This is a genomic window from Streptomyces olivaceoviridis (assembly GCF_014650115.1).
Lineage (GTDB): Bacteria > Actinomycetota > Actinomycetes > Streptomycetales > Streptomycetaceae > Streptomyces > Streptomyces olivaceoviridis.
Genome location: NZ_BMUI01000009.1, coordinates 169316 through 284658, shown reverse-complemented (window position 1 = coordinate 284658; position 115343 = coordinate 169316). Strand labels below are relative to the sequence as shown.

The window sequence follows — 115343 nt, the reverse complement described above, 5'->3', positions numbered from 1 at the left end:
CGGCACGTACGGCGTGCCGGGCCCGGCCGGCGCGTACCGGCCGGCCCGCAGCAGCCGCGGCACACCGCCCGCGGCGCCGGTCGCCGGGGCCGGGGGCCGTACCGGCGCGGTCGCGCGGAACATGTTCAGGCGCCCGCTTCCGCCGCCACGAAGTCGGCGAGCGAACCGACCGTCTCGAAGTGCGTCATCTCCAGCTCCTCGGCGTCGAACTGCACGTCGAGGATCTCCTCGATGGTGATGAGCAGTTCGAGCGCGCTGCTGGAGTCCAGGCCCAGCTCGTCGAAGAGCCGGACGCCCTCCTCGGCGCCGGTGACGTCCTTGTTCAGCACCTCGGTCAGGCCCTGCCGGACGGCGTCCAGGTAGCGACCGCGCTCGGTGAGGGTGTTCTCGGTCATGTCGTTCTCCTTGTGGTGGTGGGGAGTTCAGTGGGCGCCGGGAGCGGCGTCGTAGAGCCGCTGGCGGGCGAGCATCGCCTCGCTGTCGTCGCGTTCCCGGATCAGATGGGCGGTGCCGTCCAGGACGAGGACCTCGGCCGGGTAGCCGTGGCTGAGGAAGTGCACCGGCGAGGCGGTGGGGCCGTAGGCGCCGGAGCGCCGCACGCCGATCAGGTCGCCGGCGCGCAGCGGCGGCATGGGCACCTTCTTGCCGATGACGTCGTTCGGGGTGCACAGCGGCCCGGTGATGTTCCACGGGTCGGTGGGCTGCTCGTCCAGCCGTTCCAGCGCGGCCATCGGGAAGTTGCGCTTGACGTACGAGCCGATGCCGACCGCCGCCATGTGGTGGTTGGTGCCGCCGTCGGTGACCGCGAAGTTCTCGCCCATCGAGGTCTTCGTGTAGCGGACCCGGGTGATGTAGGTGCCGGACGCGGCGACCAGGAACCGGCCCAGCTCCATGATCATGCGGGTGTCGGGGTGCCGGGTGCGGAAGGCCTCCACGACCGGGTTGAGCCGGGTGGTCAGCTCGGCGACGTCCAGGTCCTTCTCGTTGTCGAAGTAGGCGATGCCGAGGCCCCCGCCGACGTCCACGGTCTGAAGCGGGAAGCCGATCCGCTGCGCGAGCCGTTCGGCGAGGTCGAGGATGCGCCGGGTGTTGTCCACGACGATGTCCTCGCCGAGGATGCGCGTGCCCAGGTACACCTGGACGCCCATGAGGCGTACGGCGTCGTACCGGGCGACGAGGCCGGGGCCCGCGGCGAGCAGCTGCTCCTCGTCCATGCCGAACTGGCGGGGCTTGCCGCCCATCGTCAGGCCCGAGCCCTTCACGGAGAAGGCCGGGTTGACGCGCAGCATCACCCGCGCGGTGACGCCCCGCTCGCGGGCCGCCCGGTCGATGAGCGCGAGTTCGTCCAGGTTCTCGCAGACGATGGCGTGGATGTCCGCGTCCAGGCAGGCGGCCAGTTCGGCGGCGCTCTTGCCGGGGCCGAGGAAGATGATGTCGTGCGGGGCCACCCCGGCGCGCCGGGCGGTGACCAGCTCGGTGAGCGAGGACACCTCGGCGCGGGCGCCGCCGCGGTGCAGCAGGGCGCACACGGAGATGTTGGGGTTGGCCTTCAGGGAGTAGAAGACCTCCAGGGCGGGGTGCAGGCGCGCGCGCAGGTCCCGGAAGCGGCCGGTGATCTCCGCGCCGTCGTACACGTACAGCGGGGTGCCGAACTCCTCGGCGAGCCGGCTGACGCTCAGGCCCTGCACCTCGAAGGCGTCGCTCATGGTCAGCTCCGTTCCGTCAGGGCCGCGAGGCGGCGGGTGATGTCCGTGTCGAGGGCCTCGATCTCCGGGTCGGAGGCGGCGAGGAGCACGCCGTACAGCCGTCCCTCGAAGCCGTTCTCGCCGGCGTCGGCGGCTGCGGCGTTGACCGTGGCGTAGTTGTTGACGAACAGGCCGTGCGGGCGTCCGCCGGGCTGGGTGTGCAGCGTCGGTCCGAGCAGCTCGCGCAGTTCGGCGAAGGGCAGCGGGCGGCGCGGGCGCACGGTGAAGTGGCGGGCGACGGCGACGTCGTCCGGCCCGGCCAGGACCTCGTGCACCACGGCCTGGTAGGTGGACATGTTGTTCCGGGCGTTGATCTCCACCACGGGGTAGAGGCCCTCGTCCGGGTCGACCATCGCGTCGACGCCGACGACCCCGAAGTAGCCGTCCGCCGCGAGGCGTTCACCGATCCGGTGCGCGGTCTCCCGGATCTGCGCCACCTGCCGCTCGGTGAGCCGCGCGGGCATGCGGTGGCCCTTGTGGACCCCGCCCTCGGTGAGCAGTTCCTTGACGAAGTCGAAGTGCACGGCGCCGTCGCGGCCCACGGTGAACTGGTAGTTGAGGTCGGCCCGCTTGGCCACCCACTCCTCGATGACCAGCGCGGTGCGTACGGCGGTGCCGGCGGCCCGTGCGGTGCGCTCGGCCTGGGCGGCGGCCATGCGGTGCAGCCGGGCCAGCGTCCGCTCGTTGTCGACCACGACGATGCCCTTGCCGGACACCCCGAACGCGTCCTTGACCACGACCCGGTGCCCGGCGGCGAGCAGGTCGCCGGCCGCGGCGACCGCCGCCGCCAGCTCCTCCGGGGTCTCGCAGGCCCAGCCGCGCGCCTGCCGGATGCCCAGCTCGTCGGCGAGCCGGCGGCTGTAGACCTTGCTGTTGACGTGTTTGCAGCGGCCGGCGGGCGGGGCCGCGAGCCGCAGCCCGGTCCGCTCGGACAGCTCCTCCTCCACCGTGGAGATGCCGTGGGCGGTCAGCCGGGCGCCGTCGGCGGCGAGCGCGGTGAGGGTGCGCAGCAGGTCCGGGTCGGCGAGGGCGTCCTCGCTGACCGTGCGCCGGGGTTCCTGCCCGGCGGCCACGTGCACGGTGGGCAGGGCGAGGCCGAGCCCCTCCAGGTAGGCGCGGTAACCGTCGTCCACGGCGGTCTTCAGCACCACGTGGTCGTCCTTGCCGCCGAGCAGCAGCGCGAACTCGTCCATGCGGTTGACGACGGCGCTGCCCGCGTGCGCGGCGACCCGGGGCAGGGCGGGCTCGCCGAGGGCCCACTGGTTCTCCACCTCGAAGTTGCCGAAGAACACCAGCGGGGTGCCCGCGTCACCGGTGACGGCGCGCTTGAGCCGGCCGGTGAAACCGGGGGGCGGTGATTGCATATCGACCTCTTGACTCTCTCGGGTGCGCACCGGCCGGCGGGACCGCGCGGGCGCACCGGGCTCGGCGCGGACTCGCGGGCTCAGTGCTCGAAGACCATGGCGGCGAAGGTCGCGCCCAGGCCGACACTGGTCATCAGATAGCGGTCGCCGGGGCGCAGCCGGCCGACCTCGGTGGCTCTCTGCAAGTTGATGAAGGGATCGGCGCAGAAGCAGTGCCCGGTGTGCGGCACCAGGTCGAGGAAGACCCGCTCCAGGGGCAGCCCGAGGGTGCGGCACACGCCGATCCAGGACAGCCGGTTGACGTTGTGCGGCAGGACGAGGGCCAGCTCGTCGAGGGTGCAGCCGGCCTCCTCCAGGGCCGCGGCGATGACCTCGCACAGGCCGGGCCCGTACCGGTCCTGGAAGTCGGCGGCGGCCTCGGCGCCCATGATGAACTCGGTGCCGAACCGGCTGTGGGTGCGGGCGGCGTAGCCGAGCATCCGGTTGCGCCCGGTGCGGTCGGCGCTGACCAGCAGCGCGGCGGTGCCCTCGCCCATGACGGTGACGTCGGGGATGGACTGGTTGTGGCCGGTGCCGGCCTTCTCGCCGGTCAGGACGAGGGCGAGGGCGTCCGGGTCGGGGTCGGCGGCGAGCAGGGTGCCGGCCAGGTCGACGGCGAGCAGGCCCGAGGCGCAGGCGTGCTGGGAGACGACGAACGCGGTGGCGTGGCGCAGCCCCAGTTCGTCCTGGACCGGGCCCAGCGAGGTCAGCGGGTACGGCAGCGGGGCGGGCATGGTGCGCGCCTGGAGCACGTACCTGACCCGCTCCTCCTGCCCGCGCAGCTCCGCGAGCTTGGCCACGGCGCGCAGCAGCAGCCGCGTCTCGTCGGCCTGCGGGTCGCGGCACACGTCCGACAGCCCGTAGAAGCGCTGGTAGCGCCGCAACTGGACGTCCGTCAGCCCGAGTTCGCGGTGGAACCGGGCGATCGGGATGGTGTCGGGAAGGCAGCTGGAGACTGCCACGATCGACGTCATGCCCACCACCCTCGCGTCCACCGCTGACGCTGGACTGAAACATTGCTGACCGCTGTCGCGGGCGGCCGGCGAGGGTGTGCCGGACGGGTGGCGTCCGGATACGGCCGAGTCCCGCCCGTCGGGGACGGGCGGGACTCGGCGGGGTCAGCGGGTGCGGCTCAGTGGAAGAAGTGGCGCGTCCCGGTGAAGTACATGGTCACGCCCGCCTTCTTGGCGGCCTCCACGACCTGCTCGTCCCGGATCGAACCGCCGGGCTGGACGATCGCCCGGACACCGGCGTCGATGAGGATCTGCGGGCCGTCCGGGAAGGGGAAGAAGGCGTCGGAGGCGGCGTAGGCACCCCGGGCCCGCTCCTCGCCGGCCCGCTCGACGGCCAGCTTGCAGGAGTCGACGCGGTTGACCTGGCCCATGCCGACGCCGACCGAGGCGCCGTCCTTGGCGAGCAGGATCGCGTTGGACTTCACCGCACGGCACGCCTTCCAGGCGAAGGCGAGCTGGGCCAGCTCGTCCTCGTCCAGGGCCTCGCCCGAGGCCAGCGTCCAGTGGGCCGGGTCGTCGCCCTCGGCCTGGAGCCGGTCGGCGACCTGGAGCAGCGCGCCGCCGTCGATCGGCTTGACCTCGACCGGGTGGGCCGGGCCGTCGGCGCAGCGCAGCACGCGGATGTTCTTCTTCTTGGTCAGGGCCTCCAGCGCGCCCTTCTCGTAGCCCGGCGCCACGATGACCTCGGTGAAGATCTCCGCGACCTGCTCGGCCATCTCCTTGCTGACCGGCCGGTTCACGGCGATGACACCGCCGAACGCGGACAGCGGGTCGCAGGCGTGCGCCTTGCGGTGCGCCTCGGCGACGTCCGCGCCGACCGCGATGCCGCACGGGTTGGCGTGCTTGATGATCGCGACACAGGGCTCGGCGTGGTCGTACGCGGCACGGCGGGCGGCGTCCGTGTCCGTGTAGTTGTTGTACGACATCTCCTTGCCGTGCAGCTGCTCGGCCGCCGCGAGCCCGCCCTCGCCGGAGGTGTAGAGGGCGGCGGGCTGGTGCGGGTTCTCGCCGTAGCGCAGGGTGTGCGCGCGCTCCAGGCTTGAGGCGATGAAGTCCGGGAACTGCGAGTCGTCGGCCGGCGCGTAGGAGGAGGCGAACCAGGTGGAGACGGCGATGTCGTACTCGGCGGTGTGCCGGAAGGCCTCGGCGGCCAGCCGCTTGCGGGCGGCGAGGTCGAAGCCGCCGTCCTTCACCGCGGCGAGGACGTCGGCGTAGCGCTCCGGGCTGGTGACCACGGCCACCGACGGGTGGTTCTTGGCGGCGGCGCGGACCATGGACGGGCCGCCGATGTCGATCTGCTCCACGCACTCGTCGTCCGAGGCACCGGAGGCGACCGTCTCGCGGAACGGGTAGAGGTTGACGACGACCAGGTCGAACGGCTCCACGCCCAGCTCGGCGAGCTGCTCGCGGTGGCTGTCCAGCCGCAGGTCGGCGAGGATACCGGCGTGCACCTTCGGGTGCAGGGTCTTCACCCGGCCGTCCAGGCACTCGGGGAAGCCGGTCAGCTCCTCGACCTTGGTGACGGGGACGCCGGCGGCGGCGATCCGCCCGGCCGTCGACCCGGTGGAGACCAGCTCCACACCGGCCTCGTGCAGCCCGCGGGCCAGCTCCTCCAGGCCGGTCTTGTCATAGACGCTGACGAGCGCGCGACGGATGGCCCGCTTGTTGCTCTCGGCGGTCACTGGATAACTACCTTTCGTCCCTCGATGCGATAGCCGTTGCGGGCGAGCCGCCCCACGACCTCGACGAGCAGCCTTCGCTCGACTTCCTTGATGCGCTCGTGCAGCGCGCTCTCGTCGTCCTCGTCCCGGATCTCGACCACGCCCTGGGCGATGATCGGGCCGGTGTCGACGCCGTCGTCGACGAAGTGGACGGTGCAGCCGGTGACCCTGGCGCCGTACGCGAGCGCGTCACGGACTCCGTGGGCCCCCGGAAAACTGGGCAGCAGGGCCGGGTGGGTGTTCACGAACCGCCCGCCGAACCGCGCGAGGAACTCCTTGCCGACGATCTTCATGAAGCCGGCGGAGACGACGAGGTCGGGCCGGTGGGCGGCCACCGCCTCGGCGAGGGCGGCGTCCCACTCCTCGCGGGAGCCGTGGTCCTTGACCTTGCACACGAAGGTGGGGATGCCGGCGCGTTCGGCGCGGGCCAGCCCCTCGATGCCGGTGCGGTCCGCGCCGACGGCCACGACCCGGGCGCCGTACGCCTCGGCGCCGACGGCGGCGATCTCGTCCAGCAGCGCCTGGAGATTGGTGCCGGAGCCGGAGACCAGCACGACGAGGCGCTTGACTGCCGGGCCGGCGGAGGTGGCGGCCACGATGGGGCCCTTTCTGCGGTTGCGATCCGTGTACGGCCGGTTTCGTACAGCCGGTTTGTACAGTCGTACGAATGCTTCACGCCCCCGGATACGGGGAAGTCTACGAAGCGGCCGACCGCCAGCAACGATACCGGCACTCGGGAAGGGGCCCTCGGGACGGGTGGACGGCCGGACGGTAGCGTTCGCAAGGAGACACGAAGGAGCAGCCTCGGGAACCGGGTCGTCGTGCGGTGCGTTCACGGGGTGGAAGCTCATGTCGGACAGCCGTAGTCACCTAGGGGAAGACGCTCTTTTGATGCCCGCTCGCAGCCTGCGACTCCTCACGTTCCCGCCGCGCCCGGCCCAGGGGGGCGAGCGTGGCGCCGCACTGCTGCGGGAGCGCCCGACCTCGCCGCCCACGGAGTCGCCGCGGGGTGATTCCGGCCAAGGGGGCGCCGGGCACGGTGGTCCCGGGCAGGGCGGTTCCGGACAAGGCGGTTCCGGACAAGGCGGTTCTGGGCACGGCGGCTCCGGGGCGGGTGGTGAACGGCAGGACGACAACCCGTTCGCGCCGCCGCCCGAGGGTGCTCCGGACCAGCCGTGGCGCCCGCGCCATCACGGGGGTCCGTCCGGCACGGGGCACGGGCATGGACAGGGGCCCGGTCCGGGCCACGGTCCGGGGCCGGGCCAGGCTCCCGGGCAGGGACCCGGTGGTGGCCAGGGACCTGGTGGCCACAGCCACACCCCTTGGGGCAGTCAGTGGAGTGACCGGCAGCCCGGCCGCTCCCCCGACGGCTTCGGCCAGCGACCGGGCGGCGGACCGCAGGGCCCCGGCGGACCGGCCGGCCCCGGCATGCGCTGGGACCCCACGGACCCGGCCCAGCGCCGCGCGCGGTACGCCCTGCTCTCCGGCATGTGGGCGGTCTTCTTCGCCCTGTTCAGCTGGCCCTACGTGGCCCTGCTGCTGGGCGCGCTCGCCCTGTACTGGGGCATCAGCGCCCTGCGCGCCAAGCCCCGCCGACCGTCCCCGGACGCCCCGGCGGCCCCCGGCACCCCTGCGGCCCCGGCCGGCCGGCCGCAGACGACGGCGGCCGTCAGCGGCCTGGTCACAGCGGGGCTGGCACTGGTCCTGGTGGCCTCCACCTTCACCGTCCAACTCGTCTACCGCGACTACTACACCTGCGTCAACGACGCCCTCACCCATGAGGCCAAGCAGTCCTGCGACACCCTGCTGCCCCGTGAGCTGCGGGGCGTGCTGGGCACGCAGAACAGCTGAGGGCTCTCACTCGGAGAAGTCCGCTCGGGGGCCGGGGCCGGGGTCCGGGCTGAGGTCGGGGCGGACGTCGGGGCGGGACCTGGGACGCCGGTCGGCGTCCGGCTCCGGCTGAAGCCCGGCGTGCGTCTCGGGGCGCGTCGCAGGGTGCCTCTCGGGGCGCGTCTCGGCGTGGGGCTCCGTGCGTGGGCGGGGTGCGGTGTCGGGGGCGGCGCCCTCGGTGGCGTCCCCGCGGTCGTTCCCTCGGTCGGTCTCGCGGGCGTTCTCCCGGGTTCCTGCCGTCTGCTTCAGGGCCGCCCAGCGGGAGGCGCGGGCGACGTCGTCGTGCCGGCTCGCGGCGAACGGCTCGGCGACCGGATTCCGAACCGGCGCGGGGACCGGAGTCGGGTACGAGGTCGGGAACGCGTCGTCGGCGGGAAGGACCTCGTACCGGTCCTCCTCCTCCGCTCCGGTCGCACCGGTCGCACCGGTCACCACCCCTGCCCGAGCGGTCGTACCCCCCTTGCCGTCCTTGCTCCGGCCCCACACCTTGGGCCTGTCCGCCGCGCCCCCGCTTCCCGTACCGCCCTCGGCCACGGCCGGCCCACCCTCGCCGCGCCCGGCTTCACCGGCCGCCTTGCCCGTGTCCCGGCCCGTGGTCGCCGCCACCCCGGCGTCTTCCGCAGCCCCCGTCTCCCCTCCCTCTCCCGTCCGCCCCGCCTTCGCCGCGGGCGCCGGCATCATGGCTCCCACGTCATCCCTCCCCGCGACCGTCGCCGTCACCACCCCGGCACCGCCCTTCCCCGCGACCGCCGGAGTCACCACCGCGACGCCACCGTTCACCCCGGCCACCGGCGTCGCCGCCCCCTTGCCGCCCTGTGTCCCCTTCAGGACCATGGCCCCCGTCTCCGTGGCCTGGGCCGGGGGGCTGTCGTGGCGCCGCAGCCAGGTGCGCAGCCGCCAGGCCCGGGCGATCAGGGCCACCGGCAGCGCGAACACCAGCGTCCAGGCCCCGGCCGCGCCCCCGGTCCGCCACCACGCCGGGCCGAGACGGGACAGCGTGCCGACGCCCAGGGGACCGCCCGCCAGCGCGGCGAGCAGGGCGAGGGCCGCCGCGCAGACCAGTGCCGTCAGCAGCACCACCCCGGCGGTACGGCCGGCCGACCAGCGGGCCCGGGCCGGTCCCCCGGCCTCCGTCCGGCGCACGGCCGCCCGCGCCACGAACCACCCCGCCGTCATCCCGGCCACCGCCGGCACCACCCCCGCCGCCCAGTTCTCCGGCGTACCGGCGCCCGGCTCCGGCACCGCGGCCAGCAGCGGGAACGGCGGCAGCAGCGGCGCCGGGTCGGAGGCGAGCGGGCGGACCAGGTGTCCGGCGCCGAGGAGGAAGCCGGGGCCGAGCGCGTAGGAGGCGGCCCAGACGGCCGCGTTGGGGATCAGCGCGATGCCGAGCAGCAGTACGGCGAACCGTCCCGTCCAACCCTGTGTCAGCTGGAGGAAGGAGGCCCGCGCGGGCTCGCCGTGCCACACCAGTGACACCGCGACCAGCAGCGCGCCGCCCCCGAACAGCACCGTCGTCGCGGCACCGGCGGCGCGTACGGCCGCGCTCAGCCGCGCCCACTCGTCCGTGCCGAACAGCAGCCGCCGCACCGGCCCCGGCACCACCACCAGCGCGCTCAGCACCGGCTCGCGCGGGCGGCCGTACGCCGACCACACCCCGGCACCGGCCGCGCCCGCCGCGACCAGCGGCAGACACACCGTCACCCAGAGCCACCCCGGGCGCAGTTCACCCCGGGAGCAGTACAGCGCCGCGGCGACGCCGACACCCAGATAGCCGAGGACCACACCCGTCCACGCCGTACGCGCCGGCACCGGTGGCGGGCCGTCCGGTTCGGCGGACGCGTCGGTGGCGTCCCGCGCCGCCCGGTACAGCAGCCACAGCGGCAGGGCGAGCAGCAGCAGTGGGGTGACGCCGACGGGCATGGGCGCGCCGGAGAGCGTCTCTGTGCGGGTCAGTTCCACCCCGTGCGCCAGCAGCCACAGGGCGGCGGCGATGTGCAGCGCGCCGTCCGGTCCGCTGTCCGGATAGGGCGAGCTCACCCACAGCATCATCACGAGCACGGCGAACGAGGCGAGGCCCAGTCCGGCCGCGACGGCACCGCCCAGCAGGCTCGCGCCGAGTCCTGGTGAGCGGTCGCGCATCCGGTTGACCACGGGCGACATCGAGGAGCGGCGAACGGTCATCTGGATCACGCTCGCCATGCTCCCAACGACACGCGCTTTCCCGTCGTAACAGGCGAACCTCCGAAGTGTCGCTCAATATACGTTTATGTTCTTTTTCGTACAGAAGGGTGCATAGTGACGACGCAGAGTTCCGAGCCGACGGCCCCTCAGAACCGTTCGCCCAAGGCGCGCCTGACGACCGGACAGACGCCCTCGCTGACCCCCGCTCAGGCCTTCGACGCGCTGTACGCCTTCTGCGCCCCCGCCCTCGTGCGCCAGACCTATCTGCTCACCGGGCGCCGGGAACTGGCCCGCGAATCCGTGGAGCGGGCCTTCCAGCTCGCCTGGCAACGCTGGCCCGAGGTGGCCCGGGACCGTGACCCGGCCGGCTGGGTACGGGCGGTCGCGTACGACTGCGCGCTCTCCCCCTGGCACCGCTTCCGCCCCCGCTACCGCTCCCCGGAACCCCCGCCCGCCGACCCGGCCGACCAGGCCCTGCTGAACGCCCTGCTGGGGCTGCCGGCGTCGTACCGGCGCACGCTCGTGCTGTACGACGGTGTGGGCCTCGACCTGCCGGAGACGGCGGCGGAGACGGAGGCGAGCACACCGGCCGCCGCGAACCGGCTGCTCCACGCCCGGGAGGCGGTGGCCGCGCTGCTGCCGGAACTGGCCGATCCGGAGACGCTGCACCGCCGCATGCTCGAACTGTCCTCCAGGGAGCGGCTCCGCGCGGAGAGGTCGACGACGGTACGGACCGGCTGCGAACGCCGGAACGTCTTCTGGACCCGCGCGGCCATCGCCTTCACGGTGACGATCATCGGCGCGACGACGCTCACGCTCCGCACCGCACCGACGCGCTACGAGGCCCCGGTCGCACCCGCCCGGGCGGTACAGGGCGTTCCCCCGCCGGCCGGCCTGGGTCCGCTCTCCCGGCAGGAGCAGGAACTGCGGACGAAGCTCCACCGGTCGGAGGCGAGCGGGCCGGAGAGGCTGGCACCGGAGCCGAAGTGAGCGGTGGCGCTCCAGGAAACGCCGGTAGGCCCGCCCCGGCGGGGGAACGGGCCTACCGACTGTGAAGAGGGGGAGGTCAGGCGCTCAGGATCTCCCGGGCCAGCTTCGCCGTCTCGGTCGGGGTCTTGCCGACCTTGACGCCCGCGGCCTCCAGGGCCTCCTTCTTCGCCTGGGCGGTACCGGACGAGCCGGAGACGATGGCGCCGGCGTGGCCCATGGTCTTGCCCTCGGGCGCGGTGAAGCCCGCGACGTAACCGACGACCGGCTTGGTCACGTTCTCCTTGATGAACGCGGCCGCGCGCTCCTCGGCGTCGCCACCGATCTCACCGATCATCACGATCAGATCGGTGTCGGGGTCGTCCTGGAACGCGGCCAGGGCGTCGATGTGCGTGGTGCCGATGATCGGGTCGCCACCGATGCCGACAGCGGTGGAGAAGCCGATGTCGCGCAGCTCGTACATCATCTGGTACGTCAGCGTGCCGGACTTCGACACCAGGCCGATGCGGCCCGGCTTGGTGATGTCGCCCGGGATGATGCCGACGTTCGACTGGCCCGGGGTGATGATGCCGGGGCAGTTCGGGCCGATGATCCGGGTCTTGTTGCCCTTCTTGCCGGCGTACGCCCAGAAGGCGGCCGTGTCGTGCACGGCGATGCCCTCGGTGATCACGACGGCCAGCGGGATCTCGGCGTCGATGGCCTCGACGACCGCGTCCTTGGTGAACTTCTCCGGCACGAAGATGACGGAGACGTTGGCGCCGGTCTTCTCGATGGCCTCCTTGACGGTGCCGAAGACCGGTACCTCGGTGCCGTCGAAGTCCACGGTCTGACCCGCCTTGCGCGGGTTCACGCCGCCCACGACGTTCGTGCCGTCACCGAGCATGAGCTTGGTGTGCTTCATGCCGGTGGCGCCGGTCATGCCCTGGACGATGACCTTGCTGTCCTTGTTGAGCCAGATAGCCATGGTGGTTTGAGTCCTCGTCCTCGTGCTTACTTGGCGGCGGCCAGCTCGGCGGCCTTGTCGGCCGCGCCGTCCATGGTGTCGACGCGCTGCACCAGCGGGTGGTTGGCGTCCGTGAGGATCTTCCGGCCCAGCTCGGCGTTGTTGCCGTCGAGGCGGACGACGAGCGGCTTCTCGACCTTCTCGCCGCGGTCCTCCAGGAGCTTCAGGGCCTGCACGATGCCGTTGGCGACCTCGTCGCAGGCGGTGATGCCACCGAAGACGTTCACGAAGACGGACTTGACGTCCGGGTCGCCCAGGATGATCTCCAGGCCGTTCGCCATCACCTGGGCGGAGGCGCCGCCGCCGATGTCCAGGAAGTTGGCGGGCTTGACGCCACCGTGCTTCTCACCGGCGTACGCGACGACGTCCAGGGTGCTCATGACGAGACCGGCGCCGTTGCCGATGATGCCGACCTCACCGTCGAGCTTGACGTAGTTGAGGTTCTTCTCCTTGGCGGCGGCCTCCAGCGGGTTGGCCGCGGCCTTGTCGTGGAGCGCCTCGTACTCGGGGTGACGGAACTCGGCGTTGTCGTCGAGCGACACCTTGCCGTCGAGCGCGATGACCTCACCGGAGGCGACCTTCGCGAGCGGGTTGACCTCGACGAGGAGGGCGTCCGACTTGAGGAAGGTGTCCCACAGCTTGATCAGGACGTTGACGACCTTGTCCGCGACCTCGGCCGGGAACTTGGCGGCCTCCACGATCTCGCGGGCCTTGGCCTCGTCCACACCGTCGATCGGGTTGATCGGGGTCTTGGCGACGGCCTCCGGACGGGTGGCCGCCACCTCCTCGATCTCCATGCCGCCCTCGACGGACGCGATGGACAGGAAGGTGCGGTTGGCACGGTCAAGGAGGAAGGAGACGTAGTACTCCTCGACGATCTCCGGCGCGGTCTCGGCGATCATGACCTTGTGGACCGTGTGGCCCTTGATGTCCATGCCGAGGATGTCCGTCGCGCGGGCGACGGCCTCGTCCGGGGAGGCGGCCAGCTTGACGCCGCCGGCCTTGCCGCGACCACCGACCTTCACCTGCGCCTTGACGACGGACTTGCCGCCGAGCCGCTCGGTGATCTCGCGCGCCGCCTCAGGCGTGTCGATGACTTCACCGGCCAGCACCGGTACATCGTGCTTGGCGAAGAGGTCCCTCGCCTGGTACTCGAACAGGTCCACGCGCTTCCGTCCCTATCAGTGATCTCGCGGTTCGTTGGATGCGTGGGCGTGCCGCGAAGGGCAACGTGACGTCCGCTGTCACTAGGGAAGCGCACACGGTGTCCGAGCGCGCGGCATGTCCGTCTCGCAGGTTATCGCTGCTTGCGGGGGCCCTCTAAATCGCGGGTCACACCTGAGCGGTGATACCTGTCACATGATGCCGGTTTCCCTGGCACAGCGTGCCACCTTCGCGTGCGGTACGGGCGTTGTGCGAGGCCTCACCGGGCTGGGGTTGACCCGGTGAGACCCCCTGGCGGCCCCGGGTCGCCCCGGGGCCGGGGCGCTTGATCCCCACCCCAATGGGGACCACGCACCCCGTCCGCGAGGGTCCGCCCGGACGAGCCGACGGCTTTCGACCACCCGGGCCGGCCACCCCACGGAGCTGTGCGCGCCACCCACTCCGGCTGTCGGGTGCCCCTTCCGGCCCGGTGTCACGCCGCCCGGTGTCACGTTGTCCGGTGTCCCGTTGTCCGGTGCCCCTTCCGGCCCGGTGTCACGCGGTCTCCGGTATCGGCAGGGGCCGTTTCTCCAGCGCGGCGGCCATCACCTCGGGGAACAGGTCGGGCGTGCAGGCGAAGGCCGGTGCGCCGAGCGCGGCCAGCGCCGCCGCGTGGTCGCGGTCGTACGCGGGCGCCCCCTCGTCCGACAGCGCGAGCAGCGCCACGAACTGCGTCCCCGACGCCTTCATCGCCGCGACCCGCTTGAGCATCTCCTGGCGGATACCTCCCTCGAAGAGATCGCTGATCAGCACGACGACGGTCTCGGCCGGCCGGGTGATCCGCGCCTGGCAGTAGGCGAGCGCCCGGTTGATGTCGGTACCGCCGCCGAGCTGGGTGCCGAAGAGCACGTCGACCGGGTCGTCCAGTTGGTCGGTGAGATCGACGACCGCGGTGTCGAAGACGACCAGCCGGGTGCTGAGCGACCGCATGGAGGCGAGGACCGCGCCGAACACCGACGCGTACACCACGGACGACGCCATCGACCCGGACTGGTCGATGCAGAGCACGACCTCCTTCTTCACCGAGCGCGCGGCCCGCCCGTAGCCGATGAGCCGCTCCGGCACGACCGTGCGGTGCTCGGGCAGATAGTGCTTGAGGTTGGCCGCGACGGTGCGGTTCCAGTCGATGTCGTGGTGGCGCGGGCGGGTGACGCGGGCACTGCGGTCCAGGGCGCCGGTGAGGGTGGCACGGGTGCGGGTGGCGAGCCGCTTCTCCAGGTCCTCCACCACCTTGCGCACGACCGCGCGGGCCGTCTCCCGGGTCGTCTCCGGCATCGCCTTGTGCAGCGAGAGCAACGTGCCGACCAGGTGCACGTCGGCCTCCACCGCCTCCAGCATCTCCGGCTCCAGCAGCAGGGAGGCGAGGCCGAGGCGGTCGATGGCGTCGCGCTGCATGACCTGGACGACGGAGGACGGGAAGTAGCGGCGGATGTCCCCGAGCCAGCGCGCCACGGACGGTGCCGAGGCACCGAGCCCCGCCGAGCGGTCCCGGCCCGTCTGCGGCTTGTCGCCCCTGCCGTAGAGCGCGGCCAGCGTGCCGTCCATCGCCGCGTCCCGCCCGGACAGCGCGTACCCGGTGCCGTCGGCCTGGTCCCCGCCGAGCACCATCCGCCACCGCCGCAGCCGCTCCCGCGCGGGGTCCACGTCCGCGGCCGACACCGTCGACCCGGCCGCGGTGGCGATCGCGGCGGCGGCCGAGCTGTCCGTCGTGGCCGACCTGTCCGACCTGCCTGACCTAACTGTCCTGTCCGCCCTGTCCGTCATGTGCCCACCCCTGTGAGGCTGTCGTCGTGCGTGGAATCGGGTGCCGTCTCGTGTATCGCTTCGCGCGTCGCACTGGGTGGAGGGGTGTGCGCCGGGGCGGGCACCGTGTCGAGGCGCGTGTCCAGGCCGAGCAGCAGCCGCAGGACCGGGAGCACGGCATCGGCACGTCCGGTGTCCGGTTCGGCGGCGAAGCCGGGGAGCGTGGCTCCCTGGGCGGCGTTCCCACCGGGCCGGCCTCCGGGGCCGCGCCGCACCAGTTCGCCGAGGGTTCTGCGCACCCCCGGCTCGTACGCCGCGAAGGTGCGCCGCAGCAGCGGCAGTACGTCCGTGAAGGCGTCCGCCGGAACCCCGGTCAGCCAGGTGTCCAGCAGGGCGAGCAGCCGCTCGTCGTGCACGAGCAGCAGGCCGCCCCCGCCACCGGCGAAGCCCTCCACCCAGGCGGCGGCAGCGGCGGGAGGCGTGCCCGGCGACAGCGCGAGCCCCATCAGCCGGGCCGCCTCCTCGGGTGCCAGCGCCCCGTCGTCCAGCAACAGCCGCACGGCCCGGCCCCGGATGACACCGGGCGCGGTGTCCCGCAGGGCCAGCACCCGCAACACGGCCCGCCAGCGCCCCCGCAGCCCACCGCCTCCGGCAGCAGCGCCCACACCCTCGCCGACCGACCCCGCAGCCGCAGCGGCAGCCGCACCGGTGCCGTTTCCGCCTGTACCGCCGGCACCTCCCCCGCCCTGTCCCCTAGGGCCGGCGGCGCCCCTGTCGGCCGTCCCCCTGGACACCCCGGTCAGGCTCTCCGTCAGGAGTCCCACGGCCGTGTGCACGGCGTCCACGTGACCGCGCATCTCCTCCGCCGCGTCGGTGTCCAGTGCGACGCAGGCCGGGGGCAGGCCGACGAAGACGCGTTCGGCGAGGCCCGCCGCGACCTCGGCCAGCGCGCCGGTGTCGGTGCCGCGCACGTCGCCGTAGCGCAGCGAGCGGACCAGGGCGGGCAGGGCCTGGGCGAGATGGCCGACGTCGGTGTCCAGGGCCGCCCGGTCGGCGAGCACCCGCATGACCACGGGCAGCGCGTCCGGCAGCCCGGCCAGCAGGCACTGCTCGGCGAGCGCGGTGACGTCGGCGAGTGCCCGCGCCGCCGTCGCGTCCGCCTCCGCCTTGGCCCGTGCCGCCGCGTGGACGGTCGTCCCCCACACGCCCGCCTCCGCGACCCGCACCGACAGTTCGGGCTCCCAGCGCAGCCGCCACGTCTCCCGGAACGTGCCCGTGCTCCCCCGGGACCGGGTCGGCTCGCCCCAGTCGACGCCGAGCAGCCGCAGCCGGTGCAGCAGCCTGCTGCGGCCGGCGTCGGTGTCGCCGCGCAGGTCCAGCTCCAGCTCGCGCTCCAGCGCCTCGGGTTTCAGCCGCAGCGACCGCTGCTGCCGGGCCAGGTCGCGCTGCAACGGCACCGCGGGCGCCGACTCCGGGACCTCGCCCAGCACGTCCCCGACCACCAGCCGGTCGTGCACCAGCGCCAGCGGCACGTCCGAGCCGTCGCACAGCACCGCCCGCACCGCGTCGGTCGTCTCGCCCAGGCCGGGCAGCGGGCGGCCCCGCAGCGCGGCCAGGGTCTCCGCGAGCCGTACGGCCTCGATGACGTGCGCGGAGGACACGATCCGGTCCTCCTCGCGCAGCAGCCGGGCCACCTTGGTCAACCACCGCTCGACCGGCCGGTCGGGCGCGTGGAACAGATGCCCGTACCAACCGGGCGAGTCGATGCCGGCGCCGTAGCCGCCGGACCGGGCCAGCCTGCGGTGGGTCCACGGCACCCAGGTCAGGTCGGTCCTGGTCCTGGGCAGCCCCTTGAGCAGCGCCCGGTCGGCGGTGACGGTGGCCCGCTCGCGCAGCGCGGGCACGTGCCAGGCCCCGCAGACCACGGCGACGGCGTCCCCGAACTCCTTGCGCGCGTCCCGCAGCCGGAGCCGCATGTGCGCCTCGCGGACGAGGTCCCGGGGGTGCCCGCCGGCGCCGTACCGCTCGCGCAGCGCTCCCATGGCCTCCGCCACCGCCGCGAACGGCGCGAAGGGGTCGCGGGCGCCCGGCCCCCGGTGCTCGACGACGTCCTCCCACCAGCGCTCGGGATCGTCGTACCCGGCCGCCTCGGCGAGCACGGCGAGCGGGTCGACACGGACCTGGTCACCGTGACCGGAGCCGGGATCGGGTGCGGGCCCGGACCCTCCGGCGTCGTCACCTTCGTCGCCGTCGTCGCCGTCGTCGTGACGGGACTCGTCCGCTTCCTTCTGCCACGCCAGCGTGTGTGTGGCCGGCAGGTCGATGAAGCGGGCCGGGACGCCCTGTTCCAGGGCCCACCGCAGGGCCACCCACTCGGGGCTGAACCCGGCGAACGGCCAGAAGGCCGAGCGGCCGGGTTCGTCCACGGCGTGGGCGAGCAGGGCGACCGGGGGCCGCAGGCCCGGGTCGGCGGCCAGCGGGATCAGCGCGTCGGCCTCGGGCGGGCCCTCGATCAGCACGGCGGCCGGCCGGGCGGCGTCCAGCGCGGTCCGCACCGCGCGCGCGGACCCGGGCCCGTGGTGCCGTACCCCGAGCAGCAGCGGCCCGGAGGCGTACGCCGTGCCCCCGCCGGTACCGGTCATGCGCTCACCTCCCGGCAGGCGCGGTAGAAGTCGGTCCAGCCCTCGCGCTCGCGGACGACCGTCTCCAGGTACTCCTGCCAGACGACCCGGTCGGCCGCCGGGTCCCGGACGACGGCGCCGAGGATGCCGGCGGCGACGTCTCCCGGCCGCAGCACGCCGTCGCCGAAGTGGGCGGCGAGCGCGAGGCCGTTCGTGACGACGGAGATCGCCTCCGCGGTGGACAGCGTGCCGCTGGGCGACTTCAGCTTCGTCCGGCCGTCGGCGGTGATGCCGTCGCGCAGCTCGCGGAAGACGGTGACGACCCGGCGGATCTCCTCGATCCCGTCGGGCGCGGCCGGCAGGTCGAGGGAGCGGCCGAGCTGCTCGACCCGGCGGGTGACGATGTCGACCTCGGCGTCGGCGCTCTCCGGCAGCGGCAGCACGACGGTGTTGAAGCGGCGGCGCAGGGCGCTGGAGAGGTCGTTGACCCCGCGGTCGCGGTCGTTGGCGGTGGCGATGAGGTTGAACCCGCGGACCGCCTGGACCTCTTGGCCCAGCTCGGGGATGGGCAGGGTCTTCTCGGACAGGATCGTGATGAGCGTGTCCTGCACGTCGGCCGGGATGCGGGTCAGCTCCTCCACCCGGGCCGTCATGCCCTCGGCCATGGCACGCATGACGGGGCTGGGCACGAGCGCGTCGCGGCTCGGGCCGTGCGCGAGGAGCTGCGCGTAGTTCCAGCCGTACCGGATCGCCTCCTCCGGGGTGCCGGCCGTGCCCTGCACCAGCAGCGTCGAGTCACCGCTCACGGCGGCGGCCAGGTGTTCCGACACCCAGGTCTTGGCGGTGCCGGGCACGCCGAGCAGGAGCAGGGCGCGGTCGGTGGCGAGCGTGGTGACGGCGACCTCGACGATGCGGCGCGGGCCCACGTACTTGGGTGTGATCACCGTGCCGTCCGGCAGGGTGCCGCCGAGCAGGTACGTCGCCACCGCCCACGGCGACAGCTTCCAGCGGGCCGGGCGCGGGCGGTCGTCCTGGGCGGCGAGCGCGGCGAGTTCGGCCGCGAAGGCGTGCTCGGCGTGCGGTCGCAGCGCCTGCGCGGTCTCGTCGCGGTCGGGTGCGGCGGTCGTCGGTTCCACGGTCGTCGGTTCCACGGACACAGACATGGCTGAGGCCCCCTCCAGCTCGGCCGGTTCGGATCTGGCATCCACCGTGCACCACGCCACTGACAATCGCTCTGACCAGCACAAACGCGCTCGCCGGGCCGATTGTCAGTGGTGGGACCTACCGTCGGAGACATGACTGAGCAGGGGGTGCGCTGGACCGCGGACCAGGTGCTGGCACTGGCGCCTGACGCCGCGTCACGCAAGACGGGGAGCAAACTCGCCGTGGCCGGGCCGTGGTCCGGGACGGGGAGCGGAGAGGGGACGGTGTGGGGGCTGTGCAAGGGCAGCGGCAGCAGGCCGTACCAGACGGTGGTGGACCTGGCCGGCGCGGCCGGGCCCGCGTACAAGTGCAGTTGCCCGAGCCGTAAGTTCCCCTGCAAGCACGCGCTCGGGCTGCTTCTGCTGTGGGCGGGTGACGACGGCGCGGTGCCGGCCGCCGCGCAGCCGCCGGAGTGGGCCGGGCAGTGGCTCGCGGACCGGCGTGGACGCGCCGAGGCCGAACGGGCGCGGGCCGAGGCGGGTTCGGCCGCCGGGCCCGCCGATCCGCAGGCGGCCCGGCGCCGGGCCGAACGCCGGGCCGAGCGGGTCACGGCGGGCGCGAGCGAGCTGGAGCAGCGCCTGACCGACCTGCTGCGCGGCGGCCTGGCCGCCGCCGAACACGCGGGATACGGCCTGTGGGACGAGACGGCGGCCCGCATGGTCGACGCCCAGGCGCCAGGACTGGCCGCGCGGGTCCGGGAACTGGGGGCGGTCCCGGCGTCCGGCGCGGGCTGGCCGGCGCGGCTGCTGGAGGAGTGCGCGCTGCTGCACCTGCTCGACCAGGGCTGGCTGCACCGCGACCGGCTGCCGGACGGCCTCGCGGCCACGGTCCGCTCCCGGCTCGGCCTGCCCGCCGCGCCGGACGGCCCGCCGGTACGCGACCGCTGGCTGGTCCTCGCCCAGTACGACACGGTGGACCCGAAACTGACGACGCGCCGCATATGGCTGCACGGCGCCGAGTCCGGCGGTACCCGGCTGCTGCTGTCCTACGGAGCGGCGGGCCGGGCACCGGAGCTGTCGCTGCCGGTGGGCCTCGCCCTGGACGCGGAGCTGACGGCGTACCCGGGCTCCGGCCGGTCCCGGGCCGCCCTGGGCGAGCGGTTCACCCCGCCGGTCCCGGCCGCGTTCCGCCCACCAGGAGTGACGACGGCCGAGGCGGCGGCCCGGTACGGCGAGGCCCTGCGCGACGACCCGTGGCTGGACGCGGTCCCCGTGACCCTGGACCGGGTGACGCCGGTCCCGGACGGCGAGGGATGGCAACTGGCCGACGCGGACACCGACACGGCCCTGCCGATGACCCGGGCAGCCCGCTCCCGGCCCGGCCTGTGGCGGCTGGTCGCCCTGTCCGGCGGCGCCCCCGTCACGGTCTTCGGCGAGTGCGGCCACCGCGGCTTCACCCCGCTCACGGCCTGGGCGGAGGGAGAGGGCGAGGCGGTGCCGCTGTGCTGATCCCGGCGGGCGCACGCGGAAGGGCAGAAGGCGGACGGAAAGAAGGAGGGGAAGGGAACGTGATGAACGGGGCACCGCTCAGCGACGGGACACGGGCCGACGGGGACGCGGGCGCCCCGGGGCACTCCCGGGAGAAGCCGGCCAGCACCGCGGACGACTCGGCCGACTCCTCCGCAAACCCCTCACAGGCCCCGGCGCCCTCCTGGGAGGAGCTGGTCACCACCGCGCTCCTCGGTACCGACCGGCGTGCCCCGGCGCACGTCGTGCCGGGTCGCCCGGCCCCGGTGGCACTGCTCGACGCGGCAGCCGTGGCGACCGTACGGCGGCGGGCCGGGCTGCGGCCCGCGCGGGCGGCGCGGCGGCCCGGCCCGGCGCCCGCCGATCCGCGCCCCGCCCTGCCCGCACCGGCGGCCCGCAGACTCACCACCCTGCTGGCCGACCGGTCCGGCGGCGCGGCCGGCAGCCGGCGGGGCAGCTCCCCGGACCTCATGGAGCTGCTCCCCCAGTGGCTCGCGACGGCCAACGCGCACGGGTACGCGGCGCCCCCGCAGCTGCTGCCCGCACTGCTGGACGCGGCCCGGGGCCGTACGGACCTGCGTCCGGCGGCGCTGGCCTTCGCCGGCCCGCGCGCGCTGTGGCTGGCCCGGCTGAACCCGGACTGGCGGTTCGCCCTGCGCGCGGCCCCCGGTGGCGGCGCGGCGCTGCCCGATCCGGGGGACGCCGAGGCGGTGCGCCGGCTGTGGCAGGAGGGGCTGTTCGCCGAGCGGGCGGCGCTGCTGGGGGCCCTGCGCGTCCGCACGCCCGCGCTGGGCCGTGAACTGCTGGCGTCGACGTGGGCGGCGGAGCGGGCGGAGGACCGCCTGATGTTCCTCGACTCGCTGCGCACGGGACTGTCGGACGCGGACGAACCGTTCCTGGAGCAGGCGTTGGGCGACCGCAGCCGCAACGTCCGGGCGACGGCGGCGGAACTGCTGTCGGCGCTGCCGGACTCGGCGCTCGCCGCGCGGATGGCCGTACGGGCCTCGGCGTGTGTGGCCCTGGACCGTACGGGGAGCGCGCCGGCGATCGCGGTGGAGGCGCCGCTCGAATGCGACGCGGGCATGGAGCGGGACGGTGTCGTGGCCGTACCGCCCGCGGGGCGGGGGGAACGGTCCTGGTGGCTGGGCCAGTTGGTGGAGGCCGCCCCGCTCGGCACCTGGTCGGAGCGGCTCGGCGGGCGCACGCCGCAGGAGATCGTCGCGCTGCCGGTGGCGGACGGCTGGCAGGGTGAGCTGCACGCGGCCTGGTGCCGGGCGGCGGTACGGCAGCGGGACGCCGCCTGGTCGCGGGCCCTGCTCGGCTCGCCGTCCGCACCGGAGGCGGGTGGGCCGGGCGCGGTGTCCCTGGCGGAGCGGGCGAAGCTGCTGGCCGCGCTGGTTCCTGCGGAACGGGCCGCGTGGGTCGCCGGGTTCATCGCCACGCACGGCCTGTCGGAGGCGTTCCAGCTGCTCGGGGTGTGCGCGGTCCCCTGGGCTCCCCCGCTGGGCCAGGCGGTCGTGGACGCCCTGAACATCGCTCGGGACGCGGGCAGTTACCCGTGGAGCTTCAGCGGGGTGATGGGGCTGGCGGAGCGCTGCCTGGATCCGGCGGAGGCCGTCCGGCTGGAGGCGCTGCTGGCGGTGCCCGACGAGCGGGAGGACGCCGCGCCGGGGGCCGGCGGGTACTGGGCGGAGGCGTTCCAGCGGCTGGTCACGACCCTGCGGCTGCGGGCGGCGATGACCCGGGAACTGACCCCGCCCACCCCGGACACTCCACCGCCGAGAACACCCACGCAACCGCCGGAGACACCGCCACAGCCACGGGAGGCAGCCGCCTGACCCACGAAAGAACCACCTGGCCGCCGGGGGCAGCCACGTAACGGCTCGACGCGGGGCAACCGCGTACCGGCCGAGGGCAACCGCGGAGCGGGGCGCGAGCAGCCGTGTGACGGCCCGAGGAGAGCCCCTGCCCGGCGGGAGCAGGCCGACCGCCGGGACCGGATCGGCGACCCGGAAGAGCCGCGCAACCGCCGGAGGCGGCCGTCAGCCCCCCGACGCCGCCGGCTGGCGGACGTTCTCGCGGACCCACTCCACGATCGACGCGGTCGTCGCCCCGGGGGTGAAGATCTCCGCCACGCCCTTCTCCTTCAGCGGCGGGATGTCCTCCTCCGGGATGATGCCGCCGCCGAAGACGAGGATGTCCTCGGCCTCGCGCTCCTTGAGCAGGTCGATGACCGCGGCGAACAGCGTGTTGTGGGCGCCGGAGAGGATGGACAGGCCGATCGCGTCGGCGTCCTCCTGGATGGCGGTGTCGACGATCTGTTCCGGCGTCTGGTGGAGCCCGGTGTAGATGACCTCCATACCGGCGTCGCGCAGGGCCCGCGCGATGACCTTGGCCCCACGATCGTGGCCGTCGAGCCCCGGCTTGGCGACCACCACGCGGATCGGACCGGCTGCCACACCCATCACTGCCTCCATCAAGCGACCACGGAAGCGATCGCTTCCGTCCGTATCGACAAGTACCGCACTTTTGGCGCGTTCCGCCACCGTCGCGAAGTGAACGAACGTTATCTCCAGCATCCCGCAAGCGGCAGTTTTACGGTGCGCGGCGAGGGGGAAATCACATGGTGGGACATGAGGGCACACGGGGGTCGAGCCGTCCCCCGGCGTGCCGACAGGAGGTGCCCATGAAGGTCACCGGGGTTTTGCCGCTCTTCCTCCCGCTCTGCCGCCGCCTGTGGCCCGACAGACTGGCCGGACTGTCCATGACGCTGCTGCGGGCGACAGCCCTGGAGGCGGCGATCCTGGCGGGCCACCTCCTGCTGTACCCGACCGGCCTGATCCAGGAGCGGCGCTCCGGCGCCCTGCCCGCCACGGACGGCGCCACCCGGCTGCCGGTCCACCCCGCGACACCGGTCGTCCTGCTGCACGGCTTCATCGACAACCGTTCGGTGTTCGTCCTGCTCCGCCGCACCCTCGCCCAGCACGGCAGACACCGGGTGGAGTCACTCAACTACTCGCCGCTGACCTGCGACATTCGCATCGCGGCCGAGCTGCTCGGCCGGCACATCGAGGAGATCTGCGAGCGCACCGGCAGTGCCCGGGTCGACATCGTCGGGCACAGCCTCGGGGGCCTGATAGCGCGCTACTACACCCAGTGCCTGGGCGGTGACCTGCGGGTACGCACGCTGGTCACCCTCGGCACCCCGCACTCGGGGACCCGGGTGGCGCCGCTGGCGGACGCGCACCCGATCGTGCGGCAGATGCGGCCCGGCTCCGCGGTGATCGAGGAGCTGGCCCGGCCCGCCCCCGGCTGCCGGACCCGCTTCGTGAGCTTCTGGAGCGACCTGGACTCCCTGGTGGTTCCCCTGGAGTCGGCCCGCCTGGAGCACCCGGACCTGGACGCGCAGAACGTCCGGGTGACCGGCATCGGCCATCTCGCCCTGCCCGTGCATCCCGCCGTGGCGGCCGGGATACGCGAGGCCCTGGACGTCCCGCACCCGGAGGACCGGGCCGCCGGCGGCCTGACGGTGGCCTGAGACCCGGCCGCGACCGGAGCGCGGAACCCCCGCAGAGCCGACGGACCCCCCGACACACAGCCGACAGACCGCCCGACGCACAGCCGACGCACCACCGATTCACCACCGGTTCACAGCCCACACCTCACCGCTCGACATCGAACATTCTTCGAACGCAAGGCCAAGGTCGGGTCCTGGAGCCCCGAAACACGGCCGAATGCCCGTTTCCGGCCCACGCGAAACAGGCCGAAGATTGTCGCGCCCAGGTACCGCCGGGTACAGTCGCCGCACTGCTCTGGCAGCCCCTGTTGTCGAGGCGAAAGAGAAGTTGGTGAACGACCGTCACCCGTCGGGGACCATGACCACCCCGGCCCCGGCTTCCGACGCCTCCACCGCACACTACGTGCCGTACGGGGCGCAGGAAGCCCCCTACGACGACCTCACCACGTACGGCGGTTACGACGCCACCGGTTTTACCGGTGGCTCCGCAAGCACCACGGCCTTCCACACCGACCCGCTCTTCGGCAGCCTCCCAGGCGGCGAGCAGGCCACCGGCGCGTACGACACCACGCACTGGCAGACCGGCACCGCCCAGACCCCGGCCTACGACCCGTACGCGGCGCAGCACTACGCCGCCTACGATTCCGGCGTCTACGACAGCACCGCCTGGACCGTCCCCGCACAGCCCACCGGGAACGACGTCAGCGGCCAGTGGGACGCCAGCGCCTGGTCGCAGCCGGACCCGTCCGGCGCCGCCGACCCCACCCAGCAGTGGGAGTGGGGTACCCAGACCTTCGACACGGGCGCGTACGACGCCACGCAATGGAACTCCGCGGGGCAGAGCGTGCCGGCGCAGTCCGAGCCGGGTGGCGAACCGTTCGATCAGCAGGCCACCGCGACCTTCCAGGCGGTCGGCGACCCGCAGTCCGCGTTCGAGCAGGCGGGTGATCCGCAGGCGACCGCGGCCTTCGAGCAGGTGCCGTACGAGGGCACCGCCTTCGACGAACAGCCCGCCGCCGAGGGCGAGTCGGACTCCACCGGCGAACTGCCCGCCGTGAGCGGTCTGCTGGACGACCAGGAAGAGGTCACCCCGGCGCCGACGACCCCCGCGGGCTCGCGCGGCGGGGCGCGCTCCCGGCGCCGTACGCCCGCCAAGCGCTCCGCGCTGCTGACCGTCGCCGTGCCGTCGGCCTGTGTGATGGGGGTGGCCGGGATCGCCGCCGCCTCCGTCGGCGCACTGACCGACGACTCCAAGGACACCGCCACCACCGCCTCGGACGCGCAGCCCGTCAAGCCGTCCGTCGCCAACAGCAAACTGGACAGCCAGCTCAAGACGCTCTCCGCGGGCGCCGACGACTTCGCCGACCGGGCGAGCCGTACCCAGGAGCGGATCGACCTCAAGGCGCAGCAGGAGCTGGAGAAGAAGAAGGCTGCCGCGGAGGCCGCGCTCAAGGAGCGGCTGCGGCCCAAGTTCGCGCTGCCGGTCGCGCAGCACGGACTCAGCGCCTACTTCGGCCAGGCGGGCATCAACTGGATGTCGGTGCACACCGGCATCGACTTCCCGGTCTCCTACGGCACCACGGTGATGGCCGCCACCGACGGCACCGTCACCACCAAGTGGAACAGCGCCTACGGCAACATGATGATCGTGACGGCGAAGGACGGCACGGAGACCTGGTACTGCCACCTCTCCAGCTACAGCGTCGCCTCCGGCACGACCGTCAAGGCCGGCGAGCCGATCGGCCACTCCGGCAACTCCGGCAACTCCACCGGTCCGCACCTGCATTTCGAGGTACGGCCGGCGGGCGGGGCGGCCATGGACCCGCTGCCGTGGCTGCGGAGCCACGGGCTGGATCCCACGTAGACACATCCCGCGCAGACACCAGGGCCCCGCTCCCCAGCGGGGCCCTTCCTCCTGTTACAGCCTCTCCACCGGCGCGTACCGCAGCAGCAGCCGCTTCGGCTTGGCGTCGCCGAAGTCGATCGTCGCCTCCGCGTTCGCGCCCGTCCCCTTCACGGCGACGACCGTGCCGAGCCCGAACTGGTCGTGGGTGACCCGGTCCCCGACGGTCAGCGCGACCACCGGCTTCTCCGACGTGCGCCGCGTGGCGAACCCGGACGCGCCCGATGCCGAGGAGCGGGAACGGGTCGAGGACAGCGAGGCCGCGATCCCGGACGCCGGCCCGGAGGCCATGGGCGCCGCCGCCCCGGTCCGCTTCCACTCCACGTGGGCGGGCGGGATCTCCTCCAGGAAGCGGGAGGGCGGGTTGTACGACGGCTGGCCCCAGGCGCTGCGCAGCGCCGACCGCGTGAGGTAGAGCCGCTCCCGCGCGCGCGTGATGCCGACGTACGCCAGGCGCCGCTCCTCCTCCAGCTCCTTGATCTCGCCGAGGGCACGCATGTGCGGGAAGACGCCGTCCTCCATGCCGGTCAGGAACACGACCGGGAACTCCAGACCCTTGGCGGTGTGCAGGGTCATCAGCGTGATGACGCCGTCGCCGTCCTCCTCGTCCGGGATCTGGTCGGAGTCGGCGACCAGGGCGACCTGCTCCAGGAAGTCGGCCAGGGTCCCCTGCTCGCCCTCGCCCCGCTCCTGCTCGAACTCCAGGGCCACGGCCGCGAGTTCCTGGAGGTTCTCGATCCGGGTCTCGTCCTGCGGGTCGGTGGATGCCTGCAACTCGGCCAGGTAACCGGTGCGTTCGAGGACGGCCTCCAGCACGGTGGCCGGTCCGGCGCCGGACTCGACGATCGTCCGCAGGTCCTCCATCAGCGTGTTGAACCGCTTGACCGCGTTGGTGGAGCGCGCGGCCATGCCGTACGCCTCGTCCACCCGCTTCAGGGCCTGCGGGAAACTGATCTTCTCGCGCTGGGCGAGGGCGTCGACCATCGCCTCCGCACGCTCGCCGATGCCCCGCTTGGGCACGTTGAGGATGCGGCGCAGCGGCACCGAGTCCTCGGGGTTGGCGAGGACACGCAGGTAGGCGAGGACGTCCCGGACCTCCTTGCGCTCGTAGAAGCGGACACCGCCGACGACCTTGTAGGGCAGGCCGACGCGGATGAAGATCTCTTCGAAGACACGGGACTGGGCGTTGGTGCGGTAGAAGACGGCGACGTCTCCCGCGCGCGCGTGGCCCGCGTCGACCAGGCGGTCTATCTCCTCGGCGACGAACTGGGCCTCGTCGTGCTCGGTGTCGGCGACGTACCCGACGATCCGGGCACCCTGACCGGCGTTGGTCCACAGGTTCTTCGGGCGGCGGGACTCGTTGCGCTCGATGACCGCGTTGGCGGCGGACAGGATGGTCTGCGTGGAGCGGTAGTTCTGCTCCAGCAGGATCGTCGTCGCGTTCGGGTAGTCCTCCTCGAACTGGAGGATGTTGCGGATCGTCGCACCCCGGAAGGCGTAGATCGACTGGTCGGCGTCGCCCACGACGCAGAGTTCGGCGGGCGGGATGTCGTACTCGCCGGGCGGGGTGTCCTCATCGTGTTCGCCGGTGCCGACGAGTTCCCGCACGAGCGCGTACTGGGCGTGGTTGGTGTCCTGGTACTCGTCCACCAGGACGTGCCGGAAGCGGCGGCGGTAGTGCTCGGCGACGTCCGGGAAGGCGCGCAGCAGGTTGACCGTCGTCATGATCAGGTCGTCGAAGTCCAGCGCGTTCGCCTCGCGCAGCCGCGACTGGTACAGGGCGTAGGCCTGCGCCAGGGTCTTCTCGAAGCCGTCGGTGGCCTGGGCGGCGAAGTCCTCCTCGTCGATCAGCTCGTTCTTCAGGTTGCTGATCTTGGCGCTGAAGGACTTCGGCGGGAAGCGCTTGGGGTCGAGCTCCAGGTCGCGGCAGACCAGGGCCATCAGGCGCTTGCTGTCGGCGGCGTCGTAGATCGAGAACGACGAGGTGAAGCCGAGCTTCTTGCTCTCGCGCCGCAGGATGCGCACACACGCGCTGTGGAAGGTCATCACCCACATCGCGTTCGCGCGGGGGCCGACGAGCTGCTCGACGCGCTCCTTCATCTCGCCCGCGGCCTTGTTGGTGAAGGTGATCGCGAGGATCTGGCCCGGGTGGACGTTCCGCTCGGCGAGCAGGTAGGCGATGCGGTGGGTCAGCACGCGGGTCTTGCCGGAGCCGGCGCCGGCGACGATGAGCAGCGGGGAGTCCGCGTGCACGACCGCGGCGCGCTGGTTCTCGTTCAGCCCCTCCAGCAGCGCCGCCGCGTCGAGGGCGGGGCGCGGGGCGCCGTCGCGGTAGTAGGCGTCCCGGTCCGGTGGCACGTCGAACTTCCCGCCGAACAGATCGTCCGGAAGCGGCTCCGGAGCGTGATCGTCCTCGGGCGGCGGCGGTGGTTCCTCCTCGTGCCCGCGAGGGGTCTGGAGGTCCGCCAGGAAGCTGTCGTCAAAGAGGCTGCTCATCGCTCTACGAGTCTAGGGCGCCCCACCGACAACCAGTCGCGGTCCCCGGAACATGGCGGCTCCGGGCGCGAGTTGATCTTCGTGTCGGCCGGACGGACCCATCGCTCACACATCGGAAGCGCCTGGTCACACGAACGTGAACCTCTGCACGCCCGGAGAGAAGGTCACGGAAATGTATCGGACAAACCGCGCACCAACCTTCACAGAAGACACACGAGTTGGCTAGGTTTCCGTCAGGCCGCACGACCCCCCTCCGGCGAACGTCGCCGGGCCGTGCGGCCTCCGCCGAATCCGGCGCGCCCCGCACGGTGCCCGGAGCCGGGGACCCGCCGATCCTGGGGTGAATCGGCCGAATCCCGCCCGGGACGACGCCGTAGGGCAACCCTTCCGAGCACCGCCCGGACCCTCCCGGACCCCTGACCAAGGCTGGGTACCCCCACCGCCGACCCCGGCAGGCGGCAGTACGGAAGGAGTCGCCTCCCTTGGCGTCGCACCGCAAGCCGCGCCCCGGCGGAACCCAGCCGCGTCCCGGCGGAACCCAGGGAGCGGACGTCCGCACCCCCGCCCTCGCCACCGCCGCACTCACCTCCGTGGCCGTGCTCCCCCAGACGGCCGGGGCCGCCCCCTCGCCCGACCCGGGCCGACCGAGCCAGGAGGAGATCGAACGCAAGATCGAGGACTTCTACCGCCGAGCCGAATCAGCGACGGAGACGACGACCGCGGGAAGGAACGGGGGCCGGGGCGGCCGGGGGGCCGGGCGAGCCGATCGGGGGGCTGGACTGGTGGATCGGGGCGCTGCGCTGGTCGATCGGGGGGTCGGAGGTCCCGACCGGGGCACCGGGCGAGCCGATCGGGGCGCCGAGGGAGGCGAGCGGGTCGAGTCGGCCGCGGCCTCACGACGACCCGCTGACAGCCTCCAGCGGCTCCGGGACGAGGTCGCCCGCCGCGCCCAGCACCGGGGCCTCGCCGGACAGCGGGCCGTGATCCCGGCCCAGCGCGGAACGATCGGCGCCCGGGGCGCGGCCATGACGTCGCCCGCCGGGGACACCCTCATGGCGCGCCCTGCCGGGGATACGGCCATTCCCGCACCCGTACCGGACACAGGCGTCGCCGTGCCCACTCCGCGCACGGTCGCCACCCCGTCCGCCCTGGACATGGCCGCCACCCCGCCCGCGCCGCACACCATCCCCGCTCCGCCCGCGGCCCGTCAGGCGGAAGTGGCCGTGAACGGTCCGAAGGCGGCCAAGGCGACCGTGCAGAAAAAGCTCGCCCACGCGCGCGTGCTGCTGTCCCAGCGGACGGCACAGACCACTGCCGCGCCTTCCACCAGCACGGCTTCCACCAGCACGGCTTCTACGGCTGCGCCTTCCCCCGCCGTGCCTGCCACCCCTGCGGCTGCCACCACGGCCACCACCGCCGTACCGTCCAGCACCGTGCCGTCCGCCACCCCGGCCCAAGCCATCCCGGCCCCAGACGCCGCCCCAGCGCCCGCCGCCACACCGTCCGGCACCTACGCGACCAAGGCCAGGAAGGCCATCGCCTTCGCCCGGGCCCAGGTCGGGAAGCCCTGCGTGTGGGGCGCCGCAGGCCCCGGCTCCTACGACTGCGCGGGCCTCACCCAGGCGGCCTGGAAGTCCGCGGGCGTCACCCTCCCGCGTACCGCGCGCGAGCAGGCCGACTCCGGCACCCCGGTCGCGCCGGCCGATGCCCGTCCCGGCGACCTCGTCTTCTTCCACGACGATGCCGGCCACGTCGGACTCTGCACCGGCGACGGCATGATGATCCACGCGCCCAGGCCGGGCGCGTACGTCCGCGAGGAACCGGTCTCCGGCATCGCGGCGCCCGTCCACAGTGTGGTGCGGCCGGGCTGATCCCGAGCCGCGCCGAGGCTCAGGTCCAGAGGCCGGTGAATCCGGAGACGGCGATCAGGTCCACAGGACGGCGATGAAGATGTTGGCCGTGGTCAGCAGGCCGACCAGCCCGAAGAGGCCCTTGTCGACCCGCTCCTCGTCGCGCTTCACATAGACCAGGCCGAGGATCACGATCAGCAGGGCGAGCTTCACGCCGATCTTGATGTTGTTGACGTGGTGGTCGTCGGCCTGGTTCAGGCCGACCAGGGCCACGCCGGTGACCAGCATCGTCAGCGCGCCGTGCAGCATGCCGGGCACGAACCGGGCCGTGCCCTGGCCCATCGCCTTCATCTGGGTGAGGAAACCGCCGAGCAGCGCGGCGATGCCGATGATGTGCAGGCCGACGAAGAGATGGATGAGTACGTCCATGGAGCCGGAGCCTAACGAGCCCCCTCCGACCCACCAGTCACCGGGCCCACCAAGCCACCCCTCCCCAGACCCTCCGGCCCACCGGCCCACCGGCCCAACTTCACCGAACCGTCCGCCCCCGCTCCCGCTCCTCGCCCCCGCCCCCGCCCTCGCCCTCGCCCCCAGCCCAGCGACCCTTCGTCACCAACCCCCGCGACCCTGCGTCACCACGCCCACCCACGACCCCGGCAACCCGACGCCCCGGTCCACGTGATCTTGCATATATGCGGCCCCATAGCACCTCACGGCTCCCGTCAGTCCCCCTTTCCGCTCTTCGGTCAGCACGCTCCGTAAAGGTGACGACTCCAGCCCGCTCGCACGGTCACATACGGTCACGTCCCGATCCGTCCGAACCAGTTCCGTACACCGCGTTACCTGCGCGTCACCGTCCGGCCTAGCGTCCTCCCCCAGGTGACCGGCTCCCCACCGCCGCCCGGGCCAGGGGCGGCAGTCGGACACCACCGCCGAGAAAGGCCCGGCGGCGGCCCGCTCCCCTGTCGGGCCGCCGCGGGGCGTACCGACCGCTCGGTCGTGCGAGTCGTACGGAAGGACGTGACGGTCCAGGTGGCAGCGCACCGCAAGCGCCCGCAACGCCCGCTCAGCGGCCATACGGCCCGGACGGCCGCCACTCTCGCCTTGGCGGGCGCGGCCACCGTGACCGCCCTCGACGGGACGGGGCACGCCGAACCGCGGCTGACACCGGCGCAGGTGAAGGCCAGGGTGGAGGCGTTGTACCGGGAGGCCGAGGCCGCCACCGAGAAGTACAACGGGGCGAAGGAGGAGGCGGACGCCGGCCAGCGGCGGCTGAGCGCGCTCCAGGACGAGACCGCCCGCAAGCAGACGAGGCTCAACTCGGCCCGGGAAGCACTGGGTTCGATCGCCGCGGCGCAGTACCGGGACGGCGGCATCGCCCCGGCCTGGCAACTGGCCCTCTCCAGCGATCCCGACCGGTATCTGGACGGCGCCGCGTTCGCGGAGCGGGCCGGTGACCGGCAGGCCGCCGCGGTCTCCCGGGTGCGCCGGCAACTGCGGGAGATCGAGCGGTTGCGCGGAGCCGCGCGCGTCGAGGTGAGGTCGCTGCGGTCACGGCAGGCGGAGCTGCGACGGCAGAAGAGGACCGTCACCGGCAAGCTGGACGAGGCCCGTCGGCTGCTGGCGCGGCTGACTCCGCCGCAGCGGACCGAGGTCACCGGTGCCGGCGGCACGGGCGCCCGCGTCTCCCGGTCGGCCGCCGACGCGCGGCAGCCGCTGGAGCGGCCCGGGTCCGCCGCCGCCCCGACCTCCCGCGCGGCGGCGGCCGTCGCCTACGCCTACGGCAAGCTCGGCAGCCCCTATGTGTGGGGCGCCACCGGCCCGCACGCCTTCGACTGCTCGGGTCTGGTCCAGGCCGCCTACCGCTCCGCCGGCATCTCCCTGCCCCGCACCACCTACGCCCAGATCAACGCGGGCCGGCGGATCTCCCGCTCCGAAGTCCAGCCGGGGGACCTGGTGTTCTTCTACTCCGGGATCAGTCACGTCGGCATCTATGTGGGCAACGGCCAGATGATCCACGCCCCCAACCCGTCGGCACCGGTCCGTCTCGCTCCGATCGACCAGATGCCGTTCGCGGGGGCGACAAGGGTGGAGTGAGGGACGGTCGCGGGGAGGGACGGGGGCGGGGCGGGACCGCAGGGGTCAGACCAGCCGGCGCGCGGTCGCCCAGCGGGTCAGTTCGTGCCGGTTGGACAGCTGGAGCTTGCGCAGGACCGCCGAGACATGGGACTCGACCGTCTTCACCGAGATGAAGAGCTGCTTGGCGATCTCCTTGTAGGCGTAGCCCCGGGCGATCAGGCGCAGCACCTCGCGTTCCCGCTGGGTGAGGCGGTCCAGGTCCTCGTCCACCGGCGGGGCGTCGGTGGAGGCGAAGGCGTCCAGGACGAAGCCGGCCAGCCTCGGGGAGAAGACGGCGTCGCCCTCCTGGACGCGGAAGATCGAGTCGACCAGGTCGGTGCCGGTGATGGTCTTGGTGACATAGCCGCGGGCGCCGCCGCGGATCACCCCGATCACGTCCTCCGCCGCGTCCGACACGGACAGCGCGAGGAAGCGGACCGGCTGCTCGGCGTCCGCCATCAACGCAGCGCACCGGCGCAGCACTTCGACCCCGCCGCCGCCCGGCAGGTGGACGTCGAGCAGGACCACCTCGGGCCGGGTGGCGGTGATGACCGCGACGGCCTGGTCGACGTCCGCGGCCTCGCCGACCACCTCGACCCCGGTCTCGGCGGTCTGGCCGATCTCGGCCTGGACGCCGGTACGGAACATGCGGTGGTCGTCCACCAGCACCACCCGCACGTGCCGCCCGCCCGCGCCGCCGCGGGTCCGGCCGGCCTCGGCCGGCTCCGCCGCTCCCGCCGTGCCGTTCGCCTCGGTCGCGTCGCTCATGACGTCTTCTCCGCCCTCTCCATCTCCAGCTCGACCTCGGTGCCGCCGCCCGGCACCGCCCGCAGCCGGGCCGTGCCGCCGTTGCGCTCCATGCGGCCGATGATCGATTCTCTGACACCCATCCGGTCGGCGGGTATCGCGTCGAGGTCGAAGCCGGGGCCGCGGTCCCGCACGGACACGAAGACCGTCTTTCCCTCGACTTCGGCGTAGACCTGTACGGCGCCGCCCTCGCCACCGTACTTGGCGGCGTTCACCATCGCCTCGCGCGCGGCCTGCATCTGCGCACCGGTCTTCTCGTCGAGCGGGCAGTCTCCGACGATCACGACCTCGATGGGCACGCCGTGCTTGTCCTCCACCTCGGCGGCGTTGCGGCGCACCGCCTCGGCGACCGTGTCCGGTTCGTCGGCCTCGTCCTTGCCGGTGCCCTCCGGCTTGTACAGCCAGGTGCGCAGGTCGCGCTCCTGGGCGCGGGCGAGGCGGCGCACCTCGCCCGCGTTGTCGGCGTTGCGCTGGATCAGGGTGAGGGTGTGCAGCACGGAGTCGTGGACATGCGCGGCGACCTCGGCGCGTTCCTGGGCGCGGATGCGCATCAGGCGCTCCTCGGACAGGTCCTGGGTCATACGGACCAGGTAGGGGCCGGCGAGCAGGGTGATGCCGACGAGGACGGCGAGCGCGGCCTGAAGAACGGCGCCGAGGTGGGCGGTCGAGCCCTGCAGGACGAAGATGGCGGAGACACCGGCCGTGACGAGCAGGACGCCGCCGGCCGCGCGGAGCAGGGTGAGGGTGCGGCGCCGGCGGCCGGCCTCGGCCCAGCGGGCCCGGCGGGCGTTGTCCGCCTGCCGCCAGACCAGGGCGACACCGGCGGCGACGAGCACGGCGGGCACCAGATACGCCTTGGTGGCGCTGCCCAGGTTCACGCTGCCCACGAAGACCACGGACACGATGACCATGAGGAGCAGCGCGACGATCTGTCCCCGGTCCGGCTTGCGGGCCACCAGTCTGCGGCGGCCGTCCGGCGACGCCTCCGTGCCCACCAGCGACGGCTTCTGGTCGCCGACGCCGCCGACGCCGAGGGGCACGAAGAACCAGAACGCGGCGTACAGCAGCGCTCCGAGTCCGTCGGCCATGAACAGGCCGACGAAGACGAGCCGCACCCACACGACGGGCAGCCCGAGATGCCCGGCGAGGCCCCGCGCCACTCCGCCGAGCCAGCGTCCGTCGCTGCTGCGGTAGAGCTTGCGCGGGGGCCGCGGGTCGTCGAGTGGCAGGCTTGCGGCTTCCGGCATGCCAACGATGGTCACACGAGCGGCGGGACGGGGCATCAGGGTCTGCCCCCGAGACGCCCCTGATCTTCCGTCGGGGCCGGTCCAAACGGTCGGTTCGGCGGGCGTTGCGCGGCGGCCGGTGCCGCTCGAACGCTTCCCCGTCCCGTCTCAGGGCCGATTTCAGGGTTGGCCCAGGGTCGTCCCGACTGCCGTCGCGGCGGCCGGGCCGTCACCATGGACGCATGACGGATCACGAGCACGCCGCGACGGGTCCGGGACCCGGCCCCGGCCCGCGCCCGGCCCCGGGCACCGGGCCGACGGATGCCGCGCCCGCCGCGACGGACGAGACGGGACCGGCCGGCGCCGGCCCCCACTCCCCCACGCACGAGACGGAGCCGCAGGAGGGCGCCGAGGTGCCCGACCGGTTCCGGCGCGACCGTCGGCACAAGATGATCGCGGGCGTGTGCGCGGGACTCGGCCGGCACACCGACATGGACCCGGTCATCTTCCGGATCACGCTGGCCGTACTCTCCGCGACCGGCGGTCTGGGCCTGATCTTCTACGGCTTCGCCTGGCTCCTGGTGCCGTACCAGGACGAGGAGGAGAACGAGCTGCGCAAGCTCTTCACGGGCCGGGTGGACGGCCAGGCGCTGGCCGCCGTGCTGTTCGCCCTGGTCGGCTGCGGGATCTTCCTGACGATGCTGAGGAACGGCGGGGTGCTGGCGTTCGCCACGGTGCTGTCGCTGCTGCTCGCCGGCGCGGGGTACTGGTCGAGGCGCCGTGGCGCCCCCGACCCCGACCCCCTGGCCGCGCAGGCCGCGGCCGACGCCCCGCCGGAGGCCCAGGCGCCCCCGGTCGTCACCACCTACCCCTCCTGGTGGCGGGACCCGATCGTCAAGGACGGCACCCATGTCGGCGGCACCGGCTATCTGTGGGGGCCCGGTGACGCCCGCGAGCGCGATCTGACCTCGGTCGTGGACGTCGGCGTACCCCATCCCTGGACGCATCCCGGGGCGATACAGACGCCGTACGCCGCGCCCCCGAGACCGCGCGGCCCACGCTGGATCGGCGGCTGGGTGTTTCTGCTCGCCCTGCTGGCGGGCGGCCTGGGCACGGGGCTCGGCTGGGACACGCACCCGCTGGGCACCAGCCTGGAGACCGGACTGGCGTGCGCGCTCGCGGTGTTCGGGCTCGGCATCGCGCTCAGCGCGTTCCTGGGCCGCACCGGGGCCGGCACGGTGTTCCTGGCGCTGGTCACGGCGGGGTTGCTCGCGGGGGCGGCGGCGCTGCCCCGGGACATCACCACCGACTGGCGGGAGACGTCCTGGAAGCCGGTCGCGGCGGCCCAGCTGCGGTCCGGGTACGACCTCGGCACCGGGCGGGGCACCCTGGACCTGACCCGGGTGCACCCGGCCAAGGGGCAGGCGGTCGCGACGGACGTCCGGGTGGGCGCGGGACAGCTGAAGGTGATCGTGCCGGCGGACGCGGCGGTGCGGCTGAGCATCGATGTGGGGGTCGGTGACATCCGGTTGCCCGGGGACAGCGGCAAGGACGTGGACGTGCGGCCCGGAAGGCACGAGGAGGTGACGCTGATGCCGACCAAGGGGGCCGGGAAGGGCGGCACGCTGGATCTGACGCTCGGTGTCGGAGTGGGACAGGTGGAGGTCAGCCGTGCTGCATCATGAGTTCCAGCCCGGGAAGCTGGTCGCCGGGCTCTTCCTGACCGCCACCGCGGTGGCTTTCGCGGGAGACGCGGGCGGTCTGTGGGAGACACCGTGGTTCGCGGTCGTCCCGCTGGTCGTGGGCGGGCTGTGCCTGGCCGGCGCCACGGCGGCGCTGGCCCGGGGGATACGCAGACGGGGCGGCGCCGAGGGCGGTCAGCGGTAGCCGCCGGTCATTCGGCGCCGGGCCCGCCAGGCGGCGTCGAGGGAGAGGTAGGGGGTGCCGGCGAGGATCAGGGGGAGCCAGGCCATCAGGTAGGCGAGGTCGTTGCCGTAGTAGTAGGGGGTGGTCGCCCAGCTCACCGTCAGCCAGAGGCTGAGGGAGATCAGCGCGCCGCCGAGTGCGGCCAGCCGGCCGAACAGGCCGAGCAGGACGCCGATGCCGACGGCCAGTTCACCGAGGGCCATGGCGTAGCCGAAGCCGACCGGGCTCTTCAAGGCCAGGTCGACCAGGGCCGGGATGGCGGCGGAGTCGCGGGCCGCGCGCATGGTGTCGCCGATGGAGCCGGTGCCGCCGGACTTCATGAACGCGCTGTCGGTGAGCTTGTCCAGACCGGCGTAGATGAAGGTGACGCCCAGGAAGACGCGCAGGGGCAGCAGGGCGTAGTGGCTGGCGGTCTCCCGCCAGGTGCGATGGCCGTCCAGCCCGGTGGTGTGCATGCCCGTCCGCATCCCGTGAGTCATCGCCGCCAGCCGCCTCTCGCCCGCCGAAGCACCCCTCACGTGACCATACGTATGACGAAGGGAGCCCGTTCAATCCTTTCCTGAGCCATTTTCCGGAATTCGGGCGTCGACGTGAACAGCGGGGCCTGGCTTCCCGCGGGCCTGGCACCGGTCTCACGTGGCCTTGCGGGCGATGCGGTTCAGGGCGAGACCCAGGCGGCGGTCGGGCGGCCCGTCGGCCAGTCCGGTGAGCCCGATCTCCTCCGCCAGTCGTCGCAGGTGGACGTCGACCGCGGACTCCACGTGCTCGGCGAGTGCCGCCGCGGCCTGCGGCACCCGCTGCCGCGCCAGGAGCCCCGTCACGACGGCGGCCACGGCGGCCGGCCACCAGAAACACCCGAGCACGGCGTAGCAGGCGGCCCAGACGGAGCCCACGACTGCGGTGTCGAAGCGGGTCCGCACGGTGCGCAGCTCGGTCCGCACGTCCTCCGGCAGCACCATCCACAGCCGGGGCCAGCAGGCGGCGAGGTCGATGCCGTACTGGGTGTCCACGCGGACGACGGTGGCCGCGAGGCGGTCGCCGGTGTACGTGGGGCGCGTCGGCCGCGCGAGCGCGATGCGGTCACGGCGGACGGTCAGCGCGTCGATCTCCTGGCGGACGTCCGCTGTCCGGTCGCGGGCCGGACGAGGGGTGCGCAGTCGCTCGATGTCCGTCTGGAGATCGTCCCAGCGCCGTGCGCGCCGGGCGGTCAGCCGGTGGGCCGGCGGCCGGAGCGGGCCGGGCCAGTCTCCCGTCCAGATCCGTACGGCGCCGTCGCCGCACGTCCGTACCAGCGTGCCGACGGCCACGGCGGCGAGGATGAGGACCGCCGCGGCGGCGAGTTGTTCGCCGGTGGACCAGTGCCCGGCCGTCGTCGCCCAGTGGCCGACTCGCCTGCGGAGCAGGGACCAGTCGAGTGCGTTGGTCTGGCCGAGGACGGCGGCGGTGACGGTGGCTCCCACGAACAGCAGGCCGGGGGCCGCCAGCGCGGTCAGCCACTTCTCGGCCAGCTTCTCGCCGAGTCCGTCGAGGACCGGGGCCACCGGTCAGGCCTCCACGACGCGCAGCGGTCTGTCGTGCAGCCAGCAGCGCCCGCCGGCCGGGAGGGTGCCGCTCGGCCGCCGGGGCTCGTTCAGCCCGCACCAGCCTTCGGGGCAGCGGTAGACCTCACCGCCGGCGCGGGCCACGGCACCGGGGAGGAGGGAGTCACCCGGCTCCCAGCCGCGTACCGCGCTCTCCGGGCCGGTCAGGACGTGTTCCGGCACGCCCAGGGCGTCGATCGCCTGCCGTACCGTGGCCGTGCCGTCGAGCACGGACCGCACGGCGGCGCGCAGTGCGGCTGCTTCCTGCTCCTCGGGCAGCCATTCGAGCGCCGCGCAGAAGTCGGCGCGGAGTCTGCGTTCGTCGTCCACCGGGCAACTCCTCACAGTCCGTGGTGAATGACCGAGCCCCAGAACAGCGGATCGCGGTAGCGGGGGTGCTCTCGCAGCACCCCGATGGCCCGGTGCAGGGCGACGGCGGCGGGCGGGGTGCCGGGGGCGGCGAGATGGCGGTACACCTCCGCGGCGAGCAGGGGGCCCATCCGGTCGTCGACGGTCCACAGGCTTCCGATCACCTGCCGGTAGCCGCAGAGCTGGAAGGCGGAGGCCACCGAGATGACCTCGTCGGCCAGTTCCTCGCCGGGTGCGGCGCTGTGGCAGGCGGAGAGGTAGGCGAACCGGGCGTCCGTCAGCCGTTCCCCCGCCAGTTCGCGCAGGGTGAGTTCCCCGCCGTGCAGGAGCAGTCGGCTGCGCGCGGGGTCCCCGGGGTCCCGTACGCCGTGGCAGGCCAGGTGGGCGTGGGTGTGTCCGCGCAGCGCGGCCAGCACCGCCCGGGGCGTGGCCTCGGTGCCGCGCAGCACGTCCCGGCGGCCCGGCAGTCCGCCGGTGACGGCCAGTTCGTCGTCCAGGGCGGCCAGCGGGGGGTGCGCGCCGCCGGCGTCCACGGCCACGGCCAGGAGGGAGGCCGGGTTCTCGCCGGTGACCGGCTGGGAGCGGGCGTGCAGCAGGGCGCCCAGGGTCGGGGTGAAGGAGGAGACGACCCGGTCGTGGGTGTACACCGGCCCGTCGGACCCCTCCTCCAGCACGGCGGCGTGCAGCGGGAGGAGGGACAGCACCCCGGTCGGGCACCACCACAGCCGCGGCGGGGGCACGCCGGGGTCCGCCGGTCCGGCCAGGTCCAGGTGGGCGAGGACGGGACGCACGATGCGGGCCCCCAGCCAGCGCAGCGTGTCCTTCAGTTCCCTGTCCGCCCGCAGGCGCTCGCGGCCCGTCGTTTCCCGCAGCCGGGTCACGGCGGTGCGGAAGGCTCCGGCGCGTCGGTCGATGTCGTCCTCGGTGACGTCGAGCGTCAGCGTCTCCACGCGGCCGGGGCGGCCGGGCGGCCGGGTCACGAGCAGCACGAAGCAGCCCCACGCGGACACGTTGACCACGGCCACGGGACCGTCTGCCGCGGCCTCGCTCAACCGTTCCCAGCCGAGCGGCTCCTGGAAGTCCTCCCACGTCTCCAGGGCGCGGATGTCCCTGACCACCTGGTCGAACTCGGCCGCGGCCGCCTTGCGTTCCTCGGGGCCGCGTTGCCGCGCGACCAGCTCGGCACAGACCCGCTCGAACCGATCGGCGAGTTCGGGTGAGGCGGCGGAGAGGTCGTCGTGCCGACCGCGCAGCCGCAGGGCCTGGGCCAGCAGGACACCGCGGCCCTGTTCCAGCCGGACGAGTGCTTCCCGGGGCCGCCCGGCCATGACGGAGGCGGTCGCGGCGACGGTGGCCAGCGAGGACACCTCGCGCAGCCGGGTCTCCTGCGACTCCCGGCCCAGCGCGGGACCGGTCAGCTTGGGCAGCAGTTCGGTCAGCGCCAGGCGGAAGCCCTCGCGGGCGAGGTCCAGAGCACCCAGCGTGACCGCGTGGACGCCCCACCCGTAGGCGGAGCGCAGACGGGTGCGGATGTCCTCGGTGGGCGTGAGAGCGGTGGCGCGGTACTGGTCGATGGCGTCGGCGATGTCCTGCTCGTCGTCGAAGAGCGTGCCCCGCTCCGCCAGCAGTTCCGCCAGCTCCATCCGCGCGAGCTGCCGGGTGGGGCCGGTGTCCGGGGAGCCGTCCGCGATCTGCCGCAGGATCGCCTCGGCCCGGCGCAGGTCCGCGGGCTGACGCTGGTGGGTGCCGCGTCTGCGCAGCGCGACGGCCAGCTTGACCGCCATCACGGGGTGGTCGTGCTGGGCCGGCGGCGTGGCGGTCACGGCGTAGGTCAGGTGCTCGACGGCCTCGTCGAGGTCGGCCTCGCGCTCGTACCGGTCGAATCGCGCGGTGAGGACGGCGGCCAGGTTGGTCAGCCGCTGGGGGTGGGCCGGCGAGGCGGCCACGGCGGGGTCGCAGCCGTCCCGGACGGCGCTCGTGGCCGCGTCGAGGTCGGCGGGGTCCTGGGAGTGGACGTACCGGTCGAGCTGGGCGAGGCCGAGGAAGGAGGCGACCGACGCCCGGCTCTCGGTGTCCAGTGCCCCGCTCGCGAGTGCGGTCCGCAGCTCGGTGACCGAGGCGTCGAGGTCGGTCAGCTCGCCCGTGGTCTCGAACCGCATCCGCAGCACCTGCCCCAGTTCGGCGCGGCGCAGGCTGCGCTCCGGTTCCCCGGTCGCGGACGTCGCCAGGGCCGTGCGGAGCCGCTCGACGGCCGCTTCGAGGCGTTCCAGGCCGCCCTGTCGCATGTAGGCGGTCACGTCGGCCGCCAGGCTTGCTTCGTCCGGTGTCTGACGTGGTGCCTTGGCCAGCTCCGACGCGAGGGCGGCCAGCATCGCGTCGCGGAACTGGTCGTCGGCGGGCAGTTCGGCGAGGGCCAGGCGCATGAGGGTGATCCCGCGCGCTCGCGCGTCCCGCGGGCCGGCGCCGAGGTCGGCCATCGCGAGGAGGCCGGTGGCGAAGCCGAAGGCGATGTGCGGCCCGGACTCCCCGCCGCGGGCTTCCTCCCAGGCGTGCGCCAGGAGCACGCCGGCCGCCAGGACCGCGTCCGGGTCCTTCCCGGCGGTGCCGGCGGCGAGCAGTGCCCTGCCCACGGCGTGCACGGTCTCGTACGGCGGCACGTCCTGCGGCGGGCGCTCGGCGAAGGCGTCACGCAGCGGCTGCGGTACGGCGGCGGGCCGCGCCGCGTGCACGATCCGTAAGAGGAAGGTGCAGGCGTACCCCTCCCAGCTCTCCCCTTCGGGCAGGTGCTGCAAGCGCTCCAGGTAGTAGGTGGCCGCCAGGTACACGGCGTCGAGGACGTCCGGGTCCGCGGCGGCGTGCGCCGGGGTGAGCAGGTCGCGGTGGTCGAAGACGTGCATCGCGATGTTGCGGTGGGTCTCCGACGCCAGTACCTCTTCCGGCGCGACGGACGACCACAGCCTCAGCGCGTCCGGTTCGGACATCGCCGCATGGATCATCGCGCGTATCGGCGCGCCGAGTTCCCGCATCCCCGTACCCCCCACCGCGTCCGCGGTTGGCGGCAACTTTAGCGAGGATCACGGCAGGAAGCCGGGCGAAAGTACGAAAACCCCTTCCCGGACGGGCCATTCACCCCTCACCCGTTCACTCCGTCACCCGTTCACTCCGTCACCCGTTCACTCCGTCACCTGGACGACGCACCGGTTGGTCGTCACACCGGCCGCGGTCACCACCTGCACCTCCACCGCGCCGGGCTCCACCTCGGCCGGTACGGGCACGGTCAGGGCGTTGTCCGTGGGGTTGCGGAAGCCGCCCGTGACCGGGACCAGGGGGACGTGCACGTCGACCGCGCCGATGCGGACGACCATGCGGGAGAGCCGGTCGGCGCTCTGGGCACCGGGCGGCACGAAGCCGCTGCCGCGGATCTCGATGTCGTCGCCGGTGCGGATCGGGCCGTCGAGGTCGCCGGGTTCGCGGGCGCGGACCACCGAGAGGATCACCGGCCGGCCGCCCTCGGCGTACTTGCCGGCCAGGTAGGTCGCGGCCGAGATCAGCACGATCACGCCCAGGCCCCAGGGGAGGTCGGGCAGCTGGTCGGGGCGGCGGGCCAGTCGTACGGCGGCGAACAGCAGGGCGACGGCGCTCATGGCGACGTACTGGATGTCGGTGAAGGCGCCCCGGCCGGAGTCGTCGGTGAGCAGGTCGGCGGCGCGCGGGCGGTGGGCGGGCACCTTTTGCAGCCGCTGGGCGAGGACGCGCAGGCCCACCACCCGACGGACCAGCACGGCGACGCCGCACACCACGGCGAGGACGGTCACCACGCCGGCGCCGCGCGCCAGGTCGAGGCCCACGAGCAGCGCGTCGCGTTCGGCGTGGTCGGAGGCGGCGGCCAGACGGGCGGCGAGCAGCAGGACGGCGTACGCGACGAAAAGGACCCAGCAGGCGGCGACGGTACGGGAGGTGGAGACGCGGTTGTCCTCGCCGATCACCGGTGCGAGCGCTCCGCCGCGCGCCCGGTGGAAGAAGCAGGCGGTGGTGAGCGCGGCGGCGACGGCGAGCGCGGCGAGCAGGGCCGCGGTGCGGGCGCCGGTCCAGCCCGCGCCGATCGCGGTGAGCGCCTCGGCCAGCAGCAGCGCGATGACCGCGCCCCAGACCGCGTACAGCGTCCGCAGCCACAGCCGGGCGAGCCGGGCCGCGCCCTCGGCCCGGCTCTGTTCGGCCACGGCCTCGGCCCGCTGGGTCAGTTCCTCGGAGACCCACTGGCGGGACGCGGAGGCGGAGTGGGCGACGGCCGCGGGCAGCCCCCGGCCGGCGGCGAACTCGTCGCGCCGGCGCAGGAACGCGGCGACGGCCCGCCGGTGTCCCTCGCGGGCGCCGTGCGGACAGTCCCCGCAGGTGCAGCCGCCCTCGTGGACGCCGTCGGCATCCGTGTGCCCTCCCGCCTTCTGCACCGCCACGCCCGACGCCCGCCTTCCCCGCGACCTGCCGATCCGGCCGCCGGCCCCGTGGTGGGGTACGACGGCCGGGCAACTCCCCTGTGATGACAGCGAATTGTGCCCTACGCGGGCCCTCCGGCGCGCCGGGGCCGGGTCACCGGGGGTGAAGCCGGTACCGCCGTGTCGACCCGGCGGCGGATCGGTCACGGACCGCACCGCTCGCGGTGCGTCAGCCGAGCAGGTCCGGTTCGCCGCGGCTGATGTCCTGCCACAGGGGCTGGTAGTTGATCCAGGCCACGAGGTCGCCGCCGAGCTGTTCGCGGGTGGCGACGGCGAGCTTGTGGTCGATGAGCACCGGGCGGCCCGCGGCCTTCGCCAGCAGCTGCACCTGGCAGGACCGGTCCAGGGAGAGGAACCACCAGGCCGCCGCGTCGACCGAGTCGCCGACGGTGAGCAGCCCGTGGTTGCGCAGCACCAGGGCCTTGCGGGAGCCGAGCGCGGTGGCGATCCGGCGGCCCTCCTCGGCGTCCACGGTGACGCCGGTGTAGGCGTCGTACAGGGCGAGGTCCTCGTAGAAGGCGCAGCTCTCCTGGGTGATGGGGTCGATGAGGTCACCGAGGGCGGCGAGGGCGCGGCCGTGCACGGAGTGGCAGTGGGCGACGGCGACGACGTCGGGGCGGGCGGCGTGCACCTGGGCGTGCACGGTGAACGCGGCCTGGTTGACGTGGTAGCGGCCCTCGACGACCTGTCCGTCCTGGTTGACGAGGACGAGATCGCCGACGGTGACGTGCCTGAACGGCATCCCGAAGGGGTTGACCCAGAAGCAGTCGGTGAACTCCGGGTCGCGGGCCGTGATGTGTCCCGACACACCGTCCTCGAAACCCGCCCGCCCGAAGATCCGCAGGGCGCCCGCGAGCCGCTCCTTGCGGTGCCGGCGCTCGTCCTCGGGCGAGTCGTGCATCGGCGGCATGGCGAACCGGAGCCGGTCGGTGGGCAGCGGCAGGGGCGGCGTGGGCCCGTGCATGGATCCTCCCGTACGGGGATAGCGGTACGGGCCGGAAGGTACCGCCGTCCGGCGCGAAAGGGCAGAGCCGTGCTGTGAAGATGCCGCGCATACCCGACAGAGGATGTCGGGATTGCCGGTGAGACTGGCCCGTATGAACTGGGCAGCCTTCAGCACCGCCGTACCCGGTCTGGCGAAGACCGCCGAGGAGCGCTTCGGCGCCCACCGGCACCATGTCCTCGCGACCCTCCGCAAGGACGGCTCTCCCCGCACCTCCGGGATCGAGGTCCGCTTCCTGGGCGGAGAGCTGTGGCTCGGCATGATGCCGGGCTCGGTGAAAGCCCTCGACCTGCGCCGCGACCCCCGGTTCACCCTCCAGGCCAACCCGGGCGCGGGTACGGACATGGGCGGCGGGGACGTCCGGGTCGGCGGGCGGGCGTACGAGGTCGAGGACGGCGGGGCCAGGGCCGCGTACGTGGAAGAGGTGGAACCGCCGCAGCCGTTCCACCTCTTCCGCACCGAGCTGACGGAGGTCGTACGGACCTACGTCGAGGACGACACGTATCTGGTCACCCAGGTCTGGAGACCCGGTGAGCCCCTGCGCACGCTCAGGCGCGCGTAGGGCCTACTCCCACTCGATCGTGCCCGGCGGCTTGCTCGTCACGTCGAGGACGACCCGGTTGACGTCACGGACCTCGTTGGTGATGCGGGTGGAGATCTTCGCCAGCACGTCGTACGGCAGACGCGACCAGTCGGCCGTCATCGCGTCCTCGGAGGAGACCGGGCGCAGGACGATCGGGTGGCCGTAGGTGCGGCCGTCGCCCTGGACGCCCACGCTGCGGACGTCGGCGAGCAGGACCACCGGGCACTGCCAGATGTCGCGGTCCAGGCCGGCCGCGGTCAGCTCCTCCCGGGCGATGGCGTCGGCCTCGCGCAGCAGGTCCAGCCGCTCCTTGGTGACCTCGCCGACGATGCGGATGCCCAGGCCCGGCCCCGGGAAGGGCTGGCGCTGGACGATCTCCTCCGGCAGGCCCAGCTCCTGGCCGACCATGCGGACCTCGTCCTTGAACAGCTTGCGCAGCGGCTCGATCAGCTTGAACTCAAGGTCCTCGGGCAGACCGCCGACGTTGTGGTGCGACTTGATGTTCGCGGTGCCGGTGCCGCCGCCGGACTCGACGACGTCCGGGTAGAGGGTGCCCTGGACCAGGAACTCCACGGCCGGGCCCTCGTCGGCGATGATCTCGGCCTGCGCCTGCTCGAAGACGCGGATGAACTCCCGGCCGATGATCTTCCGCTTCTCCTCGGGGTCGCTGACCCCGGCGAGCGCCTTGAGGAAGCGCTCCTCGGCGTCGACGACCTTCAGCTGTACGCCGGTGGCCGCGACGAAGTCCTTCTCGACCTGCTCGGTCTCGCCCTTGCGCATCAAGCCGTGGTCGACGTACACGCAGGTCAGCTGGGAGCCGATGGCCTTCTGGACGAGGGCGGCGGCGACGGCGGAGTCCACGCCGCCGGACAGACCGCAGATCGCGCGCTTGTCACCGACCAGCTCGCGGATGGCCTCGACCTGCTCCTCGATCACGTTGCCGGTGGTCCAGTTCGGCTCCAGGCCGGCACCGCGGTACAGGAAGTGCTCCAGCACCTGCTGGCCGTGCGTGGAGTGCATGACCTCGGGGTGGTACTGGACGCCGTAGAGCTTCTTGTCGTCGTTCTCGAACGCGGCGACCGGGACGACGTCCGTGGAGGCGGTGACCGCGAAGCCCTCGGGCGCGGCGGAGCAGGCGTCGCCGTGCGACATCCACACGTGCTGCTCGGCCGGGGTGCCCTCGAAGAGGGTGGAGGAGTTCCTGGAGACGTGCAGGTCCGTACGGCCGTACTCACGGGCGCCGGTGTTGTCGACCGTGCCGCCGAGGGCCTGCGCCATGAGCTGGAAGCCGTAGCACATGCCGAAGACGGGGACGCCGGCCTCGAAGATCTCGCGGTCGAGGGTGGGGGCACCCTCCTCGTACACGGACGAGGGGCCGCCGGAGAGGATGATCGCCGCGGGGTTCTTGGCGAGCATCTCGGCGACCGGCGTGGTGCTGGGCACGATCTCGCTGTAGACCCGCGCCTCGCGGACGCGTCGGGCGATGAGCTGGGCGTACTGCGCGCCGAAGTCGACGACCAGGACGGTGTCGGGGGTGGCGGCAGACTGGGTCGCTGATGACACGGGGTGCCTTCTGGTGGTCGGGCGGGGGTCTGTGCTTCCGATTCTAACGGGGTGGCCGGGCGGCCTACGAGGGAAGCCGCCATGGCATACTGACCGCATGCGCAAGCACTCGACCTTCGTCTTTACCTATGGCACCCGGCCCGCCGGCTGCCATGGTCGTGCTGCTTGAGCTGACGCCAAGCGACTTCCCAGGCGCCCCGGGCCGACAAGGCCCGGGGCGCCTGTCGTTTCTCCGGGCCGTGTCGTTCCGGGGCACTCATCCCAGCGAGGAGCCCGACATGACCACCACCGCACCGGACACCGCACAGGACGCCGCACCGGAGGCGATCATCGCCGACGCCCGTGACCGCATCGACGCGCTCGACGACCGGATCATCGGTCTCGTGCAGGAGCGGATGGCCGTCTCCGCCGTCGTCCAGCAGACCCGTATCGCCTCCGGCGGGCGTCGGGTGCACCTGTCCCGCGAGATGGAGATCCTCGGCCGCTACCGGGACGCGCTCGGCAAGCCGGGCACCGCGCTGGCCATGACCCTGCTGGAGCTCAGCCGGGGTCGTATCTGAGTTCGGTCCCGCTCTCACCCGTACGGCGCGTGACCGGCCCGCGCACCGCTTCGTTGAGGGGGTGTCCGTGCCAGCCAGGGGCGGGCCCGAAAGAACCACGCGTGGCTCGCTGGAGCGATGAGGCGTACGGGTCGTGCCGTGCGCCGTGGGACCTCGCTCCAGGAAGTGACCGGACGGCAGGGGACAGCAGCCCGGTCACCCAAGAGAACGGCCGGCTCCGGGGACGCCCGGGGCCGGCCGGCGGAACCCCGACAACCGCACACAGGGCACAGGAACCAGCGGCGCGACCCCCGGCGCCGCTCCCCGGCACCGGCGGCTGCCCTGACGCCGGTGCTGACTGGAAGAAGGGCCCCGCGGCCTCTCCGTCCCGCGGGGCCCTTCGTCATGCCCACACCCCAGGATGTGACTCGGTTCACACACAAATCCCGGGTCTCCGGAGCAACCCTTCACGCTTCTCGCTGATCAAACCTGCGGATCAAGAAAACGGTGAGAGGGACCTGCCTTCGGAGGGGGATGCAGGTCCCTCTGTGCCGTTCCGGCCGGCCGGTGGATGCCCGCCCGGTCACTTCTTCGGCGGTACCGCCGGCATCCCCAGGAAGGGCAGCCGCAGCGCGCCGAACGCGTCCGCCGGGACCGCCGGGGTCTGCGGCTCCACCGGCTTCAGCCGCTCGTACGCCGCTCCGGGCGCCGGCCGCGGGTCTTCCTCGCCCTTGTTCGGCCAGAACGACATCGCCCGCTCGGCCTGCGCGGTGATCGTCAGCGAGGGGTTCACCCCCAGGTTCGCCGAGACCGCTGCGCCGTCCACGACCGAGATGCCGGGGTGGCCGTAGAGCCGGTGGTACGGGTCGATCACCCCCGTATCCGGACAGTCGCCGATCGGGCAGCCGCCGAGGAAGTGCGCGGTGAGCGGGGTGCCCATCAGCTCGCCGACGTTGCTGCCGGCGAAGCCGTTGATCTCGGCGGCGAGCGCGGAGGCGGCCTCGGTCGCGGCCCTGATCTGCTTGGGGTTCGGCGCGCCGTGTCCCTGCCGCGCGGTGAGCAGGCCCCGGCCGACGCCGCCGGGCTTGAGGTACGTGGTCAGCGAGTTGTCCAGGGACTGCATGACCAGGCCGATGATGGTCCGCTCCGACCAGCGCCGGTTGGACAGGGAGCGGGCGACCAGCATCGGGTGCCGGGCCGCGTTCGCCAGCCAGGCGAGGACCCGCGAGGAGCCCTCGGCGTAGGGCACCTGGAGGATGGACAGGCCGCCCATCGAGTTCGAGCCCTTGCCGTACCGGACGGGTTCGATGTGGGTGTTCTCGTCGGGGTGGATCGAGGACGTGATGGCGACGCCCCGCGTGAAGTCGGCCCGCGGCGCGCCGGTGGCCCTGCGGTAGCGGCGGTTGTCGGTCTGCGCGCCGACCAGGGCCTCGGAGTTGGTGCGGGTCAGGTCGCCGAGCCGGGCGGACAGGTACGGCAGCCGGCCGCCGGCCTTCATGCGGTGCAGCAGGGTCTGGGTGCCGTAGGTGCCGGCCGCGAGGACCACCTTGCGGGCGGTGAAGAGCCGGCCCTCGCCCGTCTTCTTCCGGTCCGTCGGCAGGGTCGCCACCGCGTAGCCGCCGCGCGAGTCGTCCGTGACGGACACGACCGTCGTCATGGGGTGCACGACGGCGCCGGCCTTCTCGGCGAGGTACAGGTAGTTCTCGTTGAGGGTGTTCTTCGCGCCGTGCCGGCAGCCGGTCATGCACTCGCCGCACTCGGTGCAGGCCCTCCGGTCGGGGCCGGCCCCGCCGAAGTACGGGTCGTCCACCTGCTCGCCGGGCCGGGCCCTCGCCTTGCCGTCGGCGTCCTCGCCGTCACCGAAGAACACGCCCACCGGGGCCAGGTGGAAGGTGTCGCCGACGCCCATCCGCTCGGCCGCCGCCTTCAGGTGGACGTCGGAGGGGGTCATGGTGGGGTTGAGCCGCACCCCGAGCATGCGCCGGGCCTGGTCGTAGTACGGCCCCAGCTCCTCCTGCCAGTCGGTGATGTGCCGCCACTGGGGGTCCTCGAAGAAGGGCTTCGGCGGCACGTAGAGGGTGTTGGCGTAGTTGAGGGAGCCGCCGCCGACGCCCGCGCCGGCCAGCACCATCACATTGCCCAGCAGGTGGATGCGCTGGATGCCGAACATGCCGAGCCTCGGGGCCCAGAGGTAGTTCTTCAGGTCCCAGGAGTTCCTGGGCAGCGTGGCGCGGGTGAAGCGGCGTCCGGCTTCCAGTACCCCGACCCTGTACCCCTTCTCGGTGAGCCGGAGGGCGGACACCGAGCCGCCGAAGCCGGAGCCGACGATCAGGACGTCGTAGTCGTAGGCGTCTTGCGGCACGTGTACTCCTCGTCGAGTGGCGGCTGCGGGTCGTCGTGGCCGGTCGCGGTTCCCCGCGCCCCCGGGTCGGTCAGCGGAACCGGAATGCCTTCATCAGCTTCAGGCTCGTGCTCATGAAGCGGGCGTAGGACTCGTCGTCCATCCCCAGCGAGGGCGCCATCGGCAGCAGCCGCTGCTGGGCGACGGTCTGGGCTTCCGTGTACTTGAGGAGGCCCTCGGAGCCGTGGCGGCGGCCCAGGCCGGAGTCCTTCATGCCGCCCATCGGGGACTGGACGCTGCCATAGGCCGAGGCGTAGCCCTCGTTGACGTTGACCGTGCCGGTGCGCAGGCGGGCGGCGACGTCCCGGCCGCGGCGGGCGTCGGTCGTCCACACGGAGGCGTTCAGGCCGTACGGCGTGGCGTTGGCGCGTTCGACGGCCTCGTCGTCGCTCTTGAACCGGTAGACCGAGACGACCGGGCCGAAGGTCTCCTCCTCGCAGACGGCCATGGAGGTCTCGACGCCGTCGAGGATGGTGGGCTCGAAGAAGTAGGGGCCGACGTCGGGGCGGGCCGCCCCGCCGGCGATCACCTTCGCACCCTTGGCGACGGCCTCCTCGACATGCCGCCGCACGGTCTGGAGCTGGCGTTCGCCGACCAGCGAGCCCATGTCGGCGCCGTAGGCGAGGGAGTTGCCGAGCCGCATGGCCTTGGTGCGGGCGGCGAACCGCTCCAGGAAGGCGTCGGCGACCGACTCGTGGACGTAGAGCCGCTCGATGGAGATGCACAGCTGGCCGGCGGAGGAGAAGCAGGCGCGTACGGCTCCGGCGGCGGCCTTCTCGATGTCGGCGTCCTCCAGCACCAGCATGGCGTTCTTGCCGCCGAGCTCGAGGGAGACGCCGACCAGGCGGGAGGCGGCGCCGACGGCGACCTCGCGGCCGGTGCGGGTGGAGCCGGTGAAGGAGACGTAGTCGGCGTGCTTGACCAGCTCCGGGCCGATGGCCGGGCCCTCGCCGAGGACCACCTGGAAGACCGCCTCGGGCAGGCCGGCCTCGATGAGCAGGTCACGGGCCCACAGCGCGGTGAGGCAGGTCTCCGTGTCCGGCTTCATCACGACGGCGTTGCCGGCGGCGAAGGCGGGCAGGGCGTCGCCGACGGACAGCTCCAGCGGGTAGTTCCAGGGGACGATCTGGCCCACCACCCCGCGCGGGTGGCGCAGTTCGGTGACCTTCGTCAGCGTCGGCACGGCGCCCGCGTGCCGCCTGGGCTTCAGGTAGGCGGCGGCCCGGCGGCCGTAGTGCCGGGCGGCGACGGCGACGGCCTGCACCTCCTCGTGCGCGTGCAGACGGGCCTTGCCGGTCTCCAGCTGGATCAGGTCGAGGACCTCGGCCTGCCGCTCCAGCAGCAGGTCGTGGAAGCGGAGCAGGACGGCGGCCCGCTGCCGGACCGGGACCTTCGCCCACACGGCCTGGGCGGCGCGGGCCGCCCCGAAGGCCTCGGCGACGTCCTCCGGGTCGGACTCGGGCAGGTCGGCCAGTTTCTCGCCGGTGAACGGGGTGTGGTTGGCGGTGCGGCCGGAGCCGACGACGCCCTTGGTGAGCTGGGCCACCAACTCCGGGGTGACCACGTCGGCGGCGGTGCGGGCGCCTTCGGGCGCGGGCGCGAGCGGGTTGGTACCGGCGATGTCCAGGGCCTGCGTGTCCGTCATGACGCGCAGGGTATGCCGCGGCGGAGGCTTTGTGTACCCGTCGGTAACGCGGATTCACCGAGTACTCACACACTGCCAGTGATCACTGGCAGCGAATGCGCTGATCAGGGCGTTGGGCCGGAGCACCGCACGATCAGTCGACCTCGGTCTTTCTCGCCAGGAGGAGCCCGAGGGCGGTGAGGGGGGTACGGCGCGGCGCCGGCTCGGGCGCGGGCGCGCTTGCGGGCTCGGTTGCGTGGTCGGGGGCTGGTGCGGGCTCGGTTACGGGGGCAGGGGCTGGTGCCGGGTCGGCGGCCGGTGCCGGGTCGGGGGCCGGCGGGCGGGGTTCGCGTTTCGGTTCCGGTACGGCGGTGAGCCCCAGGCACTCGCGGAGCGCGGCCTCGGCCTCCGCCGCGTCCGGCCGGGCCGCCGGCTCGTCGGCGTGCAGCCGGTCCAGCAGCGGGCGCAGCGGGCCGGGGTCCGTGTCGCCCAGGGTGGCGCGGAGCAGGGCGCCCAGGGACCACAGGTCGGAGGCGGGGCCGGCACCGGGCCCCGCCGCCCGCTCGGGCGCGACGAAGCCGGCGGGCGCGTCCTCCGCGTGCCCGTCGCCGATGCCGAAGTCGGTGAGGACGACCCGCCCGGTCCCGGCCTCCAGCAGCACGTTGGCCGGTTTGAGGTCCCGGTGCACGATCCCGACGGCGTGGGCGGCGCGCAGCGCGCCGAGCACGGCGAGCCCGATGCGCGCGGCCTCTTCGGCGGGGAGCGGGCCGCGGCGCAGCACCTCGCGCAGGGACTCGCCGGCCACCAGCTCCATGACGATCCACGGGATGCCGTCCTCGGTGACGACGTCGTACACCGTCACGGCCGAGGGGTGCCGCACCCGGGTGGCGGCGCGGGCCTCGTGGTGGAGCCGGTGCGCGATGCGCCGGCTGTCCTCGTCGACGGCAGGGTCGCCGGGCAGCAGGGGCTCCTTGACGGCGACCAGCGCCTGCCCCTGTTCGTCCCGGGCGCGCCACACGGTCCCGGACGGCCCGGAACCGAGGCGCCCGACCAGCCGGTAACGACCGCCGATCAGACGTGTGTCGGGCGGGTGTTCGCCGTCTTCAGTCATGTCACATCAGTACCGTGCGCACCGCGCCGTTGTCGAAGCGGGAGGTCGCAGACGGGCCGGGGAACGCGGGTGGGCGGTCACGCCGCCCACCGGTGCGGACTGAAGCCGTGCGCGGCCTCGCGCACCTCCACCGCCCCGGCCCCGCCGAAGTGCGCCGGGACCACCGACGCCCGTTCCTCCGCCGCCCGTTGCGGTACCCGCTGCCCGGTGCGCGCCGCCTGCCCCGGGTCGAGGCAGAAGCGGCTGCCGCACCCGGGCCGCAGGATCTGCACCGGGCTGTGCGGCAGGTCGCCGACGAACGCGGGATCACACCGAGCGCGCATCGCGGGCTCAGGGCTTCCTGATCTCCAGGCGGGCGGTCGCCGTCCTCGCGCCGGGCAGCGGGGCGCCGGGAGGGCGAACCGGTCACAGACCCGTGAACGAGAACGTGTCGACCGCCACGTCGAAGTACTCCCGCGCCTCCCGCACCTGCCCGACCGGCGCCGACACCCACACGTCGTACAGCCGGCCGTTCTCCTCCCAGCACAGGTCGTAGGTGTGTCGCGGGCCCTCCGCCGCGCTGAAGCCGTCCCACGTGAACTCCCAGAGCGCGGCCGGGTGCCCCTGGTGCGTGGTCCGGATGACCCGGCCGTCGTGGTACCCGGGGTTGGTGGAGGGGCCGTCGGCGGCGGAGCGGCTCATCGCCGCCTCGGGGCCGCCCGGCTGGGACCCGCCGACCCGGATGCCCAGGCGGAAGGTCCCGCCCGGTGAGAGGTAGAAGACGCGTGGCCCCTCCGGGCTGCGGGTGAAGCCCTCCGGCACGGCGAGGGAGAAGCCGGCCGGGTCACGGGCCGTGCGGTAACCGGAGGGCGCGGTGCGCGAGCCGGCGCTGGGGGTGGGCGACGGGGTGGGGGCCGGTGCCGGCCCGGTCCCGGTCGGCGACGGGGAGACGGCCGTACCTCCCCGGCCCGTGCCGGTCGGCGACGGGGGCACCGCCGTGCCGCCCGTGCCGGTCCTGGTCGACGGGCTCGTCGCGGTACCGCCCGGGGTGCCGCCGCCCCCGTCCCCGTTCCCGTGCAGCAGCAGCGCCGCGGCCGACACGCCGGCCCCGGCCAGCGCGGCGACGAGCAGTGCCGCGACCAGCAGGCCGCGCGGGGAGGAACGCGCCGGGGGCGGTTCGAGCGGCCGGACCGGGCCGGCCGGCGGCGGCCCGCCGTGGGGCAGGTCCCACTGCGTCGGCGTGTACGGTGCCGGGGACTTCGGCGTGAGGCTCCCGCCGATCCGGTGGATGAGCCCGCCGCCGTGCGCCCCGGCCGGGCCCGGGTCACCCGGCGCGGGCGGCGTCCGGCCGGTCTCCAGATACGTCCACAGCATCCGCTCGGCGTCCGCCGCGTCCAGCCGCCGGTCCGGGTCGCGCTCCAGCAGCCCCAGGACGACGGGCAGCAGCGGCTCGGCCTCGGCCGGCGGGCGGATGTCGTCGGAGACGACGGCGTGCAGGATGCCGCCGAGCGAGTCGCGGCGGAACGGCGACTCGCCGCTGAGCACCGTGCACAGCAGCGCGCCCAGCGACCACAGATCGGACTCCGGCCCGGTGCGCAGCCCGGACATCCGCTCCGGGGCGGTGTACTCGGGCGAGCCGACGAACGAGCCGGTCTCGGTGAGCGTGGTGGCGCCCTCGACCTGCGCGATGCCGAAGTCGGTGAGGACGACCCGGTCGGTACCCGACTCGATCAGCACGTTCGCGGGCTTGATGTCCCGGTGCAGCACCCCCGCCTCGTGCGCGGTGCGCACCGCGCTCAGCAGGGCGATGCCGATCCGCGCGGCCTCGGCGGCGTCGACCGGCCCGTCCCGGTCGATCCGGTCGGCGAGCGAACCGCCGTCGATCAACTCCAGGACGAGATAGGGCCGTTCGTCCTGCTCCACCACATCGTGCACGACGATGATGTGCGGGTGCCGTAACTGGCATACCGCGCGCGCCTCGCGGAGCGTACGGTCACGGCGGCGGCGCGCGTCGTCGTCCGGGAGGGCGTCGTCGGGCAGGAGTTCCTTGACCGCCACCTGACGGCCCAGCACCTGGTCGCTCGCCCGCCACACGACGCCCATGCCGCCGCGCCCGATGCGTTCCTCCAGGCGGTAACGGCCCGCGATCAACCGGAAGCCGGCTCCCTCGGTCCCCATGCGCCCATCATGCCGCACGGGACCCGTGCCCCCCGGGACGCCGACCGGCCAAGACACACCGGTCAGCCTGCCAATTTCGGCCGACCCGGCGGCCGCTGACGGCTCTTCAGCCCTCGCCCGGCTGCCGCCAGCCGCGCAGCACCCAGGTGAACTGCTTGCTGGTCGTGGCCCAGTCCTCGGCCGGCGAGGACATGTAGAGGGCGTACTCGGTGCCCTGCCGTGAGAAGTACGTCTCCTCGACCGCGTGCCGCGGCCCGGGGACGTACGGCGGGTCCTTCTTCAGCGCGGTCCAGGTGTACTCCCACCGGGCGCCCTTGCGGTCGCGGTAGATGTTCTCCTTCATCGTGACGCGCTGGTAGTCGACCAGCCGCTGGAGCTGCTGCTCCAGGTCCTGCTGGTGGGAGAGGGGGTCGGCGAAGTCCGGTGAGCCGTCGATGGCGATGCGGACGAAGTGCTTGCCGTTGTCGGGCGTGTAGTCGATCTGCTTGAGGTCTCCCTGGATGCCGTACACCTCGCGCTTCCAGCCCTTGGGCAGGGAGAGGGTGAAGCCCAGCGGGTCGTGGTACGTCCTCCAGCCGGCGGGGATCGTGCCATCGGCCGTCTCGCTGTCGGCGGGCGCCGGGCTCACCTCGCCGGCTCCGGGCTTCTGCCCGCCCCAGTACTGGATCGCCACCGCCCCGGCAGCGCCGAGCACCGCGGCCACGGCGACGACCAGCGCGAGGGTGCGCAGCCGCCGGCGGGGCCGGGCGGGCGCGGGCCCCGAGACCGCGAACGCGCCGACGGAACCCGGGTCGTGTCCGGGCACGGGGGCTCCGGGTTCGTACGGGGAGGTGGCGGATCCGGAACCGTACGCGGCCGTCGGGCCACCGGAGCGGTAGCCCTGGCCGGAGGAGCTCGGTCCGTAGACCTGGCCGGAGGAGCTCGGTCCGTAGACCTCGCCCGACGCGTCCGGGCCGAAGCCGGTGGGCGAGGTCCCGGAGCCGTAGCCTCCGTCCGGCGTGGGATCGCCGTGGCCGGGCGGGGTCGTGCCCGGGACCGGGCCCTGGTGGCGGTCGGTGGTCGCGGGCATGCCCGAGCCCTGGGTCGGGACGAACGCCTGGGCCGTGCGCGGCCGGCGGCCCTCCGCCGCCTCGGCGAGCATCTGCTCGGCCTCCTCCACGCCCGGCCGCCGGGCCGGGTCCTTGCGCAGGAACGCGGCGATGACCGGCGTGAGCGGACCGGCGTGGCGCGGCTCGTCCGCCTCCTCCTCGACGACCGCCTGCATGGTGCTCAGCGGGGAGGTCCGCCGGAACGGCGAGCGTCCCTCGACCGCCGTGTACAGCGTGGCTCCGAGCGCCCACAGGTCGGAGGCCGGGCCGGGGTCGTGGCCGCGCACCCGCTCCGGGGCCAGGTAGTCGACCGAGCCGACGACCTCCCCGGTGCGGGTGATGGTGGTGTCGCCCTCGATCTGGGCGATGCCGAAGTCGGTGAGCAGGACCCGGCCGTCCGCGCCGAGGAGGACGTTGCCGGGCTTGACGTCCCGGTGCAGTACCCCGGCGGAGTGAGCGGCGCGCAGCGCCCGCAGCACCCACAGCCCGATCCGCGCGGCCTCCATCGGCTCCACGCGTCCCCGCTCCTTGACCGCGTCGGCCAGCGAGGCGCCCTCGACCAGCTCCATCACGATCCACGGGCGGCCGTCGTGTTCCAGGACGTCGTGCACGGTGACGACGGCGGAGTGGTTGATGCGCGCGGCGGCCCGGGCCTCGGCCCGGGTGCGGGCGAGCAGCACGGCCCGGTCGCTGTCGGAGACGTAGAGCGCGGCGGTCAGCTCCTTGACGGCGACCTTCCGGTGCAGCACCTCGTCGTGGGCGCGCCACACCCGGCCCATGCCGCCGCTGCCGATGGAGTCGGCGAGCCGGTAGCGGCCCGCTATGAGCAGGCCCTGCATCTGATTCACGTTGCCCCGCAATGCTCTTGACAGGGTCAGCGTAAGGACCGGCCTGCCCCCAGGGAACCAGCGGGGTGCCAAGGACACCGCACTGTGACGATGGTCATTTCCGCGCGGGAGAGGGAACCGCGCCGGTGACGCCCGGCCCCGGGTGCACGCTGCTCAACCGGTGTAGCGATACGTCGCGGTAGCCTGCTCGTACAACCGCGTCACCTCGTCCCGCTCCGCCTCCGGACCACGCACCTGGACGACGTGGTAGCGGCCGTTCAGCAACAGCGCCATGTTCCGCACGAACAGGTCCCGGCCCTGCCCGTCGGTCCAGGTGAACTGCCCCTCGGCCATGGTCCGTCCGCCCACCTCGATGGTCCGCAGCCCGGTGGCCGTGGCCCAGCTGGAGTCGCGGTACGGCTGGAGTTCGCGCTCCTTGTCCCGCTGATAGACCATCGGATCGCTGCCGTACGCGGACGTGCCGTCCCGTCCCGGTACGACGATCAGCTCGAAGTTCCCGTGCGCGTAGACCACCTGGCCGCTGCCGTTCTTCGGGCTGCGCTCCCAGCCCTTGGCGACGGCGACCTTGAAGCCGTCCGGGTCCTTGCGCAGGGTGAACCCGTCGGGGACGGCGGGGTCACCGCCCGTCTGTGTCTCGGTCGCGGGCGCGGAGGCGGAGGCGTCACCGCCCGGCGCGCTCTGCCCGGTGGAGGGCTGCGGGGTGTGCGAGGGCGCGGGGCCGGTCCGCCCGGCGCTACCGGCACGGTCGCCGCCCGCCGCGCCGCTCTCGCCCTGTTTCGGCATGAAGAGCATCGCGTAGGCGATCGCGCCGGCCAGCAGGAGCAGGATCAGCAGGAGCAGGGTCCGGCCGAGGCTGCGCGGCGAACCCTCGCCGTCCCGGCCCCGCTTGTGCCGGCCGTGCGGATGGGCCGCGGGCAGTCCGGCGCGCCGCCGGCGCACCAGCTCGCCGCGGCGCCGGACGATCGGCAGCCGGCTCGGGTCGGCGGGCGGCGTGGGGACGACATGGGTGCCGGCGTCCGGCTCGGGCGCGGACCGCACCAGCGACCGCAGCCAGCCGCTCAGCTCCTCGACGTCCGGCCGCTCGGTGGGGTCCTGACGCAGCAACGACTCCACGACCGGCCGCAGCGGTCCGCACTCCTCGGCGAAGGCGGGCGGCTCGGCGCACACCAGCTGCACCAGCTCGGCCGTGGACTCCTCCGGGTACGGCGCGTGCCCCTGCACGGCCCGGAACAGCAGCGCGCCCAGCGCCCACAGATCGGTGGCCGGGCCGATCGGCGCCGCGAGCTGCCAGTTCTCGTGCACGGGCCCGGCCTGCTCCGGTGCCCAGCGCTCGGTCACCGGGCCCACCACGGTCATCCGCACCTGCCGCGCCCGCTCGGCAGCAAGCGCGGTACCGGGCCCACGACGCGCGGCCCCGGGCTGATCCCAACCACCGCCCGGCGGCACGGAGAGACCGGCGCCGGAGGCGGGTACGGGGGCGGTGCCGGACGGGGGGGCGGGGGCGAGTTCGGAGTACGGCGGGTAGCCGGCCCCGGACCCCCCTCGCGCCTGCCGACCCCGCTCACCACCCGGTGCCGACGCACGCCCCGGGCCGTAGCCCTGGCCAGGCGCCGACGCCTGCGGCCCGGCCCCGTACCCCTGACCCGGCACGAACGCCTGCCCGGTGCCGGGGTCCGCCGCTGGCAGGCCCGGCCGTTGGGCCCCGCCGTCCGGGGTCGGGGGCGTGCCGCCGGAGCCGGGGCGCGGTCCGGCGCCGTGCCAGGGGGCGCCGCGCACCCCGTAGGGGTCGGCTATCCGGCCGGGCGGCGCCGTGGGGCCGGTGCCCTCGCCGGAGTACGGCGGTGTCGCGCCGGTGTCGGTGTCGTCGTCGACGGGTGGCCGCGCGCCCGGCAGGGCGGCGCGTTCGCCCTGCTGGGCCTCGTGCACCCGGGCGGCGGCTCGGGCGCCCGCCCGGTACGCGGCGATGGCCCCGGCCCGGGCGGCCCGGATGTCGGCACCGCTCTCCAGAGCCGGCTGACCCGCCGTACCGGACGCGCCGTTCGCCCCCGGCGACGGGAGCGCTCCGGCCGCCCGCGCCTGGATGGCGGCCCGCCGCGCGGCCTCGGGATCGACGTCCGCGGCCGGCCCTCCGCCGGTGGGGACCTCGCCGGCTCCCGTGCCGGGGCCGGCACCCACGGCTCCGCCGCCGACGGAACCCGGCGCTGCGGCGACCCCCTCCCCCGTGCCGCCGTCCTGGTCATCGGGAGCCGGCACCGGGTCGTATCCGCACAGCGCCTCCTCCGCCGCGCCGGCCGCGAGGCCCGTCAGCATCACGCGGCCGTCGTCGCAGACGAGGACCGTGCGGACGGTGACGTTGCGGTGCACCCAGCCATGGGCGTGCAGCACCCGGAGCGCCATGAGCACGTCGGAGGCGACCTCGGCCGCCCGGTACGGCGTCAGCGGCCTCTCGGCGAGCAGGGCGGCCAGCGGACGCGCGTTCACCAGTTCGCTGACGATCCACAGGGACCCGCCCTCGGCGAACACGTCGAAGACCTGGTCCAGCCGGGGGTGGTCGGGGATGCCGGCCGCCGCCTGCGCGGCCTCGACGGCGCGCCGCACCGCCGGATCGGCGGGCTGCCGGGTGGCGGCCCTCGCCTCCGGCGCCCGGCGGGACGCGCGCTCCCGTGCGGTGAACCCGGCGGGCAGCCCCTCCGCGTCGAGCACCTCGGCCTCGACCACCTCCGGCAACGGCACCTGCCGGACGAGGACTTCCTGACCGCTGTAGGTGTCGAAGGCGCGGGTCTCGGTGAGTTCGTACTCGTCGGACGGCGGCAGTGGCAGGCGGTAGCGGTCGGCGAGCACCCGACCCGCGTAGTCGTCCACTTTGCCTCCCCCGGCCGCCCGGTTGGTCACGTCCGTTCGCCTCACGACCCGTCTCGCACACGCATACGGCCGCGTACGGTCCGCGACCCTTCACGATACGTGCCGGAGGCAACCCGCATTGAGAGGATGACGGATTCTCACGCACGAAACCGGCGTGCGGCGCCTACGACTTGGGTTTGAAGGACCTCGTCAACGTCTTCCAGGTGTCCTTGCGCAGTTCGCCGTTCCAGTCGGCGCCCTTCGCGGTGTACATCAGCGCGTAGCCGAGGTGGTCGTTCACCACGAAACCCCGGTCGATCGTGCGGTACTCGGTGCCGCCCTCGACGTACGTGAACTCCCAGTCGGCGGTGTTCCAGTCGCGGTAGTCCACCTCCTCGATGCGGATCTTGTGGTATTGGGAGCGCACCATGTAGTGCTCCTGGTTCCTCCAGTCCGCCACCGGGTCGTCCTTGGGCGTGCCGGTCCAGGCGACGAGCAGCTTCTGCCCGCCGGGCCCGGTGTAGCGGTCACCGGCGGCCCCGCTGGACCCGTACTTCCACCCCTTGGGCAGCCCGATCGAGTACCCCTGGCCGCCCTTGCGGGTGGAGACCACCGGGGCGCTCCCGCCCTCCTTCGAGCCGGAGGAGCCGGAGTCGTCGGCGGAGTCGGAGTCGGAGTCGGAACCGGTACCGGCGGACCGGCTCGCCCCGGCGTCCGTCGTCGGCCCGGTGGTCGCGGAGGCCGAACTCGCCCCGTCCGTCCGGGTCGCGTTGTCCGTGCCACCCGTGCCCTTGTCCTGCTTGGCGGACGCGTCGGCACTGGCCGCCGTCTTGGCCCCGCCGCTCTTGTCGGCCTTGCCGTCGTCGCCCCCCAGGGCGAAGGCCAGCACGGTCCCGAGCACCGCGAGCACGACCACCACGGCGATGACCAGCAGCGTGCGCTTCGACACCACATCGGTCAGCGGCGCCCTCGGCACCGGCCGCGTCGGCAGGTCCAGGTCCGGCGGCGGCACCACGGGCCAGCCGGAACCCTGCTTGTTCGCGCTGGAGTTCGGCACACCGGCGGCACCCGACGCCGGACCGCCCGGCCGCGCGGCGGGGACAGCCCCCGGCCCACCGGAGGACCCGGGCCGCGCCCCACCGGGAGCCGAGCCTCCAGCGCCCCCGGCACCCACCGCGCCGCCCGTTCCCGGCGCGGACGGCTCGTTCCCGCTCTTGGTCCGGGCGGTGGCCGCCGCCGTGGCCGCCCCGGCCGCCTTGCGGACCGACCGCAGGGCGCCGCGCAGCTTCTCGCCGCCCTCCTCGCCCCGCCTGCCCTCGGACCCACCGGACTGCGCCGGCAGCGGGACCACCTGCGTGGCGTCCAACGGCTTGGGCTCGGGCGCCTGGATCACGGCGTTGAGCATGGCCCGCGCCCCGGCGTCGTCCAGCCGCTTGGCCGGGTCCTTGGTCAGCAGGCCGTAGATGACGTCCCGCAGCGGTCCCGCGTTCTTCGGCTCCTCCAGAGACTCGGTCATCACCGCGGTGAGCGTGGCGATCGCCGAGCCCTTGTCGTAGGGCGGGGTGCCTTCGACCGCCGCGTACAGCAGGCCGCCGAGCGACCAGAGGTCGGCCGCCGGTCCCGGCTTGTGGCCACGGGCCCGCTCCGGGGAGATGTAGGAGGGGGCGCCGACGAGCATGCCGGTGGAGGTGATGGACGGGTCGCCCTCGACCTGCGCGATACCGAAGTCGGTGAGGACGACCCGGCCGTCCTCGGCGATCAGCACGTTGGACGGCTTCACGTCCCGGTGCAGGATGCCCTCCCGGTGCGCGGAGCGCAGCACGTCGAGGACGGCGAGCCCCACCTCGGCGGCGCGCTTCGGCTCCAGCACGCCGTCCTCGCGGACGACCTCGGCGAGGGACTTGCCCTCGACCAGTTCCATGACGATCCAGGGCCGGTCGTCCTCGTCGACCACGTCGAAGACCGTCACCGCGCTGTTGTTGCGGATCCGGGCGATCGCCTTGGCCTCGCGCAGGGTGCGCGTGATCAGGCGCCGCTTCTCCTCCTCGTCGATGTTCGACGGGAACCGCAGCTCCTTGACGGCTACCGTCCGGCCCAGGGTCTCGTCCTCGGCGCGCCAGACCGTGCCCATACCGCCACGGCCCAGCACGTCTCCCAGCCGGTACCGCCCCGCGAGGAGACGCCGCTCGTTCTTGTCCTGACGAGTCTCCTGACGAGATGTACCCGCCCGCTCCGCCTCCGACATGCGTCCCCTCATACAACCCGCCCTGACAGAGCCTCCATTGTCTCTCACCCGGCAAGTGCCCGACGCCCAGGGTGTCCCTGGCCCGAGCCCGCCCCCGCCGTCCCGGAAGCCCGCCTGAAGCAGGCGTTCCGCTTACCGGGATGATGGGCCGCGAGGAGGGAGGAACCGGCATGCCGACGCTTCGGACAGTGCCGTCCATACCGGTGCCCCCTCACGCTGCTGCTCGCCCCGGCCGCCGTCCGGAACACCTCCCGGCGCACCTCCCCGGCGGCGGCCCCGGACGCGTTCCTGCCGCCGCTCGTCACCGTGGGGCACCACCTGCCGGGGCTGCTCCGCGGGCGCGGCACCGACCACCCTGCGGGCGCTGCTCACCCACACCAGCGGACTGGCCGACTTCACCCAAGCCACCCGGGAAGCTGTGCGCTTGACTCCACCTCAGGCTGTACGCATCGCTCTCACCCTCCCCCGGCCCATTCGGGCCGCTGCTCCTGCTCCGGCACCCACTACGTCCTGCTCGGCCTGGTCGTCCGCCAGGTCACCGGTCACTCCTGCGCGGCCGAGGCCGAACGCCGCGTCATCGCTCCGCCGGGTCTGACGGGTACCTCCTTTCCCTGGCCCGACAGATCACTGCCCTCCCCGCACGGCCGCGCCTACGGCTCCGACGTCACCGAGCTCGACCCGCGCGTGGCCGGCGCGGCGGGTGAGCCGGTGACCCCACCGGCCGACCCGGACCGCTTCCACGCGGCCCTGCTCGGTGACCGGCTGCCGCCCTCGCGCCGGCTGCGCGAGATGCTCGGCACCCGTGCCGCACACGGCTCGTACGGCATGGGGCTGTTTCCGGTGAAGCCGCCGTGCGGCACCACGGTGTGGGGGCACAACGGCCGGATGCCCGGGAGCTGCGTGCGCGGCGCAGCCACCGCCGACGGCCGCCGGGTCCTCACCTTCCGGGTGGACACGGACGCGATCGCAGACCCGCACCTCGAACCCGCGCTGCTCGCCGCCGAGTTCTGCCCTCGCACCTGGTAGAACGGCCGGGATTCGAGCGGAGATCCCGAAAACGGCCACTCGTTCGAGTGAACGTCGGCCGCTGCTACAGCGGCACGATGTCCGGTGCGCCCAGCCTCGCGGCGTCCGCAGTGTGGTCGTCCGGCTGGAGCTGGGACTCCCGCTCGGCCTCCACCCGCTTCTCGTAGTGCTCGACCTCGCGGGCGATCTGGTCCTCGTCCCAGCCGAGGACGGGGGCCATCAGCTCGGCCGCCTCGCGGGCGCTGCGGGTGCCGCGGTCGAAGGTCTCGATGGAGATGCGGGTGCGACGCGTGAGGACGTCGTCCAGGTGCCGGGCGCCCTCGTGCGACGCGGCGTACACCACCTCGGCGCGCAGGTAGTCGTCGGCGGCGTGCAGCGGATCGCCGAGCGAGGGGTCGGCGGCGATGAGGTCCAGCACCTCCTCGGCCATCGAGCCGTACCGGTTCAGCAGGTGCTCCACGCGGACCACGTGCAGTCCGGTGCGCGCGGCGATCCGTGCTCGCGCGTTCCACAACGCCTGGTAGCCCTCCGCGCCGAGCAGCGGGGTCTCCTCCGTGACACAGTCGGCCACGCGCATGTCGAGCCCGTGCACGGCCTCGTCGACGGCGTCCTTGGCCATCACCCGGTACGTCGTGTACTTGCCGCCCGCCACGACCACCAGTCCCGGCACCGGGTGGGCGACCGTGTGCTCGCGGGACAGCTTGCTGGTGGCGTCGGACTCGCCGGCCAGCAGCGGGCGCAGCCCCGCGTACACGCCCTGTACGTCGTCGCGGCTGAGCGGCACGGCCAGCACCGAGTTGACGCGCTCCAGCAGGTAGTCGATGTCGGCGCTGGACGCGGCCGGGTGGGCCTTGTCCAGGTCCCAGTCGGTGTCGGTGGTGCCGATGATCCAGTGCCGGCCCCAGGGGATGACGAAGAGGACGGACTTCTCGGTGCGCAGGATCAGGCCGGTGGTGGAGTGGACGCGGTCCTTGGGCACGACCAGGTGGATGCCCTTGGAGGCGCGGACGTGGAACCGGCCGCGCTCGCCGACCATGGCCTGCGTGTCGTCGGTCCACACACCGGTGGCGTTGACGACCTGCTGGGCGTGGATCTCGTACTCCCCGCCGGCCTCCACGTCCTGCACCCGGGCGCCGACGACCCGCTCCCCCTCGCGCAGGAACCCGGTCACGCGCGCGCGGTTGGCCACCTTCGCGCCGTAGGACGCGGCCGTGCGCACCAGGGCGGCGACGAAGCGGGCGTCGTCCACCTGGGCGTCGTAGTACTGGAGGGCGCCGACCAGGGCGTCCTTCTTCAGGCAGGGGGCCACCCGCAGGGCGTGGCGGCGGGTGAGGTGGCGATGCACGGGCAGGCCCCGACCGTGGCCGCGGGCCATCGACATCGCGTCGTACAGCGCGACGCCCGAGCCCGCGTACAGCCGCTCCCAGCCCTTGTGCTGGAGCGGGTAGAGGAACGGGACCGGCTTGACCAGGTGCGGGGCGAGGCGCTCCAGCAGCAGTCCGCGCTCCTTGAGGGCCTCGCGGACCAGGGCGAAGTCGAGCATCTCCAGATAGCGCAGGCCGCCGTGTATCAGCTTGCTGGACCGGCTGGAGGTGCCCGACGCCCAGTCGCGGGCCTCGACCAGGCCGGTGGACAGGCCACGCGTGACGGCGTCCAGCGCGGTACCGGCGCCCACCACTCCGCCGCCGACCACCAGCACGTCCAGCTCGCGCTCCGCCATCGCCGCCAGTGCCCCGGCGCGCTGCGCCGGCCCCAGAGTCGCTGTCCTCACCGCTGCCTCCCGCTGTCGCAGACTCGCTCGCGTCGGCCGCACCCGGTGGGCGAAGCCCGGTTCATCCCCTCCTCATGCCCAAATTCTGACCGGGCTGCCCGACTTCAGCCACCACGGGCTCCCACCCTGTGGACAACTTGCGCACAACCCTGGGAAGACACACAAACACAATCACACATAACGGTCATATATGTACCTAGTCTGACAGTGCACTCGCTCGTCTTCTCCACAGCGGTTGCGCACCTGTCCCGCTTCGGCTACTGGGAAGGACGGCCCACTCCATGCCCGCAGACCTCGCCGTCATCGGACTCGGTCCCTACGGCTTGCCGCTCGCCCAGGCCGCCGTCGCCGCCGGTATCCCCACCGTCGGCTATGCCACCGGCCCCGAGGCCGGCTCACTCAGCCCCGCGGAGCTGCGCCGGATGCACTCCGCCGGATTCCGCCCCGTCACCGACCCCGCCCAGCTCGGCCGGGTGCGCACCGCGGTGATCTGCGCGCCCACCCCGCGCGGCGCCGACGGCGGACTCGACCTCGGCCAGGTCGAGGCTGCCGCCCGCACCCTGGCCGCGCGGCTCCGCCCGCACACCACGGTCATCCTGGAGTCGCCGGTGCTCCCGGGGACCACGGAGGAGTTCCTGCGCCCGCTGCTGGAGCAGGGCTCGGGGCTGCGCGCCGGCCGCGACTTCCACCTCGCCTACTCCCCCAGCCGGGTCGACCCCGGCAGCCGCGACCACACCCCCGCGAGCACCCCCAAGGTCATCGGTGGCCTCACCCCCGCCTGCACCGAGTCGGCCGCCGCGTTCTACGGCCGGCTCACCGACAAGGTGGTACGCGCGCGTGGGCTGCGCGAGGCGGAGACCGTGCAACTGCTGGAGACCAACTTCCGGCACGTCAACATCGCGCTCGTCAACGAGATGGCCGTCCTCTGCCACGAACTGGGTGTCGACCTGTGGGACGTCATCCGGTGCGCGGAGACCAAGCCCTTCGGCTTCCAGGCGTTCCGGCCCGGTCCGGGCGTCGGCGGACACGGGGTCCCGCTGGACCTCACCGGGCACGCGACCCGCACCCTGCGCATGGTCGAGCTGGCCCAGCAGGTCAACAGCCGGATGCCCCGGTACGTCGTCCAGCGCGCCGCCACGCTCCTGAACGAACACGGCAAGTCCGCGCGGGGGGCGCGCGTGCTACTCCTCGGCGTCACGTACAAGCCGGACCTCGCCGACCAGCAGGGCACCCCGGCCCAGGAGATCGCCGTACGGCTGATGGGGCTGGGCGCGGCCGTGAGCTACCACGACCCGTACGTGCCCGAGTGGAGCGTCCTGGACCGGCCCGTGCCGCGCGCGGACTCCCTGTACGAGGCGGCGGCCGACGCCGACCTCACGATCCTGCTCCAGCAGCACCGGACGTACGACTTGCAGGGACTCTCGGTGAAGGCCCAGTTGCTGCTGGACACACGGGGGGCCACGCCCACGGGGGCGGCGCATCGGTTGTGAAGGGGGGCGCGTGGAGGTGCCGGGGCTGGGGGTTGGTGGCGTGGGGAATTCGGCGCCGGTACCTTGGGATCAGGTGGAGCCCACCGCAGGGGTCACTGCGGCAGGCTCCTGGAAGTGATCGGAGTGTCCACCCCTATTCCGTGTGGGGGTGGCCGCTCACTTCCCGTAGATCCACACCACATTCGCCGCGAACGCAACCGCGCGCCCCCTTTCGTGTAACGCGCGCCCCTTCAGGCGCACTTGACCACGCCTGGGCATGCGGAAGGGCCGGTCGTCCGCCGCGGATGACCGGCCCTTCCGGCGTCGTGCGACCGCTCCGGCGACTACCGCCGGTGCTGGCTGTCCGCCACCGTCACCTCGACCCGCTGGAACTCCTTCAGCTCGCTGTAGCCGGTGGTGGCCATCGCGCGGCGCAGGGCGCCGAAGAAGTTCATCGAGCCGTCCGGGGTGTGGGACGGGCCGGTGAGGATCTCCTCGACCGTGCCGACCGTGCCGAGGTCGACCTTCTGGCCCCGGGGCAGTTCCTCGTTGACCGCCTCCATGCCCCAGTGGTGGCCCTTGCCGGGCGCGTCCGTGCCCCGGGCCAGCGGGGAGCCCATCATCACGGCGTCGGCGCCGCAGGCGATGGCCTTGGGCAGGTCGCCGGACCAGCCGACACCGCCGTCCGCGATCACGTGTACGTACCGGCCGCCGGACTCGTCCATGTAGTCACGGCGGGCCGCGGCCACGTCGGCGACGGCCGTGGCCATCGGGACCTGGATGCCGAGGACGTTGCGCGTGGTGTGCGCGGCGCCGCCGCCGAAGCCGACGAGGACACCCGCGGCACCCGTGCGCATCAGGTGCAGGGCCGCCGTGTACGTGGCGCAGCCGCCGACGATCACCGGAACGTCCAGCTCGTAGATGAACTGCTTCAGGTTCAGCGGCTCGTGCGAGGACGACACGTGCTCCGCCGAGACCGTCGTACCCCGGATGACGAAGATGTCCACGCCCGCGTCCACGACCGCCTTGGAGAACTGGGCGGTGCGCTGCGGGGAGAGCGCGGCGGCGGTGACCACGCCGGAGTCGCGCACCTCCTTGATGCGGGCGCCGATCAGCTCCTCCTTGATCGGTGCCGCGTAGATCTCCTGGAGGCGGCGCGTCGCCTGCTCGGCGGGCAGCTCGGCGATCTCGTCCAGCAGCGGCTGCGGGTCCTCGTACCGCGTCCACAGGCCTTCCAGGTTGAGCACGCCGAGGCCGCCCAGCTCACCGATGCGGATCGCGGTGGCCGGGGAGACCACGGAGTCCATGGGGGCGGCCAGGAACGGCAGCTCGAAGCGGTAGGCGTCGATCTGCCAGGCGATCGAGACCTCCTTCGGGTCCCGCGTACGGCGGCTGGGGACGACGGCGATGTCGTCGAAGGCGTACGCCCGGCGGCCGCGCTTGCCGCGCCCGATCTCGATCTCAGTCACGTTGGTGGCCTTTCCCTATGCGTTGCAGCGCCTTCCAGTATCGCCGACGGGTACGACAACGGCGGCCCCGGATGCTCCGGGACCGCCGTGGGACGAGCCTCACGCGCGCGTGGGCGTCACTTCTCGCCGCTGTGGTTACTTCTTGCTGCTGTAGTTCGGCGCCTCGACCGTCATCTGGATGTCGTGCGGGTGGCTCTCCTTCAGGCCCGCCGAGGTGATCCGCACGAACCGGCCCTTGGACTCCATCTCCTCGATGGTGGCGGCGCCGACGTAGCCCATGGTCTGGCGCAGGCCGCCGACGAGCTGGTGCAGCACGTTGGCGAGCGGGCCGCGGTAGGGCACCTGGCCCTCGACGCCCTCGGGCACGAGCTTCTCGTCGGCGGTGACGTCGGCCTGGAAGTAGCGGTCCTTCGAGTACGACTTGCCCTGGCCGCGCGACTGCATGGCGCCCAGCGAGCCCATGCCGCGGTACGACTTGAACTGCTTGCCGTTGATGAAGAGCAGCTCGCCCGGGGACTCCTCGCAGCCGGCGAGGAGGCTGCCCAGCATCACCGTGTCGGCGCCGGCGGCCAGCGCCTTGCCGATGTCGCCGGAGTACTGCAGGCCGCCGTCGCCGATCAGCGGGACGCCGGCGGGACGGGCCGCGAGGGACGCCTCGTAGATGGCGGTGACCTGGGGGACACCGATACCGGCGACGACACGGGTGGTGCAGATGGAGCCCGGGCCCACGCCCACCTTGATGCCGTCCACACCGGCGTCGATCAGCGCCTGGGCGCCGTCACGCGTGGCGACGTTGCCGCCGACCACGTCGACGTTCACGCTCGACTTGATCTTCGACATCCAGCTCAGGGCGTTGCTGTTGTGGCCGTGCGAGGTGTCGACGACCAGGAAGTCCACACCGGCGGCGGCGAGCGCCTGGGCGCGCTCCAGCGCCTCCGGGCTGGCGCCGACCGCGGCACCGACGAGCAGCCGGCCCTCGGCGTCCTTCGCGGCGTTGGGGTACTTCTCGGCCTTGACGAAGTCCTTGACCGTGATCAGGCCCTTGAGGACGCCCTCGCCGTCCACCAGCGGCAGCTTCTCGATCTTGTGCTTGCGCAGCAGCTCCATGGCCTCGGGGCCGGAGATGCCCACGTTTCCGGTGACCAGCGGCATCGGGGTCATGACCTCGTGCACGCGCCGGGTGCGGTCGCTCTCGAAGGCCATGTCCCGGTTGGTCACGATGCCGAGGAGCTTGCCGGCCGGATCGGTGACCGGGACGCCGCTGATGCGGAACTTCGCGCACAGGGCGTCCGCCTCGGCAAGCGTGGCCTCCGGGTGCACCGTGATCGGGTCGGTGACCATGCCGGACTCCGACCGCTTGACCAGGTCGACCTGGTTGACCTGGTCCTCGATGGAGAGGTTGCGGTGCAGGACGCCGACGCCGCCCAGCCGGGCCATCGCGATGGCCATGCGGGACTCGGTCACCTTGTCCATCGCGGCCGACAGCAGCGGGATGTTCACCCGGACGTTGCGGGAGATGCGGGACGAGGTGTCGACCGCGTTGGGGAGCACCTCGGATGCGCCCGGCAGCAGCAGCACGTCGTCGTAGGTCAGCCCGAGTGTCGCGAATTTACCGGGCACTCCGTCGACGTTTGCAGTCATGACACCTTCCCCAAATGGCCTTGATCGGTGCGGATGTCCATGCTAACGGGAAGCGTCGCTAGCAAATTCCACGGTACGGGGTCACCTCAGGCTTCGTATGTTCGTACGGAAACGGCGGCGTACCTGTTCAGCGCGGAAGCTACTCCAGGCTCCGCGCAGGGGGTTCACTGTTCGGCGAGCGCCCTCAGGCGGCTCAGGGCCCGGTGCTGGGCCACGCGGACCGCGCCGGGTGACATTCCCAACATCTGCCCCGTCTCCTCCGCGGTCAAGCCCACGGCGATGCGCAGCAGGAGCAGTTCGCGCTGGTTCTCGGGGAGGTTGGCCAGCAGTTTCTTCGCCCACTCGGCGTCGCTGCTGAGCAGGGCGCGCTCCTCGGGGCCGAGGGAGTCGTCGGGCCGCTCGGGCATCTCGTCGGACGGCACCGCGGTCGATCCCGGGTGGCGCATCGCCGCCCGCTGGAGGTCGGCGACCTTGTGGGAGGCGATGGCGAAGACGAACGCCTCGAAGGGGCGGCCGGTGTCGCGGTAGCGGGGCAGGGCGAGGAGGACAGCCACGCAGACCTCCTGGGCGAGGTCCTCCACGAAGTGGCGTGCGTCGCCGGGCAGCCGGGACAGCCGGGTGCGGCAGTAGCGCAGCGCCAGGGGGTGGACACGGGCGAGCAGATCGTGCGTGGCCTGCTCGTCCCCGTCGACGGCACGATGGACGAGCGCACCGATCGCCCCGTGGGCCGTGCCCGCCTCGTCGTCGCGCATCGGTCCATGGTGCCTTGCGGCCGTCCGGTCCGTCGCATCGTGCTCGTGGTTGTGCACCGAAGCGTTATGAGCAGGTGCGCCGGCACTCATTCCCTGCGCCCTCCCCTTCCGCTCGACCGACTCGTCCCCGAGAGACTCCACACCCTCAAGGATGCGGCATCCGCGCCGAAACGAGCAGCGCGCGTCCGGCGGGCCGTCGTACACGCGCCACTCGGGGCGTTCGGCGGGGTGGTGCGCCGGAGTGGTCACGCGCCGCGTTCCGCACCGTTGTGCGCCGGGGCGGTTGCCCGTCGACGCGTTCCACCGGCGGGCGAGCCCGCCTGCCGACTTCCGCGGCGTCCACCGCCGACTTCTGTGGCGTCCGCCACCGACTTCCACGACGTCCGCCGCCGACTCGTACGACGTTCGCCGCCGACTTGTACGACGATTCACCGCCGACTCGTACGACGTTCGCCGCCGACTTGTACGACGTTCGCCGCCGACTTGTACGACGATTCACCGCCGGTCTCCACGGCGGCTCGCCCGCCGGTGCGAAACCCGGACGGTTGACGCAGCCGGGGTGATCAGGGCGGACCGGGATGACCGGAATCACCCGGACAGCCCCGTCCGTCCGCCGAACGGCACGGCAGCAACGGCACCGCAGCAACGGCACGGTGGCCCGGCGCGCCACCGCCCGTACGACCAGCGCCCCGCACGGCGTCCGCCCGCACACCACCGGCGGGCGCCACGCCCCGGGGGCACACGAGACCAGGGGTACCGGGGCACACCCAGCCGCCCTCGACGAGCGCGGTCGGCCGCCCACCACACGGCAGCCGCGGGCACGGACGGCACCGGAAGGCCCCGGCGCCGAGCGGCCCGCCCGGCTTCGCGGTCGCTAGCGGACCAGTCCCCAGCGGAAGCCGAGGGCCACCGCGTGCGCCCGGTCCGAGGCGCCGAGCTTCTTGAACAGGCGCCGGGCGTGCGTCTTGACGGTGTCCTCGGAGAGGAACAGCTCGCGGCCGATCTCGGCGTTCGAGCGGCCGTGGCTCATGCCCTCCAGCACCTGGATCTCACGCGCGGTGAGCGTGGGCGCGGCGCCCATCTCCGCCGAGCGCAGCCGGCGCGGGGCGAGTCGCCAGGTGGGGTCGGCCAGCGCCTGGGTCACCGTGGCGCGCAACTCCGCGCGCGAGGCGTCCTTGTGCAGGTATCCCCGGGCACCGGCGGCGACGGCGAGGGCCACCCCGTCGAGGTCCTCGGCGACGGTGAGCATGATGATGCGCGCGCCCGGATCGGCGGACAGCAGCCGGCGCACGGTCTCGACGCCGCCCAGGCCGGGCATGCGCACATCCATCAGGATGAGGTCGGAGCGGTCGGCGCCCCAGCGGCGGAGGACTTCCTCGCCGTTGGCCGCCGTCGTCACGCGCTCGACACCGGGCACGGTCGCGACCGCGCGGCGGAGCGCTTCTCGGGCAAGCGGGGAGTCGTCGCAGACGAGGACGGATGTCATGACCGCCCTCCGCAGCTGATGCGCGTCACCTTGAGCCTCCAGGCTGGTACGGAATCGTCACCTGTGCGGTCGACCGTCTCGGACGCCTGCCCGAGCGCTTGTTTTCTCAACCGCATCCGCACTCTCAACGACGGTCACTCGAAAGAGTTACGGGCCCGCGTGCCGTCTTCGGCACTCTACGTGAGGGCATCGACACGGTGCAGACATGCTCGACGGACCCACAACTTTTCATCACAACCTATGCCCCATTCGGCCCTTTTTCTTCCCGTTTCGCAGTGTCCGGGGCTAGATTCGCAATGAGTCATATTTTCATCTCCTTAGACCGGAGATGTACGGTCGTTGGCACCGTATCCGCCCAGAACGGCGACAAGGGGTCACGTAATGGCAGATTTCTCCCGCCTTCCCGGACCGAACGCGGACCTGTGGGACTGGCAGCTGCTGGCTGCCTGCCGCGGGGTGGACAGCTCGCTCTTCTTCCACCCGGAGGGCGAGCGCGGGGCGGCTCGGAGCGCTCGCGAGAACTCGGCCAAAGAGGTCTGCATGAGGTGCCCGGTCCGTGCGGAGTGCGCGGCGCACGCGCTGGCGGTGCGCGAGCCGTACGGCGTCTGGGGCGGCCTGACCGAGGACGAGCGTGAGGAGTTGATGGGGCGGGCACGCAACCGCCTGGTGGCGGCCTCGACCACCAGCGGGGACACCGCTTCGGAGCACTGAAGGAACGTTTCTGCGTCATCATCGGCAAAACATCCGCTTCCTTACCGGGCACGCACGCGCGTGCCCGTGCCTCGTCCGGGCGGCCCCCTCGCCTCCGCGTCGCCTCTCGTCTCCGCGACGCCCCTCGTCCCCGTAACGCCCCTCGCCTCCGCGACGGCCCCGCGGCTCCGTGACCCCCTCTTCTGCGGCTAGACCTGGCCGCGCCCTGCCGCCCGCGCCGCCCGCGCCAGCTGCTCCAGCGTGGCCGACACCGCCGGCACCTGGGCCAGGTCGGGCAGGGTGAGGGCGACGATCTCCCGCCGTACCGCCGGTTCCAGCCGTACCGTGCGCACGCCCCGCGGCCGTACCGACTCCACGGCCAGCTGGGGCAGGACGGCGACGCCCAGGCCGGCGCCGACCAGGCCGATCACGGCCGGATAGTCGTCGGTGGCGAAGTCGATGCGCGGGGTGAACCCGGCCCCCTCGCACACTTCGACCAGCTGGCCGCGGCAGCGCGGGCAGCCCGCGATCCAGGGCTCGTGGGCCAGCTCGCCGATGGCGACGCTGTCCGCGCGCGCGAGCCGGTGCCGTTCGGGCACCAGGGCGACCAGGCGGTCCGTCAGCAGGGGGCGCACGACGAGGTCGTCCCAGTCCTCGGCGACCGCCGCCCCCTCGTAGCGGAAGGCCAGGGCCAGGTCGCAGTCGCCTTCGCGGAGCAGTTCCACGGACCTCGGCGGTTCGGCCTCCTCCAGGGAGACGCGGGTGCCGGGGTGGCCCGCGCGCAGGGCGGCCAGGGCGGTGGGGACCAGGGTGGAGCTGCCGCTGGGGAAGGAGACCAGCCGGACCCGGCCCGCGCGCAGGCCGGCGATGGCGGCGACCTCCTCCTCGGCCGCGGTGAGCCCGGCGAGGATGCCGGAGGCGTGCCGGACCAGGGCCTCACCGGCCTGGGTCAGGCGCATCTCGCGCCCGGTGCGGACCAGCAGCGGGGTGCCGACCGAGGCTTCCAGGGCCTTCATCTGCTGGCTGACGGCGGGCTGGGTGCAGCCCAGCTGGCGTGCGGCCGCCGAGAAGGAACCGGTGGTGGCGACGGCGCGCAGGACACGGAGATGACGGGCCTCGATCACCCGACGAGCATAAGGCAGCCTTGGAAGGAGTGCCGGATAATGCGTCGACGCTTTGGGCCCGGATCGCTTACCGTGCCGGGATGAAGCTTCTCTCGGTCAATCTGGGCCGGCCCCGGCAGGTGCCCTACACGAACCAGCCGGACGGCCTCACCGGCATAGACAAGCACCCGGCCGACGGCCCGGTGCCGGTGGCGGCGCCCGGACCCAAGGGCGTCGGCGCGGGCGGGCTCGCCGGGGACGCGGTGTGCGACACGCGCTACCACGGCGGGGACGAACAGGCGGTGTACGCGTACGCCCGGGAGGACCTCGACGCCTGGGAGCGCGAACTCGGCAGATCGTTGGCCAACGGGTGCTTCGGCGAGAACCTCACGACGGACGGTCTGGACGTCTCCGGGGCGCTGATCGGAGAGCGCTGGCGGATCGGTCCCACCGTCGTACTGGAAGTGACCTCCGGCCGCATTCCGTGCGCCACCTTCCAGGGCCATCTGGGCGAGCGCGGCTGGGTCAGGAGATTCACGCAGAAGGGCGCAACGGGTGCCTACCTCCGGGTGATCGAGCCGGGTGAGATCCGGGCGGGCGATCCGGTCGAGATCGTGCACCGGCCGGACCACGGCGTGACGGCGTCGATGCAGTTCCGCGCGGTCACCACCGAGCGGGAGCTGCTGCCCCGGCTGCTCGCGGCGGGCACGGCGCTGCACTCCGAGACGCTGGCGAAGGCCCGGGCGTACGTGGCCGAGCACGGAGTCCGGTAACCCGCCGGCAGAGCACCGGGCACGGCGCGCGGACCGCTGAGGCTGTCGGTCCGGGTCACTACGCTTGGGCCATGACAACGGCTCTGATTACGGGATCGACCGCGGGGATCGGTGCCGCGTTCGCGCGGCGGCTGGCGGCTGACGGGCATGACCTCGTCCTGGTCGCGCGGGACACCAAGCGGCTGCGCGAGCAGGCGACGGAACTGCACGACCGGCACGGCATCGAGGTGGAGGTGCTGACCGCCGACCTGGCGCAGGACAAGGGCATCGAGACGGTGGCCGACCGGCTCGGCGACCGAAAGAACCCGGTCGACCTGCTGGTCAACAACGCCGGCTTCGGCAACAAGGGCCGCTATCTGGAGGTACCGATGGCGGACGAGCTGCGGATGCTCAAGGTGCACTGCGAGGCGGTGCTCCGGCTGACGTCGGCGGCGGCCGAGGCGATGCGCGAGCGCGGCCGGGGCGGGGTGGTGAACGTCGCCTCGGTGGCCGCGTTCGTCCCGCGCGGCACCTACGGCGCGTCCAAGGCGTGGGTCGTGCAGTTCACCCAGGGCGCGGCCAAGGACCTGGCCGGCAGCGGGGTCCGGCTGATGGCGCTGTGCCCGGGGTTCGTGCGCACCGAGTTCCACCAGCGGGCCGGGATGGGCACGGACAACATCCCGGGCTGGATGTGGCTGGACGCCGACAAGCTGGTCGCGGCGGCCCTGTCCGACCTCGCGCGTGGCAAGACGCTGTCCATCCCCGACCCCCGGTACAAGGCGCTGATGGGGCTGGTGAAGGTGGCGCCGCGCGGGCTGCTGGGCGGGGTCAGCTCCCGGACCGGGCGCAAGTACGGGCCGCGGTAGCGGGCGGGTGGCGCCGCCGTCCCGGTGGGAAAATGGGCGGGACGGTACCGGACCAGGGGGGCCGGAGGCGGCGCATGACCTTCGTACAGCTCATCGAGTGCAGGACGAGCCGGCTGGACGAGATGAACCGGCTCATGGACGACTGGGTCCAGCAGACCAAGGGCAGGCGGACGGCGACGCACGCGGTGATGGGCACGGACCGCTCGGACGCCTCGCACGTCGTCGAAGTGGTGGAGTTCCCGTCGTACGAGGACGCGATGCGGAACTCGAACCTCCCGGAGACCGACCGGATCTTCCGGGGGCTGGTCGCGCTGTGCGACGAGATGCCGACGTTCATCGACCTGGACGTCGTACGGGACGAGAGCCTGTCCGAGGGCATGGTGCGCTCGTTCTTCGAGGCGCTGTGCACCGAGGGCGAGCTGCCGCCGCTCAACGGCCTGCTGGACGAGGACATCCACAGCCATGATCCGATGAACCCGCAGGACACCATCGGGCTGGACAACGTCCGCGCCGAGTTCCGGATGTGGCGCGGCGCCTTCGACTTCGCGTTCACGGTCGAGGATGTGCTCACGCAGGGCGACCGGGCCTGCGCGCGGTGGACCTGGTACGCCACGCACCAGGGCGATTTCCTGGGGATCGCGTCCACCGGCAGGCAGGTCACCATGACCGGGATGGCGCTGTTCCGGTTCGGCGACAACGGCAAGATCGCCGAGCTGTGGTGGCAGCACGACCAGCTCGGGCTGATGCAGCAACTGGGCGCGCTCGACGCGTTGGAGCAGTAGCCGCTTCGGAGCAGCGGCCGCTTGGGAGCAGCGGACAGGGCGAAGGCCCGGCCCCCTCACCGGGGTGCCGGGCCTTCACTCAAGAGCGCTGGGCTCAGTGCGCGTGGCCGTGGCTGTGGCCGTGGCCCGCGGCCTCCGGCTCCTCTTCCTTCTTCTCGACGACCAGGGTCTCGGTCGTGAGCAGCAGGGAGGCGATGGAGGCGGCGTTCTCCAGGGCGGAGCGGGTGACCTTGACCGGGTCGATGACGCCGGCCTTGATCAGGTCGCCGTACTCGCCGGTGGCGGCGTTGTAGCCCTGCCCCTTGTCCAGGTCCTTGACCTTGGACACGATGACGTAGCCCTCCTGGCCGGCGTTCTCGCCGATCCAGCGCAGCGGCTCGACCACGGCGTTGCGGACCACGGAGACACCGGTGGCCTCGTCGCCGGACTTGTCGAGGTTGCCGTCGAGCACCTTGGAGGCGTGGACCAGGGCGGAGCCACCACCGGAGACGATGCCCTCCTCGACCGCGGCGCGGGTCGCGGAGATGGCGTCCTCCAGACGGTGCTTCTTCTCCTTCAGCTCCACCTCGGTGGCGGCGCCGACCTTGATCACGCACACGCCGCCGGCCAGCTTGGCGAGGCGCTCCTGGAGCTTCTCGCGGTCCCAGTCGGAGTCGGTGTTCTCGATCTCGGCCTTGATCTGGGCGACGCGGCCCTGCACGTCCTCGGACTTGCCGGCGCCGTCGACGATCGTGGTGTCGTCCTTGGTGACGGTGACGCGGCGGGCGGAGCCGAGCACGTCGAGGCCGACCTGGTCGATCTTGAGACCGACCTCCTCGGAGATGACGGTGGCGCCGGTGAGGACGGCCATGTCCTGGAGCATCGCCTTGCGGCGGTCGCCGAAGCCGGGGGCCTTCACCGCGACGGCGTTGAAGGTGCCGCGGATCTTGTTGACGACCAGGGTCGACAGGGCCTCGCCCTCGACGTCCTCGGCGATGATCAGCAGCGGCTTGGAGGAGCCGGCCTGGATGACCTTCTCCAGCAGCGGCAGCAGGTCGGCGATGGCGGCGATCTTGCCCTGGTTGATGAGGATGTAGGGGTCCTCCAGGACGGCCTCCATGCGCTCCTGGTCCGTCACGAAGTACGGCGACAGGTAGCCCTTGTCGAAGGCCATGCCCTCGGTGAAGTCCAGCTCCAGGCCGAAGGTGTTGGACTCCTCGACGGTGATGACACCGTCCTTGCCGACCTTGTCCATCGCCTCGGCGATCAGCTCGCCGACCTGCTGGTCCTGGGCGGACAGCGCGGCGACGGCGGCGATGTCGGACTTCTCGTCGATCGGGCGGGCCGAGGCGAGCAGGTCCTCGGAGACGGCCTTGACCGCGGCGTCGATGCCCTTCTTCAGGGCGGCCGGGGAGGCACCGGCGGCGACGTTCTTCAGGCCCTCGCGGACCAGCGCCTGGGCGAGGACCGTGGCGGTGGTGGTGCCGTCACCAGCGATGTCGTTGGTCTTGGTCGCCACCTCCTTCACCAGCTGCGCGCCGAGGTTCTCGTACGGGTCCTCGATCTCGACCTCACGGGCGATCGTGACACCGTCGTTGGTGATGGTGGGCGCGCCGAACTTCTTGTCGATGACGACGTTGCGGCCACGGGGACCGATCGTCACCTTCACGGTGTCGGCAAGCTTGTTGACGCCGCGCTCAAGGGCGCGACGGGCGTCCTCGTCGAACTTCAGGATCTTCGCCATGACAGCGGGAGCCCTCTCGGAAATCTGTGGGTGAAAAGACGCTGCGCCCCGGGCGCCCGGCTTCTTATCGGTCGCGGGGGCCAGGGGCGCAGCTCAAAGCGGAGAGTCGCTTGAGGTGATTACTTCTCGATGATCGCGAGGACGTCGCGAGCCGAGAGGACGAGGTACTCGTCGCCGTTGTACTTCACCTCGGTGCCGCCGTACTTGCTGTACAGCACGACGTCGCCGACCTTGACGTCGAGCGGCAGACGCTCGCCGTTCTCGAACCGGCCCGGGCCCACGGCGAGGACGGCGCCCTCCTGGGGCTTCTCCTTCGCGGTGTCCGGGATGACCAGGCCAGAGGCCGTGGTCTGCTCGGCGTCCAGCGGCTGGACCACGATGCGGTCCTCGAGCGGCTTGATGGCAACCTTGGAGCTGGCGGTCGTCACGATCCGACCTCCCCCTTCGGAGATCTCACGGGGTTAACTGTCTGAGGTGGCGACCAGGTCGATCCGTCGTCGCGGGTGCCGGACCTGCCCGTCGCGTTTGTCTGGCACTCTCCAGGGGGGAGTGCCAGAGCCGAGACTATGACCGCGATTAGCACTCGGTCAAGCGGAGTGCCAATTGACCGCGGCGCGTCGGCCGGAATCGCGGTGTGCGGCCGGCCCTCACAGGTAGTCCTCAAGGCGCCCGACCGTCAGCCCCCGCCCCTGCGCCTCCCTCAGCACACCTGCCGTGCGTCTCCACAGGGCCGGCCCCCTCGACTCGTCGGGGCCCACCAGGACGATGTCGCCGGGGCCCAGGTGGTGGGGGCCGTGGGTGTAGGCGAGGCCGGCCGGGGTCAGGGCGGCGCGCCACAGGACGAGCGCGGAGATGCCGCAGTCGGCCGCCGCGCGCCGGGTGGTGCGGTCGTGGGAACCGTAGGGCGGGCGGAAGAGGCGGGGGCGGACGCCGAGCGCGGTGCGGAGGCGGTCCTGCTGGCCGCAGATCTCGGCGCGCTGGCCGGCGTACGGCAGTCCGGCCGGGGCCCGGTGGTCGACGGTGTGGTTCTCGATGCCGGCGCCGAGGGCGCGCAGCCGGGCGAAGTGGCCGTAGCCGGGGGCGGCGACGCTGTCGGTGAGGAACAGGGTGACCGGCAGCCGGAGTTCGCGGACCATGTCGACGAAGCGGGGGTCCCGCTCGGCGCCGTCGTCGTAGGTGAGGAAGACGACGGGGTCGCGGGTGGGGACGCGGTCGACCACGGGGGGCGGGGCGCCGGTCCGCTGGTGCTCGGCGAGCGGGCGGGCCGGGTGCACCGGGGAGCGGGCGAGGGGCCGGGTCAGGCCCCACGCGCGGTAGCGGTGGTCGGGGGCGGTGGTGTGCGGGCGTACCCCTTCGGCGGCCTTCTTGCCGAGGCGTTCGATGGGGTCGACGGACTGGGCGCAGCCCGTCAGGAGCAGGGCCGCGGCGAGGGCCGCGGCCGGGCCCCGAGCCCGCCTCACAGGTAGTCCTCCAGGCGGGCCACGGCGTAGCCCTCGCGCGTGACCTTGTTCAGGAAGCGGCGCATGTCGTCCACCATCGTGCCGTCCCAGTCGTCCCGGCCGCGGAAGTGGGTGAGGACGATGTCGCCGCGGCGCAGCCGCTTGTCGTCCTCGCGGTACTCCCAGTGGTCGACGAAGACCTCCTCGTTCCAGATCGGCGCGTACCTGATGCCGCATTCCTTCGCGGCGACCAGGGTGTCCTGGTTGTAGTTGCCGTAGGGGGGACGGAAGACGGTGGGCGCCTTGCCGAACTGCTTCTTCATGACGGCCTGCATGCCGCAGATCTCGTCCTTCTGCTCCTCGTAGGACAGGCCCGGCAGGTAGGGGTGGTGCAGGGTGTGGTTGTTGAGGGTGTTGCCGTAGGACCGCATCTTCCGGAAGTAGGCGTAGTCGTCCTTGACCAGGTAGTCGCTGAGGAACGCGGTGTACGGGATCTTGAGCTCGCGCATCATGGCGAGGAACCGCGGGTCCTTCTCGGCGCCGTCGTCGATCGTCAGGAACACGACCTTGTCGCGGGTGGGGACCGTGGTGAAGACGGGGGGCAGGTTCCAGTCCTCCTGGTGGTCCACCTCGAATCCGTCGCGGGCGGCGATCCTCGGCTTCGCCGCGGGGGGCGGCGGAGGTGTGAGCGGGACCTGGTCCAGCCCCCAGCGCCGGGCGGCGGCGGCCAGCCGGGCATGCTCGGCGGCCCGGCGCGCCGCCGGATCCTGGGGCTTGGCGGGGCCGCCGTGGCCGGAGGCGCTGCGCACGGACTCGGGCCCGGCGCAGGCGGAGAGCAGGGTGGCGGCGGCCAGCGCGGCGGCTCCGCCCCCGAGGGCCAGCCGCCGGAAACGAGTCCGACTTTTGTCATTTTGTACTACTGCTCGCATGGTGCCGGATCCTCCCAGGCCCCGGCCCGCGACCCCGGACGACACCGCCGCCGGAGGCGCACCGTCCACCGACTGGCCCACAATGACCCGGTGAACGACCTCGCTCTGCTCCTCACCCCCGAAGGCCGCGCCCTCCTCGACGAGGTCCGCGACACCGAGCCCGCGCGGGAACTGGCCGTGGCCACCCGGCTGCGCCGCGACCACCCGGCCGAACTGGTCTCGGCCGCGCTCGGCCAGGCCCGGCTGCGGCAGCGGGCGGTGGCGAAGTTCGGGCCCGAGGACGCCGGGCGCATGTTCTTCACGCCCAACGGGGTCGAGCAGTCGACGCGGGCCTCCGTGGCGGCGTACCGGGCCGGGCGGCTGAAGGAGCTGGGCGTGGCCCGCGTCGCCGACCTGTGCTGCGGGATCGGCGGGGACGCCATCGCCCTGGCGCGGGCCGGCATCCGGGTGCTGGCCGTGGACCGGGATCCGCTGACGGCGGCCGTGGCGCGGGCGAACGCCGAGGCGCTGGGGCTGGCCGGCCTGATCGAGGTGCGCGAGGCCGATGTCACGGAGGTGGACACCGCCGGGTACGACGCGGTGTTCGTGGACCCGGCGCGCCGGGGCGGGCCGTCAAGAGGGGCCGCGCGAGGCGCGTCGGTGAGGGGTGGCGGCCGGGCGACGGGCGGGCGGGTGTTCGACCCGGAGGCCTACTCGCCGCCGCTGTCCTGGGCGATCGGGACGGCCCTCCAGGCGCCCCGCGCCGCGCTGAAGATCGCGCCGGGCATCCCGCACGAGGTGGTCCCGGCCGCGGCCGAGGCCGAGTGGATCTCCGACGGCGGCGACGTGAAGGAAGCGGTGCTGTGGTTCGGGACCGGGGCGCCGGGCGCGGTGCGGGCCACGCTGCTGCCGGGCCCGCGCACGCTGCTCGGCCGCGGGCTGCCCGATCCCGGGGTCCGGCCGGTGGGGCGGTACCTGTACGAGCCGGACGGCGCCGTGATCCGCGCGCACCTGGTCGCCGAGGTGGCCGAGGAGGTCGGCGGAGGGCTCCTGGACCCGACCATCGCGTACGTCACCACCGACGAGGCCCGGCCCACGCCGTACGCCACCGGCTACGAGATCACCGACCGGCTCCCGTTCAACGTCAAGAAGCTCAAGGCCCTGCTGCGGGAGCGCGAGGTCGGCACGCTGACCGTGAAGAAGCGCGGCTCGGCGGTCGAGCCGGAGGAGCTGCGCCGGAAGGTGAGACCGCAGGGGCCGAACGCGGCCACCGTCTTCCTCACCCGCGTCGCCGGGGCACCGACGATGCTGATCGGCCGTCCGCTCGGCTGACGCTCAGCCGCACGCGCGCGCCCTGCGCGACAGCAGCTGCCGTTCCCTCTCGTTGTGGGTCAGGGCCGCCGCCCGGAGGAACTCCTCGCGGGCCTCGGCGGTGCGGCCGAGGCGGGAGAGGAGGTCACCGCGGACGCTGGGCAGCAGGTGGTAGCCGCGCAGCGCGGGCGTGGCGGCCAGGGCGTCCACCAGCCTCAGGCCCGCCGCCGGGCCGTCGGCCATCGACACGGCGACCGCGCGGTTCAGCTCGACCACCGGGGAGGGCGCGCGGACGGCCAGCAGGCCGTACAGGGTGGCGATGGCGCGCCAGTCCGTCTCCTCGTACGTGTACGCGCGCGCGTGGCAGGCGGCGATGGCCGCCTGGAGGGTGTACGGGCCAGGGGGGCCGCTCGCGGTGGCCCCGGCGCGGTCGAGGGCGTGGATGCCGCGCGCGATGAGCATGCGGTTCCAGCGGCCGCGGTTCTGGTCCTCCAGCAGCACCGGTGTGCCGTCGGGGCCGGTGCGGGCGGTGGCGCGGGACGCCTGGAACTCCAGCAGCGCGGCCAGGCCGTGCACCTCGGGCTCCTTGGGCATCAGCGCGGACAGCACCCGGGCCAGCCGCAGCGCGTCCTCGCACAGGCCGGGGCGCAGCCAGTCGTCGCCGGCGGTGGCCGCGTACCCCTCGTTGAAGATCAGGTAGATGACGTCCAGCACGGAGCCGAGGCGGGCCTCGCGGTCGGGGCCGTACGGCACCTCGAAGGCGACGTTCCGCTTCGCCAGGGTGCGCTTGGCACGGACGATCCGCTGGGCGACCGTCGGCTCCGGGACCAGGTAGGCACGGGCGATCTCGGCCGTGGTCAGGCCGCCGAGCAGGCGCAGGGTGAGCGCGGTGCGGGCCTCCGGCGACAGCACCGGATGGCAGGCGGTGAAGACCAGCCGGAGCAGGTCGTCGTCGATGTCGTCCGGGTCGGCCGGCGCGTCGTACGACGGTGGGGCCGTGGCCAGGTCGCGGCCGAGCTCGGCGAGTTTGCGGGCGTAGGTCTCACGGCGCCGGACCAGGTCGACGGCCCGGTGCCGGGCGGTGGCCATGAGCCAGGCGCCGGGGTTGTCCGGCACCCCGTCCAGCGGCCACCGCTCCAGGGCGGCGACCAGGGCGTCCTGCGCCAGCTCCTCGGCGATGCCGACGTCCCGGACGATCCGGGCGACCCCGGCGATCACCCGGGGCGACTCCAGGCGGAAGACGGTCTCGATGGCGTGTGCCGTGGCGGGCTGTGTCTCCACAGCCCACCATGCAACACCCTGGACGGCGGTGGGCCAAACGGGCTCAGCCCTCGGCGATCTCCCGCAGCTCGCAGGCGAGCCGCCACTCCGGGCCGTGGATCTTCAGGAAGCGCTGCGTCCACTCCAGCGCCTCGGCCCGGTCCTTGCACTGCATGAGCGCGTAGCCGCCGACGACCTCCTTGGACTCGGTGAACGGGCCGTCGGTCACGGACACCTTCTCGCCGTCCCAGTCCATCCGGGCGGCCTCGGCGGACGGGGTGAGCCCGGCGGTGTCGAGCAGCACACCGGCCTTGGTCATCTCCTCGATCAGCTCGCCCATCCGCTGCATCAGCTCCGCGCTGGGACCCCCGGCGGGGCCGGTGGACTCGTCGATGCGCACGAGGGACAGGTAGCGGGGCATGGTGACTCCTTGGGTCGCGGCGGCGGGTTCCGTTCCCGCCGCTCACCCCTTGCGTCGAACGGGAGACACCCGGATCGACACACCCGCGGAAGAAGTTTCGGGGATTTCCCCGGCTCAGCGCAGGGAGGCCCAGAGGTCGTCCGCCGCCGGCTCCCGGGCGACGACCCGGTTGGGGTCGGAGGGTGCCGTGACGACCGGCATGGTCACCGTCCGCACTCGGTCGGCGGTCAGCCCCTTCAGGCTCCGGCCGAGGCTCACCAGCTCGTTCAGGGAGTTCAGGCCGGTGTCGGTGGTGAGGCTGGTGGTGACGGCGTCGGCGACCTGGTACAGCCGGGCCGGGTCGGAGAGCAGGCCGGCACCGGCCATCTGCTCCAGCAGGGCCTTGACCAGCGTCTGCTGGAGCCCTATGCGGCCCAGGTCGCTGCCGTCGCCTATGCCGTGCCGGGTGCGGGCGAGGGCGAGGGCCTGCTTGCCGTCGAGGTGGTGGGTGCCGGCCTTGAGGCGCAGGTGGCTCTTGGCGTCGTCGATGTCCTGGCCGGTGGTGACGTCGACCCCGCCCAGCGCGTCGACCAGCTTGGCGAAGCCGGAGAAGTCGATCTCCAGGTAGTGGTCCATGCGGACCCCGGTGAGGGCCTCGACGGTCTTCACCGCGCACACCGGGCCGCCCACCGCGTAGGCGCTGTTGAACATGGCGCCGTACGCCGGTGCCGTGCTGCCGCCGGAGCTGAGCGGGCAGGCCGGACGGGTGACGAGGGTGTCGCGCGGGATGCTGACGACGGTGGCCTTCGTCCGGCCGGCGTCGATGTGCACGACCATCGCGGTGTCGGACCGGGCTCCGCCGCTGTCGCCGCCGCCCAGCTCCTGGTTGTCCTTGCCGCTGCGCGAGTCCGAGCCGAGGACCAGGACGTTGAGCGAGCCGGTGGGCAGCGGAGAGGCGTCCGCCGGGGCGGTCGCGGACGGGGTGACCACGGCCCTGGCCGGCCGGTCGTCGCCGAGTGCGCTGTCGATGTCGACGCTTCGGATGTTGTGGTCGAGATGCCAGTAGGCCCAGCCGGCCGCCGCCACGCCCAGCACCAGGGCGCCCGTCAGGGTGAGGCCGACGATCCTCAGCGCTCTCGATCGCCGGCCCGCCTGTCTGCCCGCGTCGCCTTGCTCCTCGTGTCGCGTCACGACAGGAACATAAGTCCGAATTATGAGGGGACTGTTAGCGGAAGCCGCTCAGAGTCGGTTTTCTTGGGAAATTCTCATCCTGGCGGCATCGGACCGGCGTCCGGCAGCGAACCGCCGTCCGGCACCGGCCCGTTGGAGGAGACTCCGTCCGCAGGCACCGCTAAGCGGCCGGAGGCACGTCCGTGCTCGACCGCACCACCAGGCTCGTCGCCAGCTCCACCCGGGTCGCCGCCCGCTCCTCCCGCTCGCTCCCCAGCTCCAGCACCAGCCGGGCCGCGGCCTCGGCCATCTCGGTGAGCGGCTGCCGTACGGTCGTCAGCGGCGGGCCCACCCAGCGGGCCACCGGAAGATCGTCGAAGCCGACCACGCTGAGGTCCTCCGGGACGCGCAGGCCCAGCTCACGTGCGGCCTCGTACAGACCCAGCGCCTGGAGGTCGTTGCCCGCGAAGACGGCGGTGGGCCGGTCCGGGCGGCGCAGCAGCTCCAGGCCCAGGCGGTAGCCCGCGTCGTGGTGGAAGTCGCCGGCCACCACGAGGGAGGGGTCGACGGGCAGCCCGGCCGTCTCCAGGGCGGCCCGGTAGCCGTCCACCCGGGCCCGGCTGCACATCATCCGGGTCGGGCCGCTGATCGCGCCGATCCGGGTGTGGCCGAGTTCGACCAGGTGGCGGGTGGCGGCGAGACCGCCCTGCCAGTTGGTGGCGCCGATCGACGGCACGTCCGGGCCCGGGTCGCCGGCCGGGTCCATCACCACGAACGGGATGGAGCGGCTGGTCAGCAGCGCCCGCTGGGACTCGTCGAGTTCGGAGAGCACCAGCACCACCCCGTGCGGGCGGCGGGCGGCGACCTGGTCGGCCCAGGTGCGGCCGGGGGTGAGCCGGCCGGCCGACTCGGACAGGACCACGCTCAGCCCGGCGTCCCGGGCGACGTTCTCCACGCCCCGGATGACCTCCATCGCCCAGGCGCTCTCCAGCTCGTGGAAGACGACGTCGATCAGGGGCGAGCGGGAGGCCTCGGCGCGGCGGCGCCGGTAGCCGTAGGCGCGCAGCAGTTCCTCGACACGGGTGCGGGTCGCGGGGGAGACATCGGCCCGGCCGTTGAGGACCTTCGAAACAGTCGGAGCGGAGACCCCCGCCTCACGGGCGATCTCGGCGAGGGTCGCCGTCTGCGTTCCTGCGGGCTTCGAGGGCTTCATGCCCGCGATCGTATCCCCGCCGGGCCGCTTGACGAAGCCCTCGGCAGCCGAGAGCCCGCCGGAACATTCGAAAGATCCGACGAAACATTCGATCCCGTGTCCCGTGAAACGCGAACACCCCGCCGCCGGGAACCCGGGGGCGGGGTGTCGAGTGGAGCGCCGGGCAGGCCTTGCACCTGCATCTCCCCGCAGGAAGCGGGGCGTCTTTCCTTGGACCACCAACGCACTGCGTCCGGACCGGTGTTCCGGCCGTTCGCTGTGTGATGATCATAGCGCAGTCGGGACCGCTTCCCCAACTCAGTCCTCCGCCACCGCCTCGAACCGCCACCGGTGCACCGCCCGGGTCACCAACTCCGGGTCCGGCTCCGGCAGTTCGGGGAGCGGGGCGTCGTACGGCGCGTCCCACCACGTGACGACCAGCACCCGGTCCTGCGGCGCGCGGAAGGTCTCGCGGCGCAACGGCTCGGCGGCGAGGGGCTGTTCGCGCACCCAGGCCAGCAGGTCCGCGCCCCGGCCCTCGACGGCCCGGGCCTCCCACATCAGGGCGACGGTCACGAGTAGAGGTTCTCCTTGCTGACCTCGTGCACATGGTCGTGGCCGGGCACGTGCGGGTCGGTCACCGGCAGGGAGGAGTCGGCCGACAGGTCCCAGCTGGACGCGGCCCGGTTGCGGGCGACCATCTCGGCGCCGAGCGCGGCCACCATCGCGCCGTTGTCCGTGCACAGCTTGGGGCGCGGTACGCGCAGCCGGATGCCGGCCGCCTCGCAGCGCTCCTGGGCGAGCGCGCGCAGCCGGGAGTTGGCCGCCACACCGCCGCCGATCATCAGGTGGTCCACGCCCTCGTCCTTGCAGGCGCGGACGGCCTTGCGGGTCAGCACGTCGACCACGGCCTCCTGGAAGGAGGCGGCCACGTCGCGGACCGGGACCTCCTCGCCGGCCGCGCGCCTGGCCTCGATCCAGCGGGCCACGGCGGTCTTCAGGCCCGAGAAGGAGAAGTCGTACGCCGGGTCGCGCGGGCCCGTCAGTCCGCGCGGGAAGGCGATGGCCTCCGGGTCGCCCTCCTTGGCGTACCGGTCGATGACCGGGCCGCCGGGGAAGCCCAGGTTCAGCACGCGGGCGATCTTGTCGAAGGCCTCGCCGGCCGCGTCGTCGATGGTCGAGCCCATCGGCCGGACGTCCGAGGTGATGTCCGCCGAGAGCAGCAGCGAGGAGTGGCCGCCGGAAACCAGCAGGGCCATCGTGGGCTCGGGCAGCGGGCCGTGCTCCAGCTGGTCCACGCAGATGTGCGAGGCCAGGTGGTTGACGCCGTACAGGGGCTTGCCGAGCGCGTAGGCGTACGCCTTGGCCGCCGAGACGCCGACGAGCAGGGCGCCCGCGAGGCCGGGCCCGGCGGTGACCGCGATGCCGTCCAGGTCCTTGGCGCTGACCCCCGCCTCCTTCAACGCGCGGTCGATGGTGGGGACCATCGCCTCCAGGTGGGCCCGGGACGCCACCTCCGGCACCACACCGCCGAAGCGGGCGTGCTCGTCGACGCTGGAGGCGACCGCGTCCGCCAGCAGGGTGGTGCCGCGGACGATGCCGACGCCGGTCTCGTCGCAGGAGGTCTCGATGCCGAGTACGAGAGGCTCGTCGCGTGAGTCAGTCATTGATATCGGTTCCTTGTACTGAGGCGGAGCCCGCGGCCGAGCCGCTGCCGGGTTCCGTGGTCAGGCGCATCACCAGGGCGTCCACATTGCCCGGCTGGTAGTAGCCGCGCCGGAAGCCGATGGGGGTGAAGCCGAAGCGCTCGTAGAGCTTCTGGGCGGGCAGGTTGTCCACCCGGCATTCGAGCATCACCTCGTGGCACTCGAACGCGGTCGCCGCGCGCAGCAACTCGGTCAGCAGCCGGGCACCGAGACCGGTGCCCTGGTGGTCGCGGGCGACGGCGATGGTCTGCACGTCGGCCAGGTCACCGGCGGCGGCCAGGCCCGCGTACCCGACGACCCGGCCGTCGGCGGACTCGGCGACGAGATAGCAGCGGGTGGCCTCGGGGCCCCGGGAATGGGCCAGCTCGGACCAGAACATGCCGCGGGACCAGGCGTCCTCGGGGAACAGGTCCCGCTCGAGCCCCAGGACCGGGTCGATGTCCCACCAGCGCATCTCGCGCAGTCGGGGGGGTGCCGGCTGTGTCACTTGGGGGTGACCACCTTGTAGTTCTTGGGGACCTGGGCGTCCGGCCGGCGCAGGTACAGCGGCCGGGGGGCGGTGAGTTCCTCGCCCGCGGCCAGCTTCTCCGCGGCGAGCGAGGCGAGCGAGGCGGCGGACACGTGCTCGGGCTCGTGGGCGCGCGGGAACGTGTCCGGGTAGAGCAGCGCGCCGGCGCCGACCGCGGGAAGGCCCGCGACCCGCTCGGCGATGTCGGCCGGCCGGTCGACGGCCGGGCCGGTCAGCCGGGTCCGGGAGTCGGCGTACGTGGCCCAGTAGACCTCCTTGCGCCGGGCGTCGGTCGCCACGACGAAGGGGCCCTTCTCGATGTCGGCGGCGTAGGCGAGGCCGTCGAGCGTGCACAGGCCGTGCACGGGGACGCCGAGCGCCAGGCCGAAGGTGTCGGCGGTCATCAGGCCGACGCGCAGACCGGTGTAGGGGCCGGGACCGGTGCCGACGACGATCCCGGTGACGGCCTCCAGCTTCAGTCCGGCCTCGGTGAGGACCCGGTCGACGGCCGGCAGCAGCAGCTCTCCGTGCCGGCGCGCGTCCACCTGGCTCGACGAGGCGATGACGTCGGTGCCGTCGTGCAGGGCGACGGTGACGGCGGGTGTTGCGGTATCCAGAGCGAGCAAGAGCACGCGAACAGCCTACGGCGCCCGCGCCGCCCGCAGGGTCGTCCGGGACGGACGGTCACCGACTGCTACGGTCTGTACGAAGTACGACATTTACACCGGATGACGGTACGAGGCAGAGGTGGCGCAGGTGGCAGGGACCAGCTCGGGGATCGTGGCCGCCCTCACCGCGACGGCGCTGGGAACGGTCGGTTTCCTCGCCTACCGGGCCCAGGCGACCGTCCCGGCGGGCCTGGGCGCGGGGCCGGTGGCGCACGCGACGCCCACGTCCAAGGCGCCCCGGGACCGGCACCACCCGACCGCCCTGCCGAACGGCTCCGGAACGGGTGAACGGGTCGTGTACTCGGTGGACGACGACCGGGTCTGGCTGGTCAGCCCCGGCAACCGGGTGCAGCGCACCTTCCCGGTGCGGCCGGGCACCGTCGACCCGCCGGCCGGCACGTACTGGGTCACGTCCCGCTCCAGCACGGCCACCGGCACCGACAGCGTCCCCATCGAGCACGTGGTGCGGTTCACCAGCGTGGACGGGGTGACCGTCGGGTTCAGCGCGGCGCTGAACGGCGGTGCGGAGGGCATGGCGGCCGACTCTGGCGTGAAGACGGGCGGCATCCGGGAGACGCGGGTGGACGGGGACTCGATGTGGAACTTCGCGACGATCGGCGTGAAGGTCGTGGTGATTCGCTAGGCGCCGTGCCGGGACGCGCTGTCGGGCGGCTGCGGGGCCGTCTCGGCCGGGCGCGCCCACGCGGCGGCGTCGACGTGCTCGGCAGGGCTCCGCGCCCCGTCGGAGTGCTCGGGGAGAGGCGGTCTGGAGACCGCGTCCGCCGCAGCGCAGGCCGCCAGCAGATCACGCATGGACACCGGTCGCACCGTGGGCATGGACGCCTCCTGAGCCGCGGGGGCGGACGTACTTAGGCAGACCTAAGTACGGGCTGGGTACCATGTGACCACGCCCGGGATGTCCTGCGCAATATCTTGCCGACGGCTTGTCGGAACGTGTCGGCGGTCTCAGCCGGACAGCGGCTCCAGGTCCGTCTCGGACCAGCGTTCGCCCAGACCGGTGACCGTCACGTGCCGTACCTCGTCCGTGGTGTCGCCGACCGCGCGGTGGATGACCACCTGGAGGCGGTCCTCGGTCAGCTCCTCGACCTTGCCCTCGCCCCATTCCACGACGATCACCGAGTCGGGCAGCGAGACGTCGAGGTCGAGGTCCTCCATCTCGTCCAGGCCGCCGGAGAGCCGGTAGGCGTCGACGTGCACCAGGGGCGGGCCGTCGCCGAGGGACGGGTGCACCCGGGCGATCACGAAGGTCGGCGAGGTGACCGCGCCGCGCACGCCCAGGCCCTCACCGAGCCCGCGGGTCAGCGTGGTCTTGCCCGCGCCCAGCTCGCCGGTGAGCATCACCAGGTCGCCCGCGCGCAGCAGCTTGGCCAGTCGGCGGCCCAGCTCCCGCATCTGCTCCGGGGAGGTGACGGTCAGCTGGGTCTCAGCGGGGTTGTGCGGTGCTGCTGGTGCTTCCATAGCCACTTACGGTAGCCCCTGCGGGCACCGCACCCGCGCGGGTGAGCAGGTCGGCGAGGCGGTCGGTGACCACTTCCGGGTGCTCCAGCATCACCAGGTGCCCCGCGTCCGGCACGAGCACCAGCTCGGCGTCGGGCAGCAGGTCGGCGATGGCCTCGCTGTGCTCGCTGGGCGTGACCAGGTCCTGGACGCCGGCCAGCACGAGCACCGGCATGTCGCGGAAGCAGACGAGCGCCCCGGTCTTGTCGTGGTCGGTGAAGGCCGGGTAGAACTCGGCGACCACGTCGATCGGCGTCGACTCGATCATCCGCTCGGCGAAGCGCTCCACGGCCGGGTCGACGTCCCGGCCCGCGAACGAGTACCGCTTGATGACCCCGGCGAACAGGTCGGCGGTGGCCCGGCGCCCCTTCTCCACCCACTCCGCCTGCTGCCCGAGCGCCTTCAGCACCCCGGGGAGGATCCGGCGGACCGCGTTGACGCCGGCCACCGGCAGCCCGAAGTTGACCTCGCCGAGCCGCCCGGACGAGGTCCCGACGAAGGCGGTGGCGACGACCCGGTCCCGGATCAGCTCGGGGTACTGCGCGGCGAGGGCCATCATGGTCATGCCGCCCATCGAGTGACCGACCAGCACCAGGGGCCCGTCCGGTGCGGCGGCGTCGAGCACGGCCTTCAGATCACGGCCGAGCTGGTCGATGGTGACGGGCTCCCGGTCCCGGGTCTGGGCCACACCCCGCCCGGACCGCCCGTGGCTGCGCTGGTCCCAGTACACGGTCCGTACGACCCCGCGCAGGGCCGCCCGCTGGAAGTGCCAGGAGTCCATGCTGAGGCAGTAGCCGTGGCAGAAGACGACGGTGACCGGGGCGGGCGCCTTGCGGCCGAAGAGCCGGCGCCGGCGCGGCGAGACGTTCGGGCCGGCGTCGGGCTCGGCCTCGTCGACCTCGTAGTACAGCTCGGTGCCGTCGTCGGCGTACGCCTTGCCGGGGGTGCCGCGCAGGGTGCCGTAGGGGCCCGCCGCGTCCAGCGCCAGCCGGGCCCTGCGGCGCATTCCGCGCCCCACCGTCATCCGTTCGATGGCGACACCGGCCGCCGCTCCCGCGGCGAGCACGCCTATCGCGGCACCGGCGATGCCGGTCGCCCTGCGCCAGCTCCCGGCCGCCCCCGCGGCGGAGGCGGCAGCCGCCGAGGCGACGACGTCCGCCACGACCTCCGCGCTGCTCTCGCTCACGTACCGCTCCTCTTCGCCGTACTGCAGTTCGCCTGGATGGGTGCCGCCGCTGAACGGGTTACCCGGGTTCTCGCGCGTTCACGTGCATGCGCTCACATGGACGCGTTCACTTGGACGCGCTCACATGGACGCGTCGACATAGACGCGGGGAACGCGCGTTCCGATGCGTGTGACGATCTCGTACGCGATCGTGCCGCAGGCCTGCGCCCAGTCCGCGGCCGTGGGCTCACCGCGGTCGCCGGGCCCGAACAGCACGGCCTCGCTGCCCACCGGGGGCTCGTCACCGCCCAGGTCCACCACGAACTGGTCCATGGCGACCCGCCCGGCGATCGTCCGCCACTTGCCGCCGACCAGCACCGGGCCGGTGCCCGAGGCGTGCCGCGGGATGCCGTCCGCGTAGCCGACGGGCACCAGGCCGAGCGTGGTCTCGCCGGGCGTGACGTAGTGATGGCCGTAGCTGACGCCGTGCCCGGCCGGGGTGCGCTTGACCAGGGCCAGCGAGGCGCTGAGCGTCATCACCGGGCGCAGCCCGAAGTCCGCCGGGGTGCCCAGCTCCGGGCTGGGCGACACGCCGTACAGGGCGATGCCCGTGCGGACCAGGTCGAAGTGGGACTCGGGCAGCGTGAGGGTGGCCGGCGAGTTGGCGATGTGCCGCACCTCGGGCCGTACGCCCTGGTCCTCGGCGTACGCCAGCATCTCCCGGAACCGGGTGAGCTGGGCGGTGACGGACGGGTGCCCCGGCTCGTCGGCGCACGCGAAGTGCGACCACACTCCGGTGACGCGGACCAGCCCCTCGGCCTCCGCGCGCAGGGCGGCACCCACCAGCTCGGCCCAGTCCTCCCCCGGCTGGCAGCCGTTGCGGCCGAGCCCGGTGTCGGCCTTGAGCTGCACGCGCGCGGGGCGCCCCGCCGCCCGGGCGGCCTCGACGACCTCCCGCAGGGCCCACGTGCCGCTCAACGAGACGTCGATGTCGGCCTCGATCGCCTGCCGCCAGGGTCCGCCCGGCACCCACAGCCAGCACAGGATGCGGCCGGGCAGCCCGGCCGCGCGCAGCGCGAGGGCCTCCTCGGCCGTGGCCGTGCCGAGCCAGCTCGCGCCCGCCGCGAGGGCGGCGCGGGCACACGGCACCGCGCCGTGGCCGTATCCGTCGGACTTGACGACGGCCATCACGGCGGCGCCCTCGGCCCGGGCGCGCAGGGCCCGCACATTGGCGCGCAGGGCGCCCAGATCGATCTCGGCGCGGGCGCGCAGGGCGGCGGTCGGCACAGCTGGTGTCTCACTCATGGCACCCCCAGTCTCTCAGAGCCGCCCTCCGTGGGACGCGGGCCGGGTCCCGCCGTTGCGTCTCTGGCTGTCACGGGGCCGCGGGTGCGCGGGGGCCGGGCGCGCAGTTCCCCGCGCCCCTGGACAGTTGCGCCACCGTCCGCCACATCACACCGCCCCGGGCGAACCCGCCACCGAGCCTCGGTCACCACCGGGCCGCGGGTACGCGGGGGCCGGGCGCGCAGTTCCCCGCGCCCCCGGGGAGTTGCGGCGCCGTCGGTCGCGCCACGCCGTCCCGGCGGCAACCGAAGCCCGGTGGCGGGTCCGGCTTCCCCCGCTTCCCAGGGCGTTGCACCACCGCCGTCGGTCACACCGCGGCGGTCCGGTCAGTCCCGTACGTCCCTCCATGCCCGCGGGATGTGTGACGCGACGTCATGTGCTCCCGTGGGCGCGCCCTGCGCGGCGAAGCGGCCCGCCAGTCCGTGCAGGTACGCCGCCACGCTACCGGCGTCCGCCGCCCGCAGCCCCGCCGCCAGCAAGGACCCCGCCAGCCCGGACAACACGTCCCCGCTCCCGGCCGTGGCCAGCCACGGCGTCCCCGTGGCGTTCACCCGCACCGGTCCGCCCGCGAAGTCGGCGACCAGTGTCGTCGACCCCTTCAGCAGCACGGTCGCCCGGTACACCGCCGCCAGCTCCCGGACCGCGGCCAGCCGGGCCGCCTCGACCTCCTCGCGCCGCACCCCCAGCAACGCGGCGGCCTCCCCCGCGTGCGGGGTCATCAGCGTCGGCGCCGTACGCCGCCGCACCGCGTCCCGGTCGGCCAGCCGCAGCCCGTCCGCGTCCAGCAGCACCGGCACGTCCGCCTCCAGCACCTCGGCGACGGCAGCCGCGTCGTCGCCGGCGCCGGGCCCGACCACCCAGGCCTGCACCCGCCCGGCCTTCGCGGGCCCGGCGTCGGAGACGAGGGTCTCCGGGAAGCGCGCGATGACCGCGTCCCCGGCCGGCCCGACGTACCGTACGGCCCCGGCCCCGCCCCGCAGCGCGCCCGACACCGCGAGCACGGCGGCCCCGGGATAGCGGGCCGACCCGGCGGCGATCCCGACCACCCCGCGCCGGTACTTGTCGCTCTCCCCCGTCGGCAGAGGCAACAACCGTGCCACGTCGGTGTGTTGCAGGGCCTCCAGTACGGCGTCGGCGGGCGGCGGTTCGAGACCGATGCCGACGAGCCGCACCACTCCCGCGTACTCCCGCGCCGGATCCACCAGCAGCCCCGGCTTGTACGCGCCGAAGGTGACGGTCAGGTCGGCCCGGAGCGCGGCCCCCCGCACCTCCCCGGTGTCCGCGTCGACACCGCTGGGCAGGTCCACGGCCACGACGGCGGCCCGGGACCGCGCCACCACCCCGGCGAGCCGCTCGGCGTCCGGCCGCAGCCCGCCACTGCCCCCGATCCCGACGATCCCGTCCACCACCAGGTCGGCCCGCAGGACCAGTTCGTCCGCGGCGGCCGAGTCCGCGGCGGCCACCGTGCCGCCCGCCCGCCGCAAGGCCGCAAGCCCCCCGGTATGGGCCCGGCCGGGCGTCAGCAGGACGGCCGTCACCCCGGCGCCGCGCCGGGCCAGCCGGGCCCCCGCGTACAGGGCGTCCCCGCCGTTGTCCCCGCTGCCGACGAGCAGCACCACCCGGCTGCCGTACACCCGCCCGAGCAGTTCGGCGCAGGCGGCGGCCAGCCCGGCGGCGGCCCGCTGCATCAGCGCGCCCTCCGGCAGCCGTGCCATCAACGCCCGCTCGGCGGCCCTTACCGTCTCCACGCTGTACGCAGTACGCATGGCACCGAGTCTGCCCCGTGACCCCCACCGCCCACACCCGGGCCGGGGCCGGTCAGCCCTCGGCGACCACCACGGCCGAGGCCACGCCCGCGTCATGACTGAGCGACACGTGCCAGGCCCGCACGCCCAGCTCGGCGGCCCGCGCGGCCACGGTCCCCTTCACCCGCAGCCGTGGCTGCCCGGTGTCCTCCACGTACACCTCGGCATCGGTCCACTGAAGCCCCGGCGGCGCGCCCAGCGCCTTCGCGAGCGCCTCCTTGGCGGCGAACCGGGCCGCGAGCGAGGCGATGCCGCGTCTGTCCCCGCTGGGCAGCAGCAGCTCCCGCTCCACGAACAACCGGTCGGCCAGGCCCGGCGTCCGCTCCAGGGACGCCCGGAACCGGTCGATCTCGGCGACGTCGATGCCCACCCCGATGATGCTCATGCCGAGCACCCTACGACCCCGGTGACGGGCGGCACCGCGACACCACGTCGGACGCCGGGCGCCGCACGACCGCCGGAACCCGCGCTCTACGCTTCCGGCATGACGTCCTCGCATGCCTACCTCTCCGGCCTCTTCTCCCTGGACGGCCGTGTCGCCGTGGTGACCGGAGGCAGTTCCGGTATCGGACGGGCCATCGCCGGGGCGCTGGCCCGGGCCGGGGCGAGCGTGGTGATCGTGGCGCGGCGGAAGACGGAACTGTCCGCCACGGCGGACGAGTTGACGGCGGACGGCTGCCGGGCCGCCTGGGTCGGCGGTGACCTGGGCACCCGCGACGGGGTGCGCGCGGCGGCCGATGAGGCCGCGGCCGTCTTCGGTGAGCCCGACATCCTCGTCAACTCCGCGGGGGTCAACCTCCGCCCGCCGATGGGCGAGCTGGGCGAGGACGTCTGGGACACCACCATGGCGGTGAACCTGGAGGCCCCGTTCCTGCTCGGGCAGCGGTTCGGCCCCGGCATGGCCGAGCGGGGCTTCGGGCGGATCATCCACGTCACCTCCCAGCAGGCGCACCGCGCCTTCGTGCAGAGCGGTGCCTACGGCGTCTCCAAGGGCGGCCTGGAGTCCCTGGCGCGCTCCCAGGCCGAGGCCTGGTCGCCGCACGGCGTCACCTGCAACACCCTGGTGCCCGGCTTCGTGCTGACCCCGCTCAACAGGCGGCTTCAGTCCGACCCCGAGAAGGTGGCGGCGCTGGCCGCGCGCACGATGGTCGGCCGCAACGGCCTCGCCGAGGACTTCGCGGGCGCGGCCGTGTTCCTGGCCGGCCGCGCCTCCGCCTACATCACGGGCCAGTCGATCCACGTGGACGGCGGCTTCTCCGTCCACTGACGAAACCTCGCCCGACGGGGCCCCGTCCCCTCACTCCACCGTGACCGACTTGGCCAGGTTGCGGGGCTGGTCCACCTCGTTGCCCCGGGCCGTGGCCAGCTCGCAGGCGAAGACCTGGAGCGGGACCGTGGCCACCAGCGGCTGGAGCAGGGTGGGCGTGGCCGGGATGCTGATCAGGTGGTCGGCGTACGGGACGACCGCCTCGTCGCCCTCCTCCGCGATCACGATCGTCCGGGCACCCCGCGCCCTGATCTCCTGGATGTTGGAGACGATCTTGTCGTGCAGGACCGACCGGCCGCGCGGGGACGGGACGACGACGACCACCGGCACGTCCTCCTCGATCAGCGCGATCGGGCCGTGCTTGAGCTCGCCGGCCGCGAAGCCCTCGGCGTGCATGTAGGCCAGTTCCTTGAGCTTGAGCGCGCCTTCGAGGGCCACCGGGTAGCCCACGTGCCGGCCGAGGAACAGCACCGTGTCCTTGTCGGCCAGCGTCCGCGCCAGCGCCCGCACCGGCTCCATGGTCTCCAGGACCCGCTCGACCTCCTCCGAGATGCGGGACAGGTCCTTGATCACCGCCTGGATCTCGTCGCCCCACTTGGTGCCCCGCACCTGGCCCAGGTACAGCGCGACCAGGTAGCAGGCGACCAGCTGGGTCAGGAACGCCTTGGTGGAGGCGACGGCGACCTCGGGGCCCGCGTGCGTGTACAGCACGGCGTCCGACTCGCGCGGGATCGTCGAGCCGTTGGTGTTGCAGATCGCCAGCACCTTCGAGCCCTGCTCGCGGGCGTGCCGGAGCGCCATCAGGGTGTCCATGGTCTCGCCGGACTGGGAGATGGCGATCACCAGCGACCGCCCGTCCAGGATCGGGTCCCGGTAGCGGAACTCGCTGGCCAGCTCCACCTCGCACGGGATCCGCGTCCAGTGCTCGATGGCGTACTTGGCGATCAGGCCCGCGTGGAAGGCCGTACCGCACGCCACGATGACGACCTTGTCGATCTCGCGCAGCTCGGAGGGGCTGATCCGCACCTCGTCCAGGGTCAGCGAGCCGGACGGGTCGATGCGCCCGAGCAGCGTATCGGCGACCGCCTTGGGCTGTTCGGCGATCTCCTTGAGCATGAAGTAGTCATACCCCCCCTTTTCGGCCGCCGAGGCGTCCCAGTCCACGTGGTAGGAGCGGACCTCGGCCGGGCGGCCGTCGAAGCCCGTGACCGTGACGCCGTCGCGTCGCAGTTCCACCACCTGGTCCTGGCCCAGCTCGACCGCCGACCGCGTGTGGGCGATGAACGCGGCCACGTCGGAGGCCAGGAACGCCTCGCCCTCTCCAACGCCCACCACCAGCGGGGAGTTCCGGCGGGCGCCGACCACCACGTCCGGATCGTCGGCGTGCACCGCGACCAGCGTGAACGCGCCGTCCAGCCGCCGGCACACCAGCCGCATGGCCTCGGCGAGGTCGGCGGTCGCCGAGAACTCCTCGGCCAGCAGATGGGCGACGACCTCCGTGTCCGTCTCGGAGTTCAGCTCATGGCCGCGCTCGGCCAGTTCGGCGCGCAGCACCGCGAAGTTCTCGATGATGCCGTTGTGGACCACCGCGACCCGGCCCGCGTTGTCCAGGTGCGGGTGCGCGTTGGCGTCCGTGGGGCCGCCGTGCGTGGCCCAGCGCGTGTGGCCGATGCCGGTCGTCCCGGCCGGCAGCGGCCGTTCGACCAGTTCCTTCTCCAGGTTGACCAGTTTCCCGGCCTTCTTCGCTGCGGCCAGCCCGCCGTCCGCCAGTACGGCGACACCCGCCGAGTCGTAACCCCGGTACTCCAGCCGCTTCAGCCCGGCCATCACGACATCGAGCGCCGACTGCGACCCTACGTATCCCACGATTCCGCACATGAGCGGCAGCCTACGGGCCGATAACGATCAAAAACGGCCTCCGTCTGCCCGAAATCGGAAATTCCCACCGTCGTACGAAGGCCAGTGACGGCCGGAATGACGTGCGTGACGGACCCCACCCGCCGTGCCGTTCAAACTCCGTTAACAATGGACTGTGATCTCACCGGTCTCCTCGATGCCCCGGAGCGCCCACCGGCACAGGCCGGAGGCGACTCCCTACGTCGACCTCACCCGCGCCGAGTGGAGCGCGCTGCGCGACAAGACGCCGCTGCCGCTCACCGCCGAGGAGGTGGAGAAGCTCCGTGGCCTCGGCGACGTCATCGACCTGGACGAGGTGCGGGACATCTACCTCCCGCTCTCCCGGCTCCTCAATCTCTATGTCGGCGCCACGGACGGCCTCCGGGGTGCGCTGAACACCTTCCTCGGCGAGAAGGGCTCCCAGTCCGGGACCCCGTTCGTCATAGGGGTCGCCGGCTCGGTCGCCGTGGGCAAGTCCACGGTCGCCCGCCTGCTCCAGGCCCTGCTCTCCCGCTGGCCCGAGCACCCGCGCGTGGAGCTGGTCACGACGGACGGCTTCCTGCTGCCCACCCGGGAGTTGGAGGCTCGCGGCCTGATGTCGCGCAAGGGCTTCCCCGAGTCCTACGACCGCCGGGCCCTCACCCGTTTCGTCGCCGACATCAAGGCCGGCAAGGGCGAGGTGTCCGCGCCGGTCTACTCGCACCTCATCTACGACATCGTGCCCGGCGAGAAGCTCACCGTCCGCCGCCCGGACATCCTGATCGTGGAGGGCCTGAACGTCCTCCAGCCCGCCCTGCCCGGCAAGGACGGCCGCACCCGGGTCGGTCTCGCCGACTACTTCGACTTCAGTGTGTACGTCGACGCGAGCACCGACGACATCGAGAGCTGGTACCTCAACCGCTTCAAGAAGCTGCGCCAGACGGCGTTCCAGAACCCGAACTCGTACTTCCGCAAGTACACCCAGGTCTCCGAGGAGGAGGCCCTGGACTACGCCCGCACGCTCTGGCGGACCATCAACAAGCCCAACCTGGTCGAGAACATCGCCCCCACCCGCGGCCGGGCCACCCTCATCCTCCGCAAGGGCCAGGACCACACGGTCCAGCGCCTCAGGCTCCGCAAGCTGTAGCGGTACCTGTTGGATGGGCGCATGCTGCATCTGCGCCTGATCACCCCCGCGGAACGGACCGACGAGGTGGTCCGCCTGATCGAGACGACGGTCGGCACCACCCACCTCGTGGTCCTGCCCGGAGCCGCCCGCGACCCCGCCGGCGATGTCGTGCTGTGCGACGTGGCCCGCGAGGCGGGCGACGAACTCATCGCCGGGCTACGGCGTCTCGGCCTGGACGACACCGGCTCGATCGCCGTGGAGACCATCGACCTCTCCCTGTCCCGGCGGGCCGAGGAGGCCGAGGAGGAGGCGCCGGGAGAGGGAGCGGACGCGGTGCTGTGGGAGGGCCTGACCGAGGCCACCCACGAGGAGTCGACGCTGTCGGTCACCTACGCGGCCTTCATCACCCTGGCCACGATGATCGCGGCCTGCGGTGTCGTGCTGGACAACGCGATCCTGATCGTGGGCGCGATGGCGGTGGGGCCGGAGTTCGGCCCGCTGGCCGGTATCTGCACGGCCCTCGTGCGACGCCGTCCGCGCCTGGCACGGCGCTCGCTGACCGCGCTGCTGGTGGGCTTCGCGCTGGCGATGGCGGTGACGGTCGGCTTCACCCTGTTCATGGACGCCATCGGGCTCTTCCACCGGTCCGACCTGGAGGGCGAGCGCCCCAACACGGCCTTCGTGTACGCCCCGGACGCCTTCTCGCTCATCGTGGCGGTCCTCGCCGGCATCGCCGGCACGCTGTCCCTGACCTCCGCCAAGTCGGGCGCGCTGGTGGGTGTCGCCATCTCGGTGACCACGGTCCCGGCCGCCGCCAACGCGGCGGTGGCTCTGGCCTACGGCGACACGTCCCAGACGAGCGGCTCGACGGCCCAGCTCCTGCTGAACCTGCTGGGCATCATCCTGGCGGGAACGCTCACCCTGCTCGCGCAGAAGTACTTCTGGTCGAGACAGCGGCGGCGCCCCCGCTGAGGGCGACGCAGCCGGCCCAGGGGCGCGGGACCGCGCGATCGGCCACGGCGGGGCCGCGGCCCGCGCCCGCACAGGTCCCCGCGCCCCGGACCCGGACCCGGAACTATCCGAGGGCCGACTTCACGGCGTCGGCGAGCCGCCCGGCGACAGAGCGGGCCTGCTCGATGTCGGCGGCCTCGACCATCACCCGCACCAGCGGCTCGGTACCGGAAGGACGCAGCAACACCCGCCCGGTCTCGCCGAGTTCCCGCTCGGCCTCGGACACGGCGGCGGCGAGGTCGGCCGACGTACGCACCCGCGACTTGTCCACGTCGGGCACGTTGATCAGCACCTGCGGCAGCCGCTCCATGACGGAGGCCAGCTCCCGCAGCGTACGGCCGGTCTCCGCGACCCGGGCCGCCAGCAGCAGCCCGGTCAGCGTGCCGTCGCCGGTGGTCGCGTGGTCGAGGATGATGACGTGCCCGGACTGCTCGCCGCCGAGGGCGTATCCGTGCTCCTTCATCTCCTCCAGCACATACCGGTCGCCCACGGCCGTCTGCACGAGCCGGATGCCCGCGCGCTCCATGGCCAGCTTGAAGCCGAGGTTGGACATCACGGTCGCGACGACGGTGTCGGAGCGCAGTGCGGAACGCTCCCGCATCGCCAGCGCGAGCACGGCGAGGATCTGGTCGCCGTCGACCTCCTCACCGGTGTGGTCCACGGCCAGGCAGCGGTCGGCGTCGCCGTCGTGCGCGATGCCGAGGTCCGCGCCGTGCTCGACGACCGCGGCCTTGAGCTTGTCCAGGTGGGTCGAGCCGCAGCCGTCGTTGATGTTGAGGCCGTCCGGCTCGGCGCCGATCGTGACGACCTGGGCACCGGCCCGGGCGAACGCCTCCGGCGAGACCCCCGAGGCCGCGCCGTGCGCTTCGTCCAGGACGATCTTCAGCCCGTCGAGCCGGTTGGGCAGCACCGCGAGCAGGTGGGCGACGTAACTCTCGAAGCCCGCCTCGTACGACCGCACGCGCCCGACCCCGGCGCCCGTCGGACGCTCCCACGGCTCGCCGTGCCGGTGCGCGTCGTAGACCGCCTCGATCCGGTCCTCCAGCTCGTCGGCGAGTTTGTGGCCGCCGCGCGCGAAGAACTTGATGCCGTTGTCCGGCATGGCGTTGTGGCTGGCGGAGAGCATCACGCCGAGGTCGGCGCCGAGCGCTCCGGTCAGGTGTGCCACCGCGGGCGTCGGCAGCACGCCGACGCACAGGACGTCCACGCCGGCGCTGGCCAGGCCGGCGACCACCGCGGCTTCCAGGAACTCCCCGGACGCGCGCGGGTCCCGTCCGACCACCGCCGTCGGCTTGTGACCCTCGAAGGTGCCCGCCTCGGCCAGCACGTGCGCCGCGGCGACGGAGAGGCCGAGCGCCATCTCGGCCGTCAGATCCGCGTTGGCGACACCGCGCACGCCGTCCGTGCCGAAGAGTCGTCCCACTTGTCCTCCTGAGGAAGCGTCCTTGCTGCCGGGATGATGGCGGACGCCATGACATCCGATCACACAAGCCTTTGAGCGCCTTGTGTCGTTATACGCCCTTGGCGGGGATAAACGAACGCCCCGACGGCACAAGTGGCGTGCCGCCGGGGCGTTCGGAGTACGAGCAGGCAGCTGCTGATTAGCGCTTGCTGTACTGCGGGGCCTTGCGGGCCTTCTTCAGACCGGCCTTCTTCCGCTCGACCGCGCGGTCGTCGCGGCGCAGGAAGCCGGCCTTCTTCAGCGGGCCACGGTTGTTGTCGACGTCGGCCTCGTTCAGCGCGCGGGCGACACCGAGACGGAGCGCACCGGCCTGGCCGGAGACACCGCCACCCGCGATGCGGGCGATGACGTCGTAACGGCCCTCAAGCTCCAGGACCTTGAACGGCTCGTTGACTTCCTGCTGGTGCACCTTGTTCGGGAAGTAGTCCTCAAGGGTGCGACCGTTGATCTTCCACTTGCCGGTGCCCGGGACGATCCGGACGCGGGCGATGGCGTTCTTGCGGCGGCCCAGGCCGGCGGCCGGCTGCGGCTCGCCGAAGCGGGAGGCCAGGGACTCCGAGGTGTACTCGCCCTCGACGGGGACCTCGGACTCGGTGGTGTAGCTGTCGATGTCAAGCTCTTCGAGCGGCTGCTCGGCAGTGGTCTCGGCCACGATTCTCCTCAGATTCTCTTCAGTCTTAGGGGGTGGCCGGACTTACTGCGCGACCTGGGTGATCTCGAACGGCACCGGCTGCTGGGCGGTGTGCGGGTGCTGGTCACCCTTGTAGACCTTCAGCTTCGAGAGCATCTGACGGCCCAGGGAGTTCTTGGGGAGCATGCCCTTGACGGCCTTCTCGATGGCCTTCTCGGGGTTCTTGTCGAGCAGCTCGTCGTAGCGGACGGAGCGCAGACCACCCGGGTAACCGGAGTGGCGGTACGCCATCTTCTGGGTCCGCTTGTTGCCGGACAGGTGCACCTTGTCGGCGTTGATGATGATGACGAAGTCACCAGCGTCGACGTGCGGCGCGTAGATCGGCTTGTGCTTGCCCCGGAGGAGGGTCGCAGCGGTGGTGGCGAGACGACCCAGGACAACGTCCTGAGCGTCGATGACGTGCCACTGGCGCGTCACATCGCCGGGCTTGGGGCTGTACGTACGCACGGTTCGTAGCCTTCGCTTCGAGTGAATGGTCCTAAACAAGGTCACCGAAACGATCACGACAGCCTTGACCCACGGCGGCGACGCAAACCGCGTGCGTGGGGTCGCTGGTCATCGGCCCGGTGGACCGGTGTAAGGGCCCGTCCCGTGAGAATGAGCAAGCCAATACACAACGAAGAAGTAGGTTACCGGGCAGGCCCCGGACGGGTCAAAACGAGGCAGGCCGTCAGAGGGACCCCGCACCACCGGCCCCCCGTCTAAGATGCGCCCCATGAGTTACGGGCAGGGGGGACCCCAGTCTCAATGGGATCCCTGGAAACCGAATTCCCAGCAGCCGTGGAACAGCGGATCCGACGACGGGACCCCCGACTGGGCCGCGCTCGCCGAGGCCTCGGAGACACGGAACAAGCGCCGCAAACTGCTGTTCATAGCCGGCGGCGCGCTCGCCACCGTCGCGATAGGCACGGCGGTCGCCCTGGCCGTCGTCTCCGCGAACGGCGGTGACCCGCAGGCCGGTCCCAGCAACCTGCCCGCCAGCGGATCGCTGCCCGGCACGGGCACCGCGACGCCGTCCTTCGCGCCCACCAGCGCGCCGCCGCCGCTGGACCCCACGGACTTCATATCCAGCGCCAAGAAGGACACCGCCCCGCTGAGCCCGGACACCCTGTTCCCGGGCACGCAGCTGACCATGGGCGGCACGGTGTACAAGAAGGGCCCGACGGCCGACACCGAGAGCTGTGCCACCGCCGCCGGCGGCACCCTCCCCAAGATCCTCACCGGCAACGGCTGCACCCGCCTGATGCGCGTGACCTACACGAACGGCGGCATCGCGGTCACCGTGGGCGTCGCCGTCTTCGACGACGCCGACCGGGCCACCAAGGCCAAGGGCCGGACCGACGACCGGAGCATCGTGCGCTCGCTGTTCGGCAAGGGCGTCAAGCCCTTCTGCGACGGCGCGTTCTGCCGCTCGACCAGGAACGCCTACGGCCGCTACGCCTACTTCACGATCTCCGGCTTCACCAGCGGCAAGGACGTCACGACCAAGGACACCAAGGTGTTCGCCGCCGGCAACGACCTCGCCCAGTTCACCGCCAACCAGATCCACCGCCGCGGCCAGGTCCAGGCCTCGGCCGCCGCCCGGTAGCCGGGCGCGCGCCTACTGCCGCTTCAGCCGGAGCCGCAGCGGCACCACGGCCGACTCCAGCTGGGTGCGCAGGGTCATCTTGGAGGCACCCTCCGTCCGCTCGGCGAACCGGATCGGGATCTCCACGGCCGTGTGCCCGGCGCGTACGGCCTTGTACTTCAGCTCCACCTGGAAGCTGTAGCCCGCGCTGTCCAGGGACGACAGGTCCACGTCCCTGAGCGTCGCCGCCGACCACAGGTTGAAGCCGGCCGTGATGTCCTGGATCTCGGTGCCGAGCACGGCGCGCGCGTACCGGTTGGCGAAGCGGGACAGCAGCACCCGGTGCGCGCCCCACCGCTCGTCCAGCGAGCCGCCCTCGACGTACCGGCTGCCCACGACGAGACCGGCGCCGGAGGCGAGGGCCGCCGCCAGCATGCGGGGCACGGCCTCCACCGGGTGGCTGCCGTCGGCGTCCATCTGGACGACGTACGCGGCGCCCTCCGCCAGAGCGGCGGACATCCCGGCCGTGTACGCCCGTCCCAGCCCGTCCTTCTCGGTGCGGTGCAGCACACTCATCCGGCGCCGCCCGCCGCTGTTGTACTCCGCCGCCAGTTCCTCGGCGATCCGCCCGGTGCCGTCCGGGCTGGAGTCGTCGACGACCTTCAGGTGCAGCCCGTCCAGCGGCAGTCCCAGCACCGCCTCGGCCATCCCCGGCAGGTTCGCCGCCTCGTTGTACGTCGGCATCACCACGGTGACCGGCAGCTCGTCCTGTGCCATCAGTGTCCCTCCCCTACGGGCGCCGGAGTGCCCAGCGCCCAAAGCCGCCAGCCCGCCGCGGCCCAGCGGTCCGCGTCGAGCACCCCTCGTCCGTCCACGATCCGGGGGCGGGCCACCAGCGCCGCGGCCCGTTCCGGGTCGATCGCCCGGAACTGCGGCCACTCGGTCAGATGCAGCACCAGGTCGGCCCCGCGCAGCGCGTCCTCCAGGCTCAGCGCGTACCCGAGCAACGGGAACGCCTTGCGGGCATTGTCCATCGCCTCGGGGTCGTGGACGGTGACGTCGGCGCCCTCCAGCCGCAGCCGGGCCGCCACGGCCAGCGCCGGCGAGTCCCGGATGTCGTCGGAGCCGGGCTTGAAGGCGGCACCGAGGACGGTGACCCGGGCGCCGAGCACGTCCGGCCCGCACAGCTCGCGGGCCAGCTCCACCACCCGGTCCCGGCGCCGCATGTTGATCGCGTCGACCTCGCGCAGGAAGGTCAGCGGAACGCCCAGCTCGTCGGCGCGGTGCGCGAAGGCACGGATGTCCTTCGGCAGGCAGCCGCCGCCGAAGCCGATCCCGGCGCGCAGGAACTTCGGACCGATCCGGTCGTCGTGGCCCAGTGCCTCGGCGAGGGTGCGCACATCTCCGCCGGCCGCCTCGCAGACCTCGGCCATCGCGTTGATGAAGGAGATCTTGGTGGCGAGGAAGGCGTTGGCGGCCGTCTTGACCAGCTCGGCGGTCGGGAAGTCGGCGGTGACGAGCGGGGTGCCGGCGGCGAGGACCGGGGCGTAGACCGCGCGGAGAATCGTCTCGGCGCGGGCGCTTTCCACGCCGAACACCAGCCGGTCCGGCCGCAGCGTGTCCTCGACCGCGAAGCCCTCGCGCAGGAACTCCGGGTTCCAGGCGACCTCGGTGGCGTACGTCCGCGCCAGCCGCTCCGCCGTGCCGACGGGCACGGTGGACTTGCCCACGACCAGCGCGTCGGGCGCCGCGTGCGCGGCCAGGGCGGCGAAGGCCGCGTCGACGTGGCCGAGGTCGGCGGCGCCGGAGTCCGCGCGCTGCGGGGTGCCGACGCATACGAAGTGCACCTCGCCGAAGGCCCCGGCCTCGGCGAAGGAGGTGGTGAAGCGCAGCCGGCCGCTCGCGGTGTGCTTCGCGATCAGCTCGGGCAGTCCGGGCTCGTGGAAGGGCACACGCCCTGCGCTCAGCGCGGCGACCTTCTCCGGGTCGACGTCGACGCCGAGCACGTCGTGGCCGAGTTCCGCCATGCAGGCGGCGTGGGTGGCACCGAGGTAGCCGGTGCCGATGACGGTGAGCCGCAAGGGAACGGCCTTTCTTGCTTCGGATGCTTCGGGTGCCTCAGGCGGTCTTGACCCAGATGCGGTAGTGGCCGGTGCCGCTGGAGTTGCGGAAGGGCAGGTCGGCGAGGAGCCGGTAGTGCGGATTGCCCTTGACCGCGGCGGCGACGACGCCGTCCACCCGGGGGTTGGTGAGACCGTCCAGAACGATCAGGTCGAACTCGCCGTCGCGCAGCGCCGCGCGGTAGGCGGCGTCACCCTTGTGGTACGTGCCCTTCCGGTCCGTGTACTCCAGCGCGAAGACGCCCTGCCACTGCCGGTGGCTGGTCTTGTCGCGCAGGTAGTAGACGGGCACCTCGGGCGTCGAGGCGAGGTAGTGGCCCTTGCGGTCCACGTGGGAGTCGATGACCTGGATCATCTTCGAGGAGTCGGGCCAGACGCCGAAGCGCCAGTCCGCCTGCTGGATGCCGAGGCAGAGCGTCGCCGTCCACAGCATGATGCCGAGCTGGGGATAGCGGAAGTGCGCCCCGATCAGCCGGGTCACGCCGACACCGGCCATCGGCGCGGCGAACAGCAGGCCGAAGCCGACGTGCTTGAACAGCGAGACCACGGTCCCCAGGTGCATCTGGTAGGCGGGTGCGAGCAGCGCGGTGCCGCACAGCACCAGCCCGAGCAGGGCCCGCCAGCGCCAGCCGGGGTTGCCGAGCCGCTGGGCGGCCGGCGACTCGTTCATCCGGCTGCGCCGCACGTAGGAGAGGGCGCCGCCGACGGCCGTGAGGAACATCAGGCCGCCCCACTGGGCCGACCGCTGGAGCAGGAAGGCGGCGCTGTCGGAGCCGTGGGCGCGGTTGGTCGTGGTCTGCCGCACACCGGCGAGCAGGTCGGTGCTGTACATGCCGGCCGCCAGCAGGGCGCCGATGCCGAGCGCGAGGAGCAGCATCCTCAGGAAGGCCTTGCGGCCCTTGTGCGGCCAGCCGGTGAGCAGGGCGAGCACGACGATGGTCGGCAGGTACAGGGCCGCCGCGTACTTCACGCCGACGGCGAGGACGGCGACCGGCGCGGCGAGCAGCACGGCGGCCACGGGCGCCCGGTCGGTGCGGACGACGATCCAGGTGGCCAGGGCCAGCAGGAACACCGCGGCGGCGTCGTAGGTGGCGAAGTACCCCATGACGATGGTCGACTGGACCACGGCGAAGAGCGCCGCGCCGGCCAGCGCGGCCCGCTCGTTGAAGAGCCGCCGGGTGAAGGAGTACAGCAGCGCGGTGGTGCCCAGCATGAACGCCAGGCTCAGGACGCGGGCCCCGGTGAGCCCGAAGCGGCCGTCGACGGCGGCGGCGAGCACCGGGTACAGCTGCGGCGAGCCGGAGAAGTACGCCCCGTAGTCGATGGGCAGCGGGGTGCCGTGCAGCAGGTGCTGCAACTCGGCGTGTCCGGCGGCCAGGTACAGGGCCTCGTCCTGGAACGCCGTGTTGGACAGCCGCAGCGAGAGCACCGCCTGGACGGCCAGGACGAACAGCAGCACCGCTCGGCTGACCCAGGCGCGCCGCCGGCTGGCGGCCATGTCCCAGCCGACCTCGGGCGTCTCGGGCACGGTGTACCCGGGCTCGGCGGGCGCGGCCGGCTCGGCGACCGTGTGCAGGGCGTACGTCGGCTGGTCGTCCTGCTGCTGGTACGGAGAGGTCCGGGGGTCGTAGTCGTACCCCTGGGCGGCGTCGTGGGCCTGGGGAGCGTCGTACCCCTGGGGCGCGACATGGCCCTGGGGAGCGTCGTACCCCTCGGGCGCGGCATGGCCCTGGGGTGTCACCTGTCCCTGGGCCGTCTCGTAGCCCTGGGACCGGCGCGGGACGAAGCCGTCGGAGTTGAACCAGCCGCCCTGCGGGTCGTCGTCCGCGTACGGGTCGTACGGCTGCGGGACGTAGTACTCGGGTCGTGAACTCATGACGGCTTCCGTACGTCGAAGCCGAACCGGTCGTCGGCGGCCAGGCGCTTGAACTCCTTCAGCGCCAGCGGGCTCGCCTCCAGCCGCCAGTCGGCGCGCTTCTTGTGGTTGAACCAGATGAAGCCGAGCATGTCGTCGTCCGCCGCGACGCCCGCGAACAGGTTGCGGATGTCGGCCCGCCGCCGTTCGCCGGGCACGGCGCCGGTCTCCAGCAGCAGGATCGGCTTCTTGGTGAAGGTGCGGACCCGGTCGCGGGTGGTCCCGAAGACGCTGTCGAAGGAGTTGTCCTCGCCGGCGGTGAAGTAGCCGATCAGTCCGACCCAGTCGACATAGGCGTCGCCCGGGTAGTACGGCTTGAGCTTCACGTCCGGGACCGGGTTGACGATGTTGGGCGACCAGGCCCAGATGACGTTGGTGGCGCCCGCGTCCACGAAGGTCTGGTGGATGTGCCGCCAGGCGGCCACGTACTGGGCCGGGGTCACGTCCTTCGTGCCCCACTTCTCCCAGTGGCCGTTGAACTCGTCCGCGAAGTCGATCACCACGGGCAGGTTCAGCTTGCGGACCGCGGTCGCGTACTCCTTGAGGTACGCGTCCGACTCGCCCGCCGCGATGTCGGCGAGGGAGGTGTCGAAGGGCTCCCAGGACATCAGCGTCAGCGCGCCCTCGGCCCAGGCGTTGCGCACCCCGGTGGCGTCGAAGCCGTCGCCCCAGCCGGCGTAGTACTCGACCAGGTTCGGCTGCTTGCCGGTCATCCTCGTGTACGCGTCGACGTTCTTCATGGAGGTCGGCGCGCCGGGCACCGACGCGCCGAAGTACTTCTTCGCCGGCTTCAGCAGGGGGGTGACGTCGTAGGGGACGTCCTGGCCGGCGCCGTCCGTGGCGTGCGGGGCGGCGGTGCCGCCGGACGCCGGCGAGTCGCCGGAGTCGTCGCCGAGCAGCGAGCAGCCGCTCAGCGCGAGGACACCGGCGAGGACGCCGGCCAGCGCGGCGCGGGTCGGCCGGCCGCGGTGGAACCGGAGCGTACGGCCGCGGCCGAGCCGGGCCGCGGCGCCGCTGCGGAATCGTTTCGCCAGTCGCATCAGGCAGCCTCCGCCCCCGAGCGCGGCTGGACCAGGACCCGGCCCACGACCAGCGCGTAGAACAACCCGGAGGACAGGATCAGGGCGAAGTCCGGGGCGTTCATGGTGAACGTCCGGTACACCGCCGCGGTGACCCAGATCAGTGCCGTGCCGCCGCTCCAGGCCCACATGCCGATCCAGAAGCGCCGCGTCTTGTTCTTCTTGGCGCCGGAGGAACCGGTCGGCTGCCAGCCCATCCGGTTCTTGCGCAGGATGTCCCAGATGGCGAAGACGTGCGCCCAGCCGTACATCATGCGGGCCGCCCACGCCTCCAGGCGGTACGGCGCCCGGTGCCACATCGGGAAGACGATCGTGGTGTAGAGGATGCTGGGCAGCACCAGGAGCAGATGCTCCACCTTGAGCTTCTCCGGCATCATCAGCAGCAGCACGATCGGGATGACCGGCGCCGCGAAGGTGAACAGCGCGGTGTGGATGTAGTAGAAGAACCCGGACATGTAGCACAGCCGGCTGGAGAGCCTGATCTTCGCCCGCCAGAACTTGCGGCTGCCGAGCAGGCTCATCGAGCCCGAGCACCAGCGGTACTGCTGGTTGAAGAAGGCGCCCGCGGTGTCCGGGCACACCCCGGTGGACACCGCGACCGGGACGTACCTCAGGTCCCAGCCGAGCCCGCGCAGGTCGAAGCCGGTGTGCACGTCCTCGGAGTGCTCGATCAGGGTGGTGCCGCCGTTGGTCTCCAGGGCCGCCCGCCGGTAGATCGCGCAGGAACCGACGCAGATGGCGCCGTCACTGCCCTGCCGCGACACCTGCACGGACCGGTAGAACAGCTCCTGCACCGCGCCCGCGCCGCGCTCGATCCAGTTCTGCGAGTCGAGCACCCGGAAGTACTGCGGGGACTGGACGATGCCGATCCGCGGATCGGCGTCCATGTACGGCAGCAGTTCCTCCAGCAGATCGGCGCGCGGGGTGAAGTCGGCGTCCAGGATGAGGATGTACTCGCCGTCGGACTGGGCGAAGCCGAAGTGCAGGTTGCCGGCCTTCTTGAACCAGCCCCGGTTCTCCCGGGTGCCGTAGCGGAACCCGAAGTCCCGGGCCATCGCGGCCAGCTCCGGGCTCGCGCCGTCGTCCAGCACGAACGGCACGCAGACCCCGGGGTACCGGTCGGCCATCGCCCGCACGTGCCGCCAGGTGTTGTGCAGCACCTCGATGGGCTCCCCGCACACCGGCAGGAACACGTCGACGGACGGGTAGACCTCGGGCCGCCAGTTCTGCACCAGCCGCCGGTGGTGGGCGATGTCGAAGTCCCGGGTGAAGCCGTTCACCCGCAGCGACACCAGGTAGTAGACCACCGTGAACACCAGCAACGGCGTGTAGATCCACAGCACCGGCGTGGACTGGGCCAGCTTGAACTGGCTCACCACCAGACAGCAGAAGCTGACCAGCGAGCTGATGGTCAGGATCCACAGGTGCCGGTGCGCGTAGGAGTACTTCTCCCGGTCCGTCGGCGGCAGCGGCAGCAGTCCGAGCGCGGGGTTCCCGCCCCGCCCGGCCCGTCGCCGCCCACCACTCCGGCGCGCCGCGCGCCGCCCCCCGGTCCGCACGGAACCCACTGAAGTCATGCCGTTGTCCAACCCCGGGCGTAACCGGCCGCCCGTCGACCCCCCAGCCAACCCCGGCCACCCCTGTCGAACTTCTGGCCGGGAGGCGCAACTGTATCCGAGAGGTATGGAACGCGTAAGGGCTGCCAAGAAGGGTTACGTCCGTTAAGTCCAGACATGTGGCATAAGCTCAGCGAAATGCAACGTAACTAACAGGTTTCGCAGCCTGACACTCCGGGAAGCGTCCGCTTGTTCCGCGCCTCCTTGCTCCGGGCCGCCAGCAGTTCGTCGGCCGGATAGCCGACCTCCTCCAGCGTCAGCCCGTGCGGCCGTACGACATGCACGGCGGAGTCCCGCACCCGGGCGGCCAGCACCTTCCCGGGCCACTCCGGCCCCCGGTGCCCGTCCCCCACGAACAGCAGCGCGCCGATCAGCGACCGCACCATGTTGTGGCAGAAGGCGTCCGCGCGCACGGTGGCGGTGATGATCCCGTCCTCCCCCCGGACCAGGCTCAGCTCCTGGAGCGTGCGGATCGTGGTCGCCCCTTCCCGCTTCTTGCAGTAGGCGGCGAAGTCGTGCTCCCCGAGCAGCGCACGGGCGGCCTCGTTCATGGCGTCCACGTCGAGCGGCCAGTCGTGCCACAGCACATGGCTGCGCAGCAGCGGGTCCACACCGCCCGGGTTGTCGGTCACCCGGTACGCGTACCTCCGCCACACGGCCGAGAACCGCGCGTTGAAACCGCTCGGCGCCTCCCTGAGCGCCCACACCCGCACGTCCTTCGGCAGCCGGCCGGCGAGCCGCTTGAGCAGCTTCTCGTGATGCTCACGCCAGACACCCTCGGGCAGGTCCACGTGCGCCACCTGCCCGCGCGCGTGCACCCCGGCGTCGGTCCGCCCGGCGACCGTCAGCTCATAGGTCTCCCGGGACCGGGTCACCGTCCGCAGGGCGTCCTCGATCTCCCCCTGCACGGTCCGCCTGCCACCGGCCTGTTTCGCCCAGCCGTGGAAGCCGGTGCCGTCGTACGACAGGTCGAGACGGAGACGGACATGGCCGGGCTGTACTTCGTCACTCACGTACAGATCCTCTCAAGTACGCGAAAGCGGGCCCGCCCCGAAGGGCGGACCCGCTTCCCGCGTCAGGCAGAGCCTCAGGCGTCCTTGGACTCCTCGGCGGGGGCCTCGGTCTCCTCGACCGTGGTCTCCTCGGCCTTGGCCTCCTCGGCCTCCTTGACCGCACGCTTGGTGGCGGCCTCGGCCTCACCGGTCGCCTGCTGGGCAACCGTCAGCGCCTCGACCAGCTCGATGACGGCCATGGGCGCGTTGTCGCCACGGCGGTTACCGATCTTGGTGATGCGGGTGTAGCCACCGGGACGGTTCTCGTACCGCGGGCCGATCTCGGTGAAGAGCGTGTGGACGATGCCCTTGTCCGTGATGACCTGGAGCACCTGACGGCGGTTGTGAAGGTCACCCTTCTTCGCCTTGGTGATCAGACGCTCGGCGTACGGGCGCAGGCGGCGCGCCTTCGCCTCGGTGGTGGTGATGCGGCCGTGCTCGAAGAGGCTCTTCGCCAGGTTCGCGAGGAGGAGCTTCTCGTGCGCGGCGCTGCCGCCCAGACGGGCACCCTTGGTGGGCTTCGGCATGTTCTTTCTCCTGTGTGTCTGCCCCGGCCGTGTCAGGTACCGGGGTCAGTATCCGAGCAGGCGGTCGCCTGTCGGAGACCCCGCGCCCGAAAGGGGCGCGGGGAACTGCGCGACCAGCCACAGCGGGCCGGCAGCCGAAAACGGTCCGGCGGGCCCGAGCTCAGTACTGCTCGGTCTCCACGAACCCGGCGTCCGCGTCGTCATCGGCACCGAACGCGTCCGCGGCAGCGGTCGGGTCGAATCCGGGCGGGCTGTCCTTGAGGGCCAGGCCCATGCCGGCCAGCTTCGCCTTGACCTCGTCGATGGACTTCGCACCGAAGTTGCGGATGTCCAGGAGGTCGGCCTCGGAGCGCGCGACCAGCTCACCCACGGAGTGGATGCCCTCACGCTTGAGGCAGTTGTACGACCGAACGGTGAGCTCCAGCTCCTCGATCGGCAGCGCCAGGTCGGCGGCGAGCGCGGCGTCCGTCGGGGACGGACCCATGTCGATGCCCTCGGCGTCGATGTTCAGCTCGCGCGCGAGACCGAACAGCTCGACCAGCGTCTTGCCGGCGGAGGCCATGGCGTCACGGGGACGCATCGCCTGCTTGGTCTCGACGTCGACGATCAGCTTGTCGAAGTCGGTGCGCTGCTCGACACGCGTGGCCTCGACCTTGTACGTGACCTTCAGAACCGGCGAGTAGATCGAGTCGACCGGGATACGGCCGATCTCCTGGCCCACCTGCTTGTTCTGCACGGCGGAGACGTAACCGCGGCCACGCTCGACCGTCAGCTCCATCTCCAGCTTGCCCTTGCCGTTGAGCGTGGCGAGGACCAGGTCGGGGTTGTGCACCTCGACACCGGCCGGGGGCGCGATGTCGGCGGCGGTGACCAGACCCGGGCCCTGCTTGCGCAGGTACATCACGACCGGCTCGTCGTGCTCCGAGGAGACGACCAGCTGCTTGATGTTGAGGATCAGGTCGGTGACGTCCTCCTTGACGCCCGGCACGGTGGTGAACTCGTGCAGCACGCCGTCGATCCGGATCGAGGTGACGGCGGCACCCGGGATCGAGGAGAGGAGGGTACGGCGGAGGGAGTTGCCGAGGGTGTAGCCGAAGCCCGGCTCCAGCGGCTCGATCACGAACCGGGAGCGGAACTCGTCGACGACCTCTTCGGTCAACGAGGGACGCTGAGCGATCAGCATGTGTGGATCAGATCCTTCTTTCGTGGACGCCCGCTATTTGACGTCCGACGGAAACCGCGCCCGGAAAAGCGCGGGTACTGCAAGGGTACGGGCGGCACGACCCGAAAGAGCCGTGCCGCCCGCGACCAGCGACCTGGGAAGCGTCAGACGCGGCGACGCTTCGGCGGACGGCAGCCGTTGTGCGGGGTCGGGGTGACGTCCTGGATGGAGCCGACCTCAAGACCCGTGGCCTGGAGGGAGCGGATCGCGGTCTCACGACCGGAACCCGGGCCCTTGACGAACACGTCGACCTTGCGCATGCCGTGCTCCTGGGCGCGGCGGGCAGCCGACTCGGCGGCCATCTGCGCGGCGAACGGCGTGGACTTCCGGGAGCCCTTGAAGCCGACGTGGCCGGCGGAGGCCCAGGAGATCACGTTGCCGGACGGGTCCGTGATCGACACGATCGTGTTGTTGAACGTGCTCTTGATGTGCGCGTGGCCGTGAGCGACGTTCTTCTTTTCCTTGCGGCGCACCTTCTTGGCAGCGCCCTGACGTCCCTTGGGGGGCATCTACAAACTCCTAGAGGGAGGTGGTCGGTCCTACAGCGAAGACCGTGGACAGGTGTCCGCTGCGGACTACTTCTTGCCCGGCTTCTTCTTGCCGGCGATGGCGCGACGCGGGCCCTTGCGGGTGCGGGCGTTGGTGCTGGTGCGCTGACCGCGGACGGGCAGACCGCGACGGTGACGGAGACCCTGGTAGGTGCCGATCTCGACCTTGCGGCGGATGTCGGCCTGGATCTCGCGACGGAGGTCACCCTCGGTCTTGATGTTGTTGTCGACGTACTCGCGGATCGCGACCAGCTGCTCTTCGGACAGGTCACGAACGCGGGTGTTCGGGTCGACGCCGGTCGCAGCCAGCGTCTCCTTCGAGAGGGTCCGGCCGATGCCGAACACGTAGGTGAGGGCGATCTCCACGCGCTTGTCGCGCGGGATGTCGACACCGGAAACGCGTGCCATTCAATGGCTCCTGGTGAATCTTCGGAGGTCTTCCGCAGAACCGGCTCCCGGCCGCCGTACTAGGTACGAACCGGGTCCCCGGCCTCCGAACCGGGGGTGTCGAGCTGGGTGGCTCGGGCTCTGCGTATGAACATATTCAGCTCGCGTCGCGCGAAAACTCTGCGATAGAGGTGCAGAGGGTGATGGTCGTGCGTCAGCCCTGGCGCTGCTTGTGGCGCGGGTTCTCGCAGATGACCATGACCCGGCCGTGACGGCGGATCACCCTGCACTTGTCGCAGATCTTCTTGACGCTCGGCTTGACCTTCATGGGGTGAGGTTCTCCGGGTCAGTGCCATCGCACCGGGCGGGCCCGGGGCGCGGGCAAGATCTACTTGTACCGGTAGACGATCCGGCCACGCGTCAGGTCGTACGGAGACAGCTCCACCACGACCCGGTCGTCAGGGAGGATGCGGATGTAGTGCATACGCATCTTGCCGCTGATGTGTGCCAGGACCTGGTGGCCGTTCTGGAGCTCGACCTTGAACATGGCGTTCGGCAGAGACTCGACGACAGTGCCCTCGATCTCGATGGCACCTTGCTTCTTGGCCACGCTTCGCCCTTCGAATCGACTACCTTGATCGACTCTCAGGCGATCCCTGGGATTCCCTTGCGGGAGCATGCGGACATGCGGGTGCACGAGAGCCGACGAGTCAGTCTACGTCGGCGCACCCGGAAAGGCGAATCGATGAAGTCTGCCCCATGGGGGTGATCCCTATGCGAGCGGGTCGGGAGCGGCCGTGATGCCGTACTCGGCCAGCTTGGCCTTGCCTCCGTCGGGGGCGGTGAGGACCAGCGGGCCCTGCTCCGTCAGCGCGATGGAGTGCTCCCAGTGGGAGGACCAGGTGCCGTCGGTGGTGATGACCGTCCAGTCGTCCGACAGGACCTCGGTGCGCGGAGTGCCCAGCGACACCATCGGCTCGATCGCGAGGCAGAAGCCCGGGACCAGCTTGGGGCCCTTGCCGCGCCGGCGGTCGACGTAGTTCAGCAGGTGCGGGTCCATGTGCATCTCGGTGCCGATGCCGTGGCCGCCGTAGTCCTCGATGATCCCGTACCGGCCGCCGCCCGGCTTGGGCTGGCGGCGGATGTACGTCTCGATCGCCCGGGAGATGTCGACCAGGCGGTTACCCTGCTTCATGGCCGCGATACCGGCCCACATCGACTCTTCCGTCACCCGGGACAGCTCGAGCAGCTCCGGGGCGTGACCGGAGCCCACGAACGCGGTGTAGGCCGCGTCGCCGTGCCAGCCGTCGACGATCGCGCCGCAGTCGATGGAGATGATGTCGCCGTCCTTGAGGACGACGTCGTCGGAGGGGATGCCGTGGACGACCACGTCGTTCACGGAGGTGCAGATGGTCGCGGGGAAGCCCCCGTAGCCCAGGAAGTTCGACTTGGCGCCGTGCTCGGCGAGCACCTTGCGGGCCACCTCGTCCAGGTCCTTGGTGGTGGCGCCCGGCACCGCGGCCTCGCGCGTGGCCGCGTGGATGGCGGCTACGACCAGGCCCGCCGCCCGCATCTTCGCGATCTGCTCGGGGGTCTTGATCTGCACCATGGGGGGCCTGCGCTCTCCGTCACTCACATCGACTGGGTACCTGTACAACAGTACGGCCGCGGCGCCCTCGGCAGGGCACCGCGGCCGGTAGGGCCGGGAGCTACTTCTCGGCCTTCTCGCGCTTGAGCGCCTCCAGCGCCCGCCGCGTGATCTCGTCCACCGGGCCCAGGGAGGAGATCGTCACGACCAGGCCCTGCGCCTTGTAGTAGTCGATGATCGGCTCGGTCTGCGTGTGGTAGACCTCCAGCCGCTTGCGGACGGTCTCCTCGGAGTCGTCGTCGCGCTGGTACAGCTCGCCACCGCAGACGTCGCAGACGCCCTCCTGCTTCGGCGGGCTGTACGTCACGTGGAAGACGTGGGAGGAGTCGTTCCGGCAGATGCGCCGGCCGGCGATGCGCTTGACGACCTCGTCCTCGGGGACCTCCAGGTCCAGCACGGCGTCCAGCGTGATGCCCTCGGTCCGCAGCAGCTCGTCCAGCGCCTCCGCCTGCGAGACGTTGCGCGGGAAGCCGTCCAGCAGGAAGCCGTTCTCCGCGTCCGGCTGCTCCATGCGGTCCTTGGCCATCGCGATCGTCACCTCGTCGGGCACGAGGTTGCCGGCGTCCATGTAGGACTTCGCGAGCTTGCCCAGCTCCGTCTGCCGACTGATGTTGGCCCGGAACAGGTCGCCCGTGGAGATGTGCGGGACACCCAGCTTCTCTGCGAGCCGGACGGCCTGCGTTCCCTTACCGGCACCCGGCGGCCCGACGAGGACGATACGCATCAGCGGAGGAACCCTTCGTAATTGCGCTGCTGGAGCTGGCTCTCGATCTGCTTCACCGTCTCAAGGCCGACACCCACGATGATGAGGATGCTGGTCCCGCCGAAGGGGAAGTTCTGGCTTGCCCCGAAGCCCACCAACGCCACTGTCGGTACGAGAGCGATCAGACCCAGATACAGCGAGCCCGGCCAGGTGATCCGGTTGAGCACATAGCTCAGGTACTCAGCGGTCGGTCGGCCAGCCCGGATGCCCGGGATGAAGCCACCATACTTCTTCATGTTGTCGGCTACTTCTTCGGGGTTGAAGGAGATCGCCACATAGAAGAACGCGAAGAAGACGATGAGCAAGAAGTACGAAGCGATGTAAATCGGGTGATCGCCCTTGGTGAGGTTCTGCTCGACCCAGGTCTTCCAGCCCGACTTGCCTCCCGCGAACTGCGCCACGAGCGCCGGGATGTAGAGCAGCGAGGAGGCGAAGATGACGGGAATCACACCCGCCTGGTTCACCTTGAGCGGGATGTACGTGGACGTGCCGCCGTAGGAACGGCGTCCGATCATGCGCTTCGCGTACTGCACCGGGATGCGGCGCTGGGCCTGCTCGACGAAGACGACGAGCGCGACCATGATCAGGCCCACCGCGATGACGGTGCCGAACTCGATCCAGCCGCCGGCCAGCGTGCCCTGCTTCTTGATGGCCCACAGCGCGGACGGGAAGGTCGCGGCGATCGAGATGAACATCAGGATCGACATGCCGTTGCCGATGCCGCGGTCGGTGACCAGCTCGCCGAGCCACATCACGACGGCCGTGCCCGCGGTCATGCAGATGACCATGGTGATCGTGGTGAAGATCGCCTGGTCCGGGACGATGCTCGTGGCGACCGAGCAGCCGCTGAAGAGGGCGCCGCTGCGGGCGGTGGCGACCAGGCCGGTGCCCTGGAGGATGGCGAGCGCCACGGTGAGGTAGCGGGTGTACTGCGTGATCTTCGCCGTGCCGGCCTGGCCCTCCTTCTTCAGGGCTTCCAGGCGCGGGATGACCACGGTCAGCAGCTGAAGGATGATGCTGGCCGTGATGTACGGCATGATGCCGAGCGCGAAGACCGTGATCTGCAGCAGCGC

Annotated in this window: 99 protein-coding genes and 1 pseudogene (2 of these 100 running past the window's edge); 24 read left to right on the top strand and 76 right to left on the bottom strand. The window is 72.6% G+C overall.

Translation table 11 applies throughout. The features are described 5' to 3' along the window. The 7 genes from IE273_RS20025 to purN form a co-directional block, all read right to left on the bottom strand. Nucleotides 1-123, bottom strand: partial view of a hypothetical protein gene (locus IE273_RS20025; protein ID WP_189816533.1) — the 5' portion only. Its footprint begins 756 nt before the window's first position; 123 of the gene's 879 nt are visible here — the first part of the coding sequence; the start codon lies at nucleotides 121-123; its stop codon lies off the left edge, out of view. Nucleotides 124-125: 2 nt separating this feature from the next. Further along, nucleotides 126-395, bottom strand: coding sequence for an acyl carrier protein (locus IE273_RS20020; protein WP_014674481.1), 270 nt, complete (start codon nucleotides 393-395; stop codon nucleotides 126-128). A 27-nt stretch (nucleotides 396-422) separates the two neighbouring features. Beyond that, a complete protein-coding gene (locus tag IE273_RS20015) occupies nucleotides 423-1706 on the bottom strand; it encodes a type III PLP-dependent enzyme (RefSeq protein WP_189816532.1) in 1284 nt (427 codons plus the stop codon). Nucleotides 1707-1708: 2 nt separating this feature from the next. Then, nucleotides 1709-3109, bottom strand: coding sequence for a preATP grasp domain-containing protein (locus IE273_RS20010; protein ID WP_189816531.1), 1401 nt, complete (start codon nucleotides 3107-3109; stop codon nucleotides 1709-1711). 80 nt (nucleotides 3110-3189) lie between these two features. Beyond that, nucleotides 3190-4131, bottom strand: coding sequence for a 3-oxoacyl-[acyl-carrier-protein] synthase III C-terminal domain-containing protein (locus IE273_RS20005; RefSeq protein WP_014674478.1), 942 nt, complete (start codon nucleotides 4129-4131; stop codon nucleotides 3190-3192). 149 nt (nucleotides 4132-4280) lie between these two features. Next, complete coding sequence (gene purH / locus IE273_RS20000) at nucleotides 4281-5843, bottom strand: bifunctional phosphoribosylaminoimidazolecarboxamide formyltransferase/IMP cyclohydrolase (RefSeq protein WP_189816530.1); 1563 nt, start codon at nucleotides 5841-5843, stop codon at nucleotides 4281-4283. After that, entirely contained in the window at nucleotides 5840-6478 is a 639-nt protein-coding gene (gene purN / locus IE273_RS19995; protein ID WP_189816529.1) for a phosphoribosylglycinamide formyltransferase, read from the bottom strand. The genes purH and purN overlap by 4 nt, the downstream gene beginning before the upstream one ends. Before the next feature lie 295 nt (nucleotides 6479-6773). Here purN and IE273_RS19990 point away from each other — a divergent pair, with 295 nt between their 5' ends. Next, the gene (locus IE273_RS19990) at nucleotides 6774-7733 is read left to right on the top strand and encodes a hypothetical protein (RefSeq protein WP_189816528.1); all 960 of its coding nucleotides are present in this window, start codon (nucleotides 6774-6776) and stop codon (nucleotides 7731-7733) included. 6 nt (nucleotides 7734-7739) lie between these two features. Here IE273_RS19990 and IE273_RS19985 read toward each other — a convergent pair whose 3' ends face one another. Then, nucleotides 7740-9971, bottom strand: coding sequence for a cell division protein PerM (locus IE273_RS19985; protein WP_308437049.1), 2232 nt, complete (start codon nucleotides 9969-9971; stop codon nucleotides 7740-7742). 96 nt (nucleotides 9972-10067) lie between these two features. Here IE273_RS19985 and IE273_RS19980 point away from each other — a divergent pair, with 96 nt between their 5' ends. Beyond that, a complete protein-coding gene (locus IE273_RS19980) occupies nucleotides 10068-10943 on the top strand; it encodes a SigE family RNA polymerase sigma factor (protein WP_189816527.1) in 876 nt (291 codons plus the stop codon). Between the two features lie 76 nt (nucleotides 10944-11019). Here IE273_RS19980 and sucD read toward each other — a convergent pair whose 3' ends face one another. The 5 genes from sucD to IE273_RS19955 all read right to left on the bottom strand — a co-directional run bounded on the left by sucD (nucleotide 11020) and on the right by IE273_RS19955 (nucleotide 18673). Beyond that, nucleotides 11020-11904, bottom strand: coding sequence for a succinate--CoA ligase subunit alpha (sucD, locus tag IE273_RS19975; protein WP_103817658.1), 885 nt, complete (start codon nucleotides 11902-11904; stop codon nucleotides 11020-11022). Between the two features lie 26 nt (nucleotides 11905-11930). Next, the gene (gene sucC, locus IE273_RS19970) at nucleotides 11931-13109 is read right to left on the bottom strand and encodes an ADP-forming succinate--CoA ligase subunit beta (RefSeq protein WP_189816526.1); all 1179 of its coding nucleotides are present in this window, start codon (nucleotides 13107-13109) and stop codon (nucleotides 11931-11933) included. 532 nt (nucleotides 13110-13641) lie between these two features. After that, the gene (locus IE273_RS19965) at nucleotides 13642-14754 is read right to left on the bottom strand and encodes a VWA domain-containing protein (RefSeq protein ID WP_189816554.1); all 1113 of its coding nucleotides are present in this window, start codon (nucleotides 14752-14754) and stop codon (nucleotides 13642-13644) included. A 152-nt stretch (nucleotides 14755-14906) separates the two neighbouring features. Next, nucleotides 14907-17531, bottom strand: coding sequence for a DUF5682 family protein (locus IE273_RS19960; protein ID WP_189816525.1), 2625 nt, complete (start codon nucleotides 17529-17531; stop codon nucleotides 14907-14909). Continuing rightward, entirely contained in the window at nucleotides 17528-18673 is a 1146-nt protein-coding gene (locus tag IE273_RS19955) for an ATP-binding protein (RefSeq protein WP_189816524.1), read from the bottom strand. The genes IE273_RS19960 and IE273_RS19955 overlap by 4 nt, the downstream gene beginning before the upstream one ends. Before the next feature lie 132 nt (nucleotides 18674-18805). On the opposite strand from IE273_RS19955, the gene IE273_RS19950 reads away from it, so the two are divergent. Then, complete coding sequence (locus IE273_RS19950; RefSeq protein WP_189816523.1) at nucleotides 18806-20161, top strand: SWIM zinc finger family protein; 1356 nt, start codon at nucleotides 18806-18808, stop codon at nucleotides 20159-20161. Between the two features lie 62 nt (nucleotides 20162-20223). After that, the gene (locus IE273_RS19945; RefSeq protein ID WP_373309371.1) at nucleotides 20224-22017 is read left to right on the top strand and encodes a DUF5691 domain-containing protein; all 1794 of its coding nucleotides are present in this window, start codon (nucleotides 20224-20226) and stop codon (nucleotides 22015-22017) included. A 204-nt stretch (nucleotides 22018-22221) separates the two neighbouring features. On the opposite strand, the gene icmB is transcribed toward IE273_RS19945, so the two are convergent. After that, nucleotides 22222-22644 carry a coenzyme B12-dependent isobutyryl CoA mutase small subunit gene (gene icmB / locus IE273_RS19940; protein WP_189816521.1) on the bottom strand — a complete coding sequence of 141 codons (423 nt, stop codon included), beginning with the start codon at nucleotides 22642-22644 and terminating at the stop codon, nucleotides 22222-22224. A 221-nt stretch (nucleotides 22645-22865) separates the two neighbouring features. Between icmB and IE273_RS19935 the strand changes: the two genes are divergently transcribed. After that, complete coding sequence (locus IE273_RS19935; RefSeq protein WP_189816520.1) at nucleotides 22866-23717, top strand: esterase/lipase family protein; 852 nt, start codon at nucleotides 22866-22868, stop codon at nucleotides 23715-23717. 310 nt (nucleotides 23718-24027) lie between these two features. After that, on the top strand, nucleotides 24028-25560 hold the full coding sequence (locus IE273_RS19930) for a M23 family metallopeptidase (RefSeq protein ID WP_189816519.1): 1533 nt from the start codon (nucleotides 24028-24030) through the stop codon (nucleotides 25558-25560). Between the two features lie 54 nt (nucleotides 25561-25614). On the opposite strand, the gene pcrA is transcribed toward IE273_RS19930, so the two are convergent. Further along, nucleotides 25615-28095 carry a DNA helicase PcrA gene (gene pcrA, locus IE273_RS19925; protein WP_189816518.1) on the bottom strand — a complete coding sequence of 827 codons (2481 nt, stop codon included), beginning with the start codon at nucleotides 28093-28095 and terminating at the stop codon, nucleotides 25615-25617. Nucleotides 28096-28577: 482 nt separating this feature from the next. On the opposite strand from pcrA, the gene IE273_RS43585 reads away from it, so the two are divergent. Next, nucleotides 28578-29966: a C40 family peptidase gene (locus IE273_RS43585; protein WP_229887293.1), complete on the top strand. Its 1389-nt coding sequence runs from the start codon at nucleotides 28578-28580 to the stop codon at nucleotides 29964-29966. Nucleotides 29967-30020: 54 nt separating this feature from the next. Here IE273_RS43585 and IE273_RS19910 read toward each other — a convergent pair whose 3' ends face one another. Beyond that, nucleotides 30021-30374 carry a hypothetical protein gene (locus IE273_RS19910; protein WP_189816517.1) on the bottom strand — a complete coding sequence of 118 codons (354 nt, stop codon included), beginning with the start codon at nucleotides 30372-30374 and terminating at the stop codon, nucleotides 30021-30023. A gap of 603 nt (nucleotides 30375-30977) precedes the next feature. Here IE273_RS19910 and IE273_RS19905 point away from each other — a divergent pair. Continuing rightward, nucleotides 30978-32042 carry a C40 family peptidase gene (locus IE273_RS19905; RefSeq protein ID WP_189816552.1) on the top strand — a complete coding sequence of 355 codons (1065 nt, stop codon included), beginning with the start codon at nucleotides 30978-30980 and terminating at the stop codon, nucleotides 32040-32042. Between the two features lie 45 nt (nucleotides 32043-32087). Here IE273_RS19905 and IE273_RS19900 read toward each other — a convergent pair whose 3' ends face one another. Then, nucleotides 32088-32831, bottom strand: a complete 744-nt coding sequence (locus IE273_RS19900; protein ID WP_189816516.1) for a LuxR C-terminal-related transcriptional regulator — start codon at nucleotides 32829-32831, stop codon at nucleotides 32088-32090. Next, nucleotides 32828-34117, bottom strand: a complete 1290-nt coding sequence (locus IE273_RS19895) for an ATP-binding protein (protein ID WP_189816515.1) — start codon at nucleotides 34115-34117, stop codon at nucleotides 32828-32830. The genes IE273_RS19900 and IE273_RS19895 overlap by 4 nt, the downstream gene beginning before the upstream one ends. A 221-nt stretch (nucleotides 34118-34338) precedes the next feature. On the opposite strand from IE273_RS19895, the gene IE273_RS19890 reads away from it, so the two are divergent. Together IE273_RS19890 and IE273_RS19885 are read left to right on the top strand one after the other, a co-directional pair. Beyond that, complete coding sequence (locus IE273_RS19890) at nucleotides 34339-35781, top strand: PspC domain-containing protein (protein ID WP_189816514.1); 1443 nt, start codon at nucleotides 34339-34341, stop codon at nucleotides 35779-35781. Further along, nucleotides 35768-35983, top strand: a complete 216-nt coding sequence (locus tag IE273_RS19885; RefSeq protein WP_189816513.1) for a hypothetical protein — start codon at nucleotides 35768-35770, stop codon at nucleotides 35981-35983. The genes IE273_RS19890 and IE273_RS19885 overlap by 14 nt, the downstream gene beginning before the upstream one ends. Here the strand turns inward: IE273_RS19885 and IE273_RS19880 are convergent. The 6 genes from IE273_RS19880 to IE273_RS19855 form a co-directional block, all read right to left on the bottom strand. Continuing rightward, nucleotides 35974-36501 (bottom strand): DoxX family protein, encoded by a 528-nt coding sequence (locus IE273_RS19880; RefSeq protein ID WP_189816512.1) that lies wholly within the window; start codon nucleotides 36499-36501, stop codon nucleotides 35974-35976. The two genes, IE273_RS19885 and IE273_RS19880, sit on opposite strands and share 10 nt — an antisense overlap. A 153-nt stretch (nucleotides 36502-36654) precedes the next feature. Continuing rightward, complete coding sequence (locus IE273_RS19875; protein WP_189816511.1) at nucleotides 36655-37563, bottom strand: hypothetical protein; 909 nt, start codon at nucleotides 37561-37563, stop codon at nucleotides 36655-36657. A gap of 3 nt (nucleotides 37564-37566) precedes the next feature. Further along, the gene (locus IE273_RS19870; protein WP_189816510.1) at nucleotides 37567-37932 is read right to left on the bottom strand and encodes a hypothetical protein; all 366 of its coding nucleotides are present in this window, start codon (nucleotides 37930-37932) and stop codon (nucleotides 37567-37569) included. An 11-nt stretch (nucleotides 37933-37943) separates the two neighbouring features. Further along, nucleotides 37944-40952: a CHAT domain-containing protein gene (locus IE273_RS19865; RefSeq protein WP_229887292.1), complete on the bottom strand. Its 3009-nt coding sequence runs from the start codon at nucleotides 40950-40952 to the stop codon at nucleotides 37944-37946. Nucleotides 40953-41144: 192 nt separating this feature from the next. Next, nucleotides 41145-42425 (bottom strand): hypothetical protein, encoded by a 1281-nt coding sequence (locus IE273_RS19860; protein WP_189816508.1) that lies wholly within the window; start codon nucleotides 42423-42425, stop codon nucleotides 41145-41147. 208 nt (nucleotides 42426-42633) lie between these two features. Beyond that, nucleotides 42634-43428 carry a class II aldolase/adducin family protein gene (locus IE273_RS19855; protein WP_189816507.1) on the bottom strand — a complete coding sequence of 265 codons (795 nt, stop codon included), beginning with the start codon at nucleotides 43426-43428 and terminating at the stop codon, nucleotides 42634-42636. Nucleotides 43429-43561: 133 nt separating this feature from the next. Between IE273_RS19855 and IE273_RS19850 the strand changes: the two genes are divergently transcribed. Continuing rightward, entirely contained in the window at nucleotides 43562-44029 is a 468-nt protein-coding gene (locus IE273_RS19850; RefSeq protein ID WP_189816506.1) for a pyridoxamine 5'-phosphate oxidase family protein, read from the top strand. Between the two features lie 3 nt (nucleotides 44030-44032). On the opposite strand, the gene guaA is transcribed toward IE273_RS19850, so the two are convergent. After that, the gene (guaA, locus tag IE273_RS19845; RefSeq protein ID WP_189816505.1) at nucleotides 44033-45613 is read right to left on the bottom strand and encodes a glutamine-hydrolyzing GMP synthase; all 1581 of its coding nucleotides are present in this window, start codon (nucleotides 45611-45613) and stop codon (nucleotides 44033-44035) included. A gap of 278 nt (nucleotides 45614-45891) precedes the next feature. On the opposite strand from guaA, the gene IE273_RS19840 reads away from it, so the two are divergent. Next, nucleotides 45892-46173 carry a chorismate mutase gene (locus IE273_RS19840; RefSeq protein WP_171153592.1) on the top strand — a complete coding sequence of 94 codons (282 nt, stop codon included), beginning with the start codon at nucleotides 45892-45894 and terminating at the stop codon, nucleotides 46171-46173. 562 nt (nucleotides 46174-46735) lie between these two features. Here the strand turns inward: IE273_RS19840 and IE273_RS19835 are convergent. The 8 genes from IE273_RS19835 to IE273_RS19800 all read right to left on the bottom strand — a co-directional run bounded on the left by IE273_RS19835 (nucleotide 46736) and on the right by IE273_RS19800 (nucleotide 60467). After that, nucleotides 46736-48514, bottom strand: coding sequence for a GMC family oxidoreductase N-terminal domain-containing protein (locus IE273_RS19835; protein ID WP_189816504.1), 1779 nt, complete (start codon nucleotides 48512-48514; stop codon nucleotides 46736-46738). Nucleotides 48515-48584: 70 nt separating this feature from the next. Beyond that, nucleotides 48585-50198: a succinic semialdehyde dehydrogenase gene (locus IE273_RS19830; protein WP_189816503.1), complete on the bottom strand. Its 1614-nt coding sequence runs from the start codon at nucleotides 50196-50198 to the stop codon at nucleotides 48585-48587. 133 nt (nucleotides 50199-50331) lie between these two features. Then, nucleotides 50332-51288 carry a serine/threonine-protein kinase gene (locus tag IE273_RS19825; RefSeq protein WP_189816502.1) on the bottom strand — a complete coding sequence of 319 codons (957 nt, stop codon included), beginning with the start codon at nucleotides 51286-51288 and terminating at the stop codon, nucleotides 50332-50334. A gap of 77 nt (nucleotides 51289-51365) precedes the next feature. Next, complete coding sequence (locus IE273_RS19820) at nucleotides 51366-51611, bottom strand: MBL fold metallo-hydrolase (RefSeq protein WP_189816501.1); 246 nt, start codon at nucleotides 51609-51611, stop codon at nucleotides 51366-51368. A gap of 82 nt (nucleotides 51612-51693) precedes the next feature. Beyond that, a complete protein-coding gene (locus IE273_RS19815) occupies nucleotides 51694-53445 on the bottom strand; it encodes a protein kinase domain-containing protein (protein WP_189816500.1) in 1752 nt (583 codons plus the stop codon). Between the two features lie 106 nt (nucleotides 53446-53551). Continuing rightward, complete coding sequence (locus IE273_RS19810) at nucleotides 53552-55372, bottom strand: serine/threonine-protein kinase (protein ID WP_189816499.1); 1821 nt, start codon at nucleotides 55370-55372, stop codon at nucleotides 53552-53554. A gap of 162 nt (nucleotides 55373-55534) precedes the next feature. Then, nucleotides 55535-58243 (bottom strand): serine/threonine kinase C-terminal domain-containing protein, encoded by a 2709-nt coding sequence (locus IE273_RS19805; RefSeq protein ID WP_189816498.1) that lies wholly within the window; start codon nucleotides 58241-58243, stop codon nucleotides 55535-55537. A 163-nt stretch (nucleotides 58244-58406) separates the two neighbouring features. Then, nucleotides 58407-60467, bottom strand: a complete 2061-nt coding sequence (locus IE273_RS19800) for a serine/threonine-protein kinase (protein ID WP_189816497.1) — start codon at nucleotides 60465-60467, stop codon at nucleotides 58407-58409. Nucleotides 60468-60770: 303 nt separating this feature from the next. Here IE273_RS19800 and IE273_RS19795 point away from each other — a divergent pair. Then, a pseudogene (locus IE273_RS19795) lies at nucleotides 60771-61493 on the top strand (serine hydrolase domain-containing protein); the annotation flags it as partial. 64 nt (nucleotides 61494-61557) lie between these two features. Here IE273_RS19795 and IE273_RS19790 read toward each other — a convergent pair. Continuing rightward, a complete protein-coding gene (locus IE273_RS19790; RefSeq protein ID WP_189816496.1) occupies nucleotides 61558-63264 on the bottom strand; it encodes a glycerol-3-phosphate dehydrogenase/oxidase in 1707 nt (568 codons plus the stop codon). 281 nt (nucleotides 63265-63545) lie between these two features. Here IE273_RS19790 and IE273_RS19785 point away from each other — a divergent pair, with 281 nt between their 5' ends. Next, nucleotides 63546-64754: a nucleotide sugar dehydrogenase gene (locus IE273_RS19785; RefSeq protein WP_189816495.1), complete on the top strand. Its 1209-nt coding sequence runs from the start codon at nucleotides 63546-63548 to the stop codon at nucleotides 64752-64754. Between the two features lie 323 nt (nucleotides 64755-65077). On the opposite strand, the gene IE273_RS19780 is transcribed toward IE273_RS19785, so the two are convergent. From IE273_RS19780 to IE273_RS19765, 4 genes are all read right to left on the bottom strand, one after another. Then, nucleotides 65078-66202, bottom strand: a complete 1125-nt coding sequence (locus IE273_RS19780) for a GuaB3 family IMP dehydrogenase-related protein (protein ID WP_189816494.1) — start codon at nucleotides 66200-66202, stop codon at nucleotides 65078-65080. Nucleotides 66203-66337: 135 nt separating this feature from the next. Beyond that, nucleotides 66338-67843 (bottom strand): IMP dehydrogenase, encoded by a 1506-nt coding sequence (guaB, locus tag IE273_RS19775; protein ID WP_189816493.1) that lies wholly within the window; start codon nucleotides 67841-67843, stop codon nucleotides 66338-66340. 164 nt (nucleotides 67844-68007) lie between these two features. Beyond that, nucleotides 68008-68595, bottom strand: a complete 588-nt coding sequence (locus IE273_RS19770) for a sigma-70 family RNA polymerase sigma factor (protein ID WP_014674427.1) — start codon at nucleotides 68593-68595, stop codon at nucleotides 68008-68010. Nucleotides 68596-69469: 874 nt separating this feature from the next. Further along, complete coding sequence (locus IE273_RS19765) at nucleotides 69470-70081, bottom strand: response regulator transcription factor (RefSeq protein ID WP_003948568.1); 612 nt, start codon at nucleotides 70079-70081, stop codon at nucleotides 69470-69472. A gap of 381 nt (nucleotides 70082-70462) precedes the next feature. Here IE273_RS19765 and IE273_RS19760 point away from each other — a divergent pair, with 381 nt between their 5' ends. Beyond that, the gene (locus IE273_RS19760) at nucleotides 70463-70792 is read left to right on the top strand and encodes a WhiB family transcriptional regulator (RefSeq protein ID WP_015493322.1); all 330 of its coding nucleotides are present in this window, start codon (nucleotides 70463-70465) and stop codon (nucleotides 70790-70792) included. A 188-nt stretch (nucleotides 70793-70980) separates the two neighbouring features. On the opposite strand, the gene IE273_RS19755 is transcribed toward IE273_RS19760, so the two are convergent. Beyond that, nucleotides 70981-71895: a LysR family transcriptional regulator gene (locus IE273_RS19755; RefSeq protein WP_189816492.1), complete on the bottom strand. Its 915-nt coding sequence runs from the start codon at nucleotides 71893-71895 to the stop codon at nucleotides 70981-70983. 80 nt (nucleotides 71896-71975) lie between these two features. Here IE273_RS19755 and IE273_RS19750 point away from each other — a divergent pair, with 80 nt between their 5' ends. The 3 genes from IE273_RS19750 (at nucleotide 71976) to IE273_RS19740 (ending at nucleotide 74274) form a co-directional block, all read left to right on the top strand. Beyond that, nucleotides 71976-72647, top strand: a complete 672-nt coding sequence (locus tag IE273_RS19750) for an MOSC domain-containing protein (RefSeq protein ID WP_189816491.1) — start codon at nucleotides 71976-71978, stop codon at nucleotides 72645-72647. Nucleotides 72648-72718: 71 nt separating this feature from the next. Next, nucleotides 72719-73492 (top strand): SDR family NAD(P)-dependent oxidoreductase, encoded by a 774-nt coding sequence (locus tag IE273_RS19745; protein WP_189816490.1) that lies wholly within the window; start codon nucleotides 72719-72721, stop codon nucleotides 73490-73492. Between the two features lie 74 nt (nucleotides 73493-73566). Beyond that, on the top strand, nucleotides 73567-74274 hold the full coding sequence (locus tag IE273_RS19740; RefSeq protein ID WP_189816489.1) for an ester cyclase: 708 nt from the start codon (nucleotides 73567-73569) through the stop codon (nucleotides 74272-74274). Between the two features lie 94 nt (nucleotides 74275-74368). Here IE273_RS19740 and groL read toward each other — a convergent pair whose 3' ends face one another. From groL to IE273_RS19720, 4 genes are all read right to left on the bottom strand, one after another. After that, nucleotides 74369-75997, bottom strand: coding sequence for a chaperonin GroEL (gene groL / locus IE273_RS19735; protein ID WP_189816488.1), 1629 nt, complete (start codon nucleotides 75995-75997; stop codon nucleotides 74369-74371). Nucleotides 75998-76116: 119 nt separating this feature from the next. After that, entirely contained in the window at nucleotides 76117-76425 is a 309-nt protein-coding gene (gene groES, locus IE273_RS19730; protein WP_004955293.1) for a co-chaperone GroES, read from the bottom strand. A gap of 219 nt (nucleotides 76426-76644) precedes the next feature. Then, nucleotides 76645-77457 (bottom strand): polysaccharide deacetylase family protein, encoded by an 813-nt coding sequence (locus IE273_RS19725; RefSeq protein WP_189816487.1) that lies wholly within the window; start codon nucleotides 77455-77457, stop codon nucleotides 76645-76647. Beyond that, nucleotides 77454-78365, bottom strand: a complete 912-nt coding sequence (locus IE273_RS19720) for a polysaccharide deacetylase family protein (protein ID WP_189816486.1) — start codon at nucleotides 78363-78365, stop codon at nucleotides 77454-77456. The genes IE273_RS19725 and IE273_RS19720 overlap by 4 nt, the downstream gene beginning before the upstream one ends. Nucleotides 78366-78455: 90 nt before the next feature. Here IE273_RS19720 and IE273_RS19715 point away from each other — a divergent pair, with 90 nt between their 5' ends. Next, nucleotides 78456-79676 (top strand): class I SAM-dependent methyltransferase, encoded by a 1221-nt coding sequence (locus IE273_RS19715; RefSeq protein WP_189816485.1) that lies wholly within the window; start codon nucleotides 78456-78458, stop codon nucleotides 79674-79676. Nucleotides 79677-79679: 3 nt separating this feature from the next. Here the strand turns inward: IE273_RS19715 and IE273_RS19710 are convergent, their stop codons facing one another. The 8 genes from IE273_RS19710 to tsaB form a co-directional block, all read right to left on the bottom strand. Further along, nucleotides 79680-80936, bottom strand: coding sequence for an RNA polymerase sigma factor (locus IE273_RS19710; RefSeq protein ID WP_189816484.1), 1257 nt, complete (start codon nucleotides 80934-80936; stop codon nucleotides 79680-79682). A gap of 43 nt (nucleotides 80937-80979) precedes the next feature. Continuing rightward, nucleotides 80980-81336, bottom strand: a complete 357-nt coding sequence (locus IE273_RS19705) for a YciI family protein (RefSeq protein WP_189816483.1) — start codon at nucleotides 81334-81336, stop codon at nucleotides 80980-80982. A gap of 114 nt (nucleotides 81337-81450) precedes the next feature. Beyond that, the gene (locus IE273_RS19700; protein WP_189816482.1) at nucleotides 81451-82506 is read right to left on the bottom strand and encodes an LCP family protein; all 1056 of its coding nucleotides are present in this window, start codon (nucleotides 82504-82506) and stop codon (nucleotides 81451-81453) included. Between the two features lie 160 nt (nucleotides 82507-82666). After that, nucleotides 82667-83698: a LacI family DNA-binding transcriptional regulator gene (locus IE273_RS19695; protein WP_189816481.1), complete on the bottom strand. Its 1032-nt coding sequence runs from the start codon at nucleotides 83696-83698 to the stop codon at nucleotides 82667-82669. A 297-nt stretch (nucleotides 83699-83995) separates the two neighbouring features. Beyond that, complete coding sequence (locus IE273_RS19690; protein ID WP_189816480.1) at nucleotides 83996-84253, bottom strand: hypothetical protein; 258 nt, start codon at nucleotides 84251-84253, stop codon at nucleotides 83996-83998. Then, on the bottom strand, nucleotides 84250-85344 hold the full coding sequence (tsaD, locus tag IE273_RS19685; protein WP_189816479.1) for a tRNA (adenosine(37)-N6)-threonylcarbamoyltransferase complex transferase subunit TsaD: 1095 nt from the start codon (nucleotides 85342-85344) through the stop codon (nucleotides 84250-84252). The genes IE273_RS19690 and tsaD overlap by 4 nt, the downstream gene beginning before the upstream one ends. Beyond that, the gene (rimI, locus tag IE273_RS19680; RefSeq protein WP_014674410.1) at nucleotides 85337-85837 is read right to left on the bottom strand and encodes a ribosomal protein S18-alanine N-acetyltransferase; all 501 of its coding nucleotides are present in this window, start codon (nucleotides 85835-85837) and stop codon (nucleotides 85337-85339) included. The genes tsaD and rimI overlap by 8 nt, the downstream gene beginning before the upstream one ends. 29 nt (nucleotides 85838-85866) lie before the next feature. Then, nucleotides 85867-86523 (bottom strand): tRNA (adenosine(37)-N6)-threonylcarbamoyltransferase complex dimerization subunit type 1 TsaB, encoded by a 657-nt coding sequence (gene tsaB, locus IE273_RS19675; protein WP_189816478.1) that lies wholly within the window; start codon nucleotides 86521-86523, stop codon nucleotides 85867-85869. A gap of 124 nt (nucleotides 86524-86647) precedes the next feature. Between tsaB and IE273_RS19670 the strand changes: the two genes are divergently transcribed. Next, entirely contained in the window at nucleotides 86648-87202 is a 555-nt protein-coding gene (locus tag IE273_RS19670; RefSeq protein WP_189816477.1) for a hypothetical protein, read from the top strand. Here IE273_RS19670 and IE273_RS19665 read toward each other — a convergent pair. The 6 genes from IE273_RS19665 to IE273_RS19640 form a co-directional block, all read right to left on the bottom strand. Then, on the bottom strand, nucleotides 87199-87396 hold the full coding sequence (locus tag IE273_RS19665) for a hypothetical protein (protein WP_189816476.1): 198 nt from the start codon (nucleotides 87394-87396) through the stop codon (nucleotides 87199-87201). The genes IE273_RS19670 and IE273_RS19665 overlap by 4 nt on opposite strands. Before the next feature lie 129 nt (nucleotides 87397-87525). Further along, a complete protein-coding gene (gene tsaE, locus IE273_RS19660; protein ID WP_189816475.1) occupies nucleotides 87526-88038 on the bottom strand; it encodes a tRNA (adenosine(37)-N6)-threonylcarbamoyltransferase complex ATPase subunit type 1 TsaE in 513 nt (170 codons plus the stop codon). After that, the gene (locus tag IE273_RS19655) at nucleotides 88004-89263 is read right to left on the bottom strand and encodes an alpha/beta fold hydrolase (RefSeq protein ID WP_189816474.1); all 1260 of its coding nucleotides are present in this window, start codon (nucleotides 89261-89263) and stop codon (nucleotides 88004-88006) included. The genes tsaE and IE273_RS19655 overlap by 35 nt, the downstream gene beginning before the upstream one ends. 120 nt (nucleotides 89264-89383) lie before the next feature. Further along, nucleotides 89384-90547: an alanine racemase gene (alr, locus tag IE273_RS19650; protein WP_189816473.1), complete on the bottom strand. Its 1164-nt coding sequence runs from the start codon at nucleotides 90545-90547 to the stop codon at nucleotides 89384-89386. Between the two features lie 365 nt (nucleotides 90548-90912). Then, complete coding sequence (locus tag IE273_RS19645; RefSeq protein WP_189816472.1) at nucleotides 90913-92352, bottom strand: NAD(P)H-hydrate dehydratase; 1440 nt, start codon at nucleotides 92350-92352, stop codon at nucleotides 90913-90915. Between the two features lie 52 nt (nucleotides 92353-92404). Then, nucleotides 92405-92776, bottom strand: a complete 372-nt coding sequence (locus tag IE273_RS19640) for a holo-ACP synthase (RefSeq protein WP_103812811.1) — start codon at nucleotides 92774-92776, stop codon at nucleotides 92405-92407. Between the two features lie 99 nt (nucleotides 92777-92875). Here IE273_RS19640 and IE273_RS19635 point away from each other — a divergent pair, with 99 nt between their 5' ends. Further along, nucleotides 92876-93658: an SDR family NAD(P)-dependent oxidoreductase gene (locus tag IE273_RS19635; protein ID WP_189816471.1), complete on the top strand. Its 783-nt coding sequence runs from the start codon at nucleotides 92876-92878 to the stop codon at nucleotides 93656-93658. Between the two features lie 30 nt (nucleotides 93659-93688). On the opposite strand, the gene glmS is transcribed toward IE273_RS19635, so the two are convergent. After that, the gene (gene glmS / locus IE273_RS19630; RefSeq protein WP_189816470.1) at nucleotides 93689-95536 is read right to left on the bottom strand and encodes a glutamine--fructose-6-phosphate transaminase (isomerizing); all 1848 of its coding nucleotides are present in this window, start codon (nucleotides 95534-95536) and stop codon (nucleotides 93689-93691) included. A 175-nt stretch (nucleotides 95537-95711) separates the two neighbouring features. Here glmS and coaA point away from each other — a divergent pair, with 175 nt between their 5' ends. Together coaA and IE273_RS19620 are read left to right on the top strand one after the other, a co-directional pair. After that, nucleotides 95712-96680, top strand: coding sequence for a type I pantothenate kinase (coaA, locus tag IE273_RS19625; protein WP_189816551.1), 969 nt, complete (start codon nucleotides 95712-95714; stop codon nucleotides 96678-96680). Between the two features lie 21 nt (nucleotides 96681-96701). Next, on the top strand, nucleotides 96702-97634 hold the full coding sequence (locus IE273_RS19620) for a DUF389 domain-containing protein (protein ID WP_189816469.1): 933 nt from the start codon (nucleotides 96702-96704) through the stop codon (nucleotides 97632-97634). A 103-nt stretch (nucleotides 97635-97737) separates the two neighbouring features. Here IE273_RS19620 and glmM read toward each other — a convergent pair whose 3' ends face one another. The 3 genes from glmM to rplM all read right to left on the bottom strand — a co-directional run bounded on the left by glmM (nucleotide 97738) and on the right by rplM (nucleotide 100273). Next, nucleotides 97738-99096 carry a phosphoglucosamine mutase gene (gene glmM / locus IE273_RS19615; protein WP_189816468.1) on the bottom strand — a complete coding sequence of 453 codons (1359 nt, stop codon included), beginning with the start codon at nucleotides 99094-99096 and terminating at the stop codon, nucleotides 97738-97740. A gap of 178 nt (nucleotides 99097-99274) precedes the next feature. Continuing rightward, the gene (gene rpsI, locus IE273_RS19610) at nucleotides 99275-99787 is read right to left on the bottom strand and encodes a 30S ribosomal protein S9 (RefSeq protein ID WP_003998795.1); all 513 of its coding nucleotides are present in this window, start codon (nucleotides 99785-99787) and stop codon (nucleotides 99275-99277) included. A gap of 42 nt (nucleotides 99788-99829) precedes the next feature. Beyond that, nucleotides 99830-100273, bottom strand: a complete 444-nt coding sequence (gene rplM, locus IE273_RS19605) for a 50S ribosomal protein L13 (RefSeq protein ID WP_189816467.1) — start codon at nucleotides 100271-100273, stop codon at nucleotides 99830-99832. Between the two features lie 268 nt (nucleotides 100274-100541). Between rplM and IE273_RS19600 the strand changes: the two genes are divergently transcribed. Further along, a complete protein-coding gene (locus tag IE273_RS19600; protein ID WP_189816466.1) occupies nucleotides 100542-101414 on the top strand; it encodes a hypothetical protein in 873 nt (290 codons plus the stop codon). A 12-nt stretch (nucleotides 101415-101426) separates the two neighbouring features. Here IE273_RS19600 and IE273_RS19595 read toward each other — a convergent pair whose 3' ends face one another. From IE273_RS19595 to secY, 15 genes are all read right to left on the bottom strand, one after another. Next, nucleotides 101427-102170 (bottom strand): polyprenol monophosphomannose synthase, encoded by a 744-nt coding sequence (locus IE273_RS19595; RefSeq protein WP_189816465.1) that lies wholly within the window; start codon nucleotides 102168-102170, stop codon nucleotides 101427-101429. Further along, nucleotides 102170-103474: a UDP-glucose dehydrogenase family protein gene (locus tag IE273_RS19590; protein WP_189816464.1), complete on the bottom strand. Its 1305-nt coding sequence runs from the start codon at nucleotides 103472-103474 to the stop codon at nucleotides 102170-102172. Before IE273_RS19590 ends, IE273_RS19595 begins: the two co-directional genes overlap by 1 nt. A 37-nt stretch (nucleotides 103475-103511) precedes the next feature. Further along, entirely contained in the window at nucleotides 103512-105389 is a 1878-nt protein-coding gene (locus IE273_RS19585) for a glycosyltransferase family 39 protein (RefSeq protein ID WP_189816463.1), read from the bottom strand. Next, nucleotides 105386-106468 carry a glycoside hydrolase family 26 protein gene (locus IE273_RS19580; RefSeq protein WP_189816462.1) on the bottom strand — a complete coding sequence of 361 codons (1083 nt, stop codon included), beginning with the start codon at nucleotides 106466-106468 and terminating at the stop codon, nucleotides 105386-105388. Before IE273_RS19580 ends, IE273_RS19585 begins: the two co-directional genes overlap by 4 nt. Continuing rightward, the gene (locus IE273_RS19575) at nucleotides 106468-107886 is read right to left on the bottom strand and encodes a glycosyltransferase family 2 protein (protein ID WP_189816550.1); all 1419 of its coding nucleotides are present in this window, start codon (nucleotides 107884-107886) and stop codon (nucleotides 106468-106470) included. Before IE273_RS19575 ends, IE273_RS19580 begins: the two co-directional genes overlap by 1 nt. Before the next feature lie 386 nt (nucleotides 107887-108272). Next, the gene (truA, locus tag IE273_RS19570; protein ID WP_189816461.1) at nucleotides 108273-109136 is read right to left on the bottom strand and encodes a tRNA pseudouridine(38-40) synthase TruA; all 864 of its coding nucleotides are present in this window, start codon (nucleotides 109134-109136) and stop codon (nucleotides 108273-108275) included. Between the two features lie 74 nt (nucleotides 109137-109210). Further along, nucleotides 109211-109702 carry a 50S ribosomal protein L17 gene (gene rplQ, locus IE273_RS19565; protein WP_189816460.1) on the bottom strand — a complete coding sequence of 164 codons (492 nt, stop codon included), beginning with the start codon at nucleotides 109700-109702 and terminating at the stop codon, nucleotides 109211-109213. 160 nt (nucleotides 109703-109862) lie between these two features. Continuing rightward, complete coding sequence (locus IE273_RS19560) at nucleotides 109863-110885, bottom strand: DNA-directed RNA polymerase subunit alpha (protein ID WP_003966937.1); 1023 nt, start codon at nucleotides 110883-110885, stop codon at nucleotides 109863-109865. 143 nt (nucleotides 110886-111028) lie between these two features. Beyond that, the gene (gene rpsK / locus IE273_RS19555) at nucleotides 111029-111433 is read right to left on the bottom strand and encodes a 30S ribosomal protein S11 (protein WP_003956432.1); all 405 of its coding nucleotides are present in this window, start codon (nucleotides 111431-111433) and stop codon (nucleotides 111029-111031) included. A gap of 66 nt (nucleotides 111434-111499) precedes the next feature. Then, on the bottom strand, nucleotides 111500-111880 hold the full coding sequence (gene rpsM, locus IE273_RS19550) for a 30S ribosomal protein S13 (RefSeq protein WP_014674386.1): 381 nt from the start codon (nucleotides 111878-111880) through the stop codon (nucleotides 111500-111502). 193 nt (nucleotides 111881-112073) lie between these two features. After that, nucleotides 112074-112187, bottom strand: a complete 114-nt coding sequence (gene rpmJ, locus IE273_RS19545) for a 50S ribosomal protein L36 (RefSeq protein ID WP_003998809.1) — start codon at nucleotides 112185-112187, stop codon at nucleotides 112074-112076. A gap of 60 nt (nucleotides 112188-112247) precedes the next feature. Beyond that, on the bottom strand, nucleotides 112248-112469 hold the full coding sequence (gene infA, locus IE273_RS19540; RefSeq protein WP_003948620.1) for a translation initiation factor IF-1: 222 nt from the start codon (nucleotides 112467-112469) through the stop codon (nucleotides 112248-112250). A gap of 162 nt (nucleotides 112470-112631) precedes the next feature. Next, nucleotides 112632-113468: a type I methionyl aminopeptidase gene (map, locus tag IE273_RS19535; RefSeq protein WP_189816549.1), complete on the bottom strand. Its 837-nt coding sequence runs from the start codon at nucleotides 113466-113468 to the stop codon at nucleotides 112632-112634. Between the two features lie 100 nt (nucleotides 113469-113568). Next, on the bottom strand, nucleotides 113569-114231 hold the full coding sequence (locus IE273_RS19530) for an adenylate kinase (RefSeq protein ID WP_014674384.1): 663 nt from the start codon (nucleotides 114229-114231) through the stop codon (nucleotides 113569-113571). Next, nucleotides 114231-115343, bottom strand: partial view of a preprotein translocase subunit SecY gene (gene secY, locus IE273_RS19525; RefSeq protein ID WP_189816459.1) — the 3' portion only. Its footprint extends 201 nt past the window's final position; only the last 1113 of its 1314 coding nucleotides appear in the window; its start codon lies off the right edge, out of view; the stop codon is at nucleotides 114231-114233. The genes IE273_RS19530 and secY overlap by 1 nt, the downstream gene beginning before the upstream one ends.

Coding starts and splice junctions, on each gene's coding strand:
- IE273_RS19740 (WP_189816489.1), top strand. CDS start 73,567: ATGACCTTCGTACAGCTCATCGAGTGCAGGACGAGCCGGCTGGACGAG.
- IE273_RS20010 (WP_189816531.1), bottom strand. CDS start 3,109: ATGCAATCACCGCCCCCCGGTTTCACCGGCCGGCTCAAGCGCGCCGTC.
- IE273_RS19985 (WP_308437049.1), bottom strand. CDS start 9,971: ATGGCGAGCGTGATCCAGATGACCGTTCGCCGCTCCTCGATGTCGCCC.
- IE273_RS19600 (WP_189816466.1), top strand. CDS start 100,542: ATGAGTTACGGGCAGGGGGGACCCCAGTCTCAATGGGATCCCTGGAAA.
- IE273_RS19695 (WP_189816481.1), bottom strand. CDS start 83,698: ATGAAGCCCTCGAAGCCCGCAGGAACGCAGACGGCGACCCTCGCCGAG.
- IE273_RS19935 (WP_189816520.1), top strand. CDS start 22,866: ATGAAGGTCACCGGGGTTTTGCCGCTCTTCCTCCCGCTCTGCCGCCGC.
- coaA (WP_189816551.1), top strand. CDS start 95,712: ATGCCCCGGAGCGCCCACCGGCACAGGCCGGAGGCGACTCCCTACGTC.
- IE273_RS19955 (WP_189816524.1), bottom strand. CDS start 18,673: ATGTCTGTGTCCGTGGAACCGACGACCGTGGAACCGACGACCGCCGCA.
- IE273_RS19705 (WP_189816483.1), bottom strand. CDS start 81,336: ATGCCCCGCTACCTGTCCCTCGTGCGCATCGACGAGTCCACCGGCCCC.
- IE273_RS19770 (WP_014674427.1), bottom strand. CDS start 68,595: ATGCGCGACGACGAGGCGGGCACGGCCCACGGGGCGATCGGTGCGCTC.
- IE273_RS19840 (WP_171153592.1), top strand. CDS start 45,892: ATGACCACCACCGCACCGGACACCGCACAGGACGCCGCACCGGAGGCG.
- IE273_RS19760 (WP_015493322.1), top strand. CDS start 70,463: ATGGCAGATTTCTCCCGCCTTCCCGGACCGAACGCGGACCTGTGGGAC.
- IE273_RS19645 (WP_189816472.1), bottom strand. CDS start 92,352: ATGCGTACTGCGTACAGCGTGGAGACGGTAAGGGCCGCCGAGCGGGCG.
- IE273_RS19880 (WP_189816512.1), bottom strand. CDS start 36,501: ATGACTCACGGGATGCGGACGGGCATGCACACCACCGGGCTGGACGGC.
- rpmJ (WP_003998809.1), bottom strand. CDS start 112,187: ATGAAGGTCAAGCCGAGCGTCAAGAAGATCTGCGACAAGTGCAGGGTG.
- IE273_RS19585 (WP_189816463.1), bottom strand. CDS start 105,389: ATGAGTTCACGACCCGAGTACTACGTCCCGCAGCCGTACGACCCGTAC.
- IE273_RS19900 (WP_189816516.1), bottom strand. CDS start 32,831: ATGAGCGACGCGACCGAGGCGAACGGCACGGCGGGAGCGGCGGAGCCG.
- IE273_RS19720 (WP_189816486.1), bottom strand. CDS start 78,365: ATGCGAGCAGTAGTACAAAATGACAAAAGTCGGACTCGTTTCCGGCGG.
- IE273_RS19815 (WP_189816500.1), bottom strand. CDS start 53,445: ATGGGGACCGAGGGAGCCGGCTTCCGGTTGATCGCGGGCCGTTACCGC.
- IE273_RS19640 (WP_103812811.1), bottom strand. CDS start 92,776: ATGAGCATCATCGGGGTGGGCATCGACGTCGCCGAGATCGACCGGTTC.
- IE273_RS19580 (WP_189816462.1), bottom strand. CDS start 106,468: ATGCGACTGGCGAAACGATTCCGCAGCGGCGCCGCGGCCCGGCTCGGC.
- IE273_RS19820 (WP_189816501.1), bottom strand. CDS start 51,611: ATGCGCGCTCGGTGTGATCCCGCGTTCGTCGGCGACCTGCCGCACAGC.
- alr (WP_189816473.1), bottom strand. CDS start 90,547: ATGAGTGAGACACCAGCTGTGCCGACCGCCGCCCTGCGCGCCCGCGCC.
- tsaD (WP_189816479.1), bottom strand. CDS start 85,344: ATGACTGACTCACGCGACGAGCCTCTCGTACTCGGCATCGAGACCTCC.
- IE273_RS19800 (WP_189816497.1), bottom strand. CDS start 60,467: ATGTCGGAGGCGGAGCGGGCGGGTACATCTCGTCAGGAGACTCGTCAG.
- IE273_RS19910 (WP_189816517.1), bottom strand. CDS start 30,374: ATGGACGTACTCATCCATCTCTTCGTCGGCCTGCACATCATCGGCATC.
- IE273_RS20015 (WP_189816532.1), bottom strand. CDS start 1,706: ATGAGCGACGCCTTCGAGGTGCAGGGCCTGAGCGTCAGCCGGCTCGCC.
- IE273_RS19620 (WP_189816469.1), top strand. CDS start 96,702: ATGCTGCATCTGCGCCTGATCACCCCCGCGGAACGGACCGACGAGGTG.
- IE273_RS19595 (WP_189816465.1), bottom strand. CDS start 102,170: ATGGCACAGGACGAGCTGCCGGTCACCGTGGTGATGCCGACGTACAAC.
- IE273_RS19890 (WP_189816514.1), top strand. CDS start 34,339: ATGACGGATCACGAGCACGCCGCGACGGGTCCGGGACCCGGCCCCGGC.
- IE273_RS19950 (WP_189816523.1), top strand. CDS start 18,806: ATGACTGAGCAGGGGGTGCGCTGGACCGCGGACCAGGTGCTGGCACTG.
- IE273_RS19990 (WP_189816528.1), top strand. CDS start 6,774: ATGCCCGCTCGCAGCCTGCGACTCCTCACGTTCCCGCCGCGCCCGGCC.
- rpsM (WP_014674386.1), bottom strand. CDS start 111,880: ATGGCACGCGTTTCCGGTGTCGACATCCCGCGCGACAAGCGCGTGGAG.
- IE273_RS19825 (WP_189816502.1), bottom strand. CDS start 51,288: ATGACTGAAGACGGCGAACACCCGCCCGACACACGTCTGATCGGCGGT.
- IE273_RS19865 (WP_229887292.1), bottom strand. CDS start 40,952: ATGTCCGAACCGGACGCGCTGAGGCTGTGGTCGTCCGTCGCGCCGGAA.
- IE273_RS20020 (WP_014674481.1), bottom strand. CDS start 395: ATGACCGAGAACACCCTCACCGAGCGCGGTCGCTACCTGGACGCCGTC.
- groL (WP_189816488.1), bottom strand. CDS start 75,997: ATGGCGAAGATCCTGAAGTTCGACGAGGACGCCCGTCGCGCCCTTGAG.
- IE273_RS19850 (WP_189816506.1), top strand. CDS start 43,562: ATGAACTGGGCAGCCTTCAGCACCGCCGTACCCGGTCTGGCGAAGACC.
- IE273_RS19635 (WP_189816471.1), top strand. CDS start 92,876: ATGACGTCCTCGCATGCCTACCTCTCCGGCCTCTTCTCCCTGGACGGC.
- rpsK (WP_003956432.1), bottom strand. CDS start 111,433: ATGCCCCCCAAGGGACGTCAGGGCGCTGCCAAGAAGGTGCGCCGCAAG.
- IE273_RS19560 (WP_003966937.1), bottom strand. CDS start 110,885: ATGCTGATCGCTCAGCGTCCCTCGTTGACCGAAGAGGTCGTCGACGAG.
- glmS (WP_189816470.1), bottom strand. CDS start 95,536: ATGTGCGGAATCGTGGGATACGTAGGGTCGCAGTCGGCGCTCGATGTC.
- IE273_RS19895 (WP_189816515.1), bottom strand. CDS start 34,117: ATGCCGGAAGCCGCAAGCCTGCCACTCGACGACCCGCGGCCCCCGCGC.
- guaB (WP_189816493.1), bottom strand. CDS start 67,843: ATGACTGCAAACGTCGACGGAGTGCCCGGTAAATTCGCGACACTCGGG.
- IE273_RS19960 (WP_189816525.1), bottom strand. CDS start 17,531: ATGACCGGTACCGGCGGGGGCACGGCGTACGCCTCCGGGCCGCTGCTG.
- rimI (WP_014674410.1), bottom strand. CDS start 85,837: ATGCGCTGGTGGGACATCGACCCGGTCCTGGGGCTCGAGCGGGACCTG.
- rplQ (WP_189816460.1), bottom strand. CDS start 109,702: ATGCCGAAGCCCACCAAGGGTGCCCGTCTGGGCGGCAGCGCCGCGCAC.
- IE273_RS19830 (WP_189816503.1), bottom strand. CDS start 50,198: ATGACGGACACGCAGGCCCTGGACATCGCCGGTACCAACCCGCTCGCG.
- IE273_RS19765 (WP_003948568.1), bottom strand. CDS start 70,081: ATGACATCCGTCCTCGTCTGCGACGACTCCCCGCTTGCCCGAGAAGCG.
- icmB (WP_189816521.1), bottom strand. CDS start 22,644: ATGGGTGTGGCAGCCGGTCCGATCCGCGTGGTGGTCGCCAAGCCGGGG.
- IE273_RS19665 (WP_189816476.1), bottom strand. CDS start 87,396: ATGCCCACGGTGCGACCGGTGTCCATGCGTGATCTGCTGGCGGCCTGC.
- IE273_RS19965 (WP_189816554.1), bottom strand. CDS start 14,754: ATGGTGCTCGGCGGGGACCAGGCCGACGGCACCGGGTACGCGCTGTCC.
- IE273_RS19785 (WP_189816495.1), top strand. CDS start 63,546: ATGCCCGCAGACCTCGCCGTCATCGGACTCGGTCCCTACGGCTTGCCG.
- IE273_RS19855 (WP_189816507.1), bottom strand. CDS start 43,428: ATGCACGGGCCCACGCCGCCCCTGCCGCTGCCCACCGACCGGCTCCGG.
- IE273_RS19750 (WP_189816491.1), top strand. CDS start 71,976: ATGAAGCTTCTCTCGGTCAATCTGGGCCGGCCCCGGCAGGTGCCCTAC.
- IE273_RS19945 (WP_373309371.1), top strand. CDS start 20,224: ATGAACGGGGCACCGCTCAGCGACGGGACACGGGCCGACGGGGACGCG.
- IE273_RS19530 (WP_014674384.1), bottom strand. CDS start 114,231: ATGCGTATCGTCCTCGTCGGGCCGCCGGGTGCCGGTAAGGGAACGCAG.
- IE273_RS19745 (WP_189816490.1), top strand. CDS start 72,719: ATGACAACGGCTCTGATTACGGGATCGACCGCGGGGATCGGTGCCGCG.
- pcrA (WP_189816518.1), bottom strand. CDS start 28,095: ATGAGCAGCCTCTTTGACGACAGCTTCCTGGCGGACCTCCAGACCCCT.
- map (WP_189816549.1), bottom strand. CDS start 113,468: ATGGTGCAGATCAAGACCCCCGAGCAGATCGCGAAGATGCGGGCGGCG.
- IE273_RS19810 (WP_189816499.1), bottom strand. CDS start 55,372: ATGCAGGGCCTGCTCATAGCGGGCCGCTACCGGCTCGCCGACTCCATC.
- tsaE (WP_189816475.1), bottom strand. CDS start 88,038: ATGGAAGCACCAGCAGCACCGCACAACCCCGCTGAGACCCAGCTGACC.
- sucD (WP_103817658.1), bottom strand. CDS start 11,904: ATGGCTATCTGGCTCAACAAGGACAGCAAGGTCATCGTCCAGGGCATG.